This window comes from Promicromonospora umidemergens, from assembly GCF_024171995.1.
Lineage (GTDB): Bacteria > Actinomycetota > Actinomycetes > Actinomycetales > Cellulomonadaceae > Promicromonospora > Promicromonospora umidemergens.
In genome coordinates, this window is record NZ_JAMTCT010000006.1 from 1 (window position 1) to 115110 (window position 115110).

Annotated in this window: 100 protein-coding genes, 1 tRNA gene and 1 pseudogene (1 of these 102 only partly in view); 34 read left to right on the plus strand and 68 right to left on the minus strand. The window is 71.9% G+C overall.

Features of this window, described 5'->3' with window-relative positions:
• Positions 1-188, minus strand: a 188-nt coding sequence (locus APR04_RS11855) for a transposase (RefSeq protein WP_253870504.1), incomplete at its 3' end; no start/stop codon positions are given.
• A 115-nt stretch (positions 189-303) separates the two neighbouring features.
• Positions 304-1137 carry a CAP domain-containing protein gene (locus APR04_RS11860; protein WP_253870506.1) on the minus strand — a complete coding sequence of 278 codons (834 nt, stop codon included), beginning with the start codon at positions 1135-1137 and terminating at the stop codon, positions 304-306.
• 143 nt (positions 1138-1280) lie between these two features.
• Here APR04_RS11860 and APR04_RS30500 point away from each other — a divergent pair, with 143 nt between their 5' ends.
• Positions 1281-2237 (plus strand): sulfotransferase family protein, encoded by a 957-nt coding sequence (locus APR04_RS30500; protein WP_301312417.1) that lies wholly within the window; start codon positions 1281-1283, stop codon positions 2235-2237.
• Between the two features lie 815 nt (positions 2238-3052).
• Here the strand turns inward: APR04_RS30500 and APR04_RS31430 are convergent.
• From APR04_RS31430 to APR04_RS11900, 7 genes and pseudogenes are all read right to left on the minus strand, one after another.
• A pseudogene (locus APR04_RS31430) lies at positions 3053-3826 on the minus strand (AfsR/SARP family transcriptional regulator); the annotation flags it as partial.
• Between the two features lie 129 nt (positions 3827-3955).
• Positions 3956-4423 (minus strand): hypothetical protein, encoded by a 468-nt coding sequence (locus APR04_RS11875; RefSeq protein WP_253870510.1) that lies wholly within the window; start codon positions 4421-4423, stop codon positions 3956-3958.
• A gap of 61 nt (positions 4424-4484) precedes the next feature.
• Entirely contained in the window at positions 4485-5411 is a 927-nt protein-coding gene (locus tag APR04_RS11880) for a hypothetical protein (RefSeq protein ID WP_253870512.1), read from the minus strand.
• A gap of 159 nt (positions 5412-5570) precedes the next feature.
• On the minus strand, positions 5571-7118 hold the full coding sequence (locus APR04_RS11885; protein ID WP_253870513.1) for a PH domain-containing protein: 1548 nt from the start codon (positions 7116-7118) through the stop codon (positions 5571-5573).
• Positions 7118-7618 (minus strand): PH domain-containing protein, encoded by a 501-nt coding sequence (locus tag APR04_RS11890; protein ID WP_253870514.1) that lies wholly within the window; start codon positions 7616-7618, stop codon positions 7118-7120. Before APR04_RS11890 ends, APR04_RS11885 begins: the two co-directional genes overlap by 1 nt.
• Before the next feature lie 102 nt (positions 7619-7720).
• Positions 7721-8761 (minus strand): glycosyltransferase, encoded by a 1041-nt coding sequence (locus APR04_RS11895; RefSeq protein WP_253870517.1) that lies wholly within the window; start codon positions 8759-8761, stop codon positions 7721-7723.
• A gap of 276 nt (positions 8762-9037) precedes the next feature.
• Complete coding sequence (locus tag APR04_RS11900; RefSeq protein WP_253870519.1) at positions 9038-10117, minus strand: glycosyltransferase; 1080 nt, start codon at positions 10115-10117, stop codon at positions 9038-9040.
• A gap of 189 nt (positions 10118-10306) precedes the next feature.
• Between APR04_RS11900 and APR04_RS11905 the strand changes: the two genes are divergently transcribed.
• The gene (locus APR04_RS11905) at positions 10307-10543 is read left to right on the plus strand and encodes a DUF2530 domain-containing protein (protein WP_253870521.1); all 237 of its coding nucleotides are present in this window, start codon (positions 10307-10309) and stop codon (positions 10541-10543) included.
• A gap of 23 nt (positions 10544-10566) precedes the next feature.
• On the opposite strand, the gene APR04_RS11910 is transcribed toward APR04_RS11905, so the two are convergent.
• From APR04_RS11910 to APR04_RS11925, 4 genes are all read right to left on the minus strand, one after another.
• Positions 10567-13785 carry a sacsin N-terminal ATP-binding-like domain-containing protein gene (locus tag APR04_RS11910; RefSeq protein WP_253870523.1) on the minus strand — a complete coding sequence of 1073 codons (3219 nt, stop codon included), beginning with the start codon at positions 13783-13785 and terminating at the stop codon, positions 10567-10569.
• Positions 13782-14624 carry a DUF3027 domain-containing protein gene (locus tag APR04_RS11915; protein WP_253870525.1) on the minus strand — a complete coding sequence of 281 codons (843 nt, stop codon included), beginning with the start codon at positions 14622-14624 and terminating at the stop codon, positions 13782-13784. Before APR04_RS11915 ends, APR04_RS11910 begins: the two co-directional genes overlap by 4 nt.
• A 23-nt stretch (positions 14625-14647) precedes the next feature.
• A complete protein-coding gene (locus APR04_RS30505; RefSeq protein ID WP_308292350.1) occupies positions 14648-15022 on the minus strand; it encodes a cold-shock protein in 375 nt (124 codons plus the stop codon).
• Positions 15023-15218: 196 nt separating this feature from the next.
• The gene (locus APR04_RS11925) at positions 15219-15947 is read right to left on the minus strand and encodes a TetR/AcrR family transcriptional regulator (RefSeq protein WP_253870527.1); all 729 of its coding nucleotides are present in this window, start codon (positions 15945-15947) and stop codon (positions 15219-15221) included.
• 125 nt (positions 15948-16072) lie between these two features.
• Here APR04_RS11925 and APR04_RS11930 point away from each other — a divergent pair, with 125 nt between their 5' ends.
• From APR04_RS11930 to APR04_RS11945, 4 genes are all read left to right on the plus strand, one after another.
• Positions 16073-16993 (plus strand): NAD-dependent epimerase/dehydratase family protein, encoded by a 921-nt coding sequence (locus APR04_RS11930; RefSeq protein WP_253870529.1) that lies wholly within the window; start codon positions 16073-16075, stop codon positions 16991-16993.
• 61 nt (positions 16994-17054) lie between these two features.
• Positions 17055-19796, plus strand: coding sequence for a helicase-associated domain-containing protein (locus tag APR04_RS11935; protein WP_253870530.1), 2742 nt, complete (start codon positions 17055-17057; stop codon positions 19794-19796).
• 42 nt (positions 19797-19838) lie between these two features.
• Complete coding sequence (locus APR04_RS11940; protein ID WP_253870531.1) at positions 19839-21536, plus strand: DNA repair helicase XPB; 1698 nt, start codon at positions 19839-19841, stop codon at positions 21534-21536.
• Between the two features lie 104 nt (positions 21537-21640).
• Positions 21641-23872: a TPM domain-containing protein gene (locus APR04_RS11945; protein ID WP_253870532.1), complete on the plus strand. Its 2232-nt coding sequence runs from the start codon at positions 21641-21643 to the stop codon at positions 23870-23872.
• Positions 23873-23979: 107 nt separating this feature from the next.
• On the opposite strand, the gene APR04_RS11950 is transcribed toward APR04_RS11945, so the two are convergent.
• Positions 23980-24573 (minus strand): NYN domain-containing protein, encoded by a 594-nt coding sequence (locus tag APR04_RS11950; protein ID WP_253870533.1) that lies wholly within the window; start codon positions 24571-24573, stop codon positions 23980-23982.
• A gap of 129 nt (positions 24574-24702) precedes the next feature.
• Here APR04_RS11950 and APR04_RS11955 point away from each other — a divergent pair, with 129 nt between their 5' ends.
• From APR04_RS11955 to APR04_RS11970, 4 genes are all read left to right on the plus strand, one after another.
• Complete coding sequence (locus APR04_RS11955) at positions 24703-25428, plus strand: response regulator transcription factor (RefSeq protein ID WP_253870534.1); 726 nt, start codon at positions 24703-24705, stop codon at positions 25426-25428.
• A complete protein-coding gene (locus APR04_RS11960) occupies positions 25421-26920 on the plus strand; it encodes a sensor histidine kinase (RefSeq protein ID WP_253870535.1) in 1500 nt (499 codons plus the stop codon). Before APR04_RS11955 ends, APR04_RS11960 begins: the two co-directional genes overlap by 8 nt.
• Before the next feature lie 44 nt (positions 26921-26964).
• The gene (locus APR04_RS11965; RefSeq protein WP_372496096.1) at positions 26965-27684 is read left to right on the plus strand and encodes an HD domain-containing protein; all 720 of its coding nucleotides are present in this window, start codon (positions 26965-26967) and stop codon (positions 27682-27684) included.
• Between the two features lie 162 nt (positions 27685-27846).
• Entirely contained in the window at positions 27847-28131 is a 285-nt protein-coding gene (locus tag APR04_RS11970) for a WXG100 family type VII secretion target (protein ID WP_253870536.1), read from the plus strand.
• A 182-nt stretch (positions 28132-28313) separates the two neighbouring features.
• On the opposite strand, the gene groL is transcribed toward APR04_RS11970, so the two are convergent.
• Positions 28314-29945 carry a chaperonin GroEL gene (gene groL / locus APR04_RS11975; RefSeq protein ID WP_253870538.1) on the minus strand — a complete coding sequence of 544 codons (1632 nt, stop codon included), beginning with the start codon at positions 29943-29945 and terminating at the stop codon, positions 28314-28316.
• Positions 29946-30154: 209 nt separating this feature from the next.
• The gene (locus APR04_RS11980; protein WP_253870540.1) at positions 30155-31669 is read right to left on the minus strand and encodes a phytoene desaturase family protein; all 1515 of its coding nucleotides are present in this window, start codon (positions 31667-31669) and stop codon (positions 30155-30157) included.
• Positions 31670-31772: 103 nt separating this feature from the next.
• Between APR04_RS11980 and APR04_RS11985 the strand changes: the two genes are divergently transcribed.
• Positions 31773-32924, plus strand: coding sequence for an ATP-binding protein (locus tag APR04_RS11985; protein ID WP_253870542.1), 1152 nt, complete (start codon positions 31773-31775; stop codon positions 32922-32924).
• Between the two features lie 168 nt (positions 32925-33092).
• On the opposite strand, the gene APR04_RS11990 is transcribed toward APR04_RS11985, so the two are convergent.
• The 4 genes from APR04_RS11990 to APR04_RS12005 form a co-directional block, all read right to left on the minus strand.
• Positions 33093-33296, minus strand: coding sequence for a cold-shock protein (locus tag APR04_RS11990; RefSeq protein ID WP_253870543.1), 204 nt, complete (start codon positions 33294-33296; stop codon positions 33093-33095).
• A 292-nt stretch (positions 33297-33588) separates the two neighbouring features.
• Positions 33589-34254 carry a hypothetical protein gene (locus tag APR04_RS11995; RefSeq protein WP_253870545.1) on the minus strand — a complete coding sequence of 222 codons (666 nt, stop codon included), beginning with the start codon at positions 34252-34254 and terminating at the stop codon, positions 33589-33591.
• A 42-nt stretch (positions 34255-34296) separates the two neighbouring features.
• Complete coding sequence (locus APR04_RS12000) at positions 34297-34605, minus strand: DUF3263 domain-containing protein (RefSeq protein ID WP_253870547.1); 309 nt, start codon at positions 34603-34605, stop codon at positions 34297-34299.
• A 113-nt stretch (positions 34606-34718) separates the two neighbouring features.
• The gene (locus APR04_RS12005; RefSeq protein WP_253870979.1) at positions 34719-35381 is read right to left on the minus strand and encodes a uracil-DNA glycosylase; all 663 of its coding nucleotides are present in this window, start codon (positions 35379-35381) and stop codon (positions 34719-34721) included.
• Positions 35382-35639: 258 nt separating this feature from the next.
• On the opposite strand from APR04_RS12005, the gene APR04_RS12010 reads away from it, so the two are divergent.
• The 3 genes from APR04_RS12010 to APR04_RS12020 all read left to right on the plus strand — a co-directional run bounded on the left by APR04_RS12010 (position 35640) and on the right by APR04_RS12020 (position 38642).
• Positions 35640-36398, plus strand: coding sequence for an SGNH/GDSL hydrolase family protein (locus tag APR04_RS12010; protein ID WP_372496105.1), 759 nt, complete (start codon positions 35640-35642; stop codon positions 36396-36398).
• A gap of 130 nt (positions 36399-36528) precedes the next feature.
• Positions 36529-38061 carry an MFS transporter gene (locus APR04_RS12015; RefSeq protein ID WP_253870551.1) on the plus strand — a complete coding sequence of 511 codons (1533 nt, stop codon included), beginning with the start codon at positions 36529-36531 and terminating at the stop codon, positions 38059-38061.
• A gap of 32 nt (positions 38062-38093) precedes the next feature.
• A complete protein-coding gene (locus APR04_RS12020; protein WP_253870553.1) occupies positions 38094-38642 on the plus strand; it encodes a TetR/AcrR family transcriptional regulator in 549 nt (182 codons plus the stop codon).
• A gap of 518 nt (positions 38643-39160) precedes the next feature.
• On the opposite strand, the gene APR04_RS12025 is transcribed toward APR04_RS12020, so the two are convergent.
• The 3 genes from APR04_RS12025 to APR04_RS12035 form a co-directional block, all read right to left on the minus strand.
• A tRNA-Thr gene (locus tag APR04_RS12025) sits at positions 39161-39236 on the minus strand.
• A 126-nt stretch (positions 39237-39362) separates the two neighbouring features.
• On the minus strand, positions 39363-40220 hold the full coding sequence (locus tag APR04_RS12030; RefSeq protein ID WP_253870554.1) for a DsbA family protein: 858 nt from the start codon (positions 40218-40220) through the stop codon (positions 39363-39365).
• 120 nt (positions 40221-40340) lie between these two features.
• Complete coding sequence (locus APR04_RS12035; protein ID WP_253870556.1) at positions 40341-42164, minus strand: protein kinase domain-containing protein; 1824 nt, start codon at positions 42162-42164, stop codon at positions 40341-40343.
• Between the two features lie 176 nt (positions 42165-42340).
• On the opposite strand from APR04_RS12035, the gene otsB reads away from it, so the two are divergent.
• From otsB to APR04_RS12050, 3 genes are all read left to right on the plus strand, one after another.
• Complete coding sequence (gene otsB / locus APR04_RS12040; RefSeq protein ID WP_253870558.1) at positions 42341-44671, plus strand: trehalose-phosphatase; 2331 nt, start codon at positions 42341-42343, stop codon at positions 44669-44671.
• A gap of 185 nt (positions 44672-44856) precedes the next feature.
• Entirely contained in the window at positions 44857-45972 is a 1116-nt protein-coding gene (locus APR04_RS12045) for an ABC transporter ATP-binding protein (RefSeq protein WP_253870560.1), read from the plus strand.
• 186 nt (positions 45973-46158) lie between these two features.
• The gene (locus tag APR04_RS12050) at positions 46159-47409 is read left to right on the plus strand and encodes a DUF4032 domain-containing protein (protein ID WP_372496097.1); all 1251 of its coding nucleotides are present in this window, start codon (positions 46159-46161) and stop codon (positions 47407-47409) included.
• 39 nt (positions 47410-47448) lie between these two features.
• Here APR04_RS12050 and rlmB read toward each other — a convergent pair whose 3' ends face one another.
• The 4 genes from rlmB to APR04_RS12070 form a co-directional block, all read right to left on the minus strand.
• Entirely contained in the window at positions 47449-48438 is a 990-nt protein-coding gene (gene rlmB, locus APR04_RS12055) for a 23S rRNA (guanosine(2251)-2'-O)-methyltransferase RlmB (RefSeq protein WP_253870565.1), read from the minus strand.
• Between the two features lie 95 nt (positions 48439-48533).
• Positions 48534-49961, minus strand: coding sequence for a cysteine--tRNA ligase (cysS, locus tag APR04_RS12060; RefSeq protein ID WP_253870567.1), 1428 nt, complete (start codon positions 49959-49961; stop codon positions 48534-48536).
• Between the two features lie 20 nt (positions 49962-49981).
• On the minus strand, positions 49982-50440 hold the full coding sequence (locus APR04_RS12065) for an SRPBCC family protein (protein WP_253870569.1): 459 nt from the start codon (positions 50438-50440) through the stop codon (positions 49982-49984).
• Positions 50441-50485: 45 nt separating this feature from the next.
• Entirely contained in the window at positions 50486-51703 is a 1218-nt protein-coding gene (locus APR04_RS12070; protein ID WP_253870571.1) for a type III PLP-dependent enzyme domain-containing protein, read from the minus strand.
• Positions 51704-51810: 107 nt separating this feature from the next.
• Here APR04_RS12070 and APR04_RS12075 point away from each other — a divergent pair, with 107 nt between their 5' ends.
• Positions 51811-53148, plus strand: a complete 1338-nt coding sequence (locus tag APR04_RS12075; protein ID WP_253870573.1) for a D-arabinono-1,4-lactone oxidase — start codon at positions 51811-51813, stop codon at positions 53146-53148.
• Here the strand turns inward: APR04_RS12075 and APR04_RS12080 are convergent.
• From APR04_RS12080 to APR04_RS12095, 4 genes are all read right to left on the minus strand, one after another.
• On the minus strand, positions 53145-53744 hold the full coding sequence (locus tag APR04_RS12080; RefSeq protein WP_253870575.1) for a TetR/AcrR family transcriptional regulator: 600 nt from the start codon (positions 53742-53744) through the stop codon (positions 53145-53147). The genes APR04_RS12075 and APR04_RS12080 overlap by 4 nt on opposite strands.
• On the minus strand, positions 53741-54289 hold the full coding sequence (gene ispF, locus APR04_RS12085) for a 2-C-methyl-D-erythritol 2,4-cyclodiphosphate synthase (protein ID WP_253870577.1): 549 nt from the start codon (positions 54287-54289) through the stop codon (positions 53741-53743). The genes APR04_RS12080 and ispF overlap by 4 nt, the downstream gene beginning before the upstream one ends.
• On the minus strand, positions 54286-55002 hold the full coding sequence (gene ispD, locus APR04_RS12090) for a 2-C-methyl-D-erythritol 4-phosphate cytidylyltransferase (RefSeq protein ID WP_253870579.1): 717 nt from the start codon (positions 55000-55002) through the stop codon (positions 54286-54288). Before ispD ends, ispF begins: the two co-directional genes overlap by 4 nt.
• 107 nt (positions 55003-55109) lie before the next feature.
• Entirely contained in the window at positions 55110-55592 is a 483-nt protein-coding gene (locus APR04_RS12095; protein ID WP_020017968.1) for a CarD family transcriptional regulator, read from the minus strand.
• 305 nt (positions 55593-55897) lie between these two features.
• Here APR04_RS12095 and APR04_RS12100 point away from each other — a divergent pair, with 305 nt between their 5' ends.
• Positions 55898-56428 carry a hypothetical protein gene (locus APR04_RS12100; protein WP_253870581.1) on the plus strand — a complete coding sequence of 177 codons (531 nt, stop codon included), beginning with the start codon at positions 55898-55900 and terminating at the stop codon, positions 56426-56428.
• Between the two features lie 89 nt (positions 56429-56517).
• On the opposite strand, the gene pstB is transcribed toward APR04_RS12100, so the two are convergent.
• The 7 genes from pstB to APR04_RS12135 form a co-directional block, all read right to left on the minus strand.
• Positions 56518-57297, minus strand: coding sequence for a phosphate ABC transporter ATP-binding protein PstB (pstB, locus tag APR04_RS12105; RefSeq protein WP_253870582.1), 780 nt, complete (start codon positions 57295-57297; stop codon positions 56518-56520).
• Between the two features lie 53 nt (positions 57298-57350).
• Complete coding sequence (pstA, locus tag APR04_RS12110; RefSeq protein WP_253870584.1) at positions 57351-58301, minus strand: phosphate ABC transporter permease PstA; 951 nt, start codon at positions 58299-58301, stop codon at positions 57351-57353.
• The gene (gene pstC / locus APR04_RS12115) at positions 58301-59293 is read right to left on the minus strand and encodes a phosphate ABC transporter permease subunit PstC (protein ID WP_253870586.1); all 993 of its coding nucleotides are present in this window, start codon (positions 59291-59293) and stop codon (positions 58301-58303) included. Before pstC ends, pstA begins: the two co-directional genes overlap by 1 nt.
• Positions 59294-59429: 136 nt before the next feature.
• A complete protein-coding gene (locus tag APR04_RS12120; RefSeq protein ID WP_253870588.1) occupies positions 59430-60533 on the minus strand; it encodes a phosphate ABC transporter substrate-binding protein PstS in 1104 nt (367 codons plus the stop codon).
• 188 nt (positions 60534-60721) lie between these two features.
• On the minus strand, positions 60722-61885 hold the full coding sequence (pstS, locus tag APR04_RS12125) for a phosphate ABC transporter substrate-binding protein PstS (protein ID WP_253870590.1): 1164 nt from the start codon (positions 61883-61885) through the stop codon (positions 60722-60724).
• Between the two features lie 118 nt (positions 61886-62003).
• On the minus strand, positions 62004-62702 hold the full coding sequence (locus APR04_RS12130; protein WP_253870592.1) for a response regulator transcription factor: 699 nt from the start codon (positions 62700-62702) through the stop codon (positions 62004-62006).
• Positions 62699-63937, minus strand: coding sequence for a sensor histidine kinase (locus tag APR04_RS12135; RefSeq protein WP_253870594.1), 1239 nt, complete (start codon positions 63935-63937; stop codon positions 62699-62701). Before APR04_RS12135 ends, APR04_RS12130 begins: the two co-directional genes overlap by 4 nt.
• Positions 63938-64210: 273 nt before the next feature.
• Between APR04_RS12135 and phoU the strand changes: the two genes are divergently transcribed.
• Entirely contained in the window at positions 64211-64858 is a 648-nt protein-coding gene (phoU, locus tag APR04_RS12140) for a phosphate signaling complex protein PhoU (RefSeq protein WP_253870596.1), read from the plus strand.
• Between the two features lie 103 nt (positions 64859-64961).
• Here phoU and APR04_RS12145 read toward each other — a convergent pair whose 3' ends face one another.
• The 9 genes from APR04_RS12145 to APR04_RS12185 form a co-directional block, all read right to left on the minus strand.
• Positions 64962-65702, minus strand: coding sequence for a phosphoglyceromutase (locus APR04_RS12145; RefSeq protein WP_253870598.1), 741 nt, complete (start codon positions 65700-65702; stop codon positions 64962-64964).
• A gap of 64 nt (positions 65703-65766) precedes the next feature.
• Complete coding sequence (mshA, locus tag APR04_RS12150) at positions 65767-67107, minus strand: D-inositol-3-phosphate glycosyltransferase (protein ID WP_253870600.1); 1341 nt, start codon at positions 67105-67107, stop codon at positions 65767-65769.
• Complete coding sequence (locus tag APR04_RS12155; protein ID WP_253870603.1) at positions 67107-68192, minus strand: lactonase family protein; 1086 nt, start codon at positions 68190-68192, stop codon at positions 67107-67109. Before APR04_RS12155 ends, mshA begins: the two co-directional genes overlap by 1 nt.
• Before the next feature lie 110 nt (positions 68193-68302).
• Positions 68303-68632, minus strand: a complete 330-nt coding sequence (locus APR04_RS12160; protein ID WP_253870605.1) for a histone-like nucleoid-structuring protein Lsr2 — start codon at positions 68630-68632, stop codon at positions 68303-68305.
• A gap of 175 nt (positions 68633-68807) precedes the next feature.
• The gene (locus APR04_RS12165) at positions 68808-68990 is read right to left on the minus strand and encodes a hypothetical protein (RefSeq protein ID WP_253870607.1); all 183 of its coding nucleotides are present in this window, start codon (positions 68988-68990) and stop codon (positions 68808-68810) included.
• Positions 68991-69029: 39 nt separating this feature from the next.
• Positions 69030-70559, minus strand: coding sequence for a lysine--tRNA ligase (lysS, locus tag APR04_RS12170; RefSeq protein ID WP_253870609.1), 1530 nt, complete (start codon positions 70557-70559; stop codon positions 69030-69032).
• 77 nt (positions 70560-70636) lie between these two features.
• Positions 70637-71566, minus strand: coding sequence for a carboxylating nicotinate-nucleotide diphosphorylase (gene nadC, locus APR04_RS12175; protein ID WP_253870611.1), 930 nt, complete (start codon positions 71564-71566; stop codon positions 70637-70639).
• Positions 71563-72231, minus strand: a complete 669-nt coding sequence (locus APR04_RS12180; RefSeq protein WP_253870613.1) for a GntR family transcriptional regulator — start codon at positions 72229-72231, stop codon at positions 71563-71565. Before APR04_RS12180 ends, nadC begins: the two co-directional genes overlap by 4 nt.
• Positions 72232-72343: 112 nt before the next feature.
• Positions 72344-73834 (minus strand): PA0049 C-terminal domain-containing protein, encoded by a 1491-nt coding sequence (locus APR04_RS12185; protein ID WP_253870615.1) that lies wholly within the window; start codon positions 73832-73834, stop codon positions 72344-72346.
• Positions 73835-74078: 244 nt separating this feature from the next.
• On the opposite strand from APR04_RS12185, the gene APR04_RS12190 reads away from it, so the two are divergent.
• From APR04_RS12190 to APR04_RS12205, 4 genes are read left to right on the plus strand one after another with little or no spacing between them, the layout of a single operon-like run.
• Positions 74079-75359, plus strand: a complete 1281-nt coding sequence (locus APR04_RS12190; RefSeq protein ID WP_253870617.1) for an NRAMP family divalent metal transporter — start codon at positions 74079-74081, stop codon at positions 75357-75359.
• Positions 75360-75401: 42 nt separating this feature from the next.
• Positions 75402-76187: a LamB/YcsF family protein gene (locus APR04_RS12195; RefSeq protein WP_253870619.1), complete on the plus strand. Its 786-nt coding sequence runs from the start codon at positions 75402-75404 to the stop codon at positions 76185-76187.
• On the plus strand, positions 76184-77911 hold the full coding sequence (locus APR04_RS12200) for a 5-oxoprolinase subunit B/C family protein (RefSeq protein WP_253870621.1): 1728 nt from the start codon (positions 76184-76186) through the stop codon (positions 77909-77911). The genes APR04_RS12195 and APR04_RS12200 overlap by 4 nt, the downstream gene beginning before the upstream one ends.
• Positions 77908-79716 carry an acetyl/propionyl/methylcrotonyl-CoA carboxylase subunit alpha gene (locus APR04_RS12205; protein ID WP_253870623.1) on the plus strand — a complete coding sequence of 603 codons (1809 nt, stop codon included), beginning with the start codon at positions 77908-77910 and terminating at the stop codon, positions 79714-79716. The genes APR04_RS12200 and APR04_RS12205 overlap by 4 nt, the downstream gene beginning before the upstream one ends.
• Before the next feature lie 56 nt (positions 79717-79772).
• On the opposite strand, the gene APR04_RS12210 is transcribed toward APR04_RS12205, so the two are convergent.
• The 15 genes from APR04_RS12210 to dacB form a co-directional block, all read right to left on the minus strand.
• Positions 79773-81473 (minus strand): L-aspartate oxidase, encoded by a 1701-nt coding sequence (locus APR04_RS12210; protein ID WP_253870624.1) that lies wholly within the window; start codon positions 81471-81473, stop codon positions 79773-79775.
• On the minus strand, positions 81470-81976 hold the full coding sequence (panD, locus tag APR04_RS12215; RefSeq protein ID WP_253870626.1) for an aspartate 1-decarboxylase: 507 nt from the start codon (positions 81974-81976) through the stop codon (positions 81470-81472). Before panD ends, APR04_RS12210 begins: the two co-directional genes overlap by 4 nt.
• A 4-nt stretch (positions 81977-81980) precedes the next feature.
• Positions 81981-82838: a pantoate--beta-alanine ligase gene (panC, locus tag APR04_RS12220; protein WP_253870980.1), complete on the minus strand. Its 858-nt coding sequence runs from the start codon at positions 82836-82838 to the stop codon at positions 81981-81983.
• A gap of 101 nt (positions 82839-82939) precedes the next feature.
• Complete coding sequence (locus APR04_RS12225) at positions 82940-83914, minus strand: Rossmann-like and DUF2520 domain-containing protein (protein ID WP_253870628.1); 975 nt, start codon at positions 83912-83914, stop codon at positions 82940-82942.
• Between the two features lie 3 nt (positions 83915-83917).
• Positions 83918-85573, minus strand: a complete 1656-nt coding sequence (locus tag APR04_RS12230) for a PH domain-containing protein (RefSeq protein WP_253870630.1) — start codon at positions 85571-85573, stop codon at positions 83918-83920.
• Positions 85570-86061, minus strand: coding sequence for a PH domain-containing protein (locus APR04_RS12235; protein WP_253870631.1), 492 nt, complete (start codon positions 86059-86061; stop codon positions 85570-85572). Before APR04_RS12235 ends, APR04_RS12230 begins: the two co-directional genes overlap by 4 nt.
• Before the next feature lie 35 nt (positions 86062-86096).
• Complete coding sequence (locus APR04_RS12240; protein ID WP_253870633.1) at positions 86097-86582, minus strand: DUF3180 domain-containing protein; 486 nt, start codon at positions 86580-86582, stop codon at positions 86097-86099.
• A gap of 1 nt (position 86583) precedes the next feature.
• Positions 86584-89409 carry a 2-amino-4-hydroxy-6-hydroxymethyldihydropteridine diphosphokinase gene (gene folK, locus APR04_RS12245; RefSeq protein WP_253870635.1) on the minus strand — a complete coding sequence of 942 codons (2826 nt, stop codon included), beginning with the start codon at positions 89407-89409 and terminating at the stop codon, positions 86584-86586.
• Positions 89406-90365 carry a dihydropteroate synthase gene (folP, locus tag APR04_RS12250; protein WP_301312440.1) on the minus strand — a complete coding sequence of 320 codons (960 nt, stop codon included), beginning with the start codon at positions 90363-90365 and terminating at the stop codon, positions 89406-89408. Before folP ends, folK begins: the two co-directional genes overlap by 4 nt.
• An 86-nt stretch (positions 90366-90451) precedes the next feature.
• On the minus strand, positions 90452-91075 hold the full coding sequence (gene folE / locus APR04_RS12255; protein WP_253870639.1) for a GTP cyclohydrolase I FolE: 624 nt from the start codon (positions 91073-91075) through the stop codon (positions 90452-90454).
• A gap of 26 nt (positions 91076-91101) precedes the next feature.
• Positions 91102-93141 carry an ATP-dependent zinc metalloprotease FtsH gene (ftsH, locus tag APR04_RS12260; protein WP_253870641.1) on the minus strand — a complete coding sequence of 680 codons (2040 nt, stop codon included), beginning with the start codon at positions 93139-93141 and terminating at the stop codon, positions 91102-91104.
• 184 nt (positions 93142-93325) lie between these two features.
• Positions 93326-93880 carry a hypoxanthine phosphoribosyltransferase gene (gene hpt / locus APR04_RS12265; protein ID WP_253870643.1) on the minus strand — a complete coding sequence of 185 codons (555 nt, stop codon included), beginning with the start codon at positions 93878-93880 and terminating at the stop codon, positions 93326-93328.
• Positions 93881-93883: 3 nt separating this feature from the next.
• Positions 93884-95227, minus strand: coding sequence for a tRNA lysidine(34) synthetase (locus tag APR04_RS12270; protein ID WP_253870645.1), 1344 nt, complete (start codon positions 95225-95227; stop codon positions 93884-93886).
• 73 nt (positions 95228-95300) lie between these two features.
• On the minus strand, positions 95301-96377 hold the full coding sequence (locus APR04_RS12275; protein WP_253870647.1) for an Rv3626c family coenzyme F420 biosynthesis-associated protein: 1077 nt from the start codon (positions 96375-96377) through the stop codon (positions 95301-95303).
• Between the two features lie 33 nt (positions 96378-96410).
• A complete protein-coding gene (gene dacB / locus APR04_RS12280) occupies positions 96411-97859 on the minus strand; it encodes a D-alanyl-D-alanine carboxypeptidase/D-alanyl-D-alanine endopeptidase (protein WP_253870649.1) in 1449 nt (482 codons plus the stop codon).
• 257 nt (positions 97860-98116) lie between these two features.
• Between dacB and APR04_RS12285 the strand changes: the two genes are divergently transcribed.
• Positions 98117-98617 (plus strand): inorganic diphosphatase, encoded by a 501-nt coding sequence (locus tag APR04_RS12285; protein ID WP_253870651.1) that lies wholly within the window; start codon positions 98117-98119, stop codon positions 98615-98617.
• 89 nt (positions 98618-98706) lie between these two features.
• Here APR04_RS12285 and APR04_RS12290 read toward each other — a convergent pair whose 3' ends face one another.
• Positions 98707-98910 (minus strand): hypothetical protein, encoded by a 204-nt coding sequence (locus tag APR04_RS12290; RefSeq protein WP_253870654.1) that lies wholly within the window; start codon positions 98908-98910, stop codon positions 98707-98709.
• 418 nt (positions 98911-99328) lie between these two features.
• Between APR04_RS12290 and APR04_RS12295 the strand changes: the two genes are divergently transcribed.
• The 6 genes from APR04_RS12295 to APR04_RS12320 all read left to right on the plus strand — a co-directional run bounded on the left by APR04_RS12295 (position 99329) and on the right by APR04_RS12320 (position 106514).
• Positions 99329-100666 (plus strand): bifunctional o-acetylhomoserine/o-acetylserine sulfhydrylase, encoded by a 1338-nt coding sequence (locus APR04_RS12295; RefSeq protein ID WP_253870655.1) that lies wholly within the window; start codon positions 99329-99331, stop codon positions 100664-100666.
• Between the two features lie 71 nt (positions 100667-100737).
• On the plus strand, positions 100738-102024 hold the full coding sequence (gene metX / locus APR04_RS12300) for a homoserine O-acetyltransferase MetX (RefSeq protein WP_253870656.1): 1287 nt from the start codon (positions 100738-100740) through the stop codon (positions 102022-102024).
• Between the two features lie 40 nt (positions 102025-102064).
• Positions 102065-102490 carry a VOC family protein gene (locus APR04_RS12305; protein WP_253870658.1) on the plus strand — a complete coding sequence of 142 codons (426 nt, stop codon included), beginning with the start codon at positions 102065-102067 and terminating at the stop codon, positions 102488-102490.
• 36 nt (positions 102491-102526) lie between these two features.
• Positions 102527-103486 (plus strand): zinc-binding dehydrogenase, encoded by a 960-nt coding sequence (locus APR04_RS12310; protein WP_253870660.1) that lies wholly within the window; start codon positions 102527-102529, stop codon positions 103484-103486.
• A gap of 187 nt (positions 103487-103673) precedes the next feature.
• Positions 103674-105362, plus strand: a complete 1689-nt coding sequence (locus APR04_RS12315) for a discoidin domain-containing protein (protein WP_253870661.1) — start codon at positions 103674-103676, stop codon at positions 105360-105362.
• Positions 105363-105479: 117 nt separating this feature from the next.
• Positions 105480-106514, plus strand: coding sequence for a LacI family DNA-binding transcriptional regulator (locus APR04_RS12320; protein WP_253870663.1), 1035 nt, complete (start codon positions 105480-105482; stop codon positions 106512-106514).
• Between the two features lie 241 nt (positions 106515-106755).
• On the opposite strand, the gene APR04_RS12325 is transcribed toward APR04_RS12320, so the two are convergent.
• Together APR04_RS12325 and APR04_RS12330 are read right to left on the minus strand one after the other, a co-directional pair.
• Entirely contained in the window at positions 106756-108930 is a 2175-nt protein-coding gene (locus APR04_RS12325; RefSeq protein WP_253870665.1) for a restriction system modified-DNA reader domain-containing protein, read from the minus strand.
• Positions 108931-109040: 110 nt separating this feature from the next.
• Positions 109041-109364: a thiamine-binding protein gene (locus tag APR04_RS12330; protein WP_253870667.1), complete on the minus strand. Its 324-nt coding sequence runs from the start codon at positions 109362-109364 to the stop codon at positions 109041-109043.
• Positions 109365-109395: 31 nt separating this feature from the next.
• Between APR04_RS12330 and cofD the strand changes: the two genes are divergently transcribed.
• From cofD to APR04_RS12345, 3 genes are all read left to right on the plus strand, one after another.
• A complete protein-coding gene (gene cofD / locus APR04_RS12335) occupies positions 109396-110316 on the plus strand; it encodes a 2-phospho-L-lactate transferase (RefSeq protein WP_253870669.1) in 921 nt (306 codons plus the stop codon).
• Positions 110313-111092, plus strand: coding sequence for an NTP transferase domain-containing protein (locus APR04_RS12340; RefSeq protein WP_253870670.1), 780 nt, complete (start codon positions 110313-110315; stop codon positions 111090-111092). The genes cofD and APR04_RS12340 overlap by 4 nt, the downstream gene beginning before the upstream one ends.
• Positions 111093-111153: 61 nt before the next feature.
• Entirely contained in the window at positions 111154-112296 is a 1143-nt protein-coding gene (locus tag APR04_RS12345) for an FAD-dependent monooxygenase (protein WP_253870671.1), read from the plus strand.
• Positions 112297-112312: 16 nt separating this feature from the next.
• Here APR04_RS12345 and APR04_RS12350 read toward each other — a convergent pair whose 3' ends face one another.
• The 3 genes from APR04_RS12350 to APR04_RS12360 all read right to left on the minus strand — a co-directional run.
• On the minus strand, positions 112313-112927 hold the full coding sequence (locus APR04_RS12350) for a nitroreductase family protein (protein ID WP_253870672.1): 615 nt from the start codon (positions 112925-112927) through the stop codon (positions 112313-112315).
• 99 nt (positions 112928-113026) lie between these two features.
• The gene (locus APR04_RS12355; protein WP_253870673.1) at positions 113027-114316 is read right to left on the minus strand and encodes a serine hydrolase domain-containing protein; all 1290 of its coding nucleotides are present in this window, start codon (positions 114314-114316) and stop codon (positions 113027-113029) included.
• 219 nt (positions 114317-114535) lie between these two features.
• On the minus strand, positions 114536-115110 hold the 3' portion of the coding sequence (locus APR04_RS12360; RefSeq protein WP_253870981.1) for an FAD-binding and (Fe-S)-binding domain-containing protein. 2341 nt of this gene lie beyond the right edge of the window; the window shows 575 of its 2916 coding nt (coding positions 2342-2916); the start codon falls outside the window, past its right edge; the stop codon is at positions 114536-114538.

The window sequence follows — 115110 nt, forward strand, 5'->3', positions numbered from 1 at the left end:
CGGTCGGCCAGCAACGCCCACGAACCGTCGCGCTGCCAGTCCCGGAACCGCCGATAGACCGACATCCAGGACCCGTACCGGTCCTGCGGGACGTCTCGCCACGCGCACCCCGCCCGGGTCCGCCACCGGATCCCATCGATCTGCCGCCGCAGAAACCGGGCCTTGCGCCCTCGCCTCTTGACCGGCAACAGCGGCTCCAGGACCGCCCACGCCTCATCACTCAGATCATGTCGTCCCGCAATGTCCACCACGACCCCGCAGCATGCCGAACCCGCAGGTCAAACCACCAATCCGAAACACGCCCTAGCCCAGGAACACGTGGGCGCAGATCATGACCGGGGCGGCAGGGTTGCCGCCGTCCGGCACGCAGGCGACCGCACCGCGTGTCAGGTCGCCGTTCAGGATGTTGGCTCGGTGCCCCTCGGAGTCCATCCAGCCTTGCGCCGCCTCTGGCGGTGTCCACGCGCCCTTGGCAAGGTTCTCCGCGACCGCGCTGGTGGGGCAGGTCTCGAAGATCGGCCCGAGCGGTGCGTGCGCCAGCTCCTGCCCGACCAGCGCACCGGCTCGCTCGAGCGCCACGTCGTACGCGCAGGTGTCGTGGGCCAGCGCAGGCAGGCCGTTCGTCGTGCGGTGCCCGTTGACGGCATCCTCCAGGGCCGCTGCGTACTGCACGGCGTCGCTCAGGTCGGCCTCGCCCGAGCCCTCCTCGCCGCCGGTCCCGCCGTCGGAGCCCCCGCTCCCACCCTCGGACCCGCCGGGGTCTCCGGAACCCGGACCGCCGCCCGGGTCCGCGTCGTCCCCCGCCCCTGGCGTGGCCTCGCCGTCCGCGCCGCGCGACGCCGAGCTGGTGGGCGCCGGCCGCACGTCCACAGCGGCGGACTCCTGGGTGTGCTCTCCCTGGATCGATCCCACCGAGGTGGGCTGCGGGGAGGGCGCTACCTTCACGGGAGCGGCCGCGCCCACGATCCCTGGGGCCATCCCCGGCGCGGGCATCGGTTCAGCGCCCGGGTCGAGGAGTCCGGCGCACGCCGTCAGGCACACGGCCACCGCGGCGCCCATGGCCACGCGGGCGACGGCCCTGCGCAGGGCGCGCCCCGACCGGGCCGCGGACGACGTCGTGCAGCGCGCTGGGGACACAAGTCCGGACAATACCGGCGATCTCGACAGTGCGGAATGGCTCCGGGCGCATCTGCCGGGCTCGGGTCGCACGCGCCACCTTGATCGCATATTTTTACGAGGCACCAGCGCCCCTTTCCCAGCCGACCAGCTGAGGTCTCCCGATGTCCGGAACGAGCACGAGCAGCACGCCTTGGAACGACCGCCGCATCACCTTTGTCGGCGGCCTGCATCGCAGCGGAACCACGCTTGTCGCCCGCACCATCGGCGCGAGCGCCGACGCCTCCGTACTGACCCGGGTCGGCACCGTGCTGGACGAGGGCCAGCAGGTTCAGGACATCTATGCCGACAGTCTGGGCAATACGTCTGAATGGTCGTTCCACCCGCAGGCGCACCTCACCGAGGAGGACGCGCGGCGTGTGCCCGACGCCGGGGCGCGGCTCTGGCAGAGCTGGTCGCCGTACTGGGATCTCGACCGCACGGTGCTCGTCGAGAAGTCGCCGCCCAACCTGACGAAGATGCGCTACTTCCAGGAGATCTTCCCGAAGGCACGCTTCATCGTCGTGACGCGGCACCCGGTGGTGCAGGCGCTGGCGGTCCGGAAGTGGGCCACGCGTACCCGTGGACGGTTCACCTACGGCTTCCCCCGGCTCGTCGAGCACTGGGTGCACGCGCACGACGTGTTCGCGGAGGACGCGCTGCACATCGAGAACCTGCTCGTGCTGCGGTACGAGCACCTGATGCGCGATCCCGCGCAGGAGCTCGGCCGGGTCGAGAAGTTCCTGGGCATCGAGCTCGACGCCGAGGCAGTCGGCGCCGTCGACGCCGGCCGCAGCAACCGCTACGCGGAGCTGTGGCAGACGGGTGGCCGAGGTCAGCTGGCGGGCCGGTTCCGGAGCCACGTCGGCAACCTCGGTTCCCGCAGCGGTACACCGCGGGCCGACCTGCTCCGCGACGTCACCGACGCCGCTCTGCTCCCCCGCTATCGCAACGTGGTCAACGAGCACCTCGGGGACCGGATCCGCGCCCACGGGTACGACCTGAGCACGCTGGACGAGGCAGCCCCGTGGGCGCCCGTGCTCCGCGGCGTACCGGCCGTCCTGGCGACCGACACGCGATGACGGGACCGGTCAGCCAGCTCCGCCACCACCTCGGCCAGGGACCGGTCCGGCCGGGACATGGCCAGCTCGGCAGCGACCCGTAGCGCGAGCGGAAGCCGGGCACACTGCTCGGCGAGCGTCGCAGCCGCTGCCGGCTCGGTGACCACCCGGTCACCGACCAGCCGACGCAGCAGGTCGACCGCCTCGGCGATCGACAGCAGGTCGAGGCCGACCTGCCGGGCCCCATGGACCGCGACCAGCCCCGCCAGGCTGTCCCGACTGGTCACCAGCACCATCGAGGAACCGCTGCCGGGCAGCAGCGGCCGCACCTGGGCCACGCTGCCGGCGTTGTCCAGCACGATCAGCATCCGGCGTCCGGCCAGCTCGCTGCGGTACCGGGCGGCCAGCTCGTCGTCGTCCAGCGGGATGTCATGCCTCGGGACACCGAGCGCGGTCAGGAACCGGGCCAGCGCGTCGGCCGGCCGTACCGGCTGCTCGGGGTCATACCCACGCAGGTTCACGTACAGCTGCCCGTCAGGAAACCGGTCGACGACCCGGTGCGCCCAGTGCACCGCGAGCGCCGTCTTCCCGACACCCGCGGCCCCGCCGATCGCTGTGATCACCACCCTCCGCGCCGGGCCGTCCGGTACCGAGCCGGACACCAGCCGGTCCAGCCGCCGCAGGTCGCGGTCGCGTCCGGTGAATCCGGCGACGTCCATGGGCAGCTGCGCGGGACGGGGGCGCGCGGGCGCGGCGTCCGGGACCTGGCCGCCCGGATCGGGGCCCCGTGCGGCGGCCCGCAGGGCGAGCGCCGGATCATGGCGCAAGATGCACTGGTGCAGCCCGCGCAGCTCCGGACCCGGGTCGCTCCCCAGCTCGTCGACCAGACGTTCCCGGAGCCGCCGGTAGCGCTCGAGCGCGTCGGCCTGTCGGCCGCACCGGTACAGAACGAGCATCAGCTGCCCGACCAGACGTTCGTCGAGCGGGTGCCTCTCCGCGGCGGCGGTGACCTCGGGCAGGAGGCGGCCGTGCTCCCCGCGACGCAGCAGCAGGTCGTTGTGGTCGAGGGTGGCCGCCTGACGCTCGGCCTCGAGCGTGACGGCGACCGAATGCAGCCAGGGGCTGTCCAGGTCCGCGAACGGTCTGCCCTTCCAGAGCGCCATGGCGTCGTCCCACAGGGGGGCGGCGCAGCCGTCGTCAGCGGATCTGGCCTGCGCGACCAGAGCGCGGAAGTGGTGGATGTCCACCGCGGCGGCATCTACATCGAGCACGTAGCCGCCGGGCCGGCGGGCCGGCGTCGGGCCACCCGCGGCGTCGAGCACGGATCGTAGCCGCGAGATGTAGCTGTGCAGGGTCTGCCGAGCGCTACGCGGTGGCGCCGCGCCCCAGACCCGCTCGGCCAGGCTGTCGAGCGAGACCGGTACACCCGGCTCGACCAGGAGCGCTGCCAGCACCATGAGCTGACGGGCCGAGCCGAGCAGAACGGGCCCACGCTCGCTCAGAGCAGAGACGTGGCCGAGCAGCTGGAACCGCACCATCGTCCCCCTGCCTCGGCGTAGAGCACCCGGAGACAAGAGAGTAATGAGGCGGTAGGCCAGGCGGGAGATCATTGCGGCGTCGTGCACAGGGTTGCGGTCGTCATCACTCGGGTGATAGCTCCGGCACGACCGGCGGTGCCGCCGCGGGTCGTGCCGGAGCGCAAGCGCTAGGACCGAGGACGACGGACCCGGTGCGGTAGATCAGTCCAGGAAGGAGCCATCGCAGTCAGACTCCCACACCCACTCGTGGGAGCTGATGGTGTTCGATGCGGGCACCTGGCCGTTGCCCGGACCAGCCCACAAGTAGTTGTCGTACAGGCTGCTGGCGTAGTACTCGGACTTCTTGATGCACGCGAAGGCGCCGGTGTAGCTGGTCCCGTCGTACACCTTGACGGCCATCCCGGACTCCCCCTTGTGCAGGATCGAGCTTGCCTTGTTCGTGTCGCCGCCCTGGAAGGGGCCGGAGGAGTTCCCCCAGTTCCCGTCGTAGCTCGCGGTGCTGCCGAGCTTGCCGGAGCAGTTGGCGTAGTTGTAGGCATAGAAGTGGCCCCAGGTCGCGCCGTGCCACGCCGTGTCGCACGCCGCGGACGCCTGGGCACTCGTGACGGGGAACAACGCCCCCACGGCCACGAGGCCGATCGTTGCGAACAGGACTGAGATCTTGCGCATGATTGCTCCTTACCTGGTTGGTGGTGCCGGTCGAGTAGTGCCGGTTCGGTGAGCCCGGGTGTCATCCGCGCCTCGCGTGGATCTCCCTGGCGTGCTCAAGGGCCCTGTGCTGCAGCCGCTGATGCTCGGTGACGACGTCGCGGTACTGCTGGAGCCTGCCGCGGTACTCGCTCTCCAGGTCGCGTGCCGTACGGACGAGCGAGGTCTCCCGGGTGGCGCACGTGGCCTCAGCGACCGCGAGCGCTCTTTCGACCTCGCGTGCCTTCTTGCCGCTCAGCCCGTCGGTCAGGAGGGGCAGCTCGCCGCGGATCGTAGGCGGATCGGGGTAGTCGTGACCGCGCTCGCGCATGCACTCCGACCATGCCCCGAGCGCCACCCGGAAGCGCTCGTCGGCCATGAGGTCAGGCGCATAGAGGCCGACGAGGTTGGTGGCGACCTTCTCTGCCTGGAACCAGGCGGCGAAATCGCCGTAGAGCTCTCCCTTCGCCTGCGCCAGGCAGCTGTCGCGCGGGGTCTGGACGGTGCCGCCCACAGGCAGCTCCGCCGTCAGCACGCCCGCTGACGGGTCGCCGTCCAGGGTTCTGGAGTAGCGCACTCGCTCCGCGTCCGGCAGCGCCTCGACGTAGGCGTGGTTGGGATCGTTCCGCCGGATCGCCACGACCCGGTCCCGCAGCGCCGTCCCGTAGCCGTGCTCCTGCGCCCAGTCGACGTCGTCGAGCACATAGCCGGAGCCCTGCCGCTCCTCGACGTCGGCGACCGCCGCCGGCCAGTACCGGAAGCCCTCGGCCACCATGCACTCCTGGACAAGGAGCTCCCGTGCCTGATCCACCAGCATCTGCTCCGCGTCGGTCAACGCCCGTTCCGTCTCGGTGCCATCGGCCTGTGCGCGGTCCGTCCCGGAGATCCCGGAACCCGCTGCCGCGGTGCAACCCACCACGGCCACCGCGACGGCTGTCGCAACACAGGCGGAGACGAACGTTCGTTTCATGCTGATGACCTCCCCGGCGGACCCGGCGCCTGACCATCAGCGCCAGCACCCAACGTAGGGAGGGGGCCTTGCAGGAAACTTGTAGGCGACTTGCAGCCCGTCCGGGGCACGTCCATCGCACACCGCGAGCTGCCGGCCGCTCGACGATCAGCGCCGGCGTCAGCCGGGCCGCCCGCCCCCTCGTGCCACCGACGTCATGGCCATGTCGCCGGACCCTGCGACCAGCGCCGCTCTGAGGACGTCGAGGTCCTGCCTGTCGCAGCGGACGGCGGCGAGCCGCCGGGCACGGCCGGTATAGAGATGACAGGTCACGAGCATCGGTGGCCCCGCGCGCCGGCCTGGCCGCTGCCAGGCTGCCACGCCGTGCAACGAGGACGCCGCGACGGTCGTGATGCGCTCGACGGCGAACAGGGTGGTGTGCACCACGACGTCGGCGACCGGATCGACGTGCAGCTCAGCGGTGAGGAGAGCGCCGACGCCACGGAGCAGCGCGAAGGAGACGAGCGCCGCGACGGCCGACCAGACGACCGGTGTCGCCGACACCACCTGCGTCAGCCCGAGCACCAGGACCGGTACCGCGACGAGACCCAGCGTGGACACGCTGCTCCGTACCAGCGCTCCGCGGCCTTCGGCGCGGTACGTCCGCTCGGTCATGAAGCTGCTGAGATGTCTCCGGACCAGGGCGTCCACCACCACGAGCGAGACCGAGGGCACGATCAGGTTCGTCCCGAGCCCTCCACTCGCGTCCCGGGTGACGACCGAGAGCCGGGCGCGCCCCATCAGCCGCTCGAGGATGTTCCGCTGAACCATCACCCCGACGACCGCTCCCGGGTCCACCACGCGTTCGCGGGCTTCGATCAGCCCGTATCGGATGGCCAGCCGGCCGTCTCGCAGGACCGTCACCCGGAACTCGTGGAACCGCACCAGCGTGCCCACGACACCGACCACCATCGCGCCGAGCGCGGCGACGACTCCCACCCACACGATGCCGAACCGCTCGGTGGCCCCGTTGAGACCCTCGGCCAGGCCGAGGGTATCGATCGCCTCCCAGGCCGTCATCAGCACTACCGGTGCCAGAAGGAACGCCTGACCGTGCGCGAGACTCACCAGGACCAGACCGCGGCGGTCGAGTGCGTGGATCAGCGTCTCCTGGTCGAGCTCGCTCGCCTCCGCAGCGGCGCCGTCGAGCGCGGGGCCGCCCGGCTCCGCCGGCACACCTGCGTCCGACCCCGGTCCGGCGAACGTCAGCAGCCGGGACAACAGGGGGTCACCATCGGGAACGGCACCGAGCACGACCTGCGCCGACTCCTCGCCGGCCTGGATCAGCGTCACACGGTTCAGCCTGAAGAGCCGCAGGTGCCACGGCCGCCGTGTCTCGACGCTCCTCACGCGAGACCAGGCCATCGCCCGTGTACGACGGGCGACCAGCCCGCTGGTCACCGCTACACCGGAGTCATCGACGACGTAGGTGACCGACAACCAGCCGTAGACCGGCCCCACCAGGCGCAGCGCGAACGCGACGAGCACGACGACCAGACCAGCGGTCCGCATCTGACCGTCGCCGCGACCCGACCAGGCAGACACGGCGACCACGAGCAGAGCGAAGCTCGGCAGAGTGTGGACGAGCTCGGCGGCGAGGAGCGCTGCTGGAGCCCGTGCACCGGGACGGGCTCCGGCACGGGCGCCGGCACGGGACACGGGCGACATCAACCGGCCACCTCGCTGTCGGCACGCCGGTCGAGCACCGCGCGACGGATGCGTTCGGCCCGGTCCGCCGTCAGCGGGCCGACCCCGTCGACGTCGAGGAGGCACGTGAACCGGACCGTGACGAGACCCATCGACGCCAGCAGCGGTCCCTGGACGGTCTCGACGTTGAGGATCTGCGCGGTCGGAATCGTCGCGGACCTACGGAACAGGCGGCCTCGCGCCACATAGACGAACTCGGGGGTCACGGTGAACGAGTAGCTGCGGAACTGGACCCTGTTGAGCATCAGGACGTCGAGCAGGACGCTGAGGACCACCACCGGAGCAACGACCCAGGGCCCCCAGAAGAGCATCCACTCCGCACGAAAGATCAGCACCGCACCCGCACAGGCTGCCAGGAAGGACGCGCCGCCGATCACCGAGCGGATGTTCCAGTAGCGGACGGCCGCATCGGCCAGGCGCTCCGCACCCGGGTCACCGGCCGCCGGGAGCTCAGCACTCATCCGTCGCACTCTCGTTGTTCCCACACGGTGGGGACCATCTCGCACGACCAGGCCCCCGTCCAGGAAACTGCTGCGCACGACCGCGAGCGCACCAGGCGCTCGTCACGCCACCAGTGCCCCTCCGGTGGCCGTCGAGTACGCCTCGAGCACGCCGTCGTGCAGGGCTGACTCGTCCATCGCGCCGACGAGCCAGTCGCCCGCCTCGATCATGTACAGCCGCTGCTCCGGGTCCTCGACGGCGGCGTGGGCGGCGAAGGCAGCCTCGGCAGGGGACTCGACGGTGGCGAGCTGTGTGCCCTCGAACGCCGGTATCTCACGCACGATGGTCGGCAGACCGACGCGGGCGGCATCCAGCACGCTGATCGGGAACCCCTCGTACGAGGCGGAGTGCAGGTAGACGTCGGAGGCCGCCAGCCGACGCATGACGTCGTCCGCGGCGAGCCAGCCGGTGACCTCGACGCCCGTGTCCCTCAGCTTGCGCACGAGGCTCTCCTCGCCGTCGCCCAGCCAGCGGAAGTGCAGGTCCAGCTCGAACCGGCGGGCCAGCCGGGCGGTCTCCGCGAAGAACCGCGGGTCCTTCTGCGCCATGACGCGGCCGACCATCGTGACGGTCCGCGGGTTCGTCGCCACCACACCGGAGCGCGCACCGGCCTCCCGCACCGCTGCGGAGGACGGGACGTTGGGAATGCGCACGATGTTCTCCACGCCCAAGGACCGGGCAAGGCGCTCCTCGCGCGGGCTCACCACCGCGACCACCGAGCCGTTCGCCGCCAGCGCCCGTTCCAGCATCCGTGCCCCGCGACGGGCCAGGCCGGGAAGTCCGGGCCGCTCGAAGTAGTAGCAGTGCGGTTGGTAGACGACGGGCACCGGTAGCCTCCGGACCCGCGTGTACATCCCGGCCCAGCTCGAGTGCGCGTGCACGACGTCGGGCACCATCTCGTCGACGACCTGCTGGACCGTCTGCACCCGGGCGACGAAACCGTCAGGGAGGCCGGCCATGCTCCGGTAGACGCCGTGCCCCTGGGTGCTCTCGACACCGGTGGACAGCAGATGGTGCTCGGCCTCGGGAACCAGTTCGGTGATGCGGTCGATCGCGCGGCCGACGCTGCCGGAATACCGGTCAGTGATATGCAAGATTTGCAACTGCGCCCTCCGTCCCGTGCCGGAATTCGCCCTTAAATGAGTATAAATCCCAGCGGGCGCGCATCCACCGAACGTCGGTCAGATTACCAATGGAAGCGCAGGCAGGCGCGCCAAAGAAATCTCTGCACGACACAGGTTCGTGCATTTCTATCGGCCGACCGAATCGAACCATCGGGCATCATCAAGAGAACGCGTCGAGCTCCACCGAATACCTCAGGACCGTCCGGGAACGCTGGATTTCCGTCGCCGCTCTGGCACCTGCCGGGATCGTGCCGCTCACTGCCGCCGGCCGACGAGGTGGGGTACCACCTTGCGGTAGACCTCAGCGTGCCGCCGGCCGACTCGTTCCCAGTCGCGCTCGTCCAGGTGGGGCCGCGTCCCTCGCTCACGGGTCATCCGCGCGACGGCGGTCGCACGCAGCAGGTCCGCCGGCTGGAGCACGCGGTCGAACATGAACACCCAGCCCTCGCCGACCTCGTGGGCCAGGGCGTCCGCGGCGGCGCTGCGCGTGACGAGCACGGGCCGGTCGAGCGACAGCGCAAGCAGCGCGGCACCGACGTCGTACGTGTCCTGGTAGGGCAGCACCACGAGCTCCGCGCGGCGCACCGCACGCGCGAGCACGTCGTCGGGTACGGACTCCAGCCTCGCCTCGATACGGTCGTCGGCTGCGGCGACCGCCTCGATGTGGTCAGCGAGCGCCACGTCCTGGCACCTGCCGACGACGGTCAGGCGCATCACCGGGTCGTTGACCGCGCGGAACACGTCGAGCAGCCGTTCGATCCCCTTGTTCCGGCGGATCCTGCCGAACAGGAGCAACCGGCCCGGCTCGGCCCTGGTGCGGGGGTCGGGCGGAAACACCGACCGGTAGTGACCGTGCGGGATGGTGGCGGCGCGCACCCCAGGTGGGAGCGGCGTCGTCGCGTCGAGCCTGATCCACAGGGCTGTCCGGCGGTCGAGCCTGTCCAGGAAGGACTTCGCCAGGCGGTCGCCGGACTCCTGCGGCGCGACGTCGTGCACCGTGCGCACGACCGGCGTCTCGGTCAGCTCGAGCCGGAGCAGGAGCGTATAGGCGAGCGCCACCTTGATGAACCGGCCGACGGGGGTGCGCTGCCGCACGAGGAGCTCCGGCCAGTGCACGTGCAGCACGTCGTACGCGCCGAGGAGCGCGCGAGGCCACGAGAACGTGAGGACCGCTGTCTCGGGCGGCGCTGCGCCGATCATGTGGTCGACGTACTGCGTGGTGCCGTTCGGGGCGGGCAGCACGTGCAGCACGCGGATCCGCTCACGGGTGGTCGACTCGACACCCGCCGGTTCCTCAGGATCGCCGGTCCCGTCCGTGGCCGCTCGACGCACCATGCCCCTTTCACACGAGATGCACAGAAATTCAGGGAGCTGAACACCCGGCAATGGCTGTAAATCGTATTCCGGTGACCTATGCCGCGCACCCGGGACGAGCAGCAGGCCGCGACCCGGTTCGCCCAGGCCGCACAAAAGGCACAGAAGACACAAACCACCTTGACGGGCTCTTGTCCGTACAATGGCGGGGTGCCAACGATCCGCTCCCTGCTGGCGCACCCCGAGGAGCGCCGGCCCAGTCCGCCTGCCCCGCGCGCCGATCTCCGGCGGGTCTTTGGCGCGGGCATCGGGCTGTTCGCGATCGGGCTCGTCGTGGCGCTGATCCTGCACCTCACCGGCGGGGACGGTATCGAGGCGATCGCGATCTGCGGCACCGGCATCGTGCTCGGCGGGCTGGGCCTGCTCTGGGCCCGCCGCTGGCGATAGGCCGCCACGACGCGGGCCTGCGATCAGCCCCAGGCCCGCTCCGCGCTCAGCTCCTCGGCCCGCGCCGGGTCGCGCAGCGCCGCCTCCAGCAGGAGCATGTCCGCCCCCGTGAGCTCGGCCAGCGCGCGGGCGAGCGCTTCCGGTGAGGTCGCGTGCGCGACACCGGGCCCGCCCGTGTCCGTCGCGCCGTCGGACACCCACCACGCGACACGGGTGCCGTCCACCGTCAGGGCGTCGTGACGACGCCAGGTCGTCGGCGCGTCCGGCGCGAGGGCCCGGACCCGAGGGTCCAGCTCGACCGGCTCCCCCGGCTCGTCGGGGTCGAGGTCGGAATGGCCCTCGTACGGAAGGTCCAGCAGGTCGGCCAGCCGCTCGGCGACATCGGCAGGGGCCGGCACCACGGGGCCGAGCTGCGCCCACCGGGGCGTGGCGGCGACCGCGAGGTCGTCGGTGCTCTCCACGGTGAGGCCGGTCGGCCCGAGCGCAGGGAGCCGGGCCGGGGCGATCGCTCGTACGTCGTCGGCGCGCGCGAGCGCCGCCAGTCCCGTCCAGACGGCGCGCGCGACGTCGGCGGACAGCCGCCCCCGCGTCTCGGGTAGCCGCTCCAGGACTTTCGGCCACTCGTGTCCGGGCAGGTCAGCCAGGTCGTGCAGACCACCGAGCGCACTCAGGAGGTTGGCACCGAGACCAACGGTCTCGGGCGGGGCGGACGGCAGCAGCGGGGTGTCGCCGAGTGCGAACGGCCCACCGAGGCGGCCCCGCAGGAACCACGCCGTGTACGACAGGGCCTCCCGGCCCGGGCTGTCCGGCGAGCGCACGGGGGTCAGCAGGGCGCGGCGCAGCTCGGGTTCGGCGGAGATGCCGCCGAGCGCCGCCGCGAGCGGACCCTGCGCAGCGTCCGTGGCATCCCTCAGCGCGTCGAGGTCCGGCACGGCCGCGACATCACCGACCCACGCACCCGGGCCGAGCTCGTCCGCGAGATGTTCGAGGTACTCGTCCCAGTCGGAGAGCCAGCCGGCGGGGTCGTCGGGCCCGTAGTCGACGTCGTCCCCTTCGTCGGACGCCACGACGTCGACCACCCGGTAGACACCCAGGTCGGCACGGGCACCGGCAGCGACGAGGGTCGCCAGGCCCCAGCGTCCGACGACGTCGTCCCGCACCAGGGCGAGGTCCAGGTGCTGGGCAGCCCACGTCCCTGGCAGCGCCGCCTCGCGCAGCGGGACGACGTCGCCGTCCGCCGCGACGGGCAGCTCACCCAGCCAGAACGGAAGGTCGGCCCCTGGCTCGGCAGCAGCGAGCTGCACCAGCTCGAGCACCGCTGAGACCGTCTCGGCGGGCGTCGGGTCGTCGAGCGCACCCAGGTCCCCGGCCACCGGCCCCGACGTCGGGCCTGCCGAGGACAGCACCGCCGCGAGGTGCTCGGCGTCGGCGTCGTCCAGCACGTCCTCCGCCGCGGCGAGCGCCGTCGACCGGACGGCCGGGTCCGCGAGCAGCCCCCGCGGCGTGGTGGGCGCGGCGCCGGCGCGCTCCAGCAGGGGGTGTGCGGCGTCCGGGTGCACCACGCGGACGCCGAGGGCGCGGGCGATCCCGGCGAGGTGCGGCGCGTCGAGCAGCACGGTCCCGCGAGGGCCCCGGGCCACCCTGCCGTCGGCGAGCGGGAGCGGCGCCCCGGCGACGGCCTCGAGCACCGTTGGCTCAGCGGCGTGCGGCGCGAGGGCGGCGAGGGCGTTGCGCACCACGCCGGGATCGGGCGGCAGCACCTCGACGAGGTCGGCGAGATCGACGGGGTCGGCGCCCAGCGAGCGCGCCAGGGCCTGATACCGCACGGGGACGGTGACCAGCGCGGCCGGGGCGCCCGCGGCGAGGGCCTGGATGAGCGTGGGGGCCTCGCCGAGCGGCCCGGTGAGGAAGGCCGCGTCCCTCGGCGCGACGCGCTGCGTCGCACCGACGGCGTCCTCGGCCCGGGACGTCGGGTCCGGCGCGCCCGTCACGGACATGGGGTCCGGTGCGCACGGGCGGAGGAGCGGGGTATCGCGCAGGGCGTTGTCGGCCGACGCACGGACCGCGGCGTCGACGTCGCTCGCCGGGAGCCCGGTCGGCACCAGCCCGAGGACCTCGCGCTCGGCACCGAGCTCGCCGAGGAACGCGGCGTAGGCCAGCCCGGCCTCGGCGGCCACGCGGTCCGACGTCGGGCCGGGGAGCACGCCTCGCCGCCCGGGGTCGACCGGGAACGATGCGATGAGCAGGGCCGGGAAGGTGAGCCGGACGTCCGTCGGGGTCGGCGCGTGCAGCATCGAGCTCTCCGCGACGCGACCCCCGGTGGTGGGCAACGCCCAGAGCACCGACCAGTCCGGGCGACGCGCCTCGGAAGGCAGCGACTCGTCGAGATCCAGGACACCGGAGGCACGGTGCACGCGCCACCGCGACCCGACGTCGCGCAGGACGCGGCGGGGCGGCGGCGTGGCGGAGTCCGGCGAGCCAGGACCCAGCTGACCTGCGAAGTGGTCCTCGATCACCACTTCGTCGAGCGCGGGGAGGGCGAGCAGGAGGGCGTCGTCGAGCGCGGCGAGCTGGGCGCCGACGGCGGCCACGGCGTCGGCGTCGCGCAGCAGCAGCTCGACCACGGTGTCCGGTTCGTCCGGTGCGGTCCCGGGCGCGGAGAACGGGAGCCGCAGCACGGGCAGCGCAGCGCCCCGTGCCCTGACTTCGCGCCCGAGGTCGGTCGGTTGCTGGGCGTCGGCATCAAGGTCGGCAGGTTGCTGGGCGTTCGTGTCCAGCTCCGCGCGCGTCGCGGCGAGCGAGAACCGCACGCCGCCGTCCCGGGAACGGACCAGCACCTCGTCCGACACGGAGCGCACGGCGGCGAACCCGACACCGAAGCGCCCGACGACGTCGGCGGTTGCCGAGGCCGCGCCGCGCAGCTCACCGGTCTTCGCCGAGGCGCGGAGGGACGCCAGCGACGCGACGCCGTCGGCGTCGAGGGGGGCACCCGTATTGGTGGCGACGAGGCGCCAGCCCGCACCGACCGGCTCCAGACGCAGGACCAGCCGGCCCGGCACCCCGGCACGCGCGGCGGCGTCGGCCGCGTTCTGTGCCAGCTCGACCACCACCCGGTCGCGGTAGTAGCCGCGTGCGTGGTCCTCCTCGGAGTTCGCGTCCTCGCGAAAACGCGTCGGTGACGCACGCCACGCCTCGGTCACCGCGCGCCGCAGCGCACCGGTGCCGAAGGGGTCGTGGGTCACGCGGGGGGTTCGTCCTTGCCGGCCGGGGCCGCGACCGGCTCGACCAGCCGCGTGGCCTCCACCAGGTGCTCGTCGATCAGCGGGGCCGGGGCCGGCCAGTCGGTCGGGTGCTCCTCGACATCGGTCTCCGAGTGCGCGCCACAGCCGTGGTCGAGGGAGACGACCTTGCCGTCGTCGGGCGACCACTCGTTGGCGCACACCCCGAAGAGCTGCCCCATCGACCCGGACAGCGGGATGAGGAACGCGCAGGTCATGCACTCGGCGGCAGCCGCGACGGCGCCCGCCGTGGTGGGGCCACGGGAGCCGCGGTACCAGCGGTCGGCGGCCTCGGACCGGCCTTGCGGGGACAGCACGCGGGTGCGGGCGAGCGCGAGCTCGTCGATCGCCACCTCGTCGACCTCCGGGTCACCCGTCGGGGTGTACCCGGGCTCGATCCTCGGGTCGTCGGCGCGGAACGGCAGCACGTCGCCCGCGCCGACGTCGCCGGGGCGCAGTCGCTCGGACCACGGCAGCCAGGCGGGAGCGAGGATCGCGTCGTCGCCCGGCAGCAGCTCGACCTCGCTGATCGTGGCGGTGCGGCCGCGCGGCACACGCGTCACCGTGACCGTCCAGTGCCAGCCGCGGTAGCCCCGCATGGTGGCGGCGAAGCGGTGCGAGGCGACCCGCTCGTCCTCGAAGAGGGTGCCGAGGTGCTCCCCGACGTCGTCCGGCCGCTCAGAGACCTCCTGTGCGGCGGCGCGAGCGAGCTCGGCGGCACCGTTCAGGACGGCGTCTCGGCTTGAGCGTGCGGCGATCCTCCGGGTGGATGTTCGGGTGTCGGGCGCGATGGTCGTGACCATGTTCCTCGGGACCTCGTGGGGGTTCAGGCGTCGAAGTCGTCTGCGACCTTGCGCAGCATCTTGGCGAGCGTCTCCGTGTTCTTCGGATAACGCCCCTTGCGCAGGTCGTTTGCTACGTGGTCCAGCATCTGCGTGAGATCGCCGACGATCACAGCCATGTCCTCGGCGGGCTTCCGCTTCGCTTTCGCAACCGACGGGGCAGCGTCCAGCACCTTGACCGCGAGCGCCTGCGGGCCGCGGCGGCCGTCGGCCACCCCGAAGTCCACGCGGGCGCCCGGCTTGGGTACTACGCCCTCGGGCAGGGCGGAGGCGTGCAGAAAGACCTCGCCTCCGTCCTCGTTGGCGATGAAACCGAAGCCTTTGTCGGTGTCGAACCACTTGACCTTGCCGGTGGGCACTACGACCTTCTTCTGTGCTTGTCGGTACTGCTCGTGGGAACTGCTCAGGACGGCCTGGTTGCTGCGAGCTGAGCGCGCCACCTCCGGCCGGAAGTACCAGGTTACCGGGCCGAAGCCTGCCACGTCGCATGCATTGGGCACTCTTCGCCCGCACGGAGCCGTCCGCGTCGGGTCCGCCGGCTCGTCCGCGGGGTTCTCACGCCTGGATCCCGAGGTCCGCGGCGAGCCGGAGCGCCACCTGGTCCAGCCACGCCTCCGGGTCGGTGACCGAGCCCACCAGGTGCCCGAACAGCTCGAACGAGAGCACGCCGAACAGCGCGGTCCACGCCATGAGGGCGCGGCGGACGACCTCCGGCAGCTCGTCGTCCGACAGGTCGGGCTCCGCCATGAGGCCGTGCTCCGCGATGAACGCCAGCGCGGGCGCGACGGTCCCCGTGGTGGCCGCGGCAGCCGGCACCACCGGCGGGCGCGCGCCCGCCGCGTAGGCGTCCCCGACGATGCGCACGAGCACCCGCACGACCCGGGTCGCAGGGTCGACGGTGTCCCGCGGCGCGGCGTACCCGGGCACGGGGGTGCCGTAGAGCAGACCGAACTCGCCCGGGTGCGCGACGCACCACCGCCGCACGGCGCGAAAGGTGGCGAGCCAGCGAGCGGCGGTGTCCGAGCGGTCGGTCACGCCGGCGTCCGCGCTCTCCGCGGCGTGACCCAGCTCGCCGTACGCCTCGATGAGCAGCGCGGTGAGGAGTGCGTCACGGCTCGGGAAATACCGGTAGACGGCCGAGGAGACCATCTCGACGTCGCGCGCGACGGCGCGCAGCGACAGTGCGGCGGCGCCGTCGGTACCCAGCCGCGCTCGGGCCGAGTCGAGGATCTCGCGGGTGATGGTCTCTCGGGCGAGGGCGCGAGCTGTACGGGCCGGGCTCATGCTCCACAGGCTGCCATGTCGGATCACCGCACACAAACGAGAGCAGCGCTCTTGCCAAGGCGCACCCGCCCGTGCCACGCTTGCGGCACCAACGAGAGCACCGCTCTCAGAACGGAGCATCGATCATGTCCGACCGTCACCTCATCGTCGGCGCAGGCCCCGTCGGCACCCACGTCGCAGCACTGCTGGCCGAGCGCGGTTCCCGCGTCGCCGTCGCCAGCCGTTCGGGGCGCAGCACCGGGATCGACGGCGTCGAGCACCTCGCCCTCGACGCCTCGGATGCCGACGCGCTGGCCCGCGCCGCCGAGGGCACCGACTACCTCTACAACTGCGCCAACCCGGCGGACTACACCCAGTGGGAGCGCGTCTGGCCACCGCTCGCGGCGTCGCTCCTGGCTGCGGCCGAGCGGTCCGGCGCCGTCTACGCGATCACCGGGACGCTCTACCCGTACGGCCCCGTCGACGTCCCGATCTCCGAGGACCTGCCCGACGCCGCCACCGACCACAAGGGGCGCCTCCGCGCCACGATGTGGGCGGACGCCAGGGCGGCGCACGACGCCGGGCGGCTCCGCGCCGTCGAGATCCGCGGCTCCGACTACATGGGTCGCGGCGTCGGCGGCAACGGTCACATCTCGCGCCTGGTCCCCGACGCGTCGCGGGGCAGGCGCGCCATGATGATGGGCCGCACGGACCAGCCCCACACCTTCACCGACGTCGCGGACGCGGCCCGCACACTGGTCGCCGCCGCCGAGGACCCGGGAGCGCACGGCCGGGTCTGGCACGTGCCGAGCAACCGCCCGGTGACGCAGGCCCAGGCCCTCACCGACGTCCTGGCGAGCGTCGGCAGGCCGCCGGTGCGGATCTCCTCCCTGCGCGGTGCCGCCCTGAGCGCCGTCGCCCTCGCCTCCCCCTTCATGCGGGAGATGCGGGAGATCATCTACCAGTGGGAGCGCCCGTACGTCCTGGACGACTCGGCCGCGCGCGCCCGCTTCGGCATCGCGCCGACGCCGTGGGACGAGGTCTGCCGCCGCACCGCACAGGGCTGACGGCAGCCGGGGCGTGGACCGGCCGAACTTCGGGCCAGGAAACCCGCGTAGCATCGTCAGGATGGCCTCCTCGCTCCCCGCAGCGCCGGCGGCGGCCACGCGGCACTTCGCCGACGACCTCCGGCAGCGCTCGGACACCGCGCTCGCCGCGCTCCTGCGCGCCCGTCCTGATCTTGCCGCGCCCTCTCCCTCGACGCTCCGGTCGCTCGCGGCCCGTGCCTCCAGCCGCACCTCGCTCGAGCGCGCCCTCGCGCGTGTCGACGCCCTGACCCTGCAGGTCCTTGAGGCGGTGCTCGCCCTGGAGCCGGTCCTGCGTCCGGTGCCCGAGCCCCCAGGACCCCGCGAGGTACCGGAGCTGAGCGAGGAGACCGCGCGGGACAGGGACGCCGGTGCGGCACCGCTGGCCGGTCCGCTCAGCGTCGACGTGGTCACCTGGGCGCTGGGCGGTGCGGCGGAGGAGCTACCTCGTGTCGCCGCCGCGGTCGGCCTCGCCGTCGAGCAGGCCCTGCTCTGGGACGCCGGCGGCCAGTACGGCGCCACCCTCGACCTGCGCACGGTGCCCGGCCTCGACGAGCTGCTCGGCCCGAACCCCGCCGGCCTCGGACCGCACCTCGACCCCGTCCCGGACGGGCTGCCCGAGGCCGTCGGGCACGCGCTCGGGTCCGCCCCCGGCCGGGCCGAGACCGCCGTGGCGCTCGACAAGCTCCTCGCCCAGGCGCCCCCCGGTGCTCGCGCGATCCTCGACGCGCTCGCCTGGGGGCCACCCGTCGGCGTCGTGCCTGCCGCGGGGTCCCGGCCACGGGACGCAGTGAACTGGCTAGTCACCGCACATCTCCTGGTGCGGTCGGACGCGCGGCACGTGGTGCTGCCGCGTCTGGTCGGGCTGGCGCTCCGCGACGGGCACACCCACCGCGAGCCGCGGACCCTCCCGCCCGAGCCGCAGGGCCGTGCCGTGCACACCACCACCGCCGACGCCGAGGCGGCCAGCGCGGCGCTGGAGCTCGTCCGGCGCGTGCGGCTGCTGCGTCAGGCCTGGGACGACAGCCCGCCGTCGGTCCTGCGGGCGGGCGGCCTGGGCGTGCGCGACCTGCGCCGGGTCGCCACGCAGCTGGAGACGGACGAGCGGGCGACGGCGTTCGTGGTCGAGGTCGCCGCGCTCGCCGGCCTGGTGCGGGACGACGGCGACGCGCCGCCGTCGTACGTGCCGACGGTGACCGACTGGGACGACCTGGACGACGCCGCCCGCTGGGCGCGGCTCGTCGAGGCCTGGCTCGCCTCTCGCCGCGCCCCGTGGCTGGTGGGCTCGCGTGATGACAAGGGCGCGCTCCGGGCGCCGCTGTCGCCCGACCTGCAGCGGCCGTGGGTCCCCCGGCTGCGCACCGGCGTGCTGGGCGTGCTGGCGGGCGAGCCTGCCGGTGACATCGTCGTCGCCCCGACGCCCGAGGCCGTGGTCGAGGTGCTCACCTGGCGCACGCCCCGCTCGGTCCCGCCGGCCAGCGCCGTCGAGGGCTTGCTGGCCGAGGCGGAGTGGCTGGGCGTGACCGGTGCTGGTGCGCTGTCGACGCCGGGCCGCGCCCTCGTGCTCAGCCGGCGCGACGGGTCAGACGGGTCAGAAGCGCAGGTCGCTCCGGTGACCCGTGCGTCCGACCAGTCGGGGGACGGCGGACCCGCCGGCGCGCTACGGGCGGTCCTGCCGCACGAGGTGGACGAGATCCTGCTCCAGGGCGACCTGACGGGGATCGTCCCTGGTCGTCCGTCACGCGACCTCGCGCGGCTGCTGGACCGGTCGACGGACGTCGAGTCCCGGGGCGCCGCGACGACCGTGCGGTTCAGCCCGGCGTCCGTCACCCGGGCGCTCGACCAGGGCGAGACGGCCGACGGCATGCTCGACGAGCTGGCCCACCGGTCCCCCGTCCCGGTCCCGCAGCCCCTGGAGTACCTGATCCGGGACACCGCTCGTCGGCACGGCGCGGTGCGGGTGGGCGCGGCGTCGTCGTACCTGCGGGCCGCGGACGCCACGGTGCTCGCCGGCCTCGAGCACGACCCGACGCTCGTCGGGCTCAACCTGGTGCGGCTGGCACCCACCGTGCTCGCGGCCTCCGTCCCCGCCGCCGCCCTGCACGAGGCGCTGCGCAAGCGCGGCCTGGTCTCGGCCCTCGAGGGCACGGACGGGCGGGTGCTCGTCGCACGCAAGGGCGTGACGGGCCGGGCCATGCCGGCCCCACGCTCGGCGGCCGCCATCCGGATGGGTACCGGGTCCGACGTCGTCGGCCGCGCTCCCGATCCGGAGGACCTGGTCGCCGAGCTGCGTGCGGTCGAGGACGCAGCGCGGGCCGGTGCGCGGGCCCGGGCCTCCGCCGCGGAGGTGGCGCGGTCGGCGGCGACGTCCGGCGGCGGTGCCCCGCTGCGTGGCTACCGGGTGGTCGCCAGCGTGCCCCGCAGTGCGGAGCCGACGCGAGAAGGACCACGACCTGGCGCCCTCGAGCCCTTGCCTGCAGCGGACACACCCCGCCTGGACCGCGCAGTGAAGCCCATACCTGCCATCGGGGCCGAGGCGCTCGACGAGGACTCGGGAACACAGCACCCCGCCGATGGGTTGGCATTGCTACGCGACGCGCTCCGCGACGGTTCCACGGTGATCGTCGAGGTGGCCGGACACACCGGCCGGCTGGAGCGCCGCGAGCTGAAGCCCCTGAACCTTGACGGCGGACGGCTCCGTGCTCTCGACCCGGACCGAGAGGCCGAGCTGACGATCGCCGTCCACCGCATCGCGGCCGTCCTACCGACGTCGCCCGCGCCGTAAGGCGCAGCAGAGCAAGACCAGAGCAAGACTGAGGGAGTATCCATGCCCGACGGCCCGTTGATCGTGCAGAGCGACAAGACGCTGCTGCTGGAGGTCGACCACCCGAGCGCCGAGCAGGCGCGACGCTCCATCGCGCCGTTCGCCGAGCTCGAGCGCGCGCCAGAGCACGTGCACACCTACCGCCTCACCGCGCTGGGCCTGTGGAACGCGCGTGCCGCAGGCCACGACGCGGAGCAGGTGGTCAGCACGCTCATCGAGTTCAGCCGCTACCCGGTGCCGCACGCGCTGCTGGTCGACGTCGCCGAGACGATGGCCCGCTACGGGCGCCTCCAGCTGGTGCAGGACCCGGCGCACGGCCTCGTGCTGCGCTCCACCGACCGGGCCGTCCTCGCGGAGGTGCTGAAGTCACGGCGTACCGCCGGCCTGGTCGGCGAGCGCCTGGACGACGCGACGGTGGCGGTGCACCCCTCAGAGCGTGGCCACCTCAAGCAGGTCCTCGTCAAGCTCGGCTGGCCGGCCGAGGACCTGGCGGGCTACGTCGACGGCGAGAAGCACCCGATCGAGCTGAGCCCCGTCACCAAGCCCCGGACCGAGCACGAGAAGGCCGCGGCCTGGGAGATGCGGCCCTACCAGGCGCAGGCCGTGGACGGGTTCTGGCATGGCGGCTCGGGCGTCGTGGTGCTGCCCTGCGGCGCCGGCAAGACGATCGTCGGCGCCGGCGCGATGGCGAAGTCTGGCACGACGACGCTCATCCTCGTCACCAACACCGTGAGCGCACGCCAGTGGCGCGACGAGCTGGTGCGCCGCACGACGCTGACCGAGGACGAGATCGGCGAGTACTCCGGCGCCCGCAAGGAGATCAAGCCGGTCACCATCGCCACGTACCAGGTGCTGACCACCAAGCGGAAGGGCGTCTACACGCACCTCGAGCTGCTCGACGCCCGCGACTGGGGCCTCGTGCTGTACGACGAGGTGCACCTGCTGCCCGCCCCGGTCTTCCGGATGACGGCGGACCTCCAGGCCCGGCGTCGCCTGGGTCTGACCGCCACCCTGGTGCGCGAGGACGGCCGGGAGGACGAGGTGTTCAGCCTCATCGGGCCCAAGCGGTTCGACGCGCCGTGGAAGGACATCGAGGCCCAGGGCTACATCGCGCCCGCCGACTGCGTGGAGGTGCGGCTCACGCTCCCCGAGAGCGAGCGCATGACGTATGCGACGGCCGAGATGGAGGACAAGTACCGGCTCGCCGCGTCGGCGTCGGGCAAGAAGAAGGTGGTGGAGCAGATCGTGGCCCGCCACCCGGACGACCAGGTCCTCGTGATCGGGCAGTACATCGACCAGCTCGAAGAGCTCGCCGAGCACCTCGGCGCGCCGATCATCACCGGAGCGACCACCACCAAGGAGCGGCAGCGGCTGTTCGGGGCGTTCCGCGAGGGCGAGATCTCACGCCTCGTGGTGAGCAAGGTCGCCAACTACTCGGTGGACCTGCCCGAGGCGTCGGTGGCGATCCAGGTCTCGGGTTCGTTCGGTTCACGGCAGGAGGAGGCGCAGCGCCTCGGGCGCATCATGCGCCCAAAGGCCGACGGCCGTACCGCGCACTTCTACGCCGTCGTCGCGCGGGACACCGTGGACCAGGACTTCGCCGCCCACCGGCAGCGATTCCTGGCCGAGCAGGGGTACGCCTATCGCATCCTGGACGCCGAGGACCTGGACGAGTCGCCTGCCGACTCGTCGGCCCTCTGACGTCTGCCCTGCTCACACCGGGCATTTACCTGAGGATTCGTTGCATATACGCAACTTTGCCCTCTCCGATTGCGAGGACTTGAACCCGGGGTGACGATCGGGACGTGATCGAGTCCCCAGCAAGACCCGAGCATCCGTACCAGCCCAGCACCAGCTCCTCCGGGGGATGGGTCGTCGTGGCTCTCGCAGGCCTCGTCGGGATCGTTCTGGCGGCCACGGCCCCGGCCCCGGCCGCCGACGCGACGGTCGCCGCACCGCCGGAGCCGCGGCCGTCCGTCTCGCCACGGCTCTCCGCCGCGGTCCAGGCAGAGCTGATGTCGGACGTGCTGCCCGCGTCGCCGCCGATCACGATCACCGACCCGGTGACGGACGGCACCGGCGCGCTCAGCGACACGGCGCGCCGGGGCGTGCGGGTCGCCCTCGGCCGGCTCGCCGACGAGTCCGACCTGCGCATGTTCGTCGTGTACATCGAGAGCTTCGACGGTACCGAGCCCGTGGACTGGGCCAACGCGAGCTCCAACCAGTCCGGGCTCGGCACGGAGGACCTGCTGCTGGCCATCGCGACCGCCGACCGCGAGTTCGGCCTGTCCGCGCCCAGCAACGTCCCGCTCACCGCAGCGGAGCTGGGCGCGATCGACGACGCCGTGGCTGCCGCGATCGAGGACGAGCGGTGGGCACCCGCCGCGATCAGTGCCGCCGACACGGTCCGGCAGTCCACCGCGGCCACGGTCAGCCCTCTTCTCGTCGCCGGCACCGTCGTGGGTGGCCTCCTGGTCCTTGCCACCCTCGGGTACGTCCTGTGGCGCCTCGTCCGGACGCGGCTGGCCCGGCTCGCGGCCACCTCTCCCGCTTCCGGTGGCCCGACGCCGGACGAGCTCGCCGACCTGTCCCTCACCGAGCTGGACGAGCGGGCCGCCACGGCCCTGGTCGGCATCGACGACGCGCTCAAGACCTGCGAGCAGGAGCTCGGCTTCGCCCGTGCGGAGCTGGGCGCCGACGCGACGCGGGACTTCGAGCTGATCCTTGCGCGCGCCGCCGCCGACGTCCGGCAGGCGTTCGCGATCCGGCAGGCGCTGGACGACGCCGCGCAGGCGGAGCAGGCGCGCCTGGAGGACGCGGGGGTGGACGCGGAGCCCGAGGACACCCGGCCGGACGAAGCAGGCACCGGGCCGGCGGACGCGGCGCGGCGCACCCGGCTGTCCCGGGTGGTCGCGCTGTGCGAGAGCGCCGCCGACACGCTCGACGCGCGCACCCGCGCGTTCGACGACCTGCGCCGCCTGCAGCAGCGCGCGCCCGACCTGCTGGCCGACGTCGACGCCCGTGAGCCGGAGGTGGCCGGCCGGGTGGCCACCGCGCGCGCCCTGCTGGAGCGGCTCGCGGACAGGTACCCCGAGCACACGCTGGCGATGGTCTCGGGCAACCCGGAGCAGGCCGAGCTGCTGCTCGTCAATGCCAAGGAGGCGGTGAACGCCGGACGCTCCGTCCTCGAGTCCGGGCAGAAGGCCGTCGCCGTCGCGCACGCGCGGGGCGCGCAGAACGCGCTCGGCCAGGCGGTGATGCTGCTCGACGCCGTCGACGCCATCCAGACGCATCTCGAGGAGGCGGCCGGCCGGCTGGACAAGTCGATAGCGTCGCTGACCCAGGACGTGGTCGCCGCCCGGGCCGTCGAGGGCGACTTCCGCGTCACCCTCGCCCGCACCGCCGCCCAGGCCTCGCTCAAGCACGTCGAGATGATGCGCGAAGGCGGTGACCCGCTCGCCGGGCTGCAGCGCATCGCCGCGGCGGAGGCCTCGCTCGACGCCGCCCTCGCCGATACGCGGGACGACGCCGAGGTCGCGGCGCGGGCCTCGGCGCTGCTGCGCGACACTCTCCGCCGCGTCGACGAACAGCTCCGGCAGACCGCCGACTTCGTCGCCACGCGCCGCGGCGCCATCGGCTCGTCGGCCCGGACCCGGCTCGCCGAGGCGGCCCGGCTGGGCGACTCCGCCCGCTCCGGCCAGCCGGCCGGCCCCGCCGCGGCACTCAGCGAGGCCCAGCGCGCTAACCAGCTCGTGCAGGAGGCCGCGCGGCTCGCCCGCGAGGACGCGGACGTCGCCGTGACGGCCACCGTCCAGCCGGATCCCGACGCCGGTACCGTCGAGGAGAACGGCCCCATCACCGGCGGCATGCTGCTCGGCGGCATCCTGCTGGACCCGAACGTCGTGCGCACCCGCAGGCGCGCCCCCACGTCGAGGATCGGCGGCGGCTTCGGCGGAGGCGGGTTCGGCGGCGGGCGGCCCGACGCGCTCCGGAAGCTGGGCATCGTCCGGACCTGGTGGCCGGCGTCGGCACGATAGCGGGCAGCGTGTCGACTCCCGTGGTCGGCAGAAGGTCAGGTGGTCGGTAGCTCGAGCTGCCGATCACCTGACCTTCTGCCGACCATGCGAGCCCTGCCCCCGCCCAGCTACAGGTAGCGCAGCGGGTCGAACTCCTCGATCGGGATGATCCGGACGCGCGGCAGCATGGTGGTGAAGGCGTCGGCGTCGGCCTCGAGGTCGTACATGACCAGGCCACGCTGCTCCAGCTCCGTGAACCGGGCGTTGACGAACTCCCGGAAGCCGAGCAGGCCCACGCGGCGGTCGTCGTCCTCGAGCAGCGCCTCGATCTGCGGCAGGAAGTCGCCGTCGTGGCTCGCGAGCAGCACGTCGCCGGGCCGGTCCATCAGCGCGTCGAGGGTGCGCTGGATACCGACGTCGACGACCTTCTCCGAGCCCTGCGCGGCCAGCGGGATGGGCTTGTAGCCCATGGCGAGCAGCGCCTGCACGAACGGCATCGGCATCTGGCCCGATGTCGCGTTGAGGAAGAACAGCGGCACCACGTCCTGCGACCACACCTTCTCCGCGAACGCGGAGATGCGGTCCCAGCGGGGCCGCTCCTCGGGTGCCGGACGGCGGTTCAGCACGTTCATGCCGAGCGTGGCGTCGATGTTCTCACCGTCGACGATGAGGTACGTGCGCCGGGGCATCTGCCCTGGAACCTGCGGGAACGGTGCTGACATGCTCCACAGCCTAGCGGCGGGGCAGATGGCGGGGCAGATAGCGGGCCGGACCGGTCGCCCTCCCGACACCTGGGCGATTTCCCGGGCGAATCTCAGGCACCGTTCAGAAACCGGTCGCACACTGGAAACATGGCTACTCCTGAGGCGCGTCTCGTCGTGGTCGACGACGAACCGAACATCCGTGAGCTCTTGTCCACCTCCCTGCGCTTCGCGGGCTTCGAGGTGCATGCGGCTGCGGACGGCAACGGCGCCCTTCAGCTCGTCCGCGACGTCGAGCCCGACCTCGTGGTGCTCGACGTGATGCTCCCCGACATGGACGGCTTCACCGTGACGCGCCGCATGCGCGCGACCGGTCGGCACACGCCCGTCGTCTTCCTCACGGCGAAGGACGACACGCAGGACAAGGTGCAGGGCCTGACCGTCGGCGGCGACGACTACGTGACCAAGCCGTTCAGCCTCGAAGAGGTGGTGGCCCGGATCCGCGCGGTGCTGCGCCGCACGGGGGTGCCCACCCCCGAGGAGGAGGCGGTGCTGCACGTCGGCGACCTGGAGATGGACGAGGACTCGCACGAGGTGCGCCGCGCCGGCATCGAGGTGGACCTGTCCCCCACTGAGTTCAAGCTCTTGCGCTACCTCATGCTCAACTCCGGGCGCGTGCTGTCCAAGGCGCAGATCCTGGACCACGTGTGGCAGTACGACTGGGGCGGGGACGCGAACATCGTCGAGTCCTACATCTCCTACCTGCGGCGCAAGATCGACACCCTGGAGATCGACGGCGAGCCGCTGCCGCCCCTGATCCACACCAAGCGCGGCGTGGGGTACCTGCTCCGCGCCCCCCAGCCCGCCCGTGCTTGAACGGACCAAGGAGCGCCTGTCCGGCATCCCGCTGCGTGCGCGGCTCGTCGCGATCATCTCGCTGCTGCTCGCGGCCGGGCTGGGCATCGCGGGGCTCGCGACGACCACCTTCGTGTCGAACAACCTCGTCGAACAGGTCGACAACGAGCTGCGCAACACCGCCCTCGATCCCAGCGAGGTGCTCAAGACGTCCACGCAAAACCTGCCCAGCAACTACTACGTCCAGGCGGTGGGCGTAGATGGCACGGTCAGGTCGGCAGGCACCTGGGCGGTCGCCAGGTACGGCAAGCCGGACCTGCCCGAGGTCACGTACGACGAGGCGACGAAGGGCGGCAACACGCCGTTCACGGCCCCCCCGGCGACCGGTGCCTCTGGGGGTGAGAGCTGGCGCGTCATCACCCTCGTCGGGACGCTCCAACCGTCCGGCGAGCGGGCGGTCATCTACGTCGCGCTGCCGCTGGTCGGTGTGGACCGCACGGTCTCGTTCCTGACAAACACGCTCATCCTGTCCGGGCTCGGCATCGTGCTGCTGGGCGGGCTCACGGCCTGGATGCTCGTCGAGCGCTCGCTGCGTTCGTTGCGGTCCGTCGAGCACACGGCCGCGCAGATCGCACAGGGCGACCTGAGCCAGCGGGTGCCCGAGGCCCCGCCCAGCACCGAGATGGGCTCTCTCGCGGCGTCCCTGAACGCGATGCTGGCGCAGATCGAGCGGGCCTTCGCCGCGCAGGAGGCCTCCGAGGTGCGGATGCGGCAGTTCGTCTCGGACGCGTCGCACGAGCTGCGCACACCCGTCGCGACCATCCGCGGCTACGGCGAGCTGTACCGGATGGGCGCGCTCGACTCCACCGACAAGGTCGACGACACGATGCTCCGCATCGAGGACGCAGCGCGCCGGATGGGTACCCTCGTCAACGACCTCCTGGTGCTCGCCCGGCTCGACGAGGGGCGGCCCATCGCCAGGGAGCGCGTCGATCTCGCCGCCCTCGCCAAGGACTCCGCCCAGGACCTGCACGCGCTGGACCCCACCCGCGAGGTGGCGGTGGTGCCGCTCGCGGCCGGCGGCGACGCGGACGACCCCACGGCGCAGGTACCTGACACGCTGATCGTGGAGGGGGACGGCGACCGGCTGCGGCAGGTCGTCACCAACCTCATCGGGAACGTCGCGCGGCACACACCTGCCGGCACGCCGGTGGAGGTCGCGCTCGGCGCTCGGCCCGACGGCGTCGCGGTGCTGGAGGTGCGCGACCACGGTCCCGGCCTCACCGAGGACCAGGGCCACCGGATCTTCGAGCGGTTCTACCGCGCGGACTCGTCGCGCACCCGTGAGTCGGGCGGCTCCGGGCTCGGGATGGCGATCGTCGCGGCGATCGTCGGCGCGCACGGCGGGCACGTCGAGGTGTCGGCCACCGAGGGCGGCGGCCTCACGGTCCAGATCACGCTGCCTTCCGAGCCACCCGTGACCACCATCCAAGACGGTGGTAGCCGCCACTGACCGATTCGGTAATAGGCTGGCCGTGCAGTGACCAACCTCAACCGATGGGCAGAATTCACATGGGCGTGCTGACGTCAGACGCGCCGCAGTGGTTCCTCAAGTCTTTCGTCCGCAGTGTGGTGGGCGCTGGAGCCACGGCGGATACCGAGGCGATCGAGGACGTCGGTCAGGCGCTTCTCGACCGATGGTCCGACGAGCACCGTCACTTCCACAACCTGCGTCACCTGGCCGCCGTCCTGCACCGGGTGGACCAGCTGGCCGAGGAGACCCACGAGCCTGACCTGGTGCGCCTCGCGGCCTGGTACCACGGGGCCGTGTTCAGCTCCGAGAAGAAGGTGGCCGAGGCCTCGCAGGGTGGCGAGCAGTCCACCGCCTCCGCGATCCTGGCCCACGACGAGCTGATCGGTCTCGGCATACCGGCACGCGCTGCCGATCGGGTCGCCGCACTGGTCAACGCCATAGTCCGGCACGCGCCCGACCCCGCGGACTTCGACGCGGCGGTGCTGAACGACGCCGACCTGGCGATGCTGGCCGCCGAGCCGCAGCGCTACAAGGAGTACAAGTCGGCGGTGCGCGCGGAGTACGCGCACATCCCGGTCGACGTCTATCTCAAGGCGCGGATCCGGGTCATCGAGCGCCTGCTCGCCCGCAAGTCGCTGTTCCTGAGCCCGATGGGCGCCGCGTGGGAGGCGCCAGCGCGGCAGAACCTCGACATGGAGCTGCACCGGCTGCGCAAGGAGCAGGCGAAGCTCGACTCGGCCTGAGACAGACCCTCCGCGCGATCGCGCAGTGGTTCGAGCACGACCACATCCCGGTCTGCCACGCGCCCGTGCACAGCACGCGCCGGGCGGGCCCCTCCGTCGGCCCGCGCGTACCTACCGTCGGTGGACGACGCCGGACGGGCCGGCGCGCGGGAGGTGAGGACCATGCGGTTCGAGGTCGACAGTGACCAGGTGGAGCAGGCGGGCGCCGCGGTGGCGGGCTCGGTGGCGACGGTACGCACGGAGGTGGGTGCGCTCATGCGCAATCTCGACGCGCTGCAGGCGTCCTGGCAGGGGCCTGCCGCCGCCGCGTTCGGCGGCACGGTCGCGCAGTGGCGCGGCGCCCAGGCACAGGTGGAGGGCGCGCTGGACGCGATCCAGGCCGCCCTGACGGCCGCGGCGCGCACCTACGCGGAGGCAGAGGCGGCGACGACCCGCATGTTCTCCTAGGCACCCACGTGGTTGGGGGCGGGATCGTTGCGCCTAGGACGGACGGGCAGAAGCAACGATCGCGCCCACAGCAAATGGCCGACGCCGGCCGGTCGCCCTCCGTGAGGAAGGTGACCGACCGGCGTCGGACAAGGTGCCGGGCGCGACCCGAGTGGGGACGGCCCGAGCGGGTCAGGCGGGACTCAGAAGTCCATGCCGCCCATGCCACCGGTCGGGTCGCCGCCACCCTGCGAGCCAGCAGGCTCGGGCTTGTCGGCGACAACGGCCTCGGTGGTGAGGAACAGCGCGGCGATCGACGAGGCGTTCTGCAGCGCGGAACGCGTCACCTTGACCGGGTCGTTCACGCCGGCGGCGAGCAGGTCCTCGTACACACCGGTCGCGGCGTTCAGGCCGTGACCGGAGGGGAGGTTGCGCACCTTCTCCGCCACGACGCCGCCCTCGAGGCCGGCGTTCAGGGCGATCTGCTTGAGCGGGGCGTCGATGGCGGCACGCACGATCTGCGCGCCGATGGCCTCGTCACCCTCGAGCTCGAGCTTGGCGAACGCGATGGCACCGGCCTGGATGAGGGCCACGCCACCACCGGCGACGATGCCCTCCTCGACGGCAGCCTTCGCGTTGCGAACGGCGTCCTCGATGCGGTGCTTGCGCTCCTTGAGCTCCACCTCGGTGGCCGCACCGGCCTTGATGACGGCGACGCCACCGGCCAGCTTGGCGAGGCGCTCCTGCAGCTTCTCGCGGTCGTAGTCCGAGTCGGACTTGTCGATCTCGCTGCGGATCTGGTTCACGCGACCGGCGATGAGGTCGGCGTCGCCGGCACCCTCGACGATCGTGGTCTCGTCCTTGGTGACGACGACCTTGCGCGCCTGGCCGAGCTCCTCGAGCGTCGCGTTCTCCAGCTTGAGGCCCACCGTCTCGGTGATGACCTGGCCGCCGGTGAGGATCGCGATGTCCTGGAGCATGGCCTTGCGGCGGTCGCCGAAGCCCGGTGCCTTGACGGCGACGGACTTGAACGTGCCACGGATCTTGTTCAGCACCAGGGTCGCCAGGGCTTCGCCCTCGACGTCCTCGGCGATGATGAGGAGCGACTTGCCCGACTTCATGACCTGGTCGAGCAGCGGCAGCATGTCCTTGACGTTCGAGATCTTCGACTCGACGATCAGGACGTACGGGTCCTCGAGCACGGCCTCCTGGCGCTCCGGGTCCGTCTCGAAGTACCGGGCGAGGAAGCCCTTGTCGAAGCGCATGCCCTCGGTGAGCTCGAGCTCGAGGCCGAAGGTGTTCGACTCCTCGACGGTGATGACGCCTTCCTTGCCCACCTTGTCGAGGGCCTCGGCGATGAGCTCGCCGATCGCCGGGTCACCGGCCGAGATGGCGGCCGTGGCTGCGATCTCTTCCTTGGTCTCGATCTCCTTGGCAGCGTTCAGCAGCTGCTCGGTGACGGCCTCGGTGGCCTTCTCGATGCCACGCTTGATGGCGATCGGGTTGGCACCGGCGGCAACGACGCGCAGGCCCTCCTTGACGAGCGCCTGGGCGAGCACGGTGGCGGTGGTGGTGCCGTCGCCCGCGACGTCGTCCGTCTTCTTGGCGACCTCCTTGACGAGCTCCGCGCCGATCCGCTCGTACGGGTCGTCGAGGTCGATCTCCTTGGCGATGGAGACACCGTCGTTCGTGATCGTGGGGGCGCCCCACTTCTTGTCAAGAACGACGTTGCGGCCCTTCGGGCCGAGCGTGACCTTCACCGTGTCGGCGAGCTGGTTGAGCCCGCGCTCCATGCTCCGACGAGCAACCTCGTCGAAAGCGATCATCTTGGCCATGGGGATGAATCCTCCGCTGGTGGCTTGTCCAGGCCGGCCGGTGCCCGCGACGGACGGCCTACCGCCGACGACGATCATGTCTCGCCGCGACAGGAGGCCTCACCATTCGACCCTGCTGTCACTCTCGAACGGAGAGTGCTAAGACATTATTGGCACTCGGACCATGAGAGTGCAAGGCGCGTACCCTGCCAGCGAAACGCTGCGCGGGCCTATCCCGCCGCCAGGCCGTGCGCGTGCCGCACGTCGAAGTCCCGCAGCAGCGCCCGGCGGGCGGCGTGCCAGCCGCCCATGCCGTGCACGCCCGGCCCGGGCGGGGTCGACGCGGAGCAGAGGTATACGCCCTCAGCGATCTGGTACGGGTCGGGTGCGGCGGTGGGGCGCGCGACCAGCTGCCACATGGTGGCCTCCCCTGCGGAGATGTCGCCCCCCGGGTAGTTCTGGTTGTGGCGCTCCATCTGCGCTGCGGGGATGCATCGCGAGCCGACGACGACGTCGCGGAACCCGGGCGCGAAGCGTTCGATCTGCCGGGTGACCGGCTCGGTGACGTCCTCGGTCGAGCCCGCAGGGACGTGCGCGTAGGACCACAGGGGCCGCCTCGGACCGCGCAGCCTGCTCAGGTCGGCGACGCTCGGGTCGCTGACCAGCACGACCGGCCGTTCGGCATGCAGACCGTGCGCGACGGCGTCTTCCGCGATCACCATCTCGGCGCGCGTCCCGCCGACGTGCACGGTCGAGGCGTACCCGACCTCTGGCACCCGCCAGGGGACCGGACCGTCGAGGACGAAGTCGACCTTGGCCGCCGCGTTCCCGTACCGGAACCTGCCAAGGGCCGCGCGGCGCGCCGGACCGATCCGGTCCCCCGCGATCCGGAGGAGGGTGCGGGGCGTCGTGTCGAAGAGGACGGCACGCGCCGGCGGGAGGTCCGACCAGCTCTCGACCCGCCGGCCGGTCTCGACGGTGCCACCGTGTGCCTCCAGGTCGCGGACCATCGCGTCCGTGATGGCCTGGGAGCCGCCGAGCGGGATCGCCCAGCCCCCGTCGGCATGCGCGAGTGCCGCGAGGAGCAGAGCCGTACCCGCGCCCCCGAGGGACGGGAGCGGCGTGATGCCGTGCGCCGCGACCCCCGTGAGCAGCGCCTTCGCCTCGTCGGTGAGGAACCGTCGGTCCCAGCGCGGGCCGCCCTGCTCGAGGAGTGCGGCACCGAACCGCAGGCCGGGCCGGACCATCGAGGCGAGGTCCGACGCCGTCGGCCCGTGCTCGCCCCGCAACCCGTCCAGCATGCCGCGCAAGGTCCGCTTGTCGCCCATGGCGAGCGCCGTCATCTGCCGCCAGTCGGCGGCGAGCGGGCCCAGCAGGTCGCGCCAGGCGTCGCCGTCGGGCCCTAGCCGCTCAGCCGTCCGGGCGAGGTCGCGATAGGCGAGGCCGGCGCGGTCGCCGTCGAGCGGCTGGGCGTAGGCGAGGTCCGGCGCGACCAGCTCGACGCCGTGCGCGGGGAGGTCGAAGGCCCGGAAGAAGGGGGATGCCCACGCCAGCGGGTGCACGGCGGAGCAGAGGTCGAACGGCATGCCGTCCGCCAGCTCAGGGATCGCGACGGTGCGCGCGCCGCCACCGACCGTCGGCTGGGCCTCCAGCACGCGGACCCCTAGACCCGCGCGCGCGAGCGTCACAGCGGCCGCCAGGCCGTTGGGTCCTGAGCCCACCACCACCGCGTCGAGCAGGGTCATTCCTCCATCGAATCACGCGACGGCCACCGTTGGTCCGGCGGGTGGCCTTCCTCGCTCCGCTCATATATAAAGAGTATAAAGAGATCAAACGTCAGGGATCCTGTTGACAACACGCCGCAACCCCTTCAAGCCGACCGCCGGCGCCACGCCCCCGCTTCTGGTCGGGCGCCACGACGATCTGGACGAGTTCGAGGAATCCCTCGACGACGGCCCGGGCGCTCCGGGACGACTCACGATCTTCACCGGCGCCAGGGGCGTCGGCAAGACCGTCATGCTGACCGAGGTCTCTGACCGGGCTCTACGCCGAGGCTGGGTGACGATTGCGGACGCAGCCTTGCCTGGACTGATCGACCGGCTCACCGACGAGGTGACCGACCATCTTCACGAGCTCGATCCGTCACGTCTGCCTGGCCGTGACCTCACCGGGCTGAGCATCGGCGGTTCTGGTGTCACCTTCTCGGAGCGCCAGGTTGCAAGACCCAGGTGGCGCAAACAGCTCGGCGCCCTCCTTGATGCCCTCGAGCAGAACGAGACGGGCCTGCTCCTTACGGTGGACGAGGTCCATTCCAGCGCGCGCGAGGAACTGCGACAGCTCGCGGCCACCTACCAGCTGCTCGTCCGGGAGGACAGGAATATCGCCCTGGCCTTCGCCGGACTGCCCGCCGCCGTGTCCGATCTACTGAACGACGACGTACTGACCTTCCTCCGTCGCGCCAACCAGGTCGAGCTCAAGGACGTCGCTCTCGACGACGTACGGACCGCTCTACGTTCCACGGTCCGGGAGAATGGCCGCGAGATCACGGAGCCGGCGCTCGACCATGCAGCTCAGGCAACCGGCGGGTACCCCTTCATGATCCAGCTCGTCGGTTACCACGTCTGGCGCAAGGCGACTGGCGACCTCATCGACGAGGAGTCCGTGCTTGAGGCGATCCCGGTCGCCAGGCGGCGCCTCGGCGCGACCGTCCACGCCACGGCACTTGCCGACCTCTCAGACGTCGACCGGACCTACCTCTTGGCCATGTCGCAGGACGACGGGGAGTCGTCCACCGGAGAGCTGGCTAGACGGATCGGAGCAAGCTCGCAGCACGCGGGCGTCTACCGCGCTCGCCTCATCGCTGCGGGCATGATCGAACCGACTCGGCACGGGCACGTGGACTTCGCACTGCCGTTCCTGCGTGAGTATCTCCGCGAGCACGCGGCCCAGTACCGAATCGACGATCACGGCAAGATCAGCAGACGCGACCGACGGTCGTAGAACGAGCAGCCGCGGTACGGGCGGCTGCTCGCGGCGTCGGGCATCGTCGTCCGACATCGTGTGCGGAGGTCGTCGTCGACCATCCAGATCGGACGCCAGGGTCTGGGTCCCGGCATCCTTGGGGGGCGGGCGACGGGCGGGCCCTTCCCGCCCGTCGTCCCATCGATGTCAGGCTGGACGAACCTGCTCAGCCTGCGGACCCTTCTGTCCTTGCCCCACCTCGTATTCGACCGGCTGACCCTCGTCGAGGGACCGGTAGCCGTCGGTCTGGATCGCGCTGTAGTGAACAAAAAGGTCCTGGCCGCCGGCGTCGGGGGTGATGAAGCCATACCCCTTCTCGGCGTTGAACCACTTGACGGTGCCCTGGGCCATGCGCAGTTCTCCTTGTACCTCTGCACGGGACACTCGGTCGACCCGTGGTGGTTCGAGCGTAGTGGTCCGGCTCACACCAGGGAAGCCTCTATGTCCGGTATGTGGCATTCAGCGCAAGGCGAACGCGCAGGTCAGAGACTTGCGAGGGGGGTCCAGCAGTCGAATATCAGCATGGTGGTACGGAACGGGTGGACATTTCGTCCACATGCTGCCCCGGACGAGCACCGGCCGGATGTTGACCGAAAACCGACGCCAGCACTGCCATCGGCTCTCGGTCACGCCCTCGGATCCGTCAGCCCGTCGGCTCCGTGTACATGAAGAGCCAGACAGCCTCCGGCGAGCCGGACACGGCCTCGTTCATGACGACGTTGGCTTCCGGGATGCCGAGGAGCGCGGCAGCCGCCATGCCCTCCTTCTCACGCCCGTCGCCGTACCAGATGGTGTTCGCGGCGGACGTGTCGACAGCCGAGAGGTCAGGGGCGCTCTCGGGGTCGGCCTCCTGGCTGAAGGTCGCGCCACCGAGTCCGCTCGAGACGAGGCTCTCGCTGGTCGTCGATGCGAGGCCGCCGACAGTTCCACGGTTGAACACCATGTATGCCGCCGCGGGGTCAGCGGCCGCGACCAGATCCTCGGCGCTCTGCTGGGGCGTCTCGTCCGACGGCTCGACCGACGGCTCGCCCGAGGCCTCGGCTGAAGCGTCTCCCGACGGATCAGCCGAAGCGGACGTCGACGGCGAAGCCGAGGTCGACGCGCCGCCCTGCGCCTCTGCAGGGTCGTCACCTCCGGACAGCAGCGTGATGCCGCCCCACGCCACGGCGGCGCAGACTACGGCGACCAACAGGAACGGCCAGGCCGAGCTCCAACCGCTACGCGGCGCACGGTGCACACCCACGGGTGCGCCCCCGGGGACAGCGACGTCGAACTCGTCGGGCGGGTAGGGGTAGCCACTCTTCGTCACGGCAGAGAGAGTAGCGGGTCGTTGTGACGGATCGGTGCCCTCTCAGTGGTTCTCATCCGCCAACCGGCGTGCAGAGCGCGCCCGCTGGCGGGTTGATCGGAGCCTGCGCAGGCGCTTGACCAGCATCGGGTCGTGCTCGAGAGCGGCCGAAGTGTCGATCAGCGCGTTCAAAACCTGGTAATAACGCGTGGCTGTGAGATCGAAGAGTTCTCGCGCCGCTTCCTCTTTGGCGCCTGCGTACTTCCACCACCGGCGCTCGAACGCGAGAATCTCCCGGTCGCGGTCGGAGAGCTTGTTCTCGGATCCTTCGGCTACCGGGGTGTCGGCGCCAGAAACCAGCATCTCGCTCATCCGGCCACCGGATGCCCGGAGTACGTGACTGTCATTCACCCTTGCCCTTTCACAGTGTCAACACGCCGGCCCCTACCCGCGACGCCGAAAAACAGGTCCTCGAAGCCGCTGGCCTACGGGAGGCGCCAGTCGACCGGCTGCGCGCCCTGCTGCTCGAGCAACGCGTTGGCCCGCGAGAAGGGCTTCGAGCCGAAGAAGCCGTTGCGCGCCGACAGGGGCGACGGGTGCGCGCTCTCGACGACCGGGACGTCGCCCAGCCAGGCCTTCAGGTTGCGCGCCTTGGCGCCCCACAGGATCGCCACGAGCGGGCCGCCCCGCGCCACCAGCGCCCGGATCGCCGCCTCGGTGATCTCCTCCCAGCCCTTGCCGGAGTGCGAGTCGGACGAGCCAGGCCGGCACGTGAGCGTCCGGTTGAGCAGCATGACCCCCTGGTCGGCCCAGGGCCGCAGGTCACCGTTCGACGGGAGCGGGACACCGACGTCGTCCTGCATCTCCTTGTAGATGTTGACCAGCGACCGCGGGACGGGCCGCACGTCCGGCTGGACGGAGAAGGACAGCCCCATGGCGTGACCCGGAGTCGGGTACGGGTCCTGGCCCACGATGAGCACCCGCACGTCCGCGAGCGGCCGCCTGAACGCCGCGAGCACGTTCTCGCCCGCTGGGACGTAGGTGCGCCCCTGGGCGACCTCAGCACGCAGGAAGTCGCCCATCGCATGGATGCGCGGCTCGACGTCCGCCAGGGCCTCCGCCCAGTCCGGCGCGACGACCTCCGCCAGCGGGGGCGGGTCGGAGGCTGCGCCAGCGTCGCTGCCGGTGTCGACTGGGGGTGTCGGGTTCACGGTGGTCTCCACGTGCAGGAGGCTACCGGCACCCTCCGACACTGCCAGTTTGTGCTGCCTGTCACACTCCCGGGCCAGCAGGCTCCCCGTACAGGCAGGAGAATGAGCACCGTGACCACGACAACCCCAGACCCGGAAGGCCACACCACCGACCTCCCCGAGGCCACCCCTGTCCGCTGGGCCCGGTACATCGCCATGGGCGACTCCTTCACGGAGGGCCTGTGGGACCCGTACCCCGACGCCCCGGACGTCCAGCGCGGCTGGGCCGACGACCTCGCGGCCGTGCTCTCGGCACGCCGCATCGCCGCGGGCGAGGCGCCGCTCGAGTACGCGAACCTCGCGATCCGCGGCCGCAAGCTGCGTCCGGTCGTCGCCGAACAGCTCGATGTCACCATCGACGCCCGGCCGGACCTCGTCTCGCTGGTCGCGGGCGGCAACGACATCCTGCGCGCCTCGGCCGACATCGAGGCGATCTCGGCCGCGCTGGAGGACGCAGTCGTCGCCCTCCGCGCGTCCGGCGCCGACGTCCTGATGGGCACAGGGTTCAAGGCCGGCGCCGCGCTGAGCTGGACCAACGGCCGCACGGCCATCTTCAACGCGAACCTCTGGTCCATCGCCCGCCGTACCGGTGCCCACGTCCTCGACCTGTGGGGCATGCGGTCGCTGGGCGACCTGCGCCTCTGGTCCGACGACCGCATCCACCTCACCCCGGAGGGGCATCAGCGGGTCGCGAACGCCGCGCTCGTGGCGCTCGGTCTCGAACCGGACGACACCGCCTACGACAGCCCGCTCGATGTCTCCCCTCCCGCCGCCTTCCGCGACGCGGCACGCGCCAACGCGGTCTGGATGCGCCAGCACGTTGGCCCGTGGGTCAAGCGCCGGCTGACGGGCACCTCCAGCGGCGACGGTCGCTCCCCGAAGTGGCCGACGCCGCAGACGTGGCCGCGGGCGTAACGCCTCGTCGCGGCCTAGAATCTCGCTGGTGAAGCAGGGGCTCCCCGGCGTTCGCGCCGGGAGCCGCTGCCCTGTCGAAGGCGCTTGTCTCGGCGAGTAACTTAACCTTCTAGATAGTATAGTTTCGGCTATGACGATCAGCCCTCCGCTCAGCGCGCAGACGCCGCTGCTCGGCCCTCGACGGCGCTGGACGCTCCTGGTGACCGTCGGCACCGGTCTGCTGCTGATCACCCTGGACAACTCGATCCTCTACACCGCGCTGCCCACCCTCACGCGTGAGCTCGACGCGAGCTGGACCGAGAGCCTCTGGATCATCAACGCCTACCCGTTGGTGATGACCGGGCTCCTGCTGGGTACCGGGACGCTCGGCGACAGGTTCGGCCACCGGCGCATGTTCCTGACCGGGCTGGTCGTGTTCGGGCTGGCTTCGTTCATGGCGGCCACCGCACCCACCCCCGAGGTGCTCATCGCCGCGCGCGGCCTGCTGGCCGTCGGCGCCGCCGCGATGATGCCGGCCACGCTGGCCCTGATCCGGGTCGCCTTCGTCAACGAGCGCGAGCGCAACGTGGCGATCAGCGTGTGGGGCAGCCTTTCGGTGGTGGGTGGAGCGCTCGGGCCTATCGTCGGTGGTGCGCTGCTCGAGCACTTCGCGTGGGGATCGATCTTCCTGATCAACGTGCCGGTGGTCGTCGTCGCGGTGGTCCTCGGAGTCGCCGTCGCCCCGAAGAACGACCCGCACCCCGGTACCAGGTGGGACTTCATCTCTTCGGTGCAGGCCCTGGCCACGCTGGTCGGGCTCGTGGTGCTGATCAAGGAGGTGGTCAAGGTCGACCGCTCCGGAACCATCGTGCTCTGTGCGGCCCTGGCGACCTTCGTCGGATGGTGGCTCTTCGTCCGTCGTCAGCGGCGCCTGCCGTTCCCGCTGCTGGACCTGTCGATCTTCCGCAACGCCGCGTTCGCCTCCGGGGTCCTGGCTGCCGCGTTCGCCATGTTCGCGATGGGTGGCCTGCAGCTGGCCACCACCCAGCGGTTCCAGCTCGTGGCCGGATTCTCGCCCTTCGAGTCGGGGCTGCTGGTGGCCGCCATCGCGGTCGGGTCGCTGCCGTCCTCGATCCTGGGCGGGGCGTTCCTTCACGTCGTGGGCCTGCGGGTCCTGATCGGCGGCGGCCTCGGCGTCGGGGCCGTCGGCGTGGCCTGGACCCTGGTCGGCGTCCAGCACGGGATGGGCTGGCTGCTCGGTGGCCTGCTCGTCACAGGCTTTGGGCTGGGGTCCGCGATGTCCGTGGCCTCGACCGCGATCATCGGGAACGTGCCGGCCCGTCGGGCGGGCATGGCCTCCTCCGTGGAGGAAGTGTCCTACGAGTTCGGCAGCCTGGCCGCCGTCGCGCTGCTCGGGTCGCTGCTGACCACCGTCTACACGATGACCATCCGCCTGCCCGACGGCGCCCCCGTCGAGGCGAGCCGGTCCATGACCGATGCGCTGACAGCGCCGGGCACCGGGCCAGAGGTCCTCGACGCCGCGTCCCGCGCGTTCGGCAACAGCTACTCCACGGTGATGGTCGTCTGCGCCGCAGTCCTGGCCGTCGGCGCTATCGTCACGACCGTGCTGCTTCGTACCTACGGTCCTGGGTCGGAATCCTCCGCCTACGGCTCCAGCCACTGAACCGACCCACCGCGACGCGCCCCGGAGGCCCCGTGCGACCGAGCAACCGCGACCACATCCTCGACGCCGCCGTGCGCGTCATCCAGCGTGAGGGCGTCACCGCCGTCACGTTCGACTCGGTGGCAGCCGAGGCAGAGCTGACGCGCGGCGGGATCATGTACCACTTCCCGTCGCGCGAGGACCTGCTGGCCGCTATCCACCAGCATCTCGCCGACCGGTGGGAGGCTTCGCTCCTGGCCGACGCCGGCCGGCCCGCCGAGCAGCTCACCGCCGACGAGCGACTGGCCGCCTACGTCCGCGTGAGCGCCCAGTCCGCGACCCGTGCCGAGCTGCAGCTCATGCTCGAGGCCGCCACCCGCCCGGAGTGGGCAGCGCCATGGAGCTCTGTCCTTGAGCGCTGGGCGCCCGTGCCCCCCGACGCCGGGGGCGCCGACGCCTCCATGGACCGGCTCGTCACCCGGCTCGCCGCCGACGGACTGTGGATGTTCGAAGCACTCGCCTACCGCGCCATGCCGGAGGCGCAGCGCCGCGCGGTCACGGAGCACCTGGTGCGGGCGGTCGGCGCTCCAGATCGCGACTGACTGCCACCAAGGCCCGACGACCCCTAGAACCGGCACGCGCCACGCCGGCGATAACGTGCCCGGGGTGGGTGTCGCCACCTCCATAGCCTGCGCCCCACCCGGCTCGCTGCCGAGGACCGTGGAGGTTCGCTGCGCTCGCCTGACGCGACATGTCCGAAGCCCAGCGCAGAGCAGTTTCGGGGAGCACCTGCCCCGCGTCGACTGCAGACCTGGTAGCGGCCCACCACTGCCGATGCAGACTTTGTTGCGGCTACGGCCCGTGGAACGGCAACCAAGTCTGCAGTCGTCGGCGAAGGGCGCGTCGAAGTCTGCAGTCGACAGGTGAGAACGGAGACTTCCCCGGCAGTCCGGAACGGGCCGAACGAGCTGCGCTTCATCTGCGAAGGAGTCGTCCACCGGATCACCTACGTGCTGGAGCAGCTCGGCGCGTGACAGCGGCGGGCTTCCGTTCGATCGGGACCATGTATTCGATCGGGACATATAACAGAGGCCCGGAACCGTTGAGATTCCGGGCCTCGTGGAGCCGCCTGTCGGGTTCGAACCGACGACCTTCCGCTTACAAGGCGGGAGCTCTACCAGCTGAGCTAAGGCGGCGGGCGGGGAACAGCCTAGCGGTTCCCCCCACCAGAGTCCGAGTCGAGAACCACGAGCCGGCCGGAGCAGACCAGCGGGGCCCCGGGCCGCAGCCCGGGACCCCGCCGTCCATCCACGACCTGGAGACTACTCGGACGGCTCCACGGAAGGCTCCGCCGACGGCTCCTCGGACGCCGGCGCCTCACCCGTGATCGCCTGGGTCAGCCCACCGGGGCTCTGCCAGCCCTCGAAGCGCTCGCCCTCGACCAGCACGGTCGGCGTCCCGAAGCCGCCCTCGGCGTTGAGCACCGACTCATCGCTCTGCGCTTCCTCCGTGGCGGCTCTGACCCACTCCTCGTAGGTGTCGTACGCCTCACCGTCGGCGATACCCGCAGCCACCTCGGCAGGCACACCGGCCTGCTCGGCGACCTGCGCGATCTGCTCGTCCGACAGACCGGCTGTGTTCTCCTCCGGCTGGCTCGCGAACATCGCCTCGTGGAACGCCGTGAACTGCTCGGGCGCCTGGTCGGCGACCCACGCGGCGGCGGACGCCGCGCGCGTCGAGTAGTTGGTGCCCTGGGACGCACGGTCCAGGATCGTGACCGGGTGCACCACGAGCGTCACGTCCCCGGCCTCGCGCATCTCGGTGATGCTCGCGCCGTTCAGCGACTCGAACTGACCGCAGATGGGGCACATGTAGTCCACGTAGACGTCGAGGGTCTTCGCGCCCTCGTTCGTGGTCCCCGCCGCACCGTCGGCGCCGACCGGGATGCCGGTGTTCTCGACCACGCCGGCCGGGACGCTCTCGACCTTCTCCATGGGCGACTTCTGCCCCTCGAGGAAGATCATCACGACAGCCACGACCAGGACCACGAGTCCGAGCCCGAGCGCGCTCACCACGATCGCGCGGCTCCGCTTCTCGCTCGACTGCTGCTTCTTCTGGAGTGCAAGGGCCTCGGCACGGGCGGCGTCTCGACGCTGCGCCTTGGTCATGTTCGTCGACATCGGGGTCCTTCGAGATGCGGGCCAATGGGGCGAGGCGCTGTGCGCCTGAGGTAAAGCCTACTCGCGCTCGCTGAGAGACTGCTGGACGTTTCAGTACGATCTCGACACCAAACCTGGGTGTCACCACACGACGGCGGGCCGGTCCCCCAGAGGCCACCACAGCACGTCCAGCGAACCGTCGACCAGCGGCCAGGCCGCCAGGGCCGCGAGCGCCAGCACAACCAGGGCAAGGACGGTCTTGTGCGCCCAGCCGGGGGCGATCCGGCGCAGCAGCGGTCCGGCCCCGACCCGCGTCGCGTACGACGCCGGCCCGAACCACGACACGACCACCGTCACCAGCATCGCGACGCCGAGGACGAGACTGTCGATGACGGGCTGGTTCATGCCGCCCACCGATCGTGCCTCGACGGTCAGGACGGGCGCGATGATCACGTTGCCCGGCGCGAACAGCATCAGCCCCAGCAGCACCACGATCACCCCGGAGCAGATGCCGACGGCCGCGGCGGGCAGCACGCCGAGCACCGCGCGTACGACGTGCCAGGGGGAGAGGAGCGTCGCCACGAGCGCGTCGACCCGGCGTGGCCCGTGACGCGCTCGACGGTTGCGGAACTCGTCGACGGCGATCCCCGCCAGGCGCGCCACGATCAGCAGCCCTACGAGCACGGCGGTCGCCACCCCTGGCCGGACGGCGGCGAGCGCGACGAGCGCGAGGGTGAGGGCGACGAACAGCCCGCGATAGCCGGTGACGTGCGCCGGGTTGGCAGTCGGCAGCCCGAAGGTCTGGTCGCCCGAGGACGCGCCAGGGCTCTGCGCACCGAGAGCCCGTCCGGTGACCGACCGCCCCCTGGCCACGACAGGCGCCGCGGCCAGGTCGGTCACGCCACCCACGCCGGGGCGCGCGGCGTTCGCGGCCGCCGCGGCCCCTGCAGCGGCGCCGACGCCCGCACCGCCGGCCGCCGCGGACACCGGCCGCGGCAGGAGGCCCTGCGGCATGACGCGCGTCGAGCCGAGGTCGGCCGGCATCGCGGCGGTCGGCGCGTCGGCCGAGATGTCTGCGGAGCCGAGCACCGTCGTCGGTGAGCCGTCCGGGTGCGCTGTCACACCGACGAACGCCTCCGACTCGCCCTTGAGCGCCCGCGCCACCTCGTCGGGCCCCCAGCGCTCGCCGGGCACCGCCCGCAGCGCAGCAGCGAGCGCACGTGCAGCGCGCGGCGGTAGTCCTTCGAGGTCGGCCTGGCCCTGTCGTGAGCGCCGGAGCACCAGCTCCGTCGGCCGGACACCGAACGGCGCCCGGCCGGTGCCTGCGAACCCGAGCACGGCGGCCCAGGACCACCAGTCGGTGTCCGGGCCCGGCTCCGCGCCGTCGAGCAGCTCGGGAGCGAGATAGCCGGGGGTGCCCATGACGAATCCGGTGCGGGTGGCCCGGACGTCACCGGGGCCCTGGGCGAGCCCGAAGTCGATCAGGACCGGCCCGGTCCGCGCGATGAGCACGTTCGATGGGGTGAGGTCGCGGTGCACCACGCCGGTGCCGTGCACGGCCTCGAGAGCGTCGGCGAGCTGGTCGGCGAGCTCGAAGAGGTCCCGGGCGTCGAGCGGACCGCGCTCGTCGATCTCCTCCTCGAGGGTGGGGCCCTCGACGAGCTCGGTGACGATGAACGCGTCGGGCCCCTCGAGCTCGGCGTCCAGCACCCGAGCCACCGCGGGGTGGCGCAGGCCCTGCAGCGCTGTGGCCTCGCGGCGCAGCCGCTCGCGCGCCGTGGGGTCGTCGAGGTGGCGGTGCAGCATCTTGAGGGCGACGGCTTGCCCGCCGTCGTCCTGCGCACGGTAGACGGCACCCATGGCTCCGGAGCCGATCGCGCGCACGACCGTGTACCCGCCGAGCTTCGAGCCGGGAGCGGGGCCAGCACCGTTCGAGGACGCCGTCGAGGCCTCCACCTCCTTCATGTGGCACACCGTAGCCGTCGCGGACCGGCGACGCCCGCCAAGTCTCAGCCCTCTGACCAGCGCCAAAGCGTGACGAAACCCACGTTACCGACGACCTCGTTACCCTGAACAGGTACGGGAACTCGGTACTCTTGACATTGCGCAGCGAGACTCCTACACACCTAAGGAGAAATACATTGCCAGGTAAAGAAGGATACGATCTGGTCGTCGTCGCGAACCGGCTGCCGGTCGATTTCTCGGTCGGCCCGGACGGAGACCTCACCTGGCAGAGGTCACCCGGTGGCCTCGTCACAGCGCTCGAGCCCGTGATGCAGGGCGCCGACGGCGCCTGGGTCGGCTGGTCCGGCGCCCCCGACCTCGCGCACGAGCCGTTCGAGGCCGACGGCATGCTGCTGGTCCCGGTCACGCTCAACGCCGTCGAGATCGAGCGCTATTACGAGGGCTTCTCCAACGCCACGCTCTGGCCGCTCTACCACGACGTCATCGAGCGGCCCGACTACCACCGCCAGTGGTGGGACGCGTACCGCCGGGTCAACCAGCGCTTCGCCGACGCCGCGGCAGAAGAGGCGGCGGAGGGCGCCGTCGTCTGGGTGCACGACTACCAGCTCCAGCTCGTCCCCCGCATGCTTCGCGACCTGCGGCCGGACCTGCGCATCGGGTTCTTCGACCACATCCCGTTCCCACCCGTCGAGCTGTTCGCGCAGCTCCCGTGGCGCCGCCAGATCATCGACGGGCTGCTCGGCGCCGACCTCGTGGGCTTCCAGCGCAACGGCGACGCGGCGAACTTCGTGCGGTCCGCACGCCGGCTCACCGGATACACGACGCGCGGCCCGGTCATCACGATCCCCGACGCCGACGGACGTCCCGGCCGGCACGTGCGCGCGTCGTCGTTCCCCATCTCCATCGACTCCCGCCGGTTCGACACCCTCGCCCGCACGCCAGAGGTGCAGGCACGGGCCAAGGAGATCAAGGCCGACCTCGGCAACCCCGCGACCCTGATGCTGGGTGTCGACCGGCTCGACTACACCAAGGGCATCCGGCACCGCATCAAGGCGTACGGCGAGCTGCTCGACGACGGCCGCCTCGACGTCGAGCACGCCACGCTCGTGCAGGTCGCCAGCCCGAGCCGGGAGAACGTCGGCGCCTACCAGGAGCTCCGCGAGCACGTCGAGGGCCTGGTCGGCCGGATCAACGGCGAGTACGGCGAGCTGGGCCACTCCGCCATCCACTACCTGCACCACTCCTACCCGCCGGAGGAGATGGCTGCGCTCTACCTGGCGGCCGACGTGCTGCTGGTGACGTCGCTGCGGGACGGCATGAACCTGGTCGCCAAGGAGTACATCGCCGCCCGCTCCGACGAGCGCGGCGCGCTGGTGCTGAGCGAGTTCACCGGCGCCGCCGACGAGCTCTCGCCCGGTCCCCTGCTGGTCAACCCGCACGACATCGACGGCATGAAGGACATCATCGTGGCGGCCGCGACCATGGACCCGAAGGAGCAGCGCCGCCGCATGCGGCGCCTGCGCCGCAAGGTCCTTGCCGACGACGTCGCCAAGTGGTCGGAGACCTTCCTCGGCGTGCTCACCTCCGTACCCGCCCGGCCGCTCACCGTCGACCCGCGCTCGGCCGAGCCCCGCCACCACAACCTCCGCGACGCGCTGACGGCGTTCACCACGGTGCCGGAGGGCGTGCCCGCGCGGGGCCGGCTCGCCCGCATGGGCAACGGGAACGGGCGGCGCAGGAAGCCGACCACCGGCTGGCTGCTCGCGTGCGACTTCGACGGGACCCTCGCGCCGCTCGTGGACGACCCCAAGTCGTCCACGATGACGCGTGCGGCGCGCACCGCCATCGACCAGCTGCACGCGCTCGGCCAGGAGACGCCGGTGCGCCTCGCGTTCATCTCCGGGCGGGACCTGTCCGATTTGGCCGAGCGGACGGTCGCCCCCGACGGCACGTTCCTCGTCGGCAGCCACGGCGCGGAGGCGGGGCGAGCCACCACCACCGGCGTCGAGCAGGTGCCGTTCCACCTGACCACCACCCAGTCCGGCGAGCTCGATGCGCTCGTCGCGGGGTTCGAGTCGGCGGTATCGGGACGCGAGGGGGCCTGGGTGCAGGTCAAGCCGGCTGCCGCCGTCGCCCACACGCGCCTGGCGAGCGTGGACGACGCCGCCGCCATCACGCTGGCCGCCGACGAGGTGGCCGCCAACCTGGGGCTGCCCGCCATGCACGGCAAGGACGTGGTCGAGGTGTCGGTGGTGCCGACGAGCAAGGGCGAGGCGCTGCGCCGGCTGCGGGGCACCGTCGCGGCCGAGCTGGGCGTCGAGAAGGTGCGCGTCCTGTACGCGGGCGACGACACCACCGACGAGCACGCCTTCGGTGCACTCGAGTCCGGCGACCTGTCGATCAAGGTGGGCACCGGCGACACGCTCGCCTCGCACCGCGTACCCGACCCAGACGCGCTGGCCGCCGTCCTCGCCGGCCTCGCACGGACCCTGCGGAGCAACGACTGAGCCGCAGGCTCAGGCGTCAGGCAAGCGAAGGCTGACCCGGACGTGACCCCCTCGATACCACGGCCTTGGCCAACCGGGGTACGATCACGCTGCAAGTGTCACCGCCGACACGTGAGTGGAAGCAACGGCACCCGACCACAACGGATCGTCCGGCACGTACCTGCCGGTGGAAGGATGTACTAGTCATGGCTACGGTCACTTTCGATCACGCGACGCGCGTCTACCCGGGCACTGAGCGCCCGGCCGTCGACCAGCTGAACCTGGAGATCGAGGACGGCGAGTTCCTCGTCCTCGTCGGCCCGTCCGGCTGCGGTAAGTCCACGTCCCTGCGGATGCTCGCGGGCCTCGAGGACGTCAACGGTGGGCACATCTTCATCGGCGACCGCGACGTCACCGACGTGCAGCCCAAGGACCGCGACATCGCGATGGTCTTCCAGAACTACGCCCTGTACCCGCACATGTCGGTGGCGGACAACATGGGCTTCGCCCTGAAGATCGCGGGCACGCCCAAGGCGGAGATCCGCCAGCGCGTCGAGGAAGCAGCGAAGATCCTCGACCTCGTCGAGTACCTCGACCGCAAGCCGAAGGCCCTCTCGGGTGGTCAGCGGCAGCGTGTCGCCATGGGCCGCGCCATCGTGCGTCAGCCCCAGGTGTTCCTCATGGACGAGCCGCTGTCGAACCTCGACGCCAAGCTCCGTGTCCAGACCCGTACGCAGATCGCGTCGCTCCAGCGCCGCCTGGGTGTCACCACGGTCTACGTGACCCACGACCAGACCGAGGCGCTCACCATGGGTGACCGCATCGCCGTCCTGAACCACGGTGTGCTCCAGCAGGTCGGCACGCCGCGCGAGATGTACGACCGTCCGAACAACGTGTTCGTCGCCGGCTTCATCGGCTCGCCCGCCATGAACATCGGCACGTTCGACGTCAAGGACGGCAAGGTCCAGGTCGGCTCGGCCGAGGTGCCGCTCGAGCGTTCCATCGCGAGCGAGATCTCCGACGCCGACGGCGGCAAGGTGACGCTGGGCTTCCGCCCCGAGGCGCTCGACCCGGTAGCGGTCGGCACGGCCGGCTCGTTCGACGTCGAGGTCAACCTCGTCGAGGAGCTCGGCTCCGACGCGTTCGTCTACGGGACGCTGAAGGGCGACACCGACGTCAACCTGACCGCCGGTGAGACCAACCAGCTCATCGTGCGTATCGACCCGCGCAACGTGCCCGACAAGGGCGACGTCATCGCCGTCGCCATCCAGGCCGGTCACTCGCACGTGTTCTCCGCGACCACGGGTGAGCGCCTCGGCTGATCCCTCGGTTGATCCCTCGGCTCGCTGAGGGAACGGTTACCTCCTCGGGGTGTGTTGCTGTGCGTGGACCTCGTCCACGCACAGCAGCACACCCCGCAGGCCTTTCATCACTCCGCCCCGCGGAGACCCATGGCCCCTGCCCCACCTCGCACGGACAGTCGGCCGGCTCAGCGCAGAATGGTGCCCATGCCCCAGCAGAACCTTCAGATCACCGCGGTCGCACCCGACCCCGCGCTGCTGGACCTCCCGTGGGACGTGCCGCTGGCCGAGTGGCCCGACGACGTCCTGGCCGCGCTGCCACAGGGCATCTCGCGGCACGTGGTCCGCTTCGTGAGCCACGGGGGCCGTGTGCTCGCGATCAAGGAGATCGGCGAGACCGTCGCCTACCGCGAGTACGAGCTGCTGCGCCAGCTGCACCGCATCGAGGTGCCCTCGGTGGTCCCCGTCGGCGTCATCACGGGTCGCAGGGCGCCCGACGGCGAGCGGCTCGAGGCCGTGCTGCTGACCGAGCACCTGCAGTTCTCGCTGCCGTACCGCGCGCTGTTCAGCCAGGACCTGCGTCCGGACACGGCGACGCGCCTCATCGACGCCCTCGCGGTGCTCCTGGTGCGCCTGCACCTCGTGGGCTTCTACTGGGGCGACGTCTCGCTGTCGAACACCCTGTTCCGGCGCGACGCCGAGACGTTCGCCGCCTATCTGGTCGACGCCGAGACGGGCGACATGCACCGCACGCTGACCAACGGCCAGCGCAACTACGACGTCGACCTGGCCCGCACCAACATCATCGGCGAGCTCATGGACCTCTCCGCGGGCGAGCTGCTCGACGAGGCCGTCGACGAGGTCGCGATCGGCGATGCGCTCGTGGAGCGCTACCAGGAGCTGTGGAACGCCCTCACCGGCTCGGAGGCGTTCGACTCCGACGACCGCTGGCGCGTCGCCGCCCGCATCGAGCGGCTCAACGACCTCGGCTTCGACGTGGGCGAGCTCGAGATCACCACGGACATCGACGGCACCAAGGTACGCATCCAGCCCAAGGTGGTCGACGCCGGGCACCACTCCCGCCGCCTGCTCCGCCTCACCGGGCTGGACGTGCAGGAGAACCAGGCCCGCCGCATGCTCAACGACCTCGACAGCTATCGCGCCGCGACGGACCGGCAGAACGACCAGGAGCAGATCGTCGCGCACGCCTGGGTGCGCCAGGTGTTCCGCCCGACGATCGACGCGGTGCCGCGCGAGCTGCGCCGCAAGCTGGAGCCGGCGCAGCTGTTCCACGAGATCCTCGACCACCGCTGGTACATCTCGCAGCAGGCCCAGCGGGACATCCCGCTGCCCGAGGCCGCCGAGTCCTATGTGGAGCGCGTGCTGCGGCACCGCCCGGACGAGGACGCCGTGCTCGGCCTCGCGCCGGGCGAGGCCGACCCGGCAGACCTCGAGTGATCGATAGATCCTCAGGTGACCGGCAGCCCGAGCTGCCGATCACTCGCCCGAGGTCGCCCCTGCCGCCCGCTGCTTCGCGACCTCGTAGAGGGTGATACCCGCGGCTACCGCGGCGTTCAGCGACTCCGTGGTGGTGGCGATCGGGATGGAGACGATCGCGTCGCACGTCTCGCGCACCAGACGGGACAGGCCCTTGCCCTCTGAGCCCACGACCAGCACGAGCGGGTCGGTGGCGAACGCGAGCTCGCCCACCTCCATGTCGCCGCCGGCGTCGAGCCCCACCACGAAGCAGCCGGTCTTCTTCAGCTCGGCGAGCTCGCGGGCCAGGTTCGTCGCACGCGCCACGGGGACGCGTGCCGCAGCGCCCGCCGACACCTTCCAGGCCGACGCCGTCACGCCAGCGGCGCGCCGCTCCGGCACCAGCACACCGTGCGCGCCGAACGCGCCGGCGGACCGGAGCACGGCGCCGAGGTTGCGCGGGTCGGTGACGCTGTCGAGCGCGACGATCAGCGGCGCCTCCCCCGCCTCAGCGGCGGCGTCGAGCAGGTCCTCGGTGTCCTTGTAGTCGTACGGCGGCACCTTGATGGCCACGCCCTGGTGCACCGCGCCGTCGGTGATCTTGTCCAGGTCGAGGCGCGACGCCTCGAACATCGGGTGGCTGCGCGCGTGCGCGATCTCCAGGATCTCCTGGGTGCGGTCGTCCGACTCCAGGTGCGTGGCCAGGTAGATGCCCTCGACGGGCATCTCCGCGCGCAGCGCCTCGAGCGCCGCGTTACGGCCGGCGACGATCTCGGTCGCACCATCGCCCTTGCGGCCCGCACCGTGGCGGCCCGGCCGCCGCCCGGCGGCAACGCGCTTCTCCGCCGCGACCTTGCGCTCGTGCGCGGGGTGGTAGGTCCGGTCCTCCGCCTTGGGCGTCGGCCCCTTGCCCTGCAGCGCCTTGCGGCTGTGGCCGCCGGTGCCGACCTGGGCTCCCTTCTTGGAGCCGGTCTTGCGCACCGCACCGGCGCGCTTCGAGTTTCCTGCCATGGTGTGTCTCGTCTCTCAGCCGGTGGTCGAGCTTGTCGCGACCACCGCGGGTTCGGTAGAGGTGGCCTCGACAAGCTCGGCCACCAGGGAAAAGTTCAGGAGAGCGTCCAGCGGGCGCCGTCGGCGGAGTCCTGGACCTCGATCCCGGCGGCCGCGAGGCGGTCCCGGATCGCGTCGGAGGCGGCCCAGTCCTTGGCGGCACGTGCCTCGGCGCGCGCCTTGAGCTCCGCCGCGACGAGCCCGTCGAGCGCGGTGGCGTACCGGTCGTCGGTGGACGTCGCCCACTGCGGGTCCGCCGGGTCAAGACCCAGCACGTCGAGCATCGCACGCAATGTCACCAGCTCGGCACGCACGGCGGCGTCCGCCCCGGCCGCGAGCGCGGTGTTGCCTGCCCGCAGGTGCTCGTGCACGACGGCGAGCGCCTGCGGCACGTTCAGGTCGTCGTCCATCGCCGCCGCGAAGGCCTCTGGGACCTCGGCCTTGGCGATCTCCTCTGCCGGGACGTCCCCGACCCGCTCCGACGCGCGGGTCACGAACCCCGACAGGCGCTCCCACGTGGTGCGGGCCTCGTCGAGGGTGTCGGGCGCCCACTCCAGCATGGACCGGTACTGCACGGCGGCCAGCGCGTAGCGCACCACCGGCGCGGGTGCCTGGCTGAGCAGCTCGCTGACGAGCAGGCCGTTGCCGAGGGACTTCGACATCTTCACGCCGGACTGCGTCACCCACGCGACGTGCATCCAGCGCTGGGCGAACTCGTAGCCGGCCGCGCGTGACTGCGCCTGCTCGTTCTCGTGGTGCGGGAACCGCAGGTCGAGGCCGCCACCGTGGATGTCGAACGACTCGCCGAGGTAGCGGCGAGCCATCGCGGAGCACTCCAGGTGCCAGCCGGGACGGCCGCGACCGTACGGGGTGTCCCAGGAGGCCGACTCCGGCTCGCCCGGCTTGGGAGCCTTCCACAGGGCGAAGTCGTGCGGGTTCTTCTTGGCCTCGGCGGCGGAGCCCGCGGCGACGTCCGCGCCCTCCTCCGGGCTGAGGTCCTCGACCTTCTGCCGCGTGAGCTCCCCGTAGGCGGGCCAGGAGCGGACGTCGAACCAGACGTTGCCCTCGCCGGTGCTGTAGGCGTGGCCCTTCTCGACCAGTCGTTCCATGAGCCCGACCATCTCGGGCACGCTGCCGGTGGCGCGCGGCTCGTAGGTGGGCGGGAGGACGCCGAGCGCGTCGTACGCCTGGGAGAACACGCGCTCGTACAGCGCGGCGTGCGCCCACCACTCGCGGCCGGCGGCGGCCGACTTGGCCAGGACCTTGTCGTCGATGTCGGTGACGTTCCGGATCAGGGTGACCTTCAGGCCCCGCCGGGTGAGCCAGCGGCGCAGCACGTCGAACGCGACCGCCGGGCGCAGATGGCCCACGTGCGGGTGCGACTGCACCGTTGCGCCACACAGGTAGATGCCGACCTCGCCCGGGGTGATGGGGGTGAGGTCGCGCACCTCGCGCGCAGCGGTGTCAAACAGGCGGATGGTCACCTGTCAAGGGTACCGGCGCTTCAGCTCCCTGCCTCGACGACGGCCCGGGCCCGCTCCAAAGTCTGCCGCATGCCCCGCACGTTGGCCCGACGGCGGTGCCAGCCCGCCAGCGCCCAGTACACGCGGGACACACCGCGTTGCTCCAGCTCGAACGACTCGGTGACGTCGCAGCCACCGTCCGCCGGCACCATCCGGTAGCGCCAGTTGTTCAGGCGCCTTCCGCCCATGTACACGGTGAAGCCGAAGTCCCGGCCCTGCTCGCAGTGGGTCACCTTGCACTGCGTCCAGTACACGGGCCCCACCCCGTTGCGCCGGACGTGGCCCCGGAAGTGCGCGCCCACGGCGGGGCCGGTCGCTCCGTCGGTCCATTCCGCCTCGAAGGTCTCCGGGCTCAGCTCACCCACTCGCGTGACATCGCTGAGCAGGTCCCAGACCTCGCTCGGGTCCGCGTCCATGTGCACCGTCACTTCTGCTCGCATGGGTGCACACTACTGTCTTTGCGTCAGTAGCCCGTGCCCGACGGCCTAGCCGAAGTTCTTGCCTTCACCCCGGTACGTCGGCACGGTCTCCACGATCTCGGTGCCGCTGACGAGGTGGACCCGGTCGAACCGCTCCAACATCTCCCCCGCCTTCGCGTGCCGCAGCCAGACCCGGTCGCCGGTGTGCAGCCGGCCGTCGGGCGAGAGCCCGCGGGCCACGCGCAGCGGGGTCTGCACCTCGCCGGCGCCCTCCGGGCCGCTCAGGGCGTAGCCGGGCGTGAACGGACGGGGCAGGCGTGCGGCACCCGCCTTGCCCGAGGCCGCGTACCCGCCCGAGAAGGCGGTGACCCAGCCGGGCGCCGGCTCGCGCACGACGTCGAGCCCGAAGAACGCGGCGGGGCGCGCCTGGAACGAGCGGTAGCCGTCGAACAGGCCGGGCGCGTACAGGCCCGAGCCTGCGGTGACCTCGTTGACCCCTGGAGCGCCACCGCTCACCTCGATGGAGCCGGTCCCGCCCGCGTTGACGAGCACTACCTCCTGCCCGACGGCGTCCCGCACCGCCGCGAGGATCCGTACCCGGCGCTCGTTCACCTCACGCATCGAGAGGCGCTTGACGAGCCGGACGGCGGGGCTCGTGTCGGGCAGGCCCGCCACCTGGGCCTCGTAGAACATGAGGCCGCGCACGCTCAGCCCCTTCGCCTGGGCCACCGTCGCGAGAGCGGCGACGTCGCCGGGCTCGCGCAGCGGCGAGCGCCGCACCCCGAGATGGGCGGTCAGCGCACCGGCACCGACACGCAGCGAGCAGTCGACGTCCAGGCACACCTGGACCGGGCCGGCGTCCGCCGTGCCGCGCACGCCGCCGGCCGGTCCTTCGGCGTCTGCGATCAGGCCGAGGTGGGCGACGTCGTCGACCATCAGGGTGATCTCCGCGCGGGCCGTCGCGTCGGCCGCCAACGTGGCAAGAGCCTGCCTGTCCACCGTCGGGTATCCGACCAGCACGTCGCGCACGCCCCTGCTGACCAGCCACAGCGCCTCGCGCAGCGAGTACGCCATGACGCCGGCGAACCCGTGCCCGACGGCACGGTCGACCAGCGAGCGCACGCGCACCGACTTCGACGCGACGCGGACGGGAACGCCGTCGGCGCGCTTGAGGAGGTCGAGCGCGTTGGCGTCGAACACGTCCAGGTCCACGACGGCGACGGGCGCGGGCAGTCCGGAGGTAGCGGCGGACAGCCGCGCGACGGTGTCTGCTGCGGAGCTCATGACCGCACGCTACTCCCCGGACCGGGGCACGGCGCGGCCCGCCAGGGCGGTTCGCGCCCGAGATCTTGGCTCTGGTCCGCCGCGCGGGGGCGTGCGATAGTGCATCCGTGATCTGGACGAACTGGGCACGCACCGTCAGCGTGACGCCTGTACGGCTGGAACAGCCGGCCTCGGAGGACGAGCTGTCCGACGCCGTGCGCCGCGCCGTGCGGGAGGGCCACCAGGTCCGCGTCGTCGGCGGGGGGCACTCGTTCGCGCCGGCGGCTGCCACGGAGGGCGTGCAGCTCAACCTCGATCGTCTGGACGCCCTGCACCGCGTCGAGCGTGATCCCGACACGGGCCACGCCCTCGTCACCGTGGGCGCAGGCATGCGGCTGCGCCGGCTCAACCGGATCCTGGCCGAGCGCGGGCTCGGCATGCAGAACCTCGGCGACATCGACCGGCAGTCGGTGGCCGGCGCCATCTCGACGGGCACGCACGGCACCGGAGCCAGGTTCGGCGGTCTCGCCACCCAGGTGCGCGCCCTGACGGTCGTAGGGCCCGACGGCGAGGTCGCCCGCGCCACGCCGACCGAGCGGCACGACCTGTTCGAGGCCTCACGACTCGGCCTCGGCGCGACGGGTGTGCTGAGCACCGTGACCATCGAGGCCGTCCCCGCCTTCGACCTGTACGCCGTCGAGGAGCCCTGGCCGCTGGACCGCATCCTTGAGTGCGTCCACGACCTCGTCGCGGACAACGACCACTTCGAGTTCCTCTGGTTCCCCGCCACGCACCGGGCACTCACCATGCGCAACATGCGGGTCGAGCCCGAGCAGCACAGCGGTTCGAGCATCGGCCGTCGCGGGCGACGGCTCGCCGGGGCGGCGCGCACCTTCCTCGACGAGGAGGTGCTGTCGAACGGGCTGTTCGAGGTGACCAACCGGATAGCGACGGCATTCCCTGCCACGACACCAGCGCTCGGCGAGCTCGCGACCCGGGCGCTGACGGCCCGGCGGTACACGGCACCGGCGCACGAGGTGTTCTGCACCAACCGCCGCGTGCGGTTCCGAGAGATGGAGTACGCGATCCCGCGCGCCACCGTCGTCGAGGTGCTGAGGGAGCTCGCCGCCTGGCGGCGGTCCAGCGGCGAGAACATCCCGTTCCCCGTGGAGGTGCGCTTCGCGCCCGCCGACGACGTCTGGCTCTCCACCGCCTACGGCCGCGAGACCGCGTACATCGCTGCCCAGCAGTACTGGCGCCTGCCGCACGCGCGCTACTTCGACGCCGCCGAACGGATCTTCACGGCCGTGGGCGGGCGTCCCCACTGGGGCAAAATGCACACCCGCGACGTCGAGTACCTGGCCGGCCAGTACCGCCGCCTGCCGGACTTCCAGCGGACGCGCGCTGCCGCCGACCCCGATGGCGTGTTCACCAACCCCTACACGCAGCGGGTCCTCGGCGGTTAGACCGGCTCCATCTCGTCGAACACGTCGCGGGCCAGGACCGCGAACCCCTCGCGCGCGGCCTCGTCGTCCTGGTCCACCATCCACGCAAGCTCGATGCCGTCGATGCGGAGCGCCGTCATGCGCGCCAGCGTGCCGACCTCGGTGCGGTACCTGACGCCCGCGACGTCGGCCAGCCGCTGCAGGTACTCCCTGGTCATGGCGATGCTCTGCTTGAGGTGCGCCTGCGCGACCTCGCGCAGCACGGGCGTCCGCGCCCCCGAGACCGCGAACTCGAACGTCAGCAACCGCATGTGCTGGTTCTGCTTGAGGCCGACCAGCAGCGCCTCGACGGTGCCCTCCGCGAGAGCGGTCCGGTCCGGCCCGACGTCGAGCGCGGCGAGCACCGGCTCCGAGGCCCGCATCGCGATCGCGCGGCCCATGGCACGCAGCATCGCGTCCTTGTCGTCGAAGCAGTAGTGCACGGTGCCGAGCGAGATGCCGGCCGCCTGCGCCACCCGGCGCACGGTCACCGACTCGACACCCTCACGCATCGCGACGCTCAGGCCGGCCTCGACGATCTCGGCACGCCGTTCGTCGAGCGGCTTGCGCTTGTTCATACCTGGTTCCCGACATCGGGGACGACGAGAGCCGTCGCGATCGCCGCGACGCCTTCCCCGCGACCCGTCAGACCGAGCGCGTCCGTGGTGGTAGCTGTCAGGGACACGGGCGCGCCCGCGGCGGCGGACAGAACCGCCTGTGCCTCGTCACGCCGGGTGCCGACCCGCGGTTGATTTCCGATCACTTGGACTGCCACGTTACCGATCATGTACCCAGCAGCCCGGACGCGCCTCGCGGCTTCCGCGAGCAGGGTGGTCCCGGACGCTCCCGCCCACTCGGGCCGGCCGGTCCCGAAGTGCGAACCGAGGTCACCGAGGGCCGACGCCGAGAACAGCGCGTCCGCCGCCGCGTGCGCCGCGACGTCGGCGTCGGAGTGCCCCGCCAGGCCCCGCTCCCCCGGCCAGTGCAGGCCGCCGAGCCACATCTCGCGACCCGAGCCGTCGGGCGCGAACGCGTGCACGTCGACCCCGATCCCGGTACGGGGGAGCGGGTACCCGGCCGGAGCAGGTCGCGGGGCGTCCGGCGTGCTGGACGGGTCGGTCATGCGTTGGTCTCCTGCAGCACGAGGGACGCGAGCCACAGATCGCGTTCGGTGGTGATCTTGAAGGCCGCCGCGTCCCCGGCGACCATGTGTACCGGTTCGCCGAGCGCCTCGACGAGGCCGGCGTCGTCGGTCGCCGCCAGGTACTCCGCACCGGCCCGGCCGGCACCCGTGCGGTGCGCACGGACGAGCAGGTCGCGGGCGAACCCCTGCGGCGTCTGCACGGCACGCAGCATCGAGCGGTCAGGGGTGCCCGTGACCAGCTCCGTGTCGCCGTCGGGACGTACCTGCTTCACCGTGTCGGTGACGGGCAGCCCTGGCACGACCGCGGCGTGACCGCTGCGGACCGCGCCGACGACCCGCCGGACGAGGTCCGACGGGACGAGGGGGCGCGCGGCGTCGTGCACCAGCACGACGTCGTCCCCCTGACGCGCGAGCGCCAGCCCGGCCGCTACCGACGCCTGCCTGGTCGGGCCGCCGTCGGTCACCTGGACAGGGATCTGCACGTACGGATCATCGGCCAGGAGGTCGATCATGACGCCGACCAGACCGTCGGGTGCCGTCACCACGAGGGAGTCCACGACGCCCGACGCCGCGAGGCGTCGCGCGGCGTGCAGCACGAGCGGAAAGCCGTCGAGCTCCACCAGAGCCTTCGGCAGGTCGCGCCCTAGTCGGGATCCCGAGCCGGCGGCCGTCAGGATTGCAAGGGTCGTCATCTCGTCGCGGGTCCCCACAGGATCGTGATTGAAGCGAAGGATCCCGTGGGGCGCGAGCACCGGGTCCTGACTGGTACGTCAGACGTGCGAGGGATCCTGTGGGTAAGTCAGGAAGCGAGAACCTCGTCGAGGATCGCTTCCGCCTTCTCCTCTTCGGTGTGCTCGGCCAGAGCGAGCTCGGACACGAGGATCTGGCGAGCCTTGGCAAGCATGCGCTTCTCGCCTGCGGAAAGGCCGCGGTCGGCGTCCCGGCGAGACAGGTCGCGAACGACCTCTGCCACCTTGATGACGTCGCCGGACGCAAGCTTCTCGAGGTTCGCCTTGTACCGGCGTGACCAGTTGGTCGGCTCTTCGGTGTACGGCGCGCGGAGGACCTCGAACACGCGGTCGAGGCCCTCTTGGCCGACGACATCGCGTACGCCAACGAGGTCGACGTTCTCCGCCGGGACCTCGATGGTGAGGTCGCCCTGGGCAACCTTGAGCTTGAGGTACATCTTTTCTTCGCCGCGAATCTTGCGGGTCTTGATCTCTTCGATCAGCGCCGCGCCATGGTGCGGGTAGACAACCGTCTCGCCTACTGTGAACGTCATCTGCAGATGTCCCCTTTCCCTGAAACCAGGTTACCACGGCGTGGTCTCAAGAAGTTGCGCCCTTGGCGTTGTCGGGGTAGGGCTCAAGAATACGTTTCCGCAGGTCAGAACGCTGCCCGGGGGGAAATATCTGGTGCTCATCGCCCCACGACCCGCGGTCGGATCGTTCCGGAGCCGTGACTGTCGCCACGCCCTGACCGGGCATTTCGCCTTTGACCGCGATGCGCGGGTACGCCCCGGGGAGCATTAGGATGTGGCGGGGATCCGACCCCCGCCCGAACCATTCGAACACCAGGGAGTTCACCGTGTCCCGTCGCGCCACCGCCGCCCGAGGCGCCCGCACCATCGCCCTCGCAGCGGTCTCCGCCACGGGGGCTCTCCTCCTGGCGGGCTGCGCCCCGAGCACCACGACGCTGAACTACGACCCGTCCGACGGCGTCGGCGTCACCATCCAGAGCGTGGACGGTGACGAGCTGCGCGGTATCAACCTGCTGGTCGTGGCGGCCGCAGAGGGCGAGCCGGGCAACCTCATCGGTGCACTCACCAACGAGACGCAGGACGACGCGACGTTCACGCTCGAGCACCCGGACGGCGCTCCCGTGTCGCTGGACGTCCCGGCGGGTGGCACCGTCTACCTGGGCACCGCGACCGGCGAGACCGTCCAGCTCGACACCGTGAGCGCGCCCCCGGGAAGCTACGTCGACGCGACCCTGTCCGCCGCCGGCGAGACCGAGGAGTTCAAGCTGCCGATCCTCGACGGCACGCTCCCGGAGTACGCGGAGCACCTGCCCAGCGCTGCGGCCTCGCCGTCGCCGTCCGGCACTCCGACGGAGTGAGCCGCACTCCCACGGCATGACGAAGCCGGTGGCTGCCGCGTGGTCTCCCACGCCGCACCCACCGGCTTCGTCGTCCGCTCAGGCGGTCGTCACCCGAAGCGGCCCGAGACGTAGTCCTCGGTGGCCTTCTCTGCGGGCGACGAGAAGATCGTCGCGGTGTCGTTCATCTCGATGAGCTTGCCCGGCTTGCCGGTGCCCGCGATGTTGAAGAACGCCGTCCGGTCGCTCACGCGCGCCGCCTGCTGCATGTTGTGCGTGACGATGACGATCGTGTAGTCCTTCTTGAGCTCCTGGATGAGGTCCTCGATCGCCAGGGTGGAGATCGGGTCCAGGGCCGAGCACGGCTCGTCCATGAGCACCACCTGCGGCTTCACCGCGATGGCGCGGGCGATGCAGAGGCGCTGCTGCTGACCGCCCGACAGGCCGGATCCCGGCCGGTCCAGGCGGTCCTTGACCTCGTTCCAGAGGTTGGCGCCGCGCAAGGAGGACTCGACCAGGTAGTCGGCGTCGGACCTGGAGATCTTGCGGTTGTTCAGCTTGACGCCCGCCAGCACGTTGTCCTTGATCGACATCGTGGGGAACGGGTTCGGCCGCTGGAACACCATGCCGATGTTCCGGCGTACCGCCACCGGGTCGACGTCGTCGCCGTACAGGTCGACGCCCTCGAGCTCGACCTTGCCCTCCACGTACGCTCCGGGGATCACTTCGTGCATCCGGTTGAGGGTGCGGAGGAAGGTCGACTTCCCGCAGCCCGACGGGCCGATGAAGGCCGTCACGGACTTGGGGTCGACGGTCATGGTGACGCCCTCGACAGCACGAAAGTCGCCGTAGTAGATGTTGACGTCCTTGACGTCGATGCGCTGGGCCATCGCTTGAGTTCCTTCGGGCTGTGGCTTCGGGTGAGCTGAGCTGAGGTCTTAGGTCAGCGGGTCTTCGGTGCGAACCAGCGGTTCACGAGGCGACCGGCGATGTTGAGGATCATCACGATCGCGATCAGCGTCAGGGCGGCGCCCCACGCGTTCTGGAGCGCGATGTCCGCGACGCAGTTGACCTGGTCCTCACGGCAGGGCGCCTGCCCCTGGCTGTACTGCCGGTAGATGAACACCGGCAGCGTCATCATGCGTCCCTCGGAGGGGTCGAAGTTGATCGAGTCCGTGACACCGACCGCGACGAGCAGCGGCGCCGTCTCACCGATGACGCGCGCGACGGCCAGCAGCACGCTGGTGGTCAGACCCGCCACGGAGGTGCGGAGCACGATGCGGACGATCGTGAGCCACTTGGGCACGCCGAGCGCGTACGACGCCTCACGGAGCTCGTTGGGCACGAGCTTCAGCATCTCCTCGCAGGACCGCACCACCACGGGGATCATCAGCACCGACAGTGCGACGGCCCCGATGAGGCCGAACCGGGCACCTGGCCCGAAGAAGATGGTGAACAGCGAGACCGCGAAGAGACCGGCGACGATCGACGGGATGCCCGTCATGACGTCCACGAAGAACGTCACCGCGCGGGCCAGCGGGCCACGCCCGTACTCCACCAGGTAGATGGCGACGAGGATGCCGATCGGCACGGAGATCAGCGTGGCGCAGCCGGTGATGATCAGCGTGCCCATGATCGCGTGGTAGATGCCGCCGCTCGGGTCGCCGCCGAAGATGCCGCGCATCGAGTACTGCAGGAAGTCGACGGACATCCGGCCCGCACCGCTGAACAGCACGGTCCAGAGCAGCGACACCAGCGGGATCATCGCCAGCGCGAAGGCGGACCAGATGAGCCCGGCCATGATGCGGTCGGTGCGCCTGCGGCGCGGTTCAGCGGTCGTCAGGAGCGCACGGGTGTACTCCGTCGAGTCCTTGGTCGTCGTGTCGGTGCTCATCAGTTGGCCCCCGAGAATTCCTTGCGGCGGGCGACGATGGCCCGTGCGGCCATGTTCACCGCCAGCGTGATGACGAACAGCGCGAGGCCGGTGGCGATCAGCGCGTTGACGGCCAGGCCGCTAGCCTCCGGGAAGTCCAGGGCGATGTAGGCGGCGATGGTCTGCTGCTGCGCCGCCTGGAGGATCTTGAACGAGTAGAGGAAGCCCGGCGACAGGATCATCAGCACGGCCATGGTCTCGCCGAGCGCGCGGCCGAGGCCGAGCATCGCGGCGGAGATGACGCCGGACTGGCCGAAGGGCAGGACCGCCGTGCGAACCATCTCCCACCGGGTGGCACCGAGCGCGAGCGCCGCCTCCTCGTGCAGCTTGGGGGTCTGCAGGAACACCTCGCGGGAGACCGCCGTGATGATCGGCAGGATCATCACGGCGAGCACGACGGCGACGGTCGCCATGGTCCGCGCCGTCGGCGACACGTCGCCGGCGAACAGCGGGAACCACCCGAACCAGTTGTTGAGCCACGTCCAGAGGGGCGCGAGGACCGGCGCCAGGACGGTGAACCCCCAGAGGCCGTAGACCACCGAGGGGATCGCCGCGAGCAGGTCGACCAGGTAACCGAGGGCCTGGGCCAGCCGGCGGGGCGCGTAGTGCGAGATGAACAGCGCGACCCCCATCGCGACGGGGGTGGCGATGAGCAGGGCCAGCACCGCGGCGAGCAGCGTGCCGAAGATGAGCGGTCCGACGTACGCGATGAACGACGTGTCGTCGGGGTACCTCGGGACTGCTTCCGCCAGCGCCTCCGAGCTCGCCGTCATGGCGGGCCACGCCCGCACGATCAGGAACAGGGCGACTGCGGCCAGCGTCGCGAGGATCAGGGCGCCGGCCCCCGTCGCGATCCAGCGGAAGGTCCGGCTGAAGCCCCGCTCGGTGTCGCCGCTCGACCGTCGGCGCCGGACCGGCGCCACAGGAGCGGGCGGGCTGTCAGTGGTGGTCACAGATGTTCCTCGGCTCGTCGTGTCTGTGTGAGGTCAAGCCTGGCACAGCCGTGCCGGTGGCCGGGCCACGAGCTCTGTGCTCGTGCGGCCCGGCCACCGGCCGGGTGTACTACCAGGTAGTACGCGGCAGCTGGGGTCAGCCGGCCGTGATCGCCTCGACCGCAGGCAGGAACTGCTCGGTGAGCGACGTCGGGAGCGGGGCGGAGCCCGCCGACTCGGCAGCCTTGGCCTGGCCCTCGTCGCTCAGGATGTAGGTGTAGAGGCCCTTGACCAGGTCGGCCGTGGCGGCGTCCTCGTACGTGCCGCAAGCCAGGTGGTACGAGACCAGGACGATCGGGTAGGTACCCGCGATGTCGCGCTGGAGGTCGTAGGCGAAGACGCTCTCGCTCGTGCCCTCGACGCGCGGCGAGTCCTCGACGACGGCGGCAGCGGCCTCGGGGCTGTACTCGACGAAGTCGTCGCCGACGCCGACGGCGACCGTGCCCAGGTCATCGATCTGCGACGCGTCGGCGTAGGTGATGGTGCCCTCGCCGGCCTGCGCCGCGCTGACCACGCCGGAGGTGCCCTGTGCGGACTCCTGGCCCTTGATCGGCCAGATTCCCTCGGCCTCCCAGGTCCAGACGTCCGGGACGACGGTGTGCAGGTACTCCTGGAAGTTCTCCGTGGTGCCGGAGTCCTCCGAGCGGTGCACGACCGTGATGTCCGTGCTGGGCAGCTCGGCGTCCGGGTTGTCGGCGGCGATCGCCTCGTCGTCCCAGGCGGTGATCTCGCCGGCGAAGATCCCGGCGATCGTCTCGGCGGGCATGTTCAGGGTGTCGACGCCCTCGAGGTTGAAGGCGACGGCCACGGGGGAGATGTAGGCGGGGTACTGGATGACGCCACCCTCGCCGCACTGGGCCTCTGCGTCGGCCAGCTCGTCGTCCTCCAGCGCGGCGTCCGAGCCGGCGAACGGGTAGGCGCCGGAGATGAAGCTCTCCCGGCCACCGCCGGAACCGACCGGGTCGTAGTTCACCGTGACGTCCGGGTTGGCGCTCTGGAAGCCGGCGCGCCAGGCCTCCATCGCGGACTCCTGCGACGACGCACCGCCACCGTTGAGCTCGCCGGAGAGGCCCGTGCCGCTCTCCGAACCTTCACCGGCCGGGTCGGCTGCACCCGGGTCGGACCCGCAGGCTGCGAGGCTCAGCGCGAGCGCGCCCACCATGACAGCGGAGCCAACGCGGGGGAATCGGCTGATCTTCACGTGTCGTTCCATCCTGTTCAAGTCGTACGCGCGGCGATCGCCGGCGCGTCAGTCGGGACGCTAGGCAGGTGGAGTGACCTGCTCACCAGATATAGGTGAACGGAAGGTGAACAAGCCCGCGCAGAGCGGGTGATCCGCAACACCTCCACCATGGCACGCCCTGGCTTTCCTCACCCGCCAGGCGCCCCTCAGGGCTGGTCCTGTGCCTGGTCGACCGGCTGGTCGTCCGGGCGGTCCTGCGTCAGGTAGATGGCCTTGGCGGCGTCGGCGATCCAGTCCCGGAGGTCGCTCGAGATCGTGGCGCTACCCGCGGCGGCCGCCGCGCGCTCCTGCCCCTCGGCGGACGCGACGTACTCGACGAACTCCTTGACGAACCTGCCCTCCGCCTTGTCCTCGTACCGCGAGCACACGACGAGGTAGGAGACCAGCACCATCGGATAGGCGAAGGGCTTGTCGATCTTGCGGTCGAGCTCGAACGCGAGGTCGTGCTCGTAGCGGTTCTCGATCCGCGGCGAGACGTCGACGACGGCGGCCGCCGCGTCGGCGCTGTAGGGCACGTACTCCTCGCCCACCTTGATGGCGACGCGCCCGAGGTCCGACGTCGCAGAGGCGTCCGCGTAGGTGATGCCGCCCGGCGTCGACCGCACCGTGTCGGTCACGCCGCTCGTACCGTCGGCGGCGAACCCCTCCGGCAGCGGCCACAGGCCGTCCGGCTCGTGCGGCCATGCGGCCGGCGCGGTGGCGTGCAGGTAGTCGGCGAAGTTCTCGGTGGTACCCGAGTCGTCGGACCGGTGCACCGGCGTGATCGTCAGCGCCGGCAGCTTCGCCTCGGGGTTCGCCGCGACGATCGCCGGGTCGTCCCACGTGGTGATCTGTCCGGTGAAGATCCGCGCGATGAGGTCGGAGGACAGGTTCAGGCGGTCGATGCCCTCGAGGTTGAAGGCCACGGCGATCGGGCTGATGTAGACCGGCAGGTCGATGGCGTTCCCGCCGTCGCACGCCGGACCGGACGCCGCCATCTCCTCGTCGCTGAGCGCGACGTCGGAGGCGCCGAAGGCCGTCTTGCCCGCGAGGAAGTCCTCGCGCCCGTCGCCCGAGCCCACGGGGTCGTACTCGATCGCGGCGTCAGGGTGCTGCTCCTGGAAGCCGCTGATCCATGCCTCCATCGCGGCTTCCTGGGACGAGGCGCCCGCCCCACGGAAGCTTCCGACGACGGACGACCCGGGTTCGGCAGTCGGCTCGCCACCTGCCCCGAGACCCGGCAGTGCGACCGCGCCGCAGCCCGCGAGCGGCAGCACGAGGGCTCCTGCGGTGGCGGCAGAGAGGAGACGGGTGTAGGGGGAGGTGCTCACGGATCGCGAAACTACTCACGAGCGAGGTCCTGCAAGCAAACACCAGATGAACGGAAGGTGACCTTCGGTCGCGGTCACCCGTGACGTGCGACACGTGACGGCCGCACGCCGCGGGGGCTCACGCCTCGTCGTCGGCCAGCTTGTAGCCAAGGCCGCGCACCGTGAGGAGGTACTTGGGCGTACCGGGGTCCGGCTCGATCTTCGAGCGGATGCGCTTCACGTGGACGTCGAGCGTCTTGGTGTCGCCCACGTAGTCGGCACCCCAGACGCGGTCGATGAGCTGCCCACGGGTCAGCACCCGGCCCGCGTTCCGCATCAGCAGCTCGAGCAGGTCGAACTCCTTGAGCGGCAGGGCCACGCTCACCCCGGAGACGGCGACGGTGTGCCGCTCCACGTCCATCCGGACCGGCCCGACCTCGAGCACCCCGTCCTCGTCGTGCTCCGCCGAGCCGCCCGGCTGCCGGCGGCGCAGCACCGCGCGCACGCGGGCCAGCAGCTCCCGGTACGAGTACGGCTTGGTCACGTAGTCGTCGGCGCCGAGCTCCAGGCCCACCACCTTGTCGATCTCCGAGTCCTTGGCGGTCAGCATGATGACCGGGACGTCGCCGCGTGCCCGCAGCTCCCGGCACACCTCCGTGCCCGACAGCCCCGGAAGCATCAGGTCGAGCAGCACCAGGTCCGCTCCCTCCGCGTCGTACGCAGCGAGCGCCGAGTTGCCGTCGGCGGCCTCGACCACCTCGAAACCCTCGCGGGTCAGCTGGTACGTCAGCGGGTCCCGGTACGACTCTTCGTCCTCTACCACCAGGATGCGCGTCACGCACCTACCTCCTCGTTCTTCGTGGCCGCGTCGTCCGCGGCCTTGTGCTGGCCCTGCTGGTCCTGTCGCCCCGCGTACTCGGGCGAGGAGCCGGCCGTGTCGGGCCGGTCCGCGGACGGGATCCGCAGGGTGAAGGTCGAGCCCCGACCGGGCTCTGACCACATCGTGACGTCGCCACCGTGGTCGGCCGCGACGTGCTTGACGATACTGAGCCCGAGCCCGGTACCACCGGTGTCGCGCGAGCGCGCGGGATCGACCCGGTAGAAACGCTCGAAGACGCGGTCCTGCGCGTCCTCGGCGATCCCGACGCCCTGGTCGACGACGGCGATCTCGACGAGACCGCCGCGCTCGTTCACCCCGACGCCCACGCGGCTGGCGGGCCCGGAGTAGGCGACGGCGTTGTCGACCAGGTTGCGGACCGCGGTGACCAGGAGGTTGTGGTCGCCGTAGACCTCGGTGTCCAGGTCACCGCCCATGGTGATCGCGATGTTCTTGGAGTGCGCGGTGGTGCGGGCCCGGTCGACCGCCTCTTCCACGACCTCGCGGATCGGGACCGGGGTCAGCTTCGGCACCGCGCCGGCGCCCTGCAGGCGCGACAGCTCGATGATCTCCTGCACCAGCGCCGACAGCCGGACCGCCTCGCGCTGCATGCGTCCGGTGAACCGGCGCACGGCGACGGGGTCGTCCGCCGCGTCGCCCACGGTCTCCGCCAGGAGTGCCAGGGCACCCACCGGCGTCTTCAGCTCGTGGGAGACGTTGACCACGAAGTCCCGGCGGATCGCCTCGACGCGGCGTGCTTCCGTACGGTCCTCTGCGAGCACCAGCAGCCGTTCGAGGCCCAGCGGCGCCACGCGCACCTGCAGCAGCACCGTGCCCTGGCCCACCGGGCCACGCGGCAGCTCCAGCTCCTGCTCGCGGATGACACCGTCGCGTCGCACCAGGGCCACGAGGTCGGTGATAGCCGGGTGTACCAGCGCGTCGTTGCGCACCACGCCCAGCGCGTAGGCCGGCGGCGACGCCCGGATCACCTCGTCCTCGCCGTCGAGCACGACGGCGGCGGAGCGCAGCACGGAGAGCACCCGGACGAGACCCGCGTCGAGCTCGTCGGGTTCGGCCTGAGCGAGGGCGTGCTGCTGCCGCTCGGAGACGCGGAACGCCACGGTGGCGACCACGCCGACGACCACGCCGAGGATCCCGGCGGCCAGCACCGGTACCCCGGAGATGATTCCGTCCACGACTCCAGGGTAGGTCGACGTTTCAACCGCAGGACGACGTCGGCGGGCGCTCGGACGATCGTGTCGCCTACTGTTCATGTCAGGGAGGAAGAGCGTTAACCTCCCGGTACATCGCGCCGTCGAACCTTGGCGGGTGCGGGCGGTAGCTGTGCCGTGCGCCGTTCCGGTAATCGTCCGGGCGGTCGGCCCGGCCGCGCGTCGGCCCCGCCGCCCTTCGGCGGCGCGACAGCGGACGCGTACCCGTCCGTGCGCCCCGAGTGCGAGAGGAAACCGATGCGACAGATCTTCGAAGCTGAGCTCCAGCAGGTCGGAGACGACCTGACCGAGATGAGCAGGCTCGTGGAGTCCGCCATCACCCGTGCCGGCACAGCGCTGCTGGAAGCCGACCTCCAGCTGGCTCAGGAGGTGATCGCCTCCGACAAGACCATCGACGCCATCGAGGACTCCCTCGACGCACGGTGCGTGCACCTGCTGGCGCAGCAGGCCCCTGTCGCCACCGACCTGCGGATCGTCGTGAGCGCCCTGCGCATGAGCGCCTCCCTCGAGCGCATGGGCGACCTCGCCCGGCACGTGGCACAGGTGGCGCGCGGACGCTACCCGGCGCAGGCGATCGTGCCTGAGGCACGAGAGACCTTCGTGAACATGCACGACGCCGCCGTGCGCGTGGCCCAGCGCACCACCAAGCTGCTCGCCACACGCGACCTCACGGTGGCCGAGGCTCTCGAACGGGAGGACGACCGGCTCGACGAGCTGCACCAGGAGTCGTTCAACAAGCTGCTGGCGCCGGAGTGGCAGGGCACCGTCCAGGAGGCCGTCGACGTGACGCTCGTGGCTCGTTACTACGAGCGGTTCGGCGACCACGGTGTGTCGGTGGCGAGGCGCGTGACGTTCCTGGTGACAGGCGACTTCCACGACGAGTGACGCGTCCCGGACGAGCGAGTCTCGCCCGAGAACGACCTGAGGGGCCGGTTCCTGTCGGAATCGGCCCCTCAGGTCGTTCTCGGGCGGACTGGTGATCGGCGCGTCAGCGGCCCTGGTTGGCGACCGCGGCGATCGCGTCCTTCGCGGCCTCCGCGTCCAGGTAGGTGCCGCCCGGCTTCACCGGGGCGAGGGTCTCCTCGTCCAGCTCGTAGACCAGCGGGATGCCCGTCGGGATGTTCAGCCCGGCGATGGCCTCGTCGGAGACACCGTCGAGGTGCTTCACCAGGGCGCGCAGCGAGTTGCCGTGGGCTGCGACGAGCACCGTCTTGCCGGCCTTGAGGTCGGGCACGATCTCGCTCTCCCAGTACGGCAGGGCGCGCTCGAGGACGAGGTTGAGGGCCTCCGTGCGGATGACGGGGGCGTCGGCGTAGCGGGGGTCCGCGTCCTGGCTGAACTCCGAGCCCAGCTCGATCTCCGGCGGCGGCACGTCGTAGGAGCGGCGCCACAGCATGAACTGCTCCTCGCCGAACTCGGCGAGCGTCTGCTTCTTGTCCTTGCCCTGCAGCGCGCCGTAGTGGCGCTCGTTGAGGCGCCAGCTGCGCTTGACCGGGATCCAGTGGCGGTCGGCGACGTCGAGCGCCAGGTTCGCCGTCATGATCGCGCGGCGCAGCAGCGACGTGTGCAGGATGTCCGGGTGCACGCCCGCCTCCTTGAGGAGCGCGCCACCGCGCTTTGCCTCCTCGACGCCCTTCTCGGAGAGGGGTACGTCCACCCAGCCGGTGAACAGGTTCTTCGCGTTCCACTCGCTCTCGCCATGGCGAAGCAGCACAAGGTTGTAGGTCATGCCCCCATCTTGCCGCACTCGCCGAGGGCTTGAGCGTGACGCCCGCGCGGGGCCGCCGTCGGCGTCAGACCGACGCGCGGCGGTGCTTTCTTGCCTCCTCGTAGACGTCCAGCATCTCGTCGGCCGCGCGGTCCCAGGCGAACCTGGTCGCCGAGGCGCGAGCGCCCACGGCCAGGCGGGCCCGGAGCGCGTCGTCGTCCAGGAGGCTCTTGAGGACCAGCGCCCAGCTCTCGGGCTCGTGGTCGGGCACGAGGACACCCGAGACGCCGTCCTCGACCACGGTGCGCAGCCCGCCCACCGCTGCCGCCACCACCGGGGTCCCCGACGCCTGCGCCTCTGCCGCGACCAGGCCGAACGACTCGCTGTGCGACGGCACCGCCACCAGGTCGGCCGCACGGAAGTAGCCGGCCAGCGTCCGCTGCGGCACCGGCGGACGTACCCGCACGTGGGCGGCCACTCCCTCCTGGTAGGCGAGCGCCTCGAGCTCGCGGACCGCCGTCGGCCGGCCGGACGCGCCGCCCAGCACCACGAGCAGCGGTGGCTGCCCGTCCCCCTGTGACCAGATGCGCTCCCCCAGCGCCCGCACCAGCACGTCAGGCCCCTTGAGCAGCTGCACGCGGCCGGCGAACAGCACGATCTGCCGGTCGACCGGCAGCGCGAGGTGCTCCCTCAGCTCGGCTCGCTGCGCGGCTCGCTGCCGGTCCGGCTCCGCCGGATCCCCTCCCTCGGCCTTCGGGAACGGGGAGAACACGCCGAGGTCCACGCCAGGCTGCACCACGCGCACCCGGTCGGGGTCGGCCCGGTAGTCCCGCACCAGCTCGCCTGCCTCCTCCTCGGTGTTCGCGACCAGGGCGTCGGCCTCGGCGACCACCTGCTCCTCGCCGATGATCCGGCCCTGCGGCTCGGGTGCGTCTCCCGGTGCGAGGGACGCGTTCTTCACCCTGGCCATGGTGTGCATGGTGTGCACCAGCGGGACGTCCCAGCGCTCCGCGGCGAGCCAGCCCACCTGGCCCGACAGCCAGTAGTGGGTGTGCAGCACGTCGTACCAGCCCTCCGGCCGGTGCGCCTCGGCGCGCAGCACGCCTGCCGCGAACGCGCACAGCTGGCCCGGCAGGTCGTTCTTGTCCAGCCCCTCGTACGGCCCCGCCGAGACGTGGATGACGCGGATCCCTGGCTCGGCGTCGGTCACCTTCGGCTGTGCGGACGACGTCGCCCGCGTGTAGATCTCCACCTGCGCGCCACGCCGGGCGAGCGCCCGGGACAGCTCCAGCACGTACACGTTCATGCCGCCGGCGTCGCCAGTCCCGGGCTGCTCCAGCGGCGACGTGTGCACGGAGACCATCGCGATCCGGAGCGGACGGGGCACGTCCGGCTCGGCGAGGCCTGGCGGCAGGCTGTCGCGCATCATGCCTCCAGGACGCACGCAGGCACGGGCAGCTCCAGTCGGTCCGTGATGTCGCCCTTGCCCGACGCGCGGTCGAGCCGGACCGCGATCAGCTCGCCGGTGTTCTGCGCCGCCACGATCACGACGCCGCTGTCGGCCAGGACCGCGTGGTGGCGCGGCCACGCACCCGCGCCCAGCTCGACGTCGGACACGTTCTCGATGGTCAGGTGCCCCACGTGGCCGGGGCCTGCGGCCTCGGCCACGGCCTCACGGACCCGGAGCACCGACAGGACGTCCGGGCCGCGCACGCCCACGTGCACCAGGTCGCCGGCGACGGTGATGTGCGAGGGGTAGCCGGGGGCGCCGTCGGGCATGGTCCGCCCCGTGATCGCCACGGAGCCCACGTGCTCGAGGCGGCCGGGGCCCGCGGGGACCAGGACGTGCAGGCGGCAGTCCAGCTCGCCCACGAGCAGGATCGTGCCGTCGGCCAGCTCGACCAGGTGACGCGGGCCCGTCCCCGGTGGCAGGACGGCGGCGACCTCGCCGCGCGACGGCTCCGCGACAGCGGAGCCGGGCAGCTCGAGGGGGTAGGTGCGCAGCTCGTCGGTGCCGAGATCGGACACCAGGACGCGGTCGCCCCAGACGTGCGCGAAGTGGGCGTGCGACCCCTCCTGCCGGTCGGCGACCGGGCCGGAGCCCTCGTGCGCGAAGGTGCGTGGCGTACCGAGCCCGCCGGCCGGGCCCAGCGCGACCACGGCCGCCGTCCCGTCGCCGTAGTTCGCCACCCAGGCAGCGGTGCCGGTCGTCACCACGTGGCACGGGCTCGCGCCGCCCGAGGCGACGCTCCCGGCGGGGGCGAGCGCACCGGCGTCGGACACACGGAAGGCGCTGACTACACCTTCGTCCGCCTCGGTCACCGCCAGGAGCGTTCCTCCGGAGGGGTCCAGCGCCAGGAACGACGGCGCGGCGACCGGCGCGACGAGCTCGCCGCCCGCGAACCGGCCGTTCGGGTCGACGCCGACGCGCCAGATCCCCTCGCCGCCGCCGGGCGCGCTCCCCGCCGTCGGATAGGTACCGATCCACAGGGCAGCGGTAGGGATGCTCATGCATCCAGCCTAATGACGTTTCGCCGGTGCTCTCGCCGGAATGCACGACGCCCCGGCCGCCCCCGTCATGGGGGCGCCGGGGCGCAATATGCCGTCGTGTCGGCGACGCGTCAGCCGTTGGCCTTCGCGTATGCCTCCTGGACCTCGGCCGCGATACGGCCACGGTCGCTCACGGTGTAGCCATTGGCCTTGGCCCATTCACGGACCGCTGCCGTATCGCTGCCCGAACGCGACCGCCGCGTGGTGGCAGTGCGCGCGACCGGCGACTTCACCTTGCGTGCGTGGCCGACCCACGAAGCGAGCGCGTCACGCAGCTGAGTCGCGTGCTCGGCGTTGAGGTCGATCTCGTAGGAGACGCCGTCGAGGCCGAAGTTCACGGTCTCGTCAGCGGCACCGCCATCGATGTCATCTTCGAGAACGAGCTGAACCTTCTGAACCATACGGGTACTTCCCTTCCACGCCACTAATACCGGGGTTAGTTCGTGAGCATGCCGCACTCAATATTGACATGTCAATAATGGGCATGTGACACCGATCACGAAAACTTCACCCCGGGCTGGTGAAGTGCGTGGATTTGGTCCGGATGGTCAGCAGGGATAACCTCGGCCGCGCGGATCAGCGCGAAGGGGAATTCGCCGCGTTTTCTGCTGTCGCCGTCATGCCTTCGCGATCCATTCGGTCGAGAGCCTCGCGCTCGTGGCGGTCGGCGCGAAAGATCTTGCGCATCGAAAACCAGAACAACAGGCCGACACCCACCGAGGGCGTGAGCCCGGCGAGTACTGCAAGCGTCGTATCCATCACAAGATCCTCACAAACTCGTCTGCACCGATTGAAATCTCAGGCCTGCGGCTTCACCAGCGGGAAAAGGATGGTCTCGCGGATGCCCTGGCCCGTCAGCGCCATGAGCAGGCGGTCGATCCCCATGCCCATTCCGCCCGAAGGGGGCATCGCGAATTCCATCGCGGTCAAGAAGTCCTCGTCCAGCAGCATGGCCTCGTCGTCGCCGGCCGCGGCCATCCTGGCCTGCGCCTCGAGACGCTGGCGCTGGATCACCGGGTCGACCAGCTCGGAATAGCCGGTGGCCAGCTCGACACCACGGATGTACAGGTCCCACTTCTCGACCTGTCCCTTCTCCGAACGGTGATCCCGGGTGAGCGGTGACGTCTCCACCGGAAAGTCCATGACGAACGTCGGCGCCGACAGGTGGTCGCCCACGCGGTGCTCCCAGAGCGTCTCGACGAGCTTTCCATGATTCAGGATCTTCTTGTTGCCGACCTCGACATCCAGACGCTCGGCGATCTTCTCGAGCTCCTCGACCGACGTGTCGCCGGTGATCTCCTCGCCCAGGCTTTCGGACAGCGAGGCGTACATCCGCAGGTTTGCCCATTCTCCGCCGAGCTCGTACTCGGAACCGTCCGGAAGAGTCACCAGCGTGGTGCCGAGAACGTCACGGGCCGCCGTCTGCACCAGATCCTTGGTGAGCGCGCCGATGGTGTTGTAATCCCCGTAGGCCTCGTACGCCTCCAGCATGGCGAACTCCGGCGAGTGCGACGAGTCCGCGCCCTCGTTGCGGAAGTTCCGGTTGATCTCGAAGACCTTCTCGACACCGCCGACGACCGCCTTCTTGAGGAAGATCTCCGGCGCGATGCGCAGGAAGAGCTCCAGGTCGTACGCATTCATGTGCGTCGAGAAAGGCCGGGCCGTGGCACCCGAGGCAATGGTCTGCAGCATGGGCGTCTCGACCTCGAGAAAGCTGCGACGGTGGAAGTTCTCACGCAGAGAACGCACTACGCCGGCGCGCAGGCGCACCATGTCGCGGGCCGCGGGCCGTGCGATCAGGTCGACGTAGCGCTGTCGCACGCGCGCCTCCTCGGACAGGTCCTTGTGCAGGACCGGGAGGGGGCGCAGCGACTTCGCCGCCATCTGCCACTCGTCCGCGAAGATGCTCAGCTCACCACGCCGCGACGAACCGACGCGGCCGTGCAGGAAGAGGTGGTCGCCCAGGTCGACGTCGGTCTTGAAGGCCGCGAGCGCCTCCTCGCCGAGCACGGCAAGGCTCAGCATGCCCTGGAGGCGGTTGCCCTCGCCGTCCTGCAGCGTGACGAAGCACAGCTTGCCGCCGATGCGGATGAAGACCACCCGGCCGGCGACGCCGACGACGTCGTCCGTCTCCTGCCCGGCCTCGAGGTGGTCGTAGGCCGTGCGGACCTCGGTGATGGCGTGCGTGACCGGCACGGTGACCGGGTACGCCTCGGTGCCGCGCGCCAGGAGGCGCTCACGCTTCTCGCGCCGGATCCGCAGCTGCTCGGGCAGGTCGTCGGTCGGCGGGGCAGCGGTGCTCTCGGCAGCGGAGTTCTCGTCAGTCACCCGAGCGATTCTATCGGGGCCACCAGCTGATTCCTTCCCGCTGTGACGCACCTCCCCAGCCATCGGTCGTCGGCGGGTCAGGCGCGCAGGTCCAGGGCCAGGTCCAGGATTCCGGCGCTGTGGGTCAGGGCGCCCACCGACAGGAAGTCCACGCCCGTGCTCGCGACCTTCCGCGCCTTGTCGAGCGTCAGGTTGCCGGTCGCCTCCAGCTCGACGTGCGCGGGGACGCCGTCGCGCCCCTCCCGCTCGCGGACGGCGGCCACCGTCTCCGCGAGGCGGTCCGGCTCCATGTTGTCGAGCAGCAGGAAGTCCGCGCCAGAGGCCAGGGCCTCGAGGGCCTGAGCGGTCGTGTCTGCCTCGACCTGGATCTGCACGTCGGGGAACGTCTCCCGCACGGCACGGACCGCCGCGGCGACCGACCCGGCGGCGACCACGTGGTTGTCCTTGACCATGGCGACGTCGTACAGGCCCATGCGCTTGTTCGTGCCGCCGCCTGCGCGCACCGCGTACTTCTGCAGCGCACGCAGACCAGGTGTCGTCTTGCGGGTGTCGAGCACCTGCGCCCCTGTGCCCGCGAGCTCGCGGGCGAAGGCCCGCGTCGCCGTGGCGACGCCCGAGGCGCGGCTCGCCAGGTTGAGCAGGGTCCGCTCCGCGACGAGCAGCACCAGGGTGCGGCCCTCCAGCGTCGCCAGAACCTGGCCCGTGGTGACCGCGTCGCCGTCCTGCGCGTGGAAGGTGACGCTCGGCGGCTCGAGGCCCAGGCGGTTCGCCACCTGGTCCAGGACTTCCCCCACCACCACGAGCCCCGCGACGACGCCGTCCTCGCGTGCCGCGAGCTCGGCAACCCCCGTGGCCGACGGCGGGATGGTCGCCTGCGAGGTCACGTCGCGCCCCGGCGCCGGGCCCAGGTCCTCGTCGAGGGCGACCTCGACGGTGCGGGCCACCCAGGCGGCGTCGAGCCCCGGTGTGACCGTCGAGGGGGTGGCGAAGACGGGGAGAGTGCTCACGGGGTCACCGTAGCCGCAGGACCGGGTGCCCCTGCGCCGTCCACGATGGCCTGGAGCATGCGCTCGGAGTCCGTGAGATACCGGTTCAGGTCGGCCGCGGCGCCGTCGGCGTCACCCGCGAGGAACCGGCGCAGCAGGCCGGCGTTGCGGTCGACGAAACCATCGAAGAAGCTCCCGTCGTCGCCCAGCAGCCCGAACGAGAGGCGCAGCTCGGCCGAGAGGTTCGCGTGCACGCGGTCGAGGCGCGGGCTGCCGGCCAGCGCCACGATCCCCGAGTGGAACCGCATGTTCGCTGCCGCGATGTCGTGCCAGTCGCCGCCGAGCCGGGCGGCGAGGGCAGCGTCGACGGCGTCCCGCATGGTGCGGGCTCCCGGGTGCGCCGGGTCGCCCGCCGCGAGCACCGGCACCTCGATGAGGCGCCGCAGCCGGTAGATGTCGACGACGTCCGCGAGGGTCGGTCTCGCCACGGCGACGCCTGCGTTGGGGCGCCGGACCAGGAGTCCCTCGTGGACCAGGATCCGGAAGGCCTCGCGGAGGGTGTTGCGGGACACGTCGAGCGACTCGCTCACGGACTGCTCCGAGAGCCGCTGCCCCGGGGTCAGGCGCCCGGTGACGATGAGCTCGCGGATGGCGTCCGCGCTCCGCTCGGCCCGATCGGTGGTCACTGGACCCATCCTACGGACCGCCCGCCGTCGGTACGGGCCTTGGTTGTGGGCGTGATGGTTGCGACTACGCGTCCGTCACAGGCGCAACGATCGCGCCCACAACCAGGAGGAGTCAGTCGATCGTGTCCAGGACCGCGTGGGTCAGGTTGGTCGCCTGGGCCGTGATCGAGGTGCGCCACGCGTCGAACGTCGGGTCGCTCACCGCGAAGTCGGTCTCGAAGCGCTGCATGTCCGGGGTGTGGATGTGCCCGGCGGGGATGTCGAGCCCCGCACGGTCACGCAGCAGCGTGTTGCGGTACGCGCTCTCGTTCGACAGGTAGTTGCCTCCGCCGCCGCTGTACGAGCAGGAGTCCTCGGCCGGCGGGACCGGCGGGGTGGACGGCGGGTAGATGACGGGCGGCGGGCTGTTGAACCGCTCCAGCTCCGGTGACGTGCAGTCGGGGAACTGCGTGTAGCTGGTGTTCCAGACCACGCCGAAGGCCACCGACGGGTCGGGCCAGGTGTCCCCCGGCGGGCGCGGAACGTCGGCGCCGGTGTCCGCGGCGATCATCTCCGCGATCGGCAGGCTCGCGGCGGTCCACTGCGGCGGGTCCGTGAGCCCGTCGCCGCCGCCCCAGCGGTCGACGACCTGGATGTTGCACGCCGGGTTGTCGACGGCCAGCTGCGGCACGCCGCCAACGGTCGGGCACGGCGCACCGTTGTCGTTGCCCGGGAAGGTGCCGTGGTAGCGCGCGTTCCACTGCTCGAGGTTGAACTGCGACCCGCCGGCCTGGCTCACGGTGAGGGACGCGTCGACCTGGCGCGGGCCAGGCTCCATGAAGGGCCCGACGGTGTCCTCGAGATAGCCGCGCTCGAACTCCGGGTAGCTCACGGGCAGCGTGTACGCCTCGACGTGGGCGACCTTGCCGTCGTCGGTGCGGTAGGTGGTGCCGTCCAGGGCGAGGGCCGTGGCACCCGACGGGTTGCCGTGCCGGATGTTGTTGCCGACGGTGCCCGGCGCAGCACCGGTGGTGCCGCCGTCGAGCGTGTAGACGTCGAACCCGCTGACGATCACGCGCAGGACGTCGTCGCCGCGCGGCAGGTCGATGTCGGACATGCCGCGTGCCGCCTTGTCGAACGTCTCGACCAGCTCGGCGCGCTCGGCGTCGGTGAGCCCACCTTCGGGCGCCCACTGACGCAGCACCGACATGGCCTCGACCCTGGTCCAGTACAGCGGACGGTCGTCGCTGGCGGGCAGGTCGCCGCGGACGGCGCCGTGGGCCTGGGCCCTGCGGACCGCGGCGTCCCACAGTGCCTCGCCCTTGCGCTCTGCCAGTGCCGTCGCGCCGTCGAGCGAACGGGTGCGGCACAACGCCGCCGTGAGGGCCGACGTGTACCCGCCGAACCCGCCGCCCTCGATGATCGTCCTGGCATAGGTCCGGTCGGCGGGGACCGTCGGATCGGCGGCGTCGGGCAGGTGGGCGGCCAGGCGGCCCTCCTCGACCGACAGCGGGATGCTCGGGTCGAGGCAGTCCGGCCCGGGGCCGGGCGTGGCCTGGGCGGCCCCTGGCGCCGCGAGCGCAGTGGTGGCACAGAGCGCGAGGGCGACGGCGCCTGCTCTCACCCTGGCAGCGGTACGTGGTGTCGACATGTGGTCTGTTTCCCCTCGGTAGTGGGTCGTCACGACCGTAGGGGTTCGTTGAACAATCCGACAGACCTGCCCAGGTAAACATCTCGTGTCCCAGGCTGCGCCCCAGCGGCTGAGCCGTGTCATGATCGACAATGTTCCGCAATGCGGCGGAAACATCCGACGAGGACCATCCTGACTGTTGAACAATCCGGCTCACCCCAACGACGAGGAGGACACAATGTCCGACACGAGCCACGAGCCCACTGCCCCGCAGGCGGCGCCACCGCCCGGCGCCCCTGCCGCCCCCCGGGTAAGGCGGTTCGCCTCCGCCCGCAGCCGGTCCCTGCTGGGCGCCCTGTTCCTCATGGCGACCTCCGCCATCGGGCCGGGCTTCATCACGCAGACCGCCACGTTCACCCAGCAGCTCGGGGCGGCCTTCGCGTTCGGCATCCTGGTGTCGATCCTCCTGGACCTGGCGGTCCAGATGAACGTGTGGCGCATGATCACGCTGACCGGCAAGCGCGCGAGCGTGCTGGCCAACGACGCCCTGCCGGGCAGCGGGTACGTCCTGGCCGTGCTGATCGTCCTCGGCGGCCTCATCTTCAACATCGGCAACACGGCGGGTGCCGGCCTCGGCATGAACGCCCTCTTCGGCATCGACCCACGGCTGGGCGGCGCGCTCAGCGCCGCTGTCGCCATCGCCATCTTCCTGGCCAAGCGCGCGGGCGCCGTCGTCGACCGGGTGGTGATCGTCGCCGGGCTGGTGATGATCGTGCTCACGGTGATCGTCATGATCATGTCCGACCCGCCCGTCGGCGACGCGCTCAAGCAGACGGTGCTGCCCGACACCATCAACTTCGCCACGATCACCACCATCGTCGGTGGCACCGTCGGCGGGTACATCACCTACGCGGGCGCGCACAAGCTGCTCGACTCGGGCACCGCGGGGCCCGAGAACGTCCGCGAGGTCAACCGGGCAGCCGTCAGCGGGATCATCGTCACCGGGATCATGCGGTACGTCCTGTTCCTGGCGATCCTCGGGGTCGTCGCCTCCGGCGTCGTGCTCGACGTGACGGGCAACCCAGCGGGCGACGCGTTCGGCGCGGCGGCCGGCGAGACGGGCCTGCGCATCTTCGGCGCGGTCTTCTGGATCGCGGCGATCACCAGCGTCATCGGCGCCGCCTACACCTCGGTCTCGTTCCTGCCCGTCTTCTCCGCGCGGATCACCGGGCGCACCGCAGACCTGTGGACCGTCGGCTTCATCGTGGTCTCGCTGGCGGTCTACCTGGCGATCGGCACCGCGCCGGCCACGCTGCTCGTGTTCGTGGGCGGCGTGAACGGCCTCATCCTGCCCATCGGCCTGACCCTGTTCATGTACATCGGCTGGTTCCGCGGCTCGCTGCTCGGCAGCACCCGGTACCCGCGGTGGCTCCTGGTGGTCGGCAGCCTGGCCACCGTGGTCACCTGGTACATGGCGGTCAACGCAGTGGGCCCGATCTTCGACCTGCTGTCCGCCTGAGCTCCGGCCCCGGCAACCCGTCACACCGAAAGGAAACGCACCATGAGCGCCGTCGACCTGAACAGCGACCTCGGCGAGGGCTTCGGCCGCTGGAGTCTCGGCGACGACGAGCAGATGCTCGGCATCGTCTCCAGCGCCAACGTCGCCTGCGGGTTCCACGCCGGCGACCCGGCGACCATCCGCCGCACCGTGCGGTCCGCCGTGGCGCACGGCGTCACCATCGGCGCGCACGTCGGGTATCGCGACCTGGCCGGCTTCGGCCGGCGCAACATGGACGTGCCGGACGACGAGCTCGAGGCCGACGTCGCCTACCAGATCGGCGCGCTCCGCGGTCTGGCCGACGCCGAGGGGGCCGCCGTCACGTACGTCAAGCCGCACGGCGCGCTGTACAACACTGCGGCGGTCGACGAGCGGGTGGCCACGGCGGTGGCGGCGGCCGTCGCCGCCGTCGACCCGGGGCTCGTGCTGCTGGGGCTGCCCGGCAGCGCGGCCCTCGCCGCGGCGTCCCGCGCCGGTCTCGCGACCGCCACCGAGGCGTTCGCGGACCGCGCGTACACGCCGGAGGGCCGGCTCGTCTCCCGGCGCGAGCCGGGCTCCGTCCTGCACGACGCCGACGACGTCGCGCGACGCATGCTCCGCCTCGTCACCGAGGGTGTGGTGACCGCGGTGGACGGGTCCGACGTCGCCGTGCGCGCCGACTCGGTGTGCGTGCACGGCGACTCCCCCGGTGCGGTCGCCATGGCCCGGCGGATCCGTGAGGTGTTCGACGCCGAGGGCATAGAGCTCACGGCCTTCGCCCCGGCGTCGGGCAGCGGCCCCGTCGCGTGATCCGTGTCCTGACCGCGCGCGACGACGCTCTCCTGGTCGAGCTCGACGACCTCGACCAGGCGGTCGCGCTCTACGAGTCCCTCACGACCGACCCGGTGCGCGGCGTCGGGGTGCCCGTGCCGGGCGCCCGGACGCTGCTCGTGCCGTTCCGGCCCTCGGCGATCACTGCGCACGCCCTGGCCGCCGAGCTCCGGACGCGACCCCTGGAGCGCCGCGCCACCTCCGCCGCCCGCACCGTCGAGATCCCCGTCCGGTACGACGGCGCCGACCTCGCCGAGGCTGCCGAGCTGATCGCCTGGAGCACCGACGAGCTGGTCCGGCGACACACCGCCGCGGCGTGGACCGTCGGCTTCGTCGGCTTCGCGCCCGGCTTCGCCTACCTCACCAGCGACGACCCCGAGCTGGTGGTCCCCCGCCGCGCCAGCCCGCGCACCAGGGTGCCTGCCGGATCGGTGGCGCTCGCCGGGCCGTACAGCGGCGTCTACCCGCGGGAGAGCCCTGGCGGCTGGCAGCTCGTCGGCCGCACCGACGCCCTCGTCTGGGACGTGACGCGCGAGCGCCCGGCCCTGCTGCTCCCTGGCGACGAGGTCCGTTTCGTAGCGGTGCGGGCGACCGCGGAAGTCCGCCTCGACCATGCTGCTGGGCACGGATCCGCGGCCAGAACCGTGCCTGATCGCATGGTCGAGGCGGACCTTCCGGAGACGGCCGGCCCCCGACCGGGTGGGGTCGAGATCGTCAGCCCCGGAGTACTGGCCCTCGTGCAGGATCTCGGGCGGCCCGGCTCCGAGGGTTCCGGGGTGTCGGCGTCCGGGGCGCTGGACCGGCCGAGCCTGCGCGCGGCCAACCGGGCGGTCGGCAACCCGCCCGACGCCGCCGTCGTCGAGTCGGTGGGCGGGCTACGGCTGCGTGCCCACGGGCCGCAGGTGCTCGCCGTGACGGGGGCTGCGGGCGAGATCGTGGTGCGGCCTGGCGCGGGTACCGGGCCGGGCGGCGCTGCGCCGGTCGCCGGTGCTCCCGACGAGCCGGCGCGCCACGACCGCCGCCTGCGGTCCGGGGAACCGTTCGCGCTGGACGACGGCGACGTGCTGCGCCTCGCGGCACCCGGCCGCGGGCTGCGCGCCTACGTCGCGGTGCGCGGCGGGATCGACGTGCCGCCCGTGCTCGGCAGCCGGGCCACCGACGTGCTCGCCGGGCTGGGGCCGGATCCGCTCGGACCCGGTGACCTGCTGCCGGTCGGCGCACCGGAGCGCGGCGTGCCCGCTGCGGTGCCGCGTTCCGCCCCGGCGTCGGACGACCTGCCCGCGCCGGGCGAGATCACCGTGCTGCCCATCGTGCTCGGACCGCGCGACGACTGGTTCGACACCGCGGCGATCGCGCGGCTGACCGGCCAGGACTGGCTCGTGACCCCGCGCTCCAACCGGATCGGGCTCCGGCTGGACGGTGACCCGCTCGCCCGGGTCCCTGAGCAGGACGGGGCCGAGCTGCCCAGCGAGGGCTGTGTGACCGGCGCTGTCCAGGTGCCGCCGGACGGGCTGCCCGTCCTCTTCCTCGCCGACCATCCCCTGACCGGCGGGTACCCCGTGGTCGGGGCGGTCGTCGCCGACCACGTCCCGCTCGCCGGACAGCTGCCTGCGGGGGCCCTCGTTCGCTTCGAGGTCCGCGGGCGCGCACCGGCAGCGCTCCCGTCCGACACTGTTCAGCACCACCCAGGAGGCACCCCATGATCCGCACCGTGCTCATCGCGAACCGAGGCGAGATAGCGGTCCGCGTGGCCCGTGCGTGCGCCGACCTGGGGATCCGCTCCGTCGCGGTGTACGCCGACGGCGACGCCGACGCCCTGCACGTCCGTCTCGCCTCCGATGCCTGGGCCCTGGACGGGCGCACCGCCGCCGAGACCTACCTGTCGGTGGACAAGCTGCTCGACGTCGCACGCCGGTCCGGTGCCGACGCCGTCCACCCCGGATACGGCTTCCTGTCCGAGAGCGCCGCCGCAGCGCGGGCCGTCGAGGAGGCAGGGCTGGTGTGGGTGGGGCCGACGTCGGCCACCATCGAGCTCCTCGGCGACAAGATCGCCGCCCGCGACCTGGCCCGGACGGTCGGTGCGCCCCTGGTGCCCGGCTCGGACGGCCCGGTGCCCGACGCCGCCGCCGCGCTCGCCTTCGCCGAGGAGCACGGCCTGCCGCTGGCCATCAAGGCGGCGCACGGGGGCGGCGGGCGCGGCATGCGCGTGGCGAGGACCCTCGACGAGGTGCCCGAGCTGTTCGACGCCGCCCGGCGTGAGGCGGAGGCCGCCTTCGGACGGGGCGAGTGCTACCTCGAACGCTTCCTTGACCGGCCCCGGCACGTCGAGGCGCAGATCATCGCCGACGAGCACGGGCACGTGGTGGTCGCGGGCACCCGGGACTGCTCCCTGCAGCGCCGCAACCAGAAGCTCGTCGAGGAGGCGCCCGCACCGTTCCTCGACCCAGGTGTGCGCAAGCGGATCCACGAGTCCGCGCGCGACCTCTGCGCGGCCGCCGGGTACCGCGGCGCGGGGACCGTCGAGTTCCTGCTCGGGGCCGACGGCACGTGCTCGTTCCTCGAGGTGAACACGCGGCTCCAGGTGGAGCACCCCGTCACGGAGGAGACCACCGGTCTGGACCTCGTGGTCGAGCAGCTCCGCGTCGCGAGCGGCCTGCCGCTGTCCGTGACCGAGGACCCCGAGCCCCGCGGGCACGCGATCGAGCTGCGGCTCAACGCGGAGGACCCTGCGCGCGGGTTCCTGCCCGGCCCGGGCCGCATCGAGCGGTTCGTCGCGCCCAGCGGCCCCGGCGTCCGGGTCGACGCCGGGGTCGAGTCCGGGTCGGTGATCCCCGGCGAGTTCGACTCGCTGTTCGCCAAGGTCGTCGTGTGGGGGGCCACCCGGGAGGCGGCGCTCGCGCGGGCGCGGCGAGCCGCGGCCGAGACCGTGGTGGAGGGTGTGCCGACAGTACTGCCGTTCCACCGTGCGGTACTGGCGGACCCGGCGTTCACGGGTACGGCCGGGCCGGGGTTCGCCGTCCACACCCAGTGGATAGAGACGGAGCTGCTCGCCTCGATCGACCCGCAGGCCCTGGCGGAGCCCGTGGCCGAGCCCGGGGTCGTGGACACGTGGGTCGAGATCGACGGGAAGCGTCACCGGGTGCGCACGCCGGGTGAGATCGGGTTCGGGGGCGTAGGGCCGACGACGGGCTCCGGTGCGGCGGCGGGTGCTGGTGCGGCACAGGCTCAGGGCGCACCGCCGGCGTCGGGCAGCGGGGTGGACGACGCACGCGTGCCGCTGCTCCCCGCCATGCCCGGAACCCTGGTGCGCTGGCTGGTGCCCGACGGCGAGACCGTCGCCGACGGCCAGCCGCTCGCCGTCGTCGAGGCCATGAAGATGGAGACCCAGCTCGTCGCGGAGGCCGCAGGAACGCTGGAGCACTCCGTGGCAGAGGGAAGCCGGCTGACGACGGGCGAAGCGATCGGCTATGTGCGTGTTCCGCGAGATGAGCTCGGTCGGATGGGATGAGATCGGTCAGTCAACCGACCGATCTCATCCCATCCGACCGAACTCATCTGCCACCCTCAGCAGGCCTGCAGCACTCCGTCGTCGTCCAGCCAGACCCGGACGCGGCGCTTCCACGCTTCGTCCGGTCTCGGGAAGTCGGTGCGGTAGTGGCCGCCGCGGGTCTCCTCCCGCAGGGCGGCCGCCCGGGTCAGGATGCGGGCCACCTGGTGCACGTTGGTGGTCTCCCACTCGGCGGCCTGGGGCTCGGCCACCACCTCGGTCGTCCGGTGCGCGTCGGCGCGGACGGCGGCGAGCCGCTCGTCGACGTCGGCCAGCGAGCGCGCCGAGCGGATCACGCCGGACCCGGCGGACGTCACCTTCTGGATCCGCGACCGGGCGGCGGCCGCGACCAGCGCGGACCCGCCGCTGCGCTCGGCAGGCGTGCCCGGCCTGAGCTCGCCGGCGGCGAACCGCGCAGCGACGTCCCGTGCCGCACGGGAGGCGAACACCAAGCCCTCGAGCAGCGAGTTCGACGCGAGCCGGTTCGCCCCGTGCACGCCGGTGCAGGCGACCTCGCCGACCGCGTACAGCCCGTCCACCGAGGACCGCCCGTCGAGGTCGGTCACGACGCCGCCCGAGTGGTAGTGCTGGGCGGGCGCCACGGGCACGGGCTCTTCCGACCAGTCGATCCCGGCCTCCAGCAGCCGCCGGTTGATCGTCGGGAACCGGGTCCGCAGGAACTCGCGGCCCAGGTGGCGGGCGTCGAGCAGCACGTTGTCGGCTCCTGTGGCAGCCATCTGCCGCACTATCGCGTGCGCGACGACGTCCCGCGGCGCCAGCTCCGCCATCTCGTGCACGGCCGGCATGAACCGGTGCCCGTCGACGTCGAGGAGCAGCGCTCCCTCACCGCGCACGGCCTCCGAGATGAGGGGCACCTGGCCCTTGGCGCCCGTGCCCAGCCACAGGACGGTCGGGTGGAACTGCACGAACTCCAGGTCCCCGAGCACCGCGCCTGCCCGGAGCGCCGCGGCGATGCCGTCTCCCGTCGCACCGGACGGGTTGGTCGACGACCGGAACACCTGCCCGATCCCGCCGGTAGCCAGGACGACCGCCGGGGCAAGGACGGCGCCGACACCGTCCCGCGAGCCGGTACCCCGCACGTGCAGGGTCACACCGCAGGCACGCGCTCCGCTCCCCTTCGACCCACCCCGACCACCCAGGGGTGCCGTCGTCAGCACGTCCAGCACCAGGGCGTTCTCGACGACCTCGATGCCGGGGTCGTGCCGGACCGCCTCGATCTGCGCCACGAGCGCCCTGGAGATCTCCGCACCCGTGGCGTCACCGCCGGCGTGCGCTATCCGGTCGGCGTGGTGGCCGCCCTCGCGGGTGAGCGCGATGTCGCCGTCGGCCGCCTTGTCGAAGACCGCCCCGCGCGCCACGAGCTCGCGCACCCGCTCAGGGCCCTCGGTGACCAGCACCTGCGCGGCCTCCGGGTTGGACAGGCCTCCGCCTGCGACGAGGGTGTCCGCGAGGTGCGCCTCGGGCGAGTCGGACGGGTCGAGCGCCGCGGCGATGCCGCCCTGTGCCCACACGGTCGAGCCCGACAGGAGCCGCCCCTTGGTCACGAGCAGCACCCGCGGCACGTGCGTACGCAGCTCGAGCGCCGCCGTCAGACCGGCGATGCCGGAGCCGACGACTATCGCGTCGGCCTCAGCGGTCCAGCCGGGCGCCGGTGCGGCGAGGGAGCGTGCGAGACGAGGTCCGGGACCGGCGCTCACGCGCGGCCCGACGCTGTGCGCACCAGGCCGGCCTGCTGGAACGGCTCGATCGCGAGACCGCTCTCCTGCAGGCCGTACCCGTCGGGCACGTGTCCGGGCTCGTCATGGATCTCGACGATGCGGTTCTGCTCGTCGACGAACACGACGTTCGGCAGGAAGGTCCGCGCGTCGTGGTCCGAGAGCATGCCGTAGGCGATCAGGATGACGACGTCGCCGGGCGTGACCAGGTGGGCGGCCGCGCCGTTGATGCAGATCTGGCCGGAGCCGGGCTCACCAGGGATCACGTAGGTGGTCAGCCGCGCGCCGTTGGTCACGTCGACGACGTCGACCTGCTGGCCCGGCACGAGGTCGGCGGCGTCGAGCAGGTCGGCGTCGACGGTGATGGACCCGACGTAGTGCAGGTCCGCCTGCGTCACGGTGGCGCGGTGGATCTTCGCGATCATCATGGGCCGCTGCAGCGATGCGGGGCGACCGACGGGCGGGCGGTGCTCGGTGGAGCTCATGGCGTTACCTCTGGTCTGGCGAGACCTCGACGGCCTGGTTGTCGATCAGGCGGGTGGTACCCACCCGTGCGGCCACGAGCAGCAGCGCATGGCCGGAGAAGTCGTCGGCGACCGAGCGGGCGGTCACCGGATCGACGAGCGCGAGGTAGTCGACCACGACGCCGTCGGCCTCGTCCAGCACTTGCCGCGCGGCGTTGATCACACCTGCTCCGCCGCTGTCGGGGGCCGCAGCACCCGCCCCCAGCGCGCGGGACAGGGCCAGGGCGTGCTCCCGCTCCTCCGGCGAGAGGTAGGCGTTGCGGGAGGACAGGGCGAGTCCGTCGGCCTCGCGGACCGTCGGCACGCCTACCACCTCGACCGACACCTCCAGGTCGCGCACCATGCGCCGCACGGCCAGGAGCTGCTGGGCGTCCTTCTCGCCGAAGAGGGCGACGTCGGGACGCACCAGGTGCATCAGCTTGAGCACCACGGTGAGGACGCCGTCCAGGTGCCCGGGACGGTGCTCGCCCTCCAGCACGTCGCCGATGCGTCCCGCGGCGACCCGGACCACGGGGTCGCCGTCGGGGTAGACGACGTCGGGCGTCGGCGCGAAGACGACGTCAGCCCCGACGCCGGCGAGCTTGGCGACGTCGCCGTCCAGGTCCCGGGGGTAGGCGCCGAGGTCCTCTCCCGCACCGAACTGCAACGGGTTAACGAAGATCGTGACGACCACCTGGCCGTTCGGCCCTGCCTCCGCACGCGCCCGGCGCACGAGCTCCAGGTGCCCGTCGTGCAGCGCCCCCATCGTCATGACCACCGCGCGCCGGCCGGGGTCCGCGTCGAGCCCCGCCGGCACCAGGGGACCTGCGATGGCCCAGCGCATCTGCGCGTCGCGCAGCTCCGAACGGGTGCGGACCACGAGCGGCGTGCGCTGCGCGGACCCAGCATCGGCCGGCGTGTCGGGCGGGGTGAGAGCCTCTGCGGTCACTGTGTCTTCCTTCCTGCGCGCGACTCCCCTGTCGCGCCGTCCAGCGCGTCCAGCAGCGCCTGTGCGGCGGAGTCGTCGATGCGGTGGCTCGCCAGCGCACGGCGCGTGGCGCCGCGGGCGAGCTCTGTGTAGCTGTCGGGTACGTCGGTGGCGCCGCTGGCGGCGGCCAGGTTGCTGAGCTCTGTCAGGTGACGGCGCACGGTGCCGACGTCGCCCCGCGAGACCGGCCCGGTGAGCGCGGAGATGGCCCCCGGGCCGACGCCGTCGCGCGCGTCGGCCGACCGCGTCGCCGACTCGAGCGCCGCCGAGAGCAGCGGTGCGAGCACCCGGCCGGGCGCCTCGATCCCAGCCGCCTCCAGCGCCTGCGCCGCCTGCGCGACGAGCACCACCAGGTGGTTCGCGCCGTGCGCGAGGGCCGCGTGGTAGAGGCCGCGGAGCTGCTCGTCGACGATCACGGGCTCGCCCCCGATCTCGACCACGAGGGCCTGCCCGATCGGCTGCACGGGGGCCGGGGCGGTCACGGCGAACGTGCAGCCCTCCAGGCGCGCCAGGTCGAGCGACGTACCGGAGAACGTCATGGCGGGATGCACAGCGAGCGGGATCGCGCCGCCGAGCCGGGCGGGCTCAAGGACGGCGGTCCCGTAGCGGCCGGACGTGTGGACAGCGAGCTGTCCCGACTGCCAGGCACCGGTCTCGGCGAGGCCCGCGACCAGGGGGCCCAGTGCGTCGTCGGGCACCGCGAGGAGGACCAGCTCCGCCCGCTCCACGACCTCCGGCACCTCGAGGTTGGGAACACCTGGCAGCAGCATCTCGATGCGCTCCCTCGAGTCCTCCGAGATGCCGCTCGCGCCGACGACGGCGTGGCCCGCCGCGCGCAACGCGTTGCCGAGCACGGCACCCACGCGGCCCGCGCCGACCACGCCGACGCCCAGCCGGCCGGGCCGGCGGCCTGGCTCGTCGGAGGCGCTCACCGGTCAGTCTCCCGGTCTGTCACCCTGGTTCTCCATCCATCGTTCGGGACCCGCTGCCGCGCGTGCGGTGCGGGCGCGCGTGGCCTGCTCGGCCATGAGCCGTGCGGCGTCGGCCGCGTCGAGGTGCGATGCCACCGGACCCACCGGGCCCTGGGTGGAGTGCGCCTGGAACGAGGCGACACCCAGCCGGCGCTGCCACGGACCCTGGCTCAGGCCCAGCGACTGCGTCCGCTCATGAGGTACCACGTCCAGGATCTTGACCATGCGGCCCCTGCGCAGCAGCAGCGCGCGGCCGGTCACCGTGAACCCGTTGCGCCGCCACGCCACCGGATCAAGTATGCGCGTCCGACGGGGAGCTGCGACGTACGCGCTCTCGGTCCGGGAGTCGCCGTCCAGCCCCGCGTCGAGGATGCGGCGCGGCTCGTCGACGCCGAGGTCCGGCAGCACGAGCGACAGCACCGTCAGCGCCTCCTCGCGGGTGCCGACGGGCAGGAGCACGCTGTTCTTGTCGTCGCTCTCGCCACCGCCGTAGCCTGCGACGTTGACCTGCACGCGCCACCAGTCGCGGCCGCGCCACAGCACGCTCTGCACCAGACGGACCGCCTGCACCCGGCCGGGCGGGATCGTCTGGGACCGCGTCTCCAGCATGCCGTGACGCAGCCGGACGCCGTCGGGCGAGATCGCCACCCGGAAGTCGAACTCGCCGGTGAGCCGGCCGAACAGGTACCCGCCTGCCCCCAGCACGGCAGGCAGCGAGGCGGTCATCACGGCGAACTCGCCCGTGACGATCATGACCACCACCACGGCCAGCGCCCACAGGACCAGCGTGATCATCGCCCCCGAGCGCACCACCGAGGCGACCAGACGCCCCAGCGGCACGGTGAGCACCGGCACCTGTGGTGCCTCGACGGCCGCCGTGGCGTGCGCGTCCGCCGGAGCGCCGGCTGCTGTGTCCGGTGCACCGGGCGCACCCGGCGCGCCGGTGGGCTCGACGGCGCCGTGCGGCCCGGCGACCTGCGGCCCGCCCTCCGGCGTCGGAGCGCCGACAGGAGCTGCCACCGTGCCGGAGGCCGGCTGGGTGCCTGCTTCGGCAGGGCGGGCCTTGGTCACCTTGAGACCGGCCGCACGCGCGAGGAGCTCGGCCCGCAGCTCGTCGGCGTCGGACCCCTTCAGGAATCCGATGGCGACGCCCGAGTCGGTGCCGCCGGCAGTCTCGAGGGTGAGCTCGCACAGGCCGAAGAACCGGGCGACGAGCGGCTGCCGGATGTCTACCGACTGCAGCCGGTCCAGGCGGGCGTGCCGCTGCTGGCGGAACAGGATTCCGCGCCGCAGGTGCACGGTCTCCTCGCCGATGGCGTAGGTGGTCATGCGCCAGGCCAGCACCGAGTAGCCCCAGCCCACCAGCGCGACGGCGGCGAGCGCGGCCAGCACGGTCCACCAGTACTCGCTGGTGATCAGCTCGACGACACCGCCGCGCGGCCCACCGTCGAGACTCTGCTGGCCAAGGATCACGATGGCCGCACCGACCACCGCCCAGCCCCGGACCAGGGGCGTGACCGGGTGCACGCGTCGCCAGTCGAGCTCCTCGGCGTCAGGCTGTGCACGCTGGGCGGCAGAGCCGGGACCGCTCTGTTCGAGGTCGTGCTCCGGAGTGCTCACAGCCCCGCCAGCCGAGCCTCACCGCGGGACGCCAGGCGGTCGCGCAGGCGCGCCGCCTCGTCCGGCGGCAGGCCGGGGATCTGGGCGTCCGTGCCGACGGACGCCGTGTGGAGCTGGACCTTCGCCAGGCCCAGCTTGCGGTCCAGGGGCCCCGCCTCGACGTCGACGTACTGCATCCGGCCGTACGGCACCACGACCATCGCCTTGAACAAGACCCCCTTGCGGATGAGGAGATCGTCGTCGCGCTCGGCGTAGCCGATGGCCCTGACCTGGCGCGGGACCAGCAGGAGCGACCACAGCAGGAAGGCGGCGGGAACACCGGCGAGGAACCAGAACCACGGGCTGACGGTCACGGCGAGCACGACGCCGACGACCACCGGTATGCCGAGGCTGATGGCGGCCGGCACCAGCATGGCCGTCACGAGGCGCGGGGACACGCGGTTCCAGGTCACATCGTGTGGTTCGAAGGGGCTGGTCATGTTGGCCATTGTTCCGCAGAGGGCAAGCCATGGACAGCGCGGTCTCAGGCAGGGGCCGGGGACTCGCCCTCGTCCGAGCTCGCTCGGTCCTTGTCGGACGGCGGGAGCTCGCAGAACTTCTCGACGATCAGTCCGACGACGGCGAGCACCACCGAGCACAGCACCGCTATGCCTGCCGCGATCGCGTGGTCCCGACGCGACTCGATCGCGAGGTCGCCCAGCACGACCAGGACCTGGGCGAGGTACCAGCCGCCGAGGAGGGCGCCCGTCAGTGCGGCCGCCTTGGCCAGGACGAGCGTCCGAGCGGCCCGGAGGCCGTCGAGCGAGGGCCGTTTCCCCTTCTGGTACGACCGCACCCCCCAGCCCGACCAGAACACCGCTCCGGCCAGCACCAGGATCGCCACGTCGACCAGCCACGGCACCTCCGGCAGGTACACGCCGCGCGCCTCCAGGGCGCGCAGGACGAGCCAGCCGACGAACGCGACGGCCACGAGAACTGCGATCAGCGACCCGATCGGCGTCCTGCGCATGTCAGGCGTCGCGCCCCCGCTCGTCCCGGACCGGAACCCAGGAGGGGACCGAGTCGATCGGACCGTCCGACGGCGGCGGGGTCCGCTGGTCGCCGACGAACCCGGGGACCCGGATCACGGTGTGGTCGTTGTCGTAGGCCTCCTGCTGGCCGTTCGGCTGCCCGTTGCCATGGCCGTTCGGCTGGTCGTGCTGGGCCTGGTCCGACACACCGTTCGGCGGGGTGCTGACCGGCGCGAACATCGGACCGCCCGGCTCCTGGGCGCCACCGCCGTTCATGGGCGGGAACACGCCGCTCTGCTGGCGCGACGGATTGACCGGCGCGAACACCGGCTTGGGCTGCGACGACGCCGGCGGCAGCTCGTGTGCCGGCAGCTCGTGCGCCGTGTCCCGTACCGCCCGAGGTGCGATGGGCGCCGGGACGAGGGCCTCCTCAGGAGGCGGGACGGCCGAGCCGTTGCCCTGCCGTGCACCACGCGCGGGCAGGGGCGACCCCTGCGCGGCCTGCTGCTGGACCTGCACCGAGCCGTCAGCGCCCGGCACCGGCCCGCTGGAGTAGCCCTGCGGATGGGTGCCGCCCGGGTACGCCTCCTGCTGCTGGGGCGCTCCGCCGTGCGGCTGACGGTCGAGCTCGATCTGGCCGCTGTGCTGCCCCTGCGGGTGGCCACCGCCAGGTACCTCGACCACCGGCCCACCGGGCGAGGCCTGCGGCCGACCGCTCGGCGGGAGCGACGGGGGCAGCGCCGGCGGCAGCTCGCCCGCGTGCGCGTCCTGGCCCGGGTTCCCGCCGTCGTCGGACACCGGTGGCTGGTTCGAGGCGGTGGTCCCGCCGCCCTGCTCCGGCTCCGGGTCGGTCAGCCAGTCGAGGGCGAGCCACCGGATGCCCGCGCGGTCGGGCGCCGTGGCCGCGAGCTGCGCCACCGGACCGCCGCCGAGGCCGGGCAGAACCGCGTCCAGCGCGATCTGCGACCACGGTTCCAGGACGAACGCTCGCTCGTGCGCGCGCGGGTGAGGCACCTCGAGGTCCTCGGCGGAGTCCGTCAGGGTGCCGTACGTGATCAGGTCGACGTCGAGCGTGCGCGGACCCCAGTGCTCCTCACGGACCCGGCCGTGCACGTTCTCGACCTCCTGGCAGAGGTGCAGCAGGCCGCGTGCCGAGAGCGTGGTGCGGGCCAGCAGCACGGCGTTGAGGTAGTCGGGCTGCTCCTCTGGACCGCCGACGGCGGCCGTGCGAGCCAGTGGCGACACGTCCGTGATCTGCAAGCCCGGCATGCGGTCCAGCTCGGCGACCGCCGAGCGCATGGTCGCCTGCGGGTCGCCAAGGTTGGCGCCGATCGCGATGACCACGTCCACGTACCCGGCGGGGACCTCGTCGAACCGGTCGCGCGGCTCGGCCTGGTACTGCTCCGGCTGGTGCTGCTCGGACTGGTACTGCTGGGACTGGTACGACTCCTGCGCGTACTGCTCGGGCTGCCCGACGGCGGAGTCAGGGACCGCTGCTGCCACCTGGGTGGTCCGCATGTCGTCCTGCTGCTCGAACAGCTGGTCGTACTGGTTCTGCTGCGGGTCGAGCTGCTGCTGGTCGAGCTGCTGCGGCGGCTGCTCGTAGCCGGGCTGTGCGCGCTCGAAGCGCTGGGCCTGCTCGAGCTGGTCCGGCTGCGCGAACTGGTCGTACTGCTGCTGCTCGAAGCCGTTCGGCAGGTCGTGCCGCTGGTCGAGGCCCTGAACCGACTCATACTGCTGGACCGACTCGTACTGCTGGACCGGCTCGAAGGCCTGCTCGGGCAGGAACTGCGCGTCCGGCCGGAACGCCGGCTCGTGGCCGGGCTCGTCGCGCTGCTCGGTGTGCGCAGGACCGTCGGACGGCAGCTCCCAGGCGGCGGGAACGACCTGGAGCGGTTCGGGCGCGATGAGCTCTGGCACCGGGGCCGGCTCCGGCTCCGCACCAGGTGCCGTCGAGGCCGGGACCCGGTCCACGAGCTGCTCTGGCTCGAACGTCTCCGCCCGGAGCTGGGCAGGCTCAGCCGGCTCCTGCTGGTACGGCTCCGGCTCGAACTGGGCCGGTTCAAACTGGGCCGGTTCAAACTGGGCCGGTTCGAACTGCGCCGGTTCGAACGGGGCTGGCTCGAACTGAGCCGGCTCGTCGTGTGCCGGACGGGCGACGGGCTCGAAGCCCTGCGCCTCGGGCTCGGCGGCGAACGACGCGCTGTCGAGGCCGCTGCGCGTACGCTCGGCCGCTTCGTTCCACGATTCGGTGGGCAGGCTCACCGGGAAGAGGTCCTGCGGACCGGACTCGTAGCCGCGGGCCTCGGCGGCAGGCTCTGGAGCCTGACCTAAGGCTGCCGCCTCCGCGCCCGAACCGGACCCCGGCACGACGTCGGCGGAGCCGGCCGCTGACGGCGGGGCGATCACGACGGGCATGTGGCTACGGTCGCGACGGATCGCCACCTCGACGTCGGCGAACGGTACCGGGATGGGCGCCTGCGGCTTGTGCACGCGAACGTCCACCGCCTCGACCAGCGATCGAGCGAGCACCACCGCGGCGATGCGCTCGGCCACCGTCTCGACGAGGTCGGCAGGCTCGCCCGCCAGGACGTCGTGGACGTCCTGCGCGACCTCCGCGTAGCTCACCGTCTGCGCCAGGTCGTCACCGGCAGCCGCCGGGCGCGTGTCCAGGTACAGCACGACGTCGGCCAGGAACTCCTGGCCGGCCTGTCGCTCCGACGGCAGCACACCGTGGTACCCCCGCGCGCTCACGCCTGTCAGCTGGACCTGGTCCAGGGACCGGCCGTCCAGGCCCGTGACGCCCGTTCCGAACGCTGTGGTCACCGTGGTCTCCCCCCGTCGTCATTGCGTGCACCGGAATCCTGCCAGGTCGGCATGCCCTGTTCCGCGGCCATCCACGATTCTGTGGTCAAGGCCACGGTGGAAGTCAATGGCTCCGGTGCGGATCGGGGAGAGGTACCCGAAGACCCTACCTGGGGCAGGTCGGTCGCGGCGGCCCAGGCAGCCGCGACCTTGACGGCATCGGCGCTGGCCCGGACGCTGTGCACCCGTACGCACCAGGCACCGGCAGCGGCAGACAGCGCCGAGATCGCGGCGGTGGCGTCGTCCCTCGCCCGCGGCGGTGCCGTATGGCCGGCGGAGTCCGCCAGCAGGTGGCCGAGGAACCGCTTGCGAGACGCCCCGACGAGCACCGGGCGGCCCAGCTCGTGCAGGGCGTCGAGGTGGGCCAGCAGCGGCCAGTTCAGCACCCCGGCCTTGGCGAAGCCGAGCCCTGGGTCGAGGATCATTTGCTCGGGCCGCACCCCGTCGTCGTGCAGGGCGGCCATGCGGGCCGCGAGCTCGTCGCGGACGTCCGCCACGACGTCGTCGTACGTCTGGCGCTGGTCCATGACGTCGGCATGCCCCCGCCAGTGCATCGCCACGTACGCGGCGCCGGTCTCGGCGACGGCGCGGCCCATCTCCGGGTCGGCGAGGCCACCCGAGACGTCGTTCACGATGCGTGCTCCCGCGGCCACGGCACGCTCGGCCACGGCCGCGCGCGTGGTGTCAACGCTCACGGTCGCTCCGCGCGCGGTGAGCTGCTCGATCACGGGCAGCACGCGTGCCAGCTCCTGGTCCTGCGGTACGCGGACCGACCCGGGGCGGGTGGACTCCCCGCCCACGTCCAGGATGTCCGCGCCCTCGCCGAGCAGCTCCAGCCCGTGCGCCACGGCGGCCGAGGGCTCGAACCACTCGCCGCCGTCCGAGAACGAGTCAGGGGTGACGTTCACGACACCCATCACCAGGGTGCGGCCCACGCCGGAGAGCTCCGGCAGACCGAGCACCCGGGCGTCCCGGGCGGGATGGCGCGCGGTGGGAGCCACCGTCACTTCCCGAGGATGAGGCTCATCGCCTCGGCTCGCGTGGCGCCGTCCCGCATGACCCCGCGCACCGCCGACGTGATGGTCCGCGAACCGGGCTTGCGCACGCCACGCATCGACATGCACAGGTGCTCGCACTGGACCACCACGAGCACGCCGCGCGGCTCGAGGATCTCCACGAGGGAGTCCGCGATCTGGGTGGTCATCCGCTCCTGCACCTGCGGACGGCGTGCGTAGACCTCGACCAGCCGGGCCAGCTTGCTCAGCCCCGTGATGCGCCCGTCCGTGTTGGGGATGTACCCGACGTGCGCGACGCCGTGGAACGGCACCAGGTGGTGCTCGCAGGTCGAGTACACCTCGATGTCCTTGACCAGCACCATCTCCTCGTGTCCGAGGTCGAAGGTGGTGGTCAGCACGTCCTCGGGCTCCTGCCGCAGACCGGCGAAGATCTCGCGGTACGCCCGAGCTACCCGGGCCGGGGTCTCCCGCAGACCTTCGCGCCCGGGGTCCTCGCCGACGGCGATGAGAAGCTCCCGCACCGCCGCCTCGGCCCGTGCGGCGTCGTAGGGCGGAATGTCCGCCGCACGCCGCACGGGCGTCGAAACGGGGGTGACTGACCCATCGGTCATCGTGTTGCTCCGGTCTTCGTCACTGCTCAGTTCGGCGTATCCGTCGGCGCCACGTCCGACGGGGGCGCCACGTCGAGCACTGCCTCGTCCTGCGGCACGGTGGTGTGCCCGTTCTGGACCGCCAGCTCCTTGGCCGTCTGCACCGGGCCGCGGGTGTGCACGGTGCGCTGCTCGCTGGACAGCCAGACGTCGCGCGCAGGGCGCTTCTCGACGGCCCGGAAAACCTCCGCGAGCTCCTTCTGGTTCAGCGTCTCCTTCTCGAGCAGACCCAGCACCAGCTCGTCGAGCACGTCGCGGTACTGGCTCAGCACCTCCCACGCCTCGTCGTGCGCGGCATCGACGAGCTTGCGCACCTCGTCGTCGATCATGCCCGCCACGGACTCGGAGTAGTCGCGCTGGTGACCGTAGTCCCGGCCCATGAACGGCTCACCGGCGCTCGTGCCGAGCTTGATGGCGCCGACCTGCTCGCTCATGCCGTACTCGGTCACCATCTTGCGGGCGATGGCCGAGGCCTTCTCGATGTCGTTCGAGGCACCCGTCGTGGGGTCGTGGAACACGAGCTCCTCGGCCACCCGGCCGCCCATCGCGTACGCGAGCTGGTCGAGCAGCTCGTTGCGCGTGGTCGAGTACTTGTCCTCGAGCGGCATCACCATGGTGTAGCCCAGCGCGCGACCGCGCGGCAGGATCGTCACCTTGGTCACGGGGTCCGTGTACCGCATCGCCGAGGCGACGAGGGCGTGCCCGCCCTCGTGGTACGCCGTGATCTTCTGCTCCTTGACGTTCATGACCCGGGTGCGCTTCTGCGGGCCGGCGATCACGCGGTCGATGGCCTCGTCCAGTGCGCGGTCGTCGATGAGCTGTGCGCCGCTGCGTGCGGTGAGCAGCGCGCCCTCGTTGAGCACGTTCGCCAGGTCGGCGCCCGTGAAGCCGGGCGTGCGGCGGGCGACGGCCTCAAGGTCGACCTCTGGGACCATCGGCTTGCCCTGCGAGTGCACCTTGAGGATCGCCGCACGACCCTTGAGGTCCGGGGCCTCGACAGCGATCTGGCGGTCGAAGCGGCCCGGGCGCAGCAGCGCCGGGTCGAGGATGTCGGGACGGTTGGTCGCCGCGATGAGGATGACGTTCGTCTTGACGTCGAAGCCGTCCATCTCGACGAGCATCTGGTTCAGCGTCTGCTCGCGCTCGTCGTGCCCGCCGCCCATGCCGGCGCCGCGGTGACGGCCTACCGCGTCGATCTCGTCCACGAAGATGATCGCCGGCGAGTTCTGCTTGGCCTGCTCGAACAGGTCACGGACACGGCTGGCGCCCACGCCGACGAACATCTCGACGAAGTCCGAGCCGGAGATCGAGTAGAACGGCACGCCGGCCTCACCGGCGACGGCGCGCGCGAGGAGGGTCTTGCCCGTACCAGGCGGGCCGTAGAGCAGCACGCCCTTCGGGATCTTGGCACCGACGGCCTGGAACTTGGCCGGCTCGGCGAGGAACTCCTTGATCTCGTGGAGCTCCTCCACCGCCTCGTCCGCACCCGCGACGTCGGCGAAGGTCACCTGCGGGGTGTCCTTGGTGGCCAGCTTCGCCTTCGACTTGCCGAAGCCCATCACCCCACGGCTGCCGCCGCCCTGGGCCCGCGAGAGCAGGAACCAGAACACGACACCGATCAGGAGGAACGGGATCAGCACCGACAGCATGGAGGACCAGAAGCTGGGCTGCGGCACCTCCGAGTCGAACCCGTCGGCCGGGTCGGACTTCACGATGGCGTCCTCGACCCGGTCGCCCTGGGGCAGCGTGTAGAAGAACTCGACGGTCGTGCCCTTGTCGACCTCCTCGGCGTCCTCACCCTCACCCTCGGTCACCGAGTACGCCTCGGAGAGCTCGAGCTCGACCCGCTGCTCGCCGTCGACCATGAGGGCGTGCTCGACTGTGCTGCCGTTCAGCAGCTCGATTCCCTGTGACGTCTCGATTCGCGAGACATTGGTCTGGTTCAGTGCCGAGATGGCCAGCGTCACCACGACCAAGGCGACCAGGATCCAGATGACAGGGCCACTCAGAAGCTTCTTGATGTTCATCGGCGACGGGGACCGTGCCCCGTTTCCCTCCGCTCGCGCAGTATGTTTCCGTCGAAACTACATGGTCTCCCTGACAGGAGCCCCGGGTGTTCGCCCAGAGCATGTGATGCCTGGGTTACACCGCGCCCAGACGTGACGAACCGCCCGGGATGGGCATTCCGCGGCGTCGAGCGGTGCTGACGAGTCAGCCTCCGTAGACGTGCGGTGCCAGGGTGGCAACGAACGGCAGGTTGCGATAGTTCTCCGCGTAGTCGAGGCCGTAGCCCACCACGAACTCGTTGGCGATGTCGTACCCCAGGTACTTCACGTCGACGTCGGCCTGCGCGGCGTCCGGCTTGCGCAGCATGGCAGCGATCTCGACGGACTCGGGACCGCGCGAGCGCAGGTTCGACACCAGCCAGGACAGGGTCAGGCCGGAGTCGATGATGTCCTCGACGATGATGACGTTGCGGCCCGTCAGGTCCGCGTCGAGGTCCTTGAGGATGCGGACGACGCCAGAGGACTTGGTGCCCGAGCCGTACGACGACACCGCCATCCAGTCCATCTGGACCTGGTGGTGGAGCCTGCGCGACAGGTCCGCCATGACCATGACCGCACCCTTGAGCACGCCGACCAGGAGCAGGTCCTTGCCCGCGTAGTCCGCGTCGATCTGGGCTGCCAGCTCGTCGAGCTTCTTGGTGAGCTGCTCCTCGGAGAGCAGGATCTCCGCGAGGTCGGGTCCGACGTCGGACTGGTCCACGAGTTACTCCTGAGTTGTGCTGGGGGGCGGGACGCCGGTCCCGCCGTCCGAGATACCGGTCGGCGCGGCGCGCAGGAAAAGACTGCCACACGCACGACGGGCTCGTGCGCCGCCCGGGAGATGGACGGGGCCTTGACCGCTCCATGACACGACGAGGGCGTCCAGCGCGTCGACGTGTCGGGTGGTGGTGTCCGTCGGCCGGCAGCCGGCAGCGAGCGCGGCGAGCCGGAGGGCACGACGCCGGAGCGCCGGGTGTGCCTGCTCCAGCACGGCGACGTCGAGGGTGCGCACGACGTCGCTCTCCCCCGCCGTCGGCCGGCCAGGGGCTCCCGTGCCTTGTGCCGCCTGGGCCGCCGCCGGGGCCCTGCCGGCCCGCTCGAGGAGCTCCGCGGCGAGGGCGTCCAGCAGGTCCGCGTCGTCGCGCAGCTGGTCCGCGCTCCGCCCGAGGGCCTCGGCTACACCAGGGCCCAGCGTGTCCTCCAGCACCGGCAGCACGCGCCCGCGCACCTGCGAGCGCAGCGGCGTGAAGGTTCCGCGCGATCGGTCCGTTGCATCGCGCTGAACCTGAGATCGGTCCGTCGACCCGAGATCGGTCGATCGATGGACCGATCTCGAGTCGCCCGACCGATCTCGGAGCAAGGCGCCGGCCGGGGGGCCGGTCGGCAGCAGGTTGGTGGGGTCCGTCCAGAACTGCAGGCCCGACGCCGCACACACCGCCTCGGTCTGCGCCCGGCGCAGTCCGAGGAACGGCCGGCGGAAGATCCCCCGCTCGCGCGGCATCCCGGCCAGCGAGCGTGCCCCGGCACCCCGGGCGAGCCCGAGCAGCACCTGCTCCGCCTGGTCGTCGAGGGTGTGCCCGAGCAGCACCAGGGCGGCGCCGGCCTCGGCGGCGAACACCTCCAGCGCGGCGTACCGGGCATCCCGGGCAACCGCCTCCGGCCCTCCGCCGCCGGACGTCGGCCCGGTCGAGTCATGGACGTCCCGAACCAGACCAGGCCTTCGTTCGGCTGCCGCATCGGGACCGCCGGCGGCAGGCCGGTCCGCACGCCGGACCACCACCGGGTCGAGGCCCAGCGAGCGGCACTGCTCCGCCGCCCGCGCGGCCACCTCGGCGGAGCCGGCCTGCAGCCCGTGGTCGACGACCACCGCGCCCGCCCGCACGGCGTGGCCCCGCGACCGGACCGAGCGCCCCACCCGCCGGGCCTCGAACGCCAGCGACGCGGCGAGAGCGAGGCTGTCCGCACCGCCCGAGCAGGCGACCAGCACCAGGTCGTCCGGGCCGAGGCCGGCCAGCACCTCCCGGACCGCGTTCCGGGCCGCTGCGACGGCGGGGTCGACACGGGCCACGGTCAGGCGTTCCCGCCGTCGGACGAGTGGGGCACGGAGCCCGCCGTCCCCGTCCGCGCCCCCGTCCCCGTCCTCATCCGTGCACCCGGCGCACCCAGGCGCGGGCGTCGGCGATCTCCCGGGCGGTCGGCAGGTTCTCCGGGGCGGCCCACACCGCGTTGAGCCCGTCGCGTCCTACGGCCCGCTCCACGGTCCGCACGAACACCGCCCCGTCGCGGTACTGGGCGAGCTTGGCCTCCATCCCGAGCAGCTTCTGCACCACGGTGTCGAACGTGTTGCGTCCCTCGCCGTCGCGACGGCGCTCGAACCGGGCGCGGATGCGGCGCACCGACGGCACCACCCGGGGCCCCACCGCGTCCATCATCACGTCCGCATGCCCCTCCAGGAGGGCCATGACGGCCGTGATGTCGGCCAGCTCGTCCTTCTGCTCGTGCGTGAGCATGCCGTCCATGAGCGTGCCGCCCTCGCCGCGCAGGGTGGCGAGCACGTTCCGCCCGATCGCGACCACCTTCTTGTCGAACCGCACCTTGGCCAGCTCCGCCGACGTCCGGGCCATGCCGGCGATCAGGTCCTGCGTGCGGCCGCTGAGGTGGCCAGCGAGCCATGGCGCCGCCGCGAACTGCAGGGCGTGCGTCTGCTCGTGCAGGCACACCCACAGCCGGAAGTCGCGCACCGGGACCCGCAGCGCCTGCTCCGCCTGCAGCACGTTGGGGGCGACGAGCAGCAGCCGGCCGGGGCCGGAGTACGGGTCGAACTGGCCCAGCACCCGCCCGCTGAGCAGGGCGAGGACCGCCCCGATCTCAGCGGCGCCTGCCAGCTGGGCGCCGGGCGACGTGGCCCCCTTCGACACCTCGGCGACGACCGCACCGATCCCGTCGGTCATGGCGGCCATCGACTGCGTGTTCGCCCGTGCCCAGGTCGCGCGGTCCACGACCACCACAGGGCTCAGCGTCACGTTGCCGTCGTGCGGCACCATGCGTGTCGTCTCCAGCACGTGCCCGACGGCGTCTCCTGCCGCGGCGCGGAGCCCGCTCACCAGGGAGTCGAGCTCGTCCCGCGGTGCTTGGGGCCCTGGCGCGGCAAGGCGCCCGGCGATCTGTCCTGCCGCCGACCAGTCGACGACCTGCGGGGCGGTGGAGGCCTGTGTCACCGGACCACGGTAACCGTCGTGGCCGGCGGGGCGTCAGCCCTGGGTCGAGTACGCCGCGAGGTCGCCGACGAAGCTGTCGTAGATCTGCGTGGCGCCGACGGTCCTGTCGGCAGGGATCGAGTCGGCGAGGATCGAGAAGACGAGCAGCCGGCCGTCGGCCGTGATCACCGTGCCTGCGAGCGCGCGAACCTTGGGCAGGCTGCCGGTCTTGGCCCGTGCCAGGCCGCGGGCCGGGTTGGTTCCGGTGAACCTCCCGAGGCTGCTGTCGAGAGTGCCCGACAGGCCAGCGATCGGCATGCCGACCGCCTCGCTGCGCAGCTTGGGGTGCGCGGGGTCGACCATGATCCCGAGCAGGTCCACGAGCTGCTGCGAGCTCAGGTAGGAGCCGTCACCGAGGCCGGAGCAGTCCCGCAGGCGAGCACCGGTCATGTCGACGCCGAGCCGCCGCGCACTCGCGATCACCGCCTGGGTGGCGCCGTCGTTCGAGCCGGGCAGGCCGGCGTCCACGGCGACGAGGCGCCCGAGCACCTCGGTGATCGTGTTGTCGGAGTACTGCATGGCGAACCCGACGACCTCCGCGAGCGGCGCGGAGCTGACCTGACCGAGCACCTGGGCGTCGTCCGGTGCGGTCTCGTTGACCACGGCACCGGCGGTCTGCAGGCCCTCGGCCTCCAGCGCCGCGGAGAAGACCTCCGCGGCGTACTTGCCGGGGTCCGACGCGCGGGGCCCGTTGTCGGTGTACTCGTCGGACAGCAGCCCGACGTTGATCGCCACGGACGAGACGGGTGCCACGTAGCCGGCCGCGATGTCCGGGCTCGCCACGGTCGGTGCGATGTCGTCGCCGGTGAAGAGCGTGTCGTCGAGCGCGACCCGCACCTCGGTGGTGCCGGTGACCTTCACCTTGGCGGCGACCTGCTGAGCGAGGTCGGCCAGGCCGGCCCGCCCGTTGACGGCGTCGGGGTCGCCCTGCCCCTCCGCCAGCATCATGTCTCCACCACCCACCAGGACCACGGTGTCGTCCTCGGCGAGGACGGCCTTGGTGTCCAGCGTGGTGCCCGCGATCGAGGAGAGCGCGGCGACGCCGGTGAAGAGCTTCTGGGTGGAGGCAGGGGTCATGAGCTTGTCCGGGCTCGACGAGCCGAGCACCTCGCCGGTGCTCCCGTCGGCCACCATGACGCCGACCCGGGAACCGAGCCGCTTGTCCTTGGCCAGGCCCGTCACCAGGCGCTGCATCTCGGCGCTGTCCGGTACCGGCGCATCGTCCGGGAGGCCCTCGAGGAGCGCGACGGGAGCCGGCCCCTCGACGGCGCCGGGAGCCGACGGGAAGGGGCTCGGCTCTGGCCACGGCTCGGCCGTGGTGAGCATGCCGGGAACGACGTCGTACGCATCGGCGACGAGGTACCCGCCGAACAGTGCGACGACCGCGGCGACGGCAGCGCCGGAGCGCAACCCCCACTCCATGGGCATCCTCTCGATCGTCACGTGAAAGCCATAGGCAACTCTAGTGGCGGCAAACCATGCGATGGGTACGGCGACGGCGATTCACGGGTAATTTCACCCGCTCGCGAGACCGGCTCGCGCGCGCGGCGCACACGCTGCGAATTATGCCCAACCCGGAGAGTGGTGCTGACCACAGGTAACGGTCGGGACACAGGACACATGGCACACTGGACAGGCGCAAGGCCGCCGCCGCGGTAAGACACTTCGGCGACCATCTTCGAGAACTGGAGCACATCGACGTGGAGTTCGACGTCACGATCGAGATCCCCAAGGGTCAGCGGAACAAGTACGAGGTGGATCACGAGACCGGACGTATCCGCCTCGACCGCATGCTCTTCACCTCGACGCGCTACCCGGACGACTACGGCTTCATCGAGGGCACCCTCGGCGAAGACGGCGACCCCTTGGACGCACTCGTCCTGCTGGAGGAGCCCACCTTCCCGGGCTGCCTGATCAAGTGCCGTGCACTCGGCATGTTCCGCATGCGCGACGAGGCCGGCGGCGACGACAAGGTGCTCTGCGTGCCGACGGGCGACCAGCGCGCCGCGTGGCGCCAGGACATCGACGACGTCTCGGACTTCCACCGCCTGGAGATCCAGCACTTCTTCGAGGTCTACAAGGACCTGGAGCCGGGCAAGTCCGTCGAGGGCGCCCACTGGGTGGGCCGTTCCGACGCCGAGGCCGAGATCGTTCGCTCGATCCAGCGCGCCGAGGACACCGGCTACTACGCCAAGCACTGACGCCTCGGTTGTGGGCGTGACCGTTGCGACGGCCTGCCCGTCATAGGCGAAGCTCACGCCCACAGCCAAGGATCAGGGGCGGTCGTAGATCAACGACGACCAGCTACCGCGAGCGCGCCACCAGCCGCTCGGGCCCCCTCCGCGGTGGGCGGACCCGCCGGCGGGTCGGCCCTGGCCGTCGGGCCCCATGGGATCACCAGGGCGAGCACGAGCACCAGGACCCCGAGCGCGCGCAGCGCCAGCGCTGCGCCGTGACCATGCCTCGGCTCCTCCAGATCTCGGGCCCGTCCCATGGCCCTCCTCCCGATCGGCGCACCCATCGGCGTGTCGCCTTGCGCGGATCGCGTGAATCACTCCCGCGCCACGTTCCAATGTCGCCCAGGCCGCCGTCTCGCGCTACCGGGGCGTCCGCGGCCCGACGGGCGGCGCCTCCGGACACGGTCCGGCGCCCGTCTCATTTTCCGATCTCACGATATAAGACATGGCTTTCGGTGCCGTCCAGGGCCGTCTACGGTCACACCATGACTCGTCGAATGTGTAGTTGCTGAACCAGCGCACGTTCGCCTGCCCTCGGCCGTTCGGCCGACTCCCGCGTGCGCGCCACCCCGCCGCGGACCACCTCCTGATGCGCAGGCCCCATGGGGCACGCCGCGGCACATCTCGGCCAGTTCCGCCCGAAGCACGCCACCAGCTACAGGAAGCAGGAGAGCCATGACTCAGCCCCAGTGGTCGTTCGAGACCCGCCAGATCCACGCCGGCCAGGAGGTGGACCCCACCACGGGATCCCGCGCCCTGCCGATCTACCAGACCACGTCGTTCGTCTTCCCCGACGCCGAGGTCGCCGCCGACCGGTTCGCCCTCAAGGACCTCGGCCCCATCTACACCCGCATCGGCAACCCGACGACGCAGGTGGTCGAGGACCGGATCGCGAGCCTCGAGGGCGGCGTCGGCGCGCTCCTGGTGGCGTCGGGCCAGGCGGCCGGCTCCATCGCTCTCCTCAACCTCGCGCAGGCGGGCGACCACATCGTCGCCTCCGCGAGCCTCTACGGCGGCACGTACAACCTGCTCCACCACACTCTGCCGAAGTTCGGCATCGAGACCACGTTCGTCAACGACCCGCACGACCTGGACGCATGGCGCGCCGCCGTCCGGCCGAACACGAAGGCGTTCTTCGGCGAGACCATCCCGAACCCGCGCTCCGACGTGCTCGACATCGAGGGCATCGCGGCGGCGGCGCACGAGGCCGGCATCCCGCTGATCGTCGACAACACCGTCGCGACGCCGTACCTGATCCGCCCCTTCGAGCACGGTGCCGACTTCGTGGTGCACTCGGCGACCAAGTACCTGGGCGGTCATGGCACCACGATCGGCGGCGTGATCGTCGACGGCGGCCGGTTCGACTTCGCCGCCGACCCGGACCGCTTCCCCGGTTTCAACACGCCGGACCCGAGCTACAACGGCCTGGTCTTCGCGCGCGACCTCGGCGTCGGCTCGGCGCTGGGGGCGAACCTCGCGTTCATCCTCAAGGCACGGGTCCAGCTCCTGCGGGACCTCGGTGCGGCGATCTCACCGTTCAACGCCTTCCTCCTGGCCCAGGGCATCGAGACGCTGTCGCTGCGGATCGAGCGACACGTCGCCAACGCGCAGCACGTCGCCGAGTGGCTGGAAGCACGGGACGACGTCGGCACGGTCCACTACGCGGGCCTGCCGAGCTCGCCCTGGCACACGAACGCGCAGAAGTACGCGCCGAAGGGTGCCGGCGCCGTGCTCGCCTTCGAGCTCGATGGTGGTGCCGATGCCGGGAAGGCCTTCGTGTCGGCCCTGGAGCTGCACTCCAACGTGGCGAACATCGGCGACGTCCGGTCGCTCGTGATCCACCCGGCCTCCACCACCCACTCGCAGCTCACGGCCGAGGAGCAGGCGCTGTCGGGGGTCACCCCCGGGCTCGTCCGCCTCGCCGTCGGCCTGGAGAACGTGGAGGACATCCTCGCCGACCTGGAGCTGGGCTTCACCGCGGCCAAGGGCCTCCTGGGCGAGGAGACCAAGTAGCAGCGATGTGACGTCGCCGTCCGCGCCGGGGCCAGGCCCCGAGCTCACCACACCGAGCCGCAGGAGACACCATGGCCATCACCACCCCGAGGGCCCCGCACGACGCGCCGGACCAACCGGTCCGCTCGGTGCTCGTGCCCTTCCCTGCGCCGGACGGCGCGCACGGCGGGGACGGCGGCGCACCACCGAGCCCCGCCGACCCGGTGCAGACCTCACGCTCCCGCAGCAAGCCGCCGGTGCCCGCGAGCGGTGCGTGGCACGAGGGCGACGACCCGGGGCACCGGCTGTTCGCCGACGTCGGCGCGTTCGACCTGGAGGCGGGCGGTCGCCTGCCCGCCGTGCGTGTGGCCTACGAGACCTGGGGCACCCTGAACGCCGACGGCTCCAACGCCGTGCTGGTGCTGCACGCCCTGACGGGCGACTCGCACGTGACCGGTGCCGCGGGCCCTGGCCACGTGACCGACGGCTGGTGGGGCGAGACGGTCGGCCCCGGCAAGCCCATCGACACCGACCGGTACTTCGTGGTGGCGCCCAACGCGCTCGGTGGCTGTCAGGGCACGACCGGCCCCTCCTCCATCGCCCAGGACGGGCGGCCGTGGGGTGGGCGGTTCCCGTACATCACGACGCGCGACCAGGTGGCCGTGGAGATCGCGCTGTCCGACGAGCTCGGGATCCGGTCGTGGGAGCTGGTGGTCGGCGCGTCGATGGGCGGGCTGCGCGTGCTCGAGTGGGCGCTGCTCGGGCCCGAGGCCGGCATCGAGGTGCGGAACGTGGCTGCCATCGCCACGACCGCCCAGACCGGGGGCGACCAGATCGCGTGGGCGCACCCGCAGCTCGCCGCGATCCGCGTGGACCCTCGCTTCCGGGACGGCGACTACTACTCGGCCGCCGACGACGACGGCCCGCACACCGGTCTGGGCATCGCCCGGCAGATCGCCCACACCACGTACCGCACGGGCTACGAGCTGGACCAGCGCTTCGGTCGGCTGCCGCAGGGTGGCGAGGATCCGTTCGCGGGCGGCCGGTTCGCCGTGCAGTCGTACCTCGAGCACCACGGCGACAAGCTCGTCCGGCGGTTCGACGCCAACTCCTACTTGGTTCTCACCGAGTCGATGCTGTCGCACGACCTGGGGCGCGACCGCGGCGGCGTCGAGGCGGCGCTCAGCCAGATCACCGCTCGGGCGCTCGTGGTTGCGGTGGACAGCGACCGGCTGTTCCCGCCCGCGCAGTCCGCGCGGCTCGCCCAGTGGATACCGCAGGCGGAGTCGCTGCGGATCGTCACCAGCGACGTGGGCCACGACGGGTTCCTGGTCGAGGCCGACCAGATCGGTCCCATGGTGAGTGAGTTCCTCGGGTAACCATCCTGCGTTCCGGCGGCGCCAGGACTAGCGTGGCCGTATGGCAAAGCTCAATCCGTACCTCAGCTTCAGGTCCGAGGCCAAGGCTGCCCTGGACTTCTACCAGTCCGTGCTCGGCGGTGAGCTCGACGTCAGCACCTTCGGTGGCACCCCGATGGAGGGGATGCCCACACCCGACGAGGACAAGGATCTCGTCATGCACGGGCAGCTCGACACCCCGGGCGGCCTCACGATCATGGCGTCGGACACGCCGTCGTTCATGGAGTACGTGGCGCCCTCAGCTGGCGTCACCGTCGCCCTGACCGGCGGACCCGACGACCACGACTACATCAAGGGCGCCTACGAGAAGCTGTCCGACGGCGCGACGCCGGGTCAGCCGTTCGAGCTCGCACCGTGGGGCGACTACTACGGGCAGCTCACCGACAGGTTCGGCATCTCCTGGATGTTCGACGTCGCCGCCAAGTGACCTGCCGGCCGGTCCCGGGTCGGTTAGGGTCGCCGCATGCTTGCCGCCTACGTGACCAGCTTCTCGCCCGACAGCCCGCTCGACGGCCTGGAGGTGGGTGACCGCCCCGAACCGGACGCCGTGGAGCACTGGACCACGGTGGACGTGCGAGCCGCGAGCCTGAACCACCACGACCTCTGGTCGCTGCGCGGGGTGGGCCTGAAGGAGCAGCAGCTCCCGATGATCCTCGGCACCGACGCAGCGGGCGTGACGCCGGACGGCACGGAGGTGATCGTGCACGGCGTCATCGGGGCCGACGGCCACGGCGTCGGGCCGAAGGAACCGCGCTCGCTGCTCTCGGAGCGCTACCAGGGCACCCTCGCCGAGCGGGTGTCGGTGCCGACGGCGAACCTCGTGCCCAAGCCCGCTGAGCTCACGTTCGAAGAGGCGGCGTGCCTGCCGACGGCCTGGCTCACCGCGTACACCATGCTCTTCACGGCGGGCGGCCTCACTCCGGGCGACCGCGTGCTCGTGCAGGGTGCGGGCGGAGGGCTCGCGACGGCGGCGGTCACCCTGGGTGCGGCGGCCGGCCTGGAGGTCTGGGTGACGTCACGCTCCGCCGAGAAGCGGGAGCGGGCCGTCGCCCTGGGGGCGGCGGGCGCCGTCGAGACGGGCGCGCGCCTGCCTGCCCGCGTCGACGCAGTGCTGGAGTCGGTGGGCCAGGCGACGTGGGCCCACTCGATCCGCTCGGTGCGGCCCGGCGGCTCGGTGCTGGTCTGCGGTGCCACGTCGGGTGACGCTCCCCCCGCCGAGCTGACCCGCATCTTCTTCCAGGAGCTCCGCGTCCAGGGCGTCACGATGGGCTCGCGGGACGACCTCGGCGCGCTCGCCCGGTTCTGCGCCCGCACGGGTGTGCGCCCGGTGATCGACGCCGTGGTCCCGCTCGCCGAGGCCGCCGAAGGCCTGGCCCGGCTGGACCGGGGCGACCAGTTCGGCAAGGTGGCCGTCCGGCCCTGAGCCGTCCGCTCGTCCCGCGTGTCAGACGCTCAGGTCACTCCGGTGACCTGAGCGTCTTGCTTACAGGCCTGTCAGCGAATTCCAGCCAAACCCTTGACCGCTGGTCCGCCGGTCCGCGACAGTGTCCGAGAGAGCGCTCTCTCACTCTCGTCCATGTGCCAGTCCGACGTTCGAAGGAGCACGTCACATGCGCAGACACCTCCGCCTGCTCGCCGCCGGGGCCACCGCAGCCTCCCTCCTCGCCCTAGGAGCGTTTACCCAGGTCACCACGGCATCGGCCGCCGAAGAACCGCTCTCCCAGGGCCGGGCCGTCACCACGTCCAGCGCCGAGTTCACCTGGAGCACCGGGGCCAACGCCGTCGACGGCGATCCAGGCACCCGCTGGTCCAGCACCTCCGCCGACGACCAGTGGATCCGCGTCGACCTGGGCTCCGTGCAGTCCATCGACCAGGTGGTCCTCGACTGGGAGACGGCGTACGCGTCCGGCTACCGCATCGAGGTCTCCGACGACGGTGCCGGCTGGTCCACCATCCACTCGACCACCACCAGCACCGGCGGTGACGAGAACATCGACGTCGACGGCAGCGGACGCTACCTGCGCCTGTGGGTCACCGAACGGGCCACGCAGTGGGGCGTCTCCCTGTGGGAGCTGCAGGTCTTCGGGCCCGGCGGTGACACGCCGCCGACGGACACCGGGTCCCTCCTGTCCTTCAACAAGGCAGGCAGCGCCTCCAGCTCGCAGAACGACGGCACGTGCTGGCTCTGCACCCCCGACAAGGCGTTCGACCTCGATCCAGCCAGCCGCTGGGCCGTGAGCCCTGACACCGGCTGGGTCGACGACGGCTGGATCGCCGTCGACCTCGGGGCCACCGCGCACATCAGCAGCGTGGTGCTGCAGTGGGACCCGGCGTTCGCCGCAGCCTTCGACATCGAGGTCTCGGCCGACGGTGCCGCCTGGCAGACCGTCCACTCGGTCACCGACGGTACCGGCTTCAAGCAGACCATCCCGCTGGACGCCGACGGCCGCCACGTCCGCGTGCACCTGCGCGACCGGAGCGGCCCGTACGGGTACTCGCTGTGGGAGTTCCAGGTCTACGGAACGGGCGGCGCACCGACGGCTCCCCCGGCCGAGCCCGCCGACCCGGACTTCGAGGACCTGGACCTCGTGTGGAACGACGAGTTCGACGGCCCGGCAGGTGCCCCGGCCGACGCCGCCAGATGGACCATCGACCCAGGGCTGCCGCAGAACAACGAGCAGCAGGTCTACACGCCCAGCGGCAACGGGTTCCACGACGGCCAGGGCAGCTTCGTGCTCGAGGCCCGGCAGGAGGAACGCGAGGGCAGGCAGTACACGTCGCACCGGATGAACACGTCGGGCACGTTCAACACGCAGTACGGCCGGTTCGAGGCCCGCGTGAAGGTACCGGAGGGCCGAGGGCTGTGGCCCGCGTTCTGGATGATGGGCTCCGACTTCCTGGAGGGCCGTCCGTGGCCGTACAACGGGGAGATCGACATCATGGAGTTCATCGGACAGGACCCGACGAACGCCCACTCCACCCTGCACGCCCCCGCGTACAACGGCGCCGGTGGCCACGGCGGCTCGTACACGCTGCCCGACGGCTGGAAGATCTCGGACGGGTTCCACACCTGGGCCGCCGAGTGGGACAGCGAGGGCATCCAGTTCTCGCTCGACGGGCGGGACGTCTTCTACGCGGACAAGGACGAGGTGGAGTCCACCCGCGGCCCGTGGGTCTACGACCACGACTTCTACATGATCCTCAACCTCGCGGTCGGCGGTGACTGGCCCGGCCCGCCGGACGCGAGCACCCCCTTCCCGTCCCGCATGCTCGTGGACTACGTCCGCGTCTACCAGTAGGAAGTCTTCGACGTGGGCGCGATCGTTGCGCCTGAAGCGGTCAGGAGGACACAACGATCGCGCCCACGACGAACCGCGACGGCGGGGTATAACTGGCCGGTGCAGATGCAGCGTTCCGTGCGGCCCACACTGGAGGCCGTCGCCTCCGTCGCTGGGGTCTCCCGCGCCACCGTGTCGCGGGTGATCAACGAGGTGCCCACCGTTGACCCCGAGATCGTCGCGGTCGTGAGCCGGGCGATCGAGCAGACCGGATACGTGCCGAACCTCGCGGCCCGGTCGCTCGTGACGCGACGCACCGGTTCGGTGGCCCTCGTGGTGTCGGAACCGCCGGAGCAGCGCTCACCGCTGCCCTTCCTGGAACGACTCTTCACCGATCCGTACGTAGGGCGGGTGACCGCCGGGGCGCAGGCCGTGCTGCGGCCCCGCGACATCCATCTCGCGATCATCCCTGCCGACCCTCCCACCCACGACCAGGTCGTGCGGTACGTGCGCCAGGGTCACGTCGACGGGGTCCTGCTCATCACGTCCAGCTCCACCGACCCGTTGCCGGGCCGCCTGGCCGAGCTGGCGGTGCCGCTGGTGCTCTCGACCCGCACCACCGTGCCGGGCGTCGCGTGGGTCGACCTGGACCAGGCCGCAGGGGGTCGGCTCGCCGCCGAGCACCTGGCCGGTTCCGGCCGCACCCGGCTCGCGGTCGTCGCAGGACCGTCCGACGCACCGTTCGGGCACGCGCGGCTGCAGGGCTTCCTGGACGGGGTACGCGCCGCCGGGCTGCGCGAGCCCCAGGTTGTCGCCGCCGACTTCACCCGCCCCGGCGGTGAGGCCGCTGCCCGCGCGCTGCTGACGGCGGTGCCCGACGTCGACGGCGTCTTCGCAGCGAACGACCTCATGGCCGACGGCGTGTCCACGGCGCTCCGTACCGCCGGCCGGGACGTGCCGCGGGACGTCGCCGTCGTCGGGTTCGACGACTCGAGCGTCGCGGCGCAGGCCCACCCGCCGCTCACGACGGTGCGTCAGCCCGTCGAGGACATGTCGGGCGCCATGGCCCGGCTCCTGCTCGCGGCCCTCCGGCAGGCCGAGGAGCCGGACGCCGAGCCAGCCGGGCGCTCGGAGACGTTCATGCCCGAGCTCGTGGTGCGCGCGTCCGGCTGACGGATATCGACAGGCTCGACCGGCGAGATGCCGACCGGCGGGTGCGACCGGCGGCGGCGGAACTCAGGCTCTACTTGCATCGCGTGAGCTTGCGGTTCCGCTCCAGGCGCGTGCCTCGTTCCTCGGCCCGCACCCTGCGCTGCACCTCCGGCTCAGGCTCTACTTATATCGCCTGAGCCTGCGGTTCCGCTCCAGGCGCGTGCCTCGTTCCTCGGCCCGCACCCTGCGCTGCACCTCCGGCTCAGGCGAACCGGCGGGAGAACTCCTCCACCAGCGTGGGGCCGGTGTCGCCGATCCGCCAGACGTTCCAGCCGTCGGCCGTGTACGAGCCCGACGCCGCCGTCGCCGCCGTGTCCGGGTGCCGGTAGCGAGCGCCGTTGGCCAGCTCGATGGCGCCGTCCGGCAGGAGCATCGCCTCGAAGTGCTGGTTGCGGCGCGGGCGGGACCACACGATGCGCGTGGGCGTGCCCACGCTGCGGGCGAGCGCCTCCAGGTCCGGGTCGTCCTCCTCCTCGAACAGCATCGGGGTGCTGGCCCGGATGCTCTCGCTCGGCGGGACGGGGCGGGCCGGGGCCTCGGGAGCGCTCGACTGGTACGGGTCCGCCACGAACGCCGGCTGCCCGTAGCCGTCGTCGGGTCCGGCCAGGTAGCCGCCGGACTCCCAGGGGTTGGGCTCGGCAGCCGCCGGGGCCGCGTTGTCCTGGTAGGGCGACTCGTACCCTGGCTGCTCGCCGTAGCCGTAACCGTTCTGGTCGCCGTAGCCGGCTGCCGGCTCGGGCGGGTAGCCGTACGACGGCGCTGCGGGCGCGAAGCTCGACCCGGCACCGTAGGGGGGCTCCGGCGTGTAGCGAGGCTGGGTGGCGTCGAAGTCGGTCGGCTCGTTCGAGCCCGCCCGGGAGGCGGGCGCCGCGTCGTACGACGGCGGCTGCCACAGGTTCTCCTCCACCGGCGGCTGCGGCGCGGGCGGCGGCGGGTAGCTCGATCCAGGCGTCGGGGCCGATGGCGGATAGGCCGACGTCGGGTCCTCCTGCTGCGCGGACGCCGCGAACCGGTCGGTGCGCGAACGACGACGCGTCGCCGGCGCCGGCTCGGCGGCGGGCTCGGTGCGCACGGGGACCGCGGCGTCGCCGAGCGAGGACCGGCTGGCGGCGAGCCGCGGCGGGGTGCTCGGCGTCGGGCGGGACTCCGCACCGGGTCGCACCGAAGAGACCGGGGCGCTCGGCAGGCTGCCGCTGCCAGGTTCGCTCGGGGCGGGCGGCACGGCGTCGGGCCCCGCGGCGGCGGCCTGGGCACGGCGTGCGGCACGGGTCCCGGCCGCGCGCTCGGGCGTACCGCCACCGGCCGCACGCTCGGCCGCACCGCCACCGGCCGCACGCTCGCGTCTGCCGCCGTCAGCCGTGCGCTCGGACGTGCGCTCGGGCGTGCCATCGCCCGCCGCACGCTCAGGCGAACCACCGTCTACCGCACGCTCGGGTGTACCGCGGGGCGCAGCCCCGCGGAGGCTGGACCGCAGGCCGGTCGCCGCGTTGGTCGGGCCGGCGGACGGGTTGTCGGCGAGCGGCGGTGGCGGCGGGGCCGCGGCGCGCACCGGTGTCTTGCGCGCGCGCTCGGCGCGGGAGAGGGGCGCCTGCGGGGAGCGAGTCTGCGGCGACTGCGCGACGACCGGCATCTTGCCCGTGAGCGCGTAGCCGACCTTGACGCCCTCCTCGAACGCGTCCTTGGGCGCCGCGGAGCCACCCACGACCCCGCCGGTGACGCCCGTGTCCATCGAGCTGCTGACCGGACCCCCCATCGAGCTCGTGATGGAGCCGCCGATCGGCGCCGACTTGGTTGCGGGCAGACCCGGCGGGAGGTGCACCACGAGCGGCGAGACGTCGAGGAACTTGCGGCCGTCGTCCGAGTTCACGACGCCCATCTTCAGCACCTCGACGGGCATCGTCGGCTGGCGGAGGAAGTCGACGGCATTGAGGATCTCGTCGGGCGCGTTCTGGCAGATGATGATGAGCCGGGCGCCGCTGCCACCGTTCTTGCCCGACTGCGTGCGCGTGATGGGCACGCTGTCGTAGAAGGCGGCGACGTCGTGCTGGAACGAGCTGGCGCCGCCGCTGTACCGCGCAGCGAGGTCCGCCCGCGTCAGCCGGCCGGCGGCGCCGGCGTGGTCGAGCGCCTTGGCGAGGTTCTCCCGGTCGAGGTCCGCGACCAGCTCGACGACGACGGGCGAGCCCGACGCGTCGAGCGCGAGCAGGTGCGGTTCGTCCGGGCCGGAGCCCTGTGCGATCGGGAAGACCTCTTCACCGAGGAGTCCGTCGATGTGGGAGTCGACCACCTGGTTGGCCGTGGTCTTGAGTCCTGGTTCCGAGCCGTTCGCGGACGTCACGAGGAGGGGCCGCTGGGTATCGACCTCGAACAATGGCATCTCGTGATCTCCCGGGGTCCTGCGGCATCGGTCCGCCTTAGCCTAAAGGCCGCGCGCACGAGACCGGAAACACCAGGGTGAAGGTGTCGTGTTGCTTGTCCGAGCGGGTGTCAGGAGTGACCCGTCTCCGCCTCGTCGGCGGTGAGCCGCTCCTCGACCCGGGCGATCTTGCTGTCGATCTGCCCGGCGGGCGCACCCGGCCGGATGTCGGCCTTGATGACGAGCGACACCCGGTGGCCGCCCCGGGCGACGGCGTCGGTGGCGCGCTGGATCACCGGCATCACCTCGTCCCAGGATCCTTCGATCTCGGTGAACATCGAGGTCGTCCGGTTCGGGAGCCCCGATTCCCGGACGATGCGGACAGCCTCGGCAACCTGCTCGGCGACGGACTCGCCTGCGGTCATGGGGGCGACGGAGAACGCGAAGACAGCCATGGGTCCAGTCTGCCCCGCGTAGGCTCGACGTGTGAACGTCACCCTCCTCGCGGGCGGGGTCGGCGGTGCGCGGCTCGCGCACGGCCTCGATCTCGCGCTCGGCGCACAATCCCTGACCGTCGTCGTGAACGTCGGCGACGACACCCGGCTCCACGGCCTCGACATCTCCCCCGACATCGACACCGTCGTGTACACGCTCGCAGGGCTGAACGACGAGGACCGCGGCTGGGGCCTGCGCGGCGAGTCCTACGCGACCCTGGCCGCCCTGCGGGACCTCGGCGAGGACACCTGGTTCATGCTCGGCGACCGCGACCTCGCCACCCACATCGTGCGCACCGCGCGCCTGCGGCGGGGCGAGACGCTGTCGGCCGTCACCGCGGAGCTCGCCCGCTCGATGGGCGTCCGGCCGCACGTCGTGCCCGCCACCGATGACCACCTGGCCACCTTCGTCGACACCCCGTCGGGCCGGCTCGGGTTCCAGGAGTACTTCGTGGGGCGGCAGCACGCGGACGCCGTCCTCGGCCTGCACTTCGAGGGGGCCGACGCCGCCCGTCCCGCCCCCGGCGTGCTCGACGCCCTGGCCGCCGAGCTGGTGGTGCTCGCGCCGTCGAACCCGTTCCTGTCGATCGAGCCGCTGCTCGCGGTGCGCGGCGTCCGCGAGGCGCTGGTCGCGGCCCCGGGACGCCGCGTGGCGGTGAGCCCGATCGTGGGCGGGCAGGCGATCAAGGGCCCGGCCGCCCAGATCCTGGAGACGCTGGGGCACGAGGTGTCGGCCCTTGGCGTGGCCCGGATCTACGCGGACCTCGTGGACGTCATGGTGATCGACGAGCGCGACGCCGACCTCGCCGGGCCCGTCGCGGACCTCGGCCTGACCGTGCACGTCACCGACACGGTGATGGGCGGCCCGCCCGGCCGCGAGCGCCTGGCCCGCGAGCTGCTGGCGCTGGCGTGACCGGGTTCCGGCCGGGGAGCCGGGGCACGACGGCGGTGGTGCCGCTCCGTGACGGCGTGTCGGGCAAGTCGCGGCTGGCAGCGGTGCTCGACGCCGGTTCGCGGCGTCGGCTCGTCCGGGTGCTGGCCCGGCACGTGGTGACGACGCTGCTCGCCACCGGAGGGATCGGGCGGGTGGTCGTGGTGACGGCGGACCCGGTCTTCACGCGGGAGACGCTGGCGGGGCTGGACGTCGAGGTGCTGGAGCAGCCCGCCGGCCGGCCGGGGCTGAACGCCGCGCTGGAGCACGCGCGCGAGGTGCTCGCGGCGAGGTCGCCGGGTCTGCCGCCCGGGACGCCGAGCCTCGGGACGCCGGTTCCTGGGCCCGGCCGGCTCCTGGTCGCGCACGCCGACCTGCCCGCCCTGACCCCGGAGGACGTCGGAGCCCTCCTCGCCGAGGCCGCCCCGGTGGTGGTCGCGACGGACCGCTACCGGTCTGGGACCAACCTCCTGCTCCTCCCCTTCGAGACCGAGGCTGATCCGCTCTCAGCGGCCGCAGAGCGAAGCAGCCTAGGTCTCGAAGGGGACAGGGACGAGGTCGAGGTCAGTGGCTTCCGGTTCCGGTTCGGCCTCGGGTCGCTCGCCGCGCATCTTGCGGAGGCGGAGGCGCGTGGCCTCGACGTGACGGTCGTGCACCGGCCCGGCACCGCCGTCGACCTGGACACTGCCGACGACTGGTCGCAGCTCCCGGATGAAGTTCGCGCCGCCGTCGGCCAACAGGTGCCTGGTCTGCTGTAATTTGCCCGGTATAGACGGGTTCATTCCGTCCGTCGATCCGCCCCCGGACCAGGGAGTCACCGTGAGTGCTGTGCAGAACGTCGGGATCGTGGGTGCAGGGGCCGCTGGGCTCGCGACCGCCATCCTGTTGGCCGAGGCAGGTGCCGACGTCGTCGTGTACGAGGCGAAGCCGACCCTGGGCGCCCTCGGGTCCGGCATCACGCTGCAGGGCAACGCGCTGCGGGCGCTCGACCGCCTCGGCGTCTGGGACCAGGTGCGGGAAAGGTCGTTCTCCTTCGACCTGCTCGGCATCCGTGCTCCCGGCCCGGAGGCGCCGCTGGTCGCCGAGATGCCCGACAACAAGATGGGCGGCCCCGACTACCCGGCGACGGCGGGCATGTACCGCCCCGACCTGGCCGAGATCATGCTGGCTCGCGCGCGAGAGCTCGGTGCCACCGTCCGCTCCGGCACCCGGGTCACGGCGCTGACCCAGACCGACGGCGCCGTGACGCTCGCCCTGGAGACGGACGCCGGGGCCGAGCAGGTGACCCACGAGCTGGTCGTCGGGGCGGACGGGCTGAACTCCGCCGTCCGCGACCTGATCGGCATCGAGACCAGGCCGGAGCCGAACGGGATGGGCATCTTCCGAGCCTTCGTCAGGCGGCCCGCGGAGGCCGACCACACGGAGCTCGTGTTCGGCGGCCCGTCCTACATCGCGGGCTTCTGCCCTACCGGCGAGGACACGATGTACGCGTACCTGGTCGAGGACAAGCAGGACCGTCAGGGCATGACGCCCGAGGAGGGCTCGAAGATCATGGCCGAGATGGCCCGCCCCTACGGCGCCCACTGGAACGCCATCCGGGCCCAGCTCGAAGAGGGCGTAGAGCACCTCAACTACACATGGTTCACCAGCCACGTCGTCGCCGAGCCGTGGAACCGCGGGCGCGTGGTCATCATCGGCGACGCCGCCCACTCCTGCCCGCCCACCGTGGCGCAGGGCGCCGCGCAGGCCCTGGAGGACGCTCTCGTGCTGGGCGACGTGCTGACCAGGCACGCAACCGTCTCCGACGAGCTGTGGGCAGAGTTCCACGAGCGCCGGGTCCCGCGCGCGACGACGGTGGTCGAGGCGTCGAACCAGATCGCCTCCTGGCTGCTGGCACACGAGCGGGGCGACGTGCAGGGCATGCACACGACGATCTCGGACCTGGTCTCCCAGGAGCCCTGACCGCGTAGCGGGTGGCTCACCACCCGCCGCGGTGGATGACCTCGTCCAGAGGCTTGCGCTTGCGGCGGGTGGGTGAGCCCTTCGCCCCGCCGTCGGCCGGGTGCCCGACGGCGACCACGCCGGTGATCTCGAACTCGTCCGGGACGCCGAGCTCTGCCCGGACGGCGGCCACGTGCTCCGGCGGGACGCCGAAGAAGCAGGCGCCCAGCCCCTCGTCGACGGCGGTCTGCAGCATGAGCAGCGACGCCATGCCGACGTCGATGTGCCAGAAGGGCACCGGCCAGCGGGACTCGTCGAGGTCTTCCCAGCCCTTGTCCTTCTCGGCGTACCGCCGCAGGTAGGCAGCCTTGGACGCGAGCGCGAGGATGATCACCGGCGCGGTGCGCATACCGGCGAGCCACGTCGACATGTCACGCTCCGAGCGCTCCGTGGTGCCCGGCGTCGAAGCCGCCCAGAACCGGTCCCGGTCCTGAGGCGTCTCCAGCACCACGAACGCCCACCCCTGGCTGAACCCCGCGCTGGGGGCGCGGACGGCGTTGCGGGTGATGCGATCGACCGCCTCGGCCGGTACAGGCTCGCCGGTGAACTTGCGGTGCATCCTGCGCGTGCGGACGACGTCCTGGAATTCCATGGGTCTCATTGTCGACCCCTCTGCTCGTCGACGTTCGGCCGGCCACGACTTGCGTTGGACGGCAGCTTCGAGGGGTATCTCAACGGTTGGAGTGAACCGTCAGCAGGTGGCCTCCATCAGCAGGAGCAGCGCGCTGTTCCAGTCGTACAGGGGCTCGTCGGTGTAGACCGGGTAGGCGTTGTCCCGCCCGGTCACGCCCATGGACACCTGCCGCTCGCCGTCGGGCGACGTGAAGGTGAAGGAGAGGGTGCCGAGCGACGCGCCGTCGTGCCCGTAGAGCCAACCGCCGGGAACGCACGGGTCGGGGACGCGGTAGACGCCCAGACCGTACCCGGCCCCGCCCGCGGTCCGCGGATCCAGCATGTCAGCGGTGGTCCCCGGGGCGACCAGGCGGTTCGTCACCAGGGCCTCGGTGAAGTCGGCGAGGTCCTCGGTCGTGCTCGTGACCGCGCCCGCCGCGGCGAACAGGCTCGGGTCGAAGTGGTCGAGGTCGTACCAGCCGGCGCCCTCCGGGCCCGTGTACGCCGACTCGTGGAGGAACGGGCCGCGCACGCCCGGGTCGTCGGGGTAGGCGCTCTGTCGCATTCCCGCAGGGGCGAACACCCGGTGCTCCAGCAGGTTCTCGACGCTCCGTCCGGTGACCTCCTCGAGCATCAGGCCGAGCACCACGTACCCGGCGTTCGAGTAGGAGAAGTCGGTCCCTGGTTCGTGCACCCACGGTGCGGCCTGCAGGGCCTCGATGTGGTCGGCCGGCGTGACCTCCTGGCCCGTCACCTCGAAGTACTCGTCCAGCGACGTCGGATCGGTCATCCGCAGCCCGATGATCCAGTTGGTGGCGGTCGGCGCGCCCGAGCGGTGGCTCAGCAGCTGCTCGATCGTCACGCCCGCCGGCATGACGCCGGGCAGCACGTCCTCGACGGGAGTGTCGAGCGTCCAGGTCCCCTTCTCGACCTCCTGCATCACGAGCGTGGCGACCATCGGCTTGGTGTTGCTCGCGGCGCGGAACCGGTCGCGCGGCTTGGCCGGAGCGCGGCCCTCGCGCTCCCGGGTCCCAGCGGCACCGCTCCAGGTGTCCGACGGCGTCTCGACCCGCGCCGTCACGCCCACGGCGCCGCCTGCCACGAGGGTGTCCAGCGCTGCGTCGAGCTCGGCATCGGCCGGCGTCTTCAGGCCCTGCTCGAGCGCCCGGCTCTTGGCGATGTCGCGCTGGGCCGCACGTGCGGCGTCGGCCACCTCCGCGGACAGGGTGGCAGGAGCGTCCGCTGCCACGAGCACCGACGGCGGTTCGTCGGCGCTCGTCGCGTGGGCGGAACCCGCCACCACCAGCGGCGCCGCGAGCGCCAGCGTCGCGCTCAGAGCGAGCGCCGCCCGGCGATTCGTGCGATCCATGGGAGTCTCCTTCGTCTCGGCTGTGCTCCCATCCTCACGACGGACGCCCGCGGGCGGATCAGCCGGGCGACGGATATCGCTCCGACCAGCGGCGGACCTGTCCACCCGGCGACCTCGCCAAACGTAGGCCTCATCGCACCACGCTGCCGAACGTAGGCCTGATCGCTTCAAGAGCGCTCAGAGAGCGACTACTCCTACGTTCGGCAGCGTCACGCCGTCCTACAGGCGGTCCGCTATGACCTCCAGCAAGGACTTGCCCTCTACGCCCGCCAGGTCCAGCGCCTGCGTGCGGCACGAGAAGCCGTCGGCCAGGTACGTGGTGCCGGGGGCGGCCTCGCGCAGCGCGGGCAGCAGGGCGTTCTCCGCGACCGCCACCGACGTCTCGTAGTGCCCCTTCTGCATGCCGAAGTTGCCGGCCAGGCCGCAGCAGCCCGCGAGGACCTCCACCTTCGCCCCGCCCTTCTCGAGCAGGTTCTGGTCTGCCTCGAACCCCATCACCGAGTGCTGGTGGCAGTGCGGCTGCACCACCGCGGACACGTCCGCAAGGGAGGGCAGCTCCCACTCGTCCGGGGTGTCGGCCGAGGTGAGCAGCTCGGCGGGCGTCCGCGTCATGCGGGCGACGGCCTGCGCGCGCGGGTCGTCAGGGAACAGGTCGAGCAGGTCGGAGCGCAGCACCGCGGTGCAGGACGGCTCCAGCCCCATGATCGGGATGCCGTTCACGGCGTACGGGCCGAGCACCTCGAGCAGCTTGAGCAGGCGGCGCCGTGCGCCGTCGAGCTGGCCCGTCGAGATCC

Excerpts from the sequence above, each read along its gene's own strand:
- APR04_RS30500 (WP_301312417.1), top strand. The coding sequence starts at position 1,281 with ATGTCCGGAACGAGCACGAGCAGCACGCCTTGGAACGACCGCCGCATC.
- APR04_RS11875 (WP_253870510.1), bottom strand. The coding sequence starts at position 4,423 with ATGCGCAAGATCTCAGTCCTGTTCGCAACGATCGGCCTCGTGGCCGTG.
- APR04_RS11880 (WP_253870512.1), bottom strand. The coding sequence starts at position 5,411 with ATGAAACGAACGTTCGTCTCCGCCTGTGTTGCGACAGCCGTCGCGGTG.
- APR04_RS11885 (WP_253870513.1), bottom strand. The coding sequence starts at position 7,118 with ATGTCGCCCGTGTCCCGTGCCGGCGCCCGTGCCGGAGCCCGTCCCGGT.
- APR04_RS11890 (WP_253870514.1), bottom strand. The coding sequence starts at position 7,618 with ATGAGTGCTGAGCTCCCGGCGGCCGGTGACCCGGGTGCGGAGCGCCTG.
- APR04_RS11900 (WP_253870519.1), bottom strand. The coding sequence starts at position 10,117 with ATGGTGCGTCGAGCGGCCACGGACGGGACCGGCGATCCTGAGGAACCG.
- APR04_RS11915 (WP_253870525.1), bottom strand. The coding sequence starts at position 14,624 with ATGGTCACGACCATCGCGCCCGACACCCGAACATCCACCCGGAGGATC.
- APR04_RS11925 (WP_253870527.1), bottom strand. The coding sequence starts at position 15,947 with ATGAGCCCGGCCCGTACAGCTCGCGCCCTCGCCCGAGAGACCATCACC.
- APR04_RS11930 (WP_253870529.1), top strand. The coding sequence starts at position 16,073 with ATGTCCGACCGTCACCTCATCGTCGGCGCAGGCCCCGTCGGCACCCAC.
- APR04_RS11935 (WP_253870530.1), top strand. The coding sequence starts at position 17,055 with ATGGCCTCCTCGCTCCCCGCAGCGCCGGCGGCGGCCACGCGGCACTTC.
- APR04_RS11940 (WP_253870531.1), top strand. The coding sequence starts at position 19,839 with ATGCCCGACGGCCCGTTGATCGTGCAGAGCGACAAGACGCTGCTGCTG.
- APR04_RS11950 (WP_253870533.1), bottom strand. The coding sequence starts at position 24,573 with ATGTCAGCACCGTTCCCGCAGGTTCCAGGGCAGATGCCCCGGCGCACG.
- APR04_RS11955 (WP_253870534.1), top strand. The coding sequence starts at position 24,703 with ATGGCTACTCCTGAGGCGCGTCTCGTCGTGGTCGACGACGAACCGAAC.
- APR04_RS11965 (WP_372496096.1), top strand. The coding sequence starts at position 26,965 with ATGGGCAGAATTCACATGGGCGTGCTGACGTCAGACGCGCCGCAGTGG.
- APR04_RS11970 (WP_253870536.1), top strand. The coding sequence starts at position 27,847 with ATGCGGTTCGAGGTCGACAGTGACCAGGTGGAGCAGGCGGGCGCCGCG.
- groL (WP_253870538.1), bottom strand. The coding sequence starts at position 29,945 with ATGGCCAAGATGATCGCTTTCGACGAGGTTGCTCGTCGGAGCATGGAG.
- APR04_RS11980 (WP_253870540.1), bottom strand. The coding sequence starts at position 31,669 with ATGACCCTGCTCGACGCGGTGGTGGTGGGCTCAGGACCCAACGGCCTG.
- APR04_RS11990 (WP_253870543.1), bottom strand. The coding sequence starts at position 33,296 with ATGGCCCAGGGCACCGTCAAGTGGTTCAACGCCGAGAAGGGGTATGGC.
- APR04_RS12000 (WP_253870547.1), bottom strand. The coding sequence starts at position 34,605 with ATGAGCGAGATGCTGGTTTCTGGCGCCGACACCCCGGTAGCCGAAGGA.
- APR04_RS12010 (WP_372496105.1), top strand. The coding sequence starts at position 35,640 with ATGGGCGACTCCTTCACGGAGGGCCTGTGGGACCCGTACCCCGACGCC.
- APR04_RS12015 (WP_253870551.1), top strand. The coding sequence starts at position 36,529 with ATGACGATCAGCCCTCCGCTCAGCGCGCAGACGCCGCTGCTCGGCCCT.
- APR04_RS12030 (WP_253870554.1), bottom strand. The coding sequence starts at position 40,220 with ATGTCGACGAACATGACCAAGGCGCAGCGTCGAGACGCCGCCCGTGCC.
- APR04_RS12035 (WP_253870556.1), bottom strand. The coding sequence starts at position 42,164 with ATGAAGGAGGTGGAGGCCTCGACGGCGTCCTCGAACGGTGCTGGCCCC.
- APR04_RS12045 (WP_253870560.1), top strand. The coding sequence starts at position 44,857 with ATGGCTACGGTCACTTTCGATCACGCGACGCGCGTCTACCCGGGCACT.
- APR04_RS12050 (WP_372496097.1), top strand. The coding sequence starts at position 46,159 with ATGCCCCAGCAGAACCTTCAGATCACCGCGGTCGCACCCGACCCCGCG.
- rlmB (WP_253870565.1), bottom strand. The coding sequence starts at position 48,438 with ATGGCAGGAAACTCGAAGCGCGCCGGTGCGGTGCGCAAGACCGGCTCC.
- APR04_RS12065 (WP_253870569.1), bottom strand. The coding sequence starts at position 50,440 with ATGCGAGCAGAAGTGACGGTGCACATGGACGCGGACCCGAGCGAGGTC.
- APR04_RS12070 (WP_253870571.1), bottom strand. The coding sequence starts at position 51,703 with ATGAGCTCCGCAGCAGACACCGTCGCGCGGCTGTCCGCCGCTACCTCC.
- APR04_RS12080 (WP_253870575.1), bottom strand. The coding sequence starts at position 53,744 with ATGAACAAGCGCAAGCCGCTCGACGAACGGCGTGCCGAGATCGTCGAG.
- ispF (WP_253870577.1), bottom strand. The coding sequence starts at position 54,289 with ATGACCGACCCGTCCAGCACGCCGGACGCCCCGCGACCTGCTCCGGCC.
- ispD (WP_253870579.1), bottom strand. The coding sequence starts at position 55,002 with ATGACGACCCTTGCAATCCTGACGGCCGCCGGCTCGGGATCCCGACTA.
- APR04_RS12095 (WP_020017968.1), bottom strand. The coding sequence starts at position 55,592 with ATGACGTTCACAGTAGGCGAGACGGTTGTCTACCCGCACCATGGCGCG.
- pstB (WP_253870582.1), bottom strand. The coding sequence starts at position 57,297 with ATGGCCCAGCGCATCGACGTCAAGGACGTCAACATCTACTACGGCGAC.
- pstA (WP_253870584.1), bottom strand. The coding sequence starts at position 58,301 with ATGAGCACCGACACGACGACCAAGGACTCGACGGAGTACACCCGTGCG.
- phoU (WP_253870596.1), top strand. The coding sequence starts at position 64,211 with ATGCGACAGATCTTCGAAGCTGAGCTCCAGCAGGTCGGAGACGACCTG.
- APR04_RS12145 (WP_253870598.1), bottom strand. The coding sequence starts at position 65,702 with ATGACCTACAACCTTGTGCTGCTTCGCCATGGCGAGAGCGAGTGGAAC.
- mshA (WP_253870600.1), bottom strand. The coding sequence starts at position 67,107 with ATGCGCGACAGCCTGCCGCCAGGCCTCGCCGAGCCGGACGTGCCCCGT.
- APR04_RS12155 (WP_253870603.1), bottom strand. The coding sequence starts at position 68,192 with ATGAGCATCCCTACCGCTGCCCTGTGGATCGGTACCTATCCGACGGCG.
- APR04_RS12160 (WP_253870605.1), bottom strand. The coding sequence starts at position 68,632 with ATGGTTCAGAAGGTTCAGCTCGTTCTCGAAGATGACATCGATGGCGGT.
- APR04_RS12165 (WP_253870607.1), bottom strand. The coding sequence starts at position 68,990 with ATGGATACGACGCTTGCAGTACTCGCCGGGCTCACGCCCTCGGTGGGT.
- APR04_RS12190 (WP_253870617.1), top strand. The coding sequence starts at position 74,079 with ATGTCCGACACGAGCCACGAGCCCACTGCCCCGCAGGCGGCGCCACCG.
- APR04_RS12195 (WP_253870619.1), top strand. The coding sequence starts at position 75,402 with ATGAGCGCCGTCGACCTGAACAGCGACCTCGGCGAGGGCTTCGGCCGC.
- APR04_RS12205 (WP_253870623.1), top strand. The coding sequence starts at position 77,908 with ATGATCCGCACCGTGCTCATCGCGAACCGAGGCGAGATAGCGGTCCGC.
- panD (WP_253870626.1), bottom strand. The coding sequence starts at position 81,976 with ATGAGCTCCACCGAGCACCGCCCGCCCGTCGGTCGCCCCGCATCGCTG.
- panC (WP_253870980.1), bottom strand. The coding sequence starts at position 82,838 with ATGCGCTGGGCCATCGCAGGTCCCCTGGTGCCGGCGGGGCTCGACGCG.
- APR04_RS12235 (WP_253870631.1), bottom strand. The coding sequence starts at position 86,061 with ATGGCCAACATGACCAGCCCCTTCGAACCACACGATGTGACCTGGAAC.
- APR04_RS12240 (WP_253870633.1), bottom strand. The coding sequence starts at position 86,582 with ATGCGCAGGACGCCGATCGGGTCGCTGATCGCAGTTCTCGTGGCCGTC.
- folP (WP_301312440.1), bottom strand. The coding sequence starts at position 90,365 with ATGGGTGTCGTGAACGTCACCCCTGACTCGTTCTCGGACGGCGGCGAG.
- folE (WP_253870639.1), bottom strand. The coding sequence starts at position 91,075 with ATGACCGATGGGTCAGTCACCCCCGTTTCGACGCCCGTGCGGCGTGCG.
- ftsH (WP_253870641.1), bottom strand. The coding sequence starts at position 93,141 with ATGAACATCAAGAAGCTTCTGAGTGGCCCTGTCATCTGGATCCTGGTC.
- APR04_RS12290 (WP_253870654.1), bottom strand. The coding sequence starts at position 98,910 with ATGGGACGGGCCCGAGATCTGGAGGAGCCGAGGCATGGTCACGGCGCA.
- APR04_RS12295 (WP_253870655.1), top strand. The coding sequence starts at position 99,329 with ATGACTCAGCCCCAGTGGTCGTTCGAGACCCGCCAGATCCACGCCGGC.
- metX (WP_253870656.1), top strand. The coding sequence starts at position 100,738 with ATGGCCATCACCACCCCGAGGGCCCCGCACGACGCGCCGGACCAACCG.
- APR04_RS12305 (WP_253870658.1), top strand. The coding sequence starts at position 102,065 with ATGGCAAAGCTCAATCCGTACCTCAGCTTCAGGTCCGAGGCCAAGGCT.
- APR04_RS12310 (WP_253870660.1), top strand. The coding sequence starts at position 102,527 with ATGCTTGCCGCCTACGTGACCAGCTTCTCGCCCGACAGCCCGCTCGAC.
- APR04_RS12315 (WP_253870661.1), top strand. The coding sequence starts at position 103,674 with ATGCGCAGACACCTCCGCCTGCTCGCCGCCGGGGCCACCGCAGCCTCC.
- APR04_RS12325 (WP_253870665.1), bottom strand. The coding sequence starts at position 108,930 with ATGCCATTGTTCGAGGTCGATACCCAGCGGCCCCTCCTCGTGACGTCC.
- APR04_RS12330 (WP_253870667.1), bottom strand. The coding sequence starts at position 109,364 with ATGGCTGTCTTCGCGTTCTCCGTCGCCCCCATGACCGCAGGCGAGTCC.
- APR04_RS12350 (WP_253870672.1), bottom strand. The coding sequence starts at position 112,927 with ATGGAATTCCAGGACGTCGTCCGCACGCGCAGGATGCACCGCAAGTTC.
- APR04_RS12355 (WP_253870673.1), bottom strand. The coding sequence starts at position 114,316 with ATGGATCGCACGAATCGCCGGGCGGCGCTCGCTCTGAGCGCGACGCTG.